The organism is Streptomyces sp. NPDC048434 (assembly GCF_043200375.1).
Taxonomy (GTDB): domain Bacteria; phylum Actinomycetota; class Actinomycetes; order Streptomycetales; family Streptomycetaceae; genus Streptomyces.
Genome location: NZ_JBICXQ010000017.1, coordinates 90,660 through 179,675, shown reverse-complemented (window position 1 = coordinate 179,675; position 89,016 = coordinate 90,660). Strand labels below are relative to the sequence as shown.

Genomic DNA, 89,016 nt, shown 5'->3' with positions numbered 1-89,016 from the left:
CCGCCCCGGGCGCGCGTGGGGGGGGGGGGGGGGGGGGGGGGGGGGGCGGGGGGCGCGCCCCCCCCCACCACTGGGGGGGCGCCCCCGGTCGACCGGGTGCGCCCCTTCACGCATGACGCGTACGCCGCCGCGCGTGATGTTCAGGACGAGCCACGTCAGCTCTGGGAGCGGCCCTCGGCGGCGTCCATCGAGTCCTGGGCGGGCTGGCGGCTCTGCTGGCCACGCTCACGCGGCTGCGCGCCACGCTCCTGGCCGCCCTGGCGCCGGTCCTGGTCCTGGCGCTGACCGCCACGCTCCTGGTCCTGACGCTGACCGCCGTGCTCACGGTCCTGGCGCTGGCCACCGCGCTCGTTGCCCTGCTCGCGAGCGTCGCCCACGGCCTTGTTCGCCTGGTCCTTGAGCTCGTTGGCCTTGTCCTGGAACTGGTCCTTGATGCCCATGCTGTTCACTCCTAGTGGGGTGTAGGGGGGTTGGGCCCCGTTCAGCGTGACACGCCCGGACATTGCTCGCATTTCGATCACGAATGACTACTCTCCGTGATACGCAAGGCCGCTCACCAGCCGGCTCTGAGGCCGTTCACCGCCCGGTTCACCGGCCCGCCCGCGCCTTCTCGTCCGCCTCACCTCCGGCGCCCACCAGGCCGACCCGCATGCCGTCCAGCCGGTCCCCGAACCGCCGCATCTCCCGCTGGCCCACCGACCCGATGAGCGAGGGCAGATACCCGCGGAGCGACTGCATCCCGCGCAGCCACCACTGCCCGTAGACATGCGCGGAGCGGCGCTCGACGCCCGCGACGATCCGGTCGACGGCGGGGCCCAGCGGATAGGTCTTGTTCGACGGCCAGGGCAGCCGGGAGCGCAGCTCGCGCATGACGTCGTCCTGGTCCGCGCCTCGCACCATGTCGGTGTCGGTCCAGCTGAGATAACCGACCCCGACCCGTACGCCCTTGTGGCCGACCTCGGCGCGCAGGCTGTGCGCGAACGCCTCGACGCCCGACTTGGAGGCGCAGTAGGCCGTCATCATCGGCGCCGGGGTGATCGCGGCCAGCGAGGCGATCTGCAGGAAGTAGCCGCGGGATGCCATGAGGGCGGGAAGGAAGGCGCGGCCGGTGACCGCGCCGCCGATGAGGTTGACCTCGATGACCCGCCTCCAGGAGACCGGGTCGGAGTCGGCGAACGGGCCGCCGGTCGCCACCCCGGCGTTGGCGACGACCACATCCACCTTCCCGAAGCGGTCCTTGACCTCGCCCGCCACCCGGGCCATCTCCTCGTGGTCGGTGACATCGGCGTGCCAGTGGTGCACCGGACCGTGCAGCGAGGCGGCAACGCCCCGCAGCTCGTCCGGCTCCAGGCCGACCAGCGCCAGCGTCGCACCGCGCGCCGACAGCTTGCGGGCCAGCAGCGCACCGACCCCACGGGCCGCGCCGGTGACGACGACGACCTGCCCCTCCAGGCTCCTGCTCGCACTCATACCGTCTTCTCCTTCTTCTGCCGCGTGGAGCGGGGGACTTCGGGGGCCGCGGCCTCCCCGGCCTCGGCGTCGGTGGCAGGTCCGGCCTCGGCGTCGGTGGCAGGTCCGGCGTCGGTGCCGGTGGCGGGTCCGGCGTCGGTGCCGGTGGCGGGTCCGGCGTCAGGTCCGGCGTCGGCGTCGGTGCCGGTGCCCGGCGACCGCAGATGGTCCTTGACGAGCGCGCGCAGCAGGCCGGCGACCGCTCCGGGGTCCTCGATCGGCGTCATATGTCCCAGGCCCGGCAGCTCGGTCAGACCGAGGCAGTCGGGGAGGACGGAGGCCAGCCGGCGGGCGTGCACGATCGGGGTGAGCCGGTCGGCGGTGCCCGCGATGACCGCGGTCGGCAGCTCCAGCCTGCCGACGCCGCCGGTCAGTTCGAGACCGGCCAGCACCTTGCCCCAGCGGGCCCGCACCCCGGACGGGCAGGCGTGCACGATGCGCGCACAGGCCTCGATCTGCTCGGCGGTGGCGCCGGGGCCCATGGTGGCGTACTTCAGGGCGCGCTTGGTGAGCGGCGACACCGGGCCGAGCGGCGCCCGCGAGCGCAGCATCACACGGTGCGCACGGCGCCGGCCCTGTGGGCTGCGCAGCGGGAACACCCGTGATTCGGCGGGCAGATCGGCGCTTCCGGTGCTGCACAGCAGCGCGGCGGCGGCCCGCTCGCGCAGCTGCGGCCGCTCGGCGGCGGCCATGATCGTCATGCCGCCCATGGAGTGGCCGCCCACCACGGCGCGTTCGTCCGGCCGCAGAGTGGCTTCCAGTACGGCCACCAGGTCGTCGGCGAGCGCAGGGGTGCTGTGGCCCGCCGGACCGGCGGCGGGGCTGCGGCCGTGACCGCGCTGGTCGTAGACGACGACCTTGTGGTCGGCGGCCAGGTCCCGGACGACCGGGGCCCAGAAGGCGGTCGAGCAGGTCCAGCCGTGCGCCAGGACGACGGCCGGCGCGTCCTCGGGGCCGTGGATCTCGGCGTACAGCCGGGCGCCGTCGGCCGAGACGGCGGTCAGCGTCGTACGGGGCACCGGTGGCGCGTAGGGGCCGGTGGTGACGTATCCGGGCCGGCGGCTCATGCGGCCACCTCCGTACGCGTGCCGTCGGTCCGGTCCGCGGGCGGGCCGGCCGGTGGCCGCAGCACCTCGTACTCCGCGAGGTCGACCTGCCGGGTGACCTTCTTGAACTCCCCGGTCGTCCCCGGCCAGACGGTGGTGTTGCGGCCGCCGGCGTCCAGATACCAGCTGTCGCAGCCGCCGGTGCTCCATACCGTGCGCGCCATCCGCTGCTGGATCATGTGGTTCCACTCCTGTACGGCGGACGGCCGGGCATCGAGTGCGATCTTTCCGCCGAGGACGTCCAGCTGGCGCATGAAGTCGGCCAGGTAGTTCAGCTGCGCCTCGATCATCAGGATCATCGAGCTGTTCCCGAGGCCGGTGTTGGGCCCGATGAGGGTGAGGAAGTTGGGGAAGCCGGCCGCACTGGTGCCGCGCAGCGACTCCATGCCGTCCTTCCACTCCTCGGCCAGCGTCGTCCCGTTGGCGCCGGTCACCCGCTGCGCGATCGGCATGTCCGTCACATGGAATCCGGTGCCGAAGACGATCGCGTCGGCCTCCGTCTCGCTCCCGTCGGACCCCACGAGGGTGCTGCCGCGCACCTCCTTCAACCCCGCGGCGACCACCTCCACATTGGGCTGCGCCAGGGCCGGGTAATACGTGTTGGAGAGCAGGATCCGCTTGCAGCCGATGCGGTAGTCGGGGGTCAGCGCGGCCCGCAGCACTGGCTCCTTGATGGCCTTCTTCATATGGTTCCTGGCCAGGAACTCGATCAGCCCCAGCTCGTTGGGGCGCTTGGTGAAGGCGCTGACCTGCAGCTCACGGATACCCCACAGCAGCCCGCGGCGCGCGGCCCGGGTCGCCGGCAGCTTGGTGTGCAGCCATTTCTCGGCCGCGCTGATCTTGCGGTCGGCGCGCGGCAGCACCCAGGGCGGGGTGCGCTGGAAGAGCGTGAGGCGCTCCACGTCCGGCTGGATGGCCGGCACGATCTGGATCGCCGAGGCCCCCGTACCGATCATGGCGACGCGCTTGCCGCGCAGGTCGTCGTCGTGGTCCCAGCGGGCGGAGTGCGAGACGGTGCCGGGAAAGGTGTCCAGCCCCGGTATGTCGGGGACCTTGGGGTCCGACAGCGGCCCGGTCGCCGAGACCACGACATCCGCGGTCAGCGCCCCGCCGGCCGTCTCCACCTCCCAGTGCAGCGCCTCGGCGTCCCACCGCATGCCCAGCACCTCCGAGTTGAAGCGGAGGTGCGGACGCAGTCCGAAGGTGTCGGTGACCCGCTCCAGGTACGCCCGGATGTGCGGCTGCCCGGAGAAGTTCCGCGGCCACTCCGGGTTGGGCGCGAAGGAGAAGGAGTACAGATGCGAGGGCACATCGCACGCGCATCCCGGATAGGTGTTGTCCCGCCAGGTGCCGCCCACCGCGTCGGCCCGCTCCAGGACCACGAAGTCGGTGATCCCCTGGCGCCGCAGCCGGATGGCCGCGCCCAGACCACCGAAGCCCGATCCGATCACCGCAACCCGCACATGCCTGCGCTCGCGCTCGGCCATCCCGCCGCCTCCCGAGTTCGACGTACTTCACTGCCATCTTCGATGCCATGACACCCGACGCCACGGCCGCCCCTGCCAGACCACGCCAGCAATCACTGGCGCAATTGGAGAGTAGGGCAGCTGCGTACCGAGCGGTAGGGGTCGGGCGGCAGGAAGTTACCGCTGGTTGCACCGCGGTCCCGCGCCGTACCCCCGGGCATAGGCTGAACCCGTGGCAGCGAACGAGAACCCCCAGGACGCGCGCACAGAACCCCCGGCACACCTCCCGGCGCGCGAATTCCGCATGGCCGACCTGGCCAGGGAAGCCGGTATCACCGTCCGTACGCTGCGCTTCTACCGCGAGCGCAAGCTCATCCCGCCCCCGCGCCGCGAGGGCCGGATCGCCTGGTACAACGAGCATCACCTGGCCCGTCTGCGCACCATCGGCGCCCTCCTGGAGCGCGGCCACACCCTCGGCGGCATCGCCGAACTCCTCTCGGCCTTCGACACCGGCCGCGACGTGGGCGAACTGCTCGGCCTGGAGAACCCCCTCGTTGCACCCTGGTCCGAGGAGACACCGGTACGCCTGACCCCCGAGGAACTCGCCGACCACTTCAGCGAGGACATCACCGCCGAGAACCTCACCGCGTCCCTGGACATCGGCTACCTCGCCGTCGACGGCGACGAGTTCGTCCACATCAGCCGCCGCCTGCTGGACGCCTCCACCGAACTCGTCAACCGGGGCATCCCGTTGGCCGCCGTCCTCGAAGCCGGCCGCCAGGTACGCGCCCACGCCGACGCCCTCGCCGACATCTTCACCACCCTCATCCGCACCCACGTCCTCGCCGACGTCCTCGCCCGCAGCTCGGCGGGCGAGCCCCCCGGCCCCCACGAGGTCGACCACATCGCCGAGACCATCGAAAAGCTCCGCCCGCTCTCCAAGGGCGTGGTCGAGGCCGAACTCTCCATGGCCGTGGACCGCCGCGTCCGGACGGAGCTGGCGACATGGCTGCGGGAACAGGAGCAGGAGGGGGAGTGAGCACGGGCCGCCGGGCGGCCGGGGCTCATCCGGGCCGCAGCGGGGCCCCGCCAAAGTGGTCGGACAGGCGCCGCAGGGCGAGGTCCCGTTCGGCCGGTGTCTCCTCGGACGCGACGAGTTTCCCGGCGTAGATGCGCACCATCCCGGCCCGCGCGAAGTGGCCCTCGGCCTGTTCTTCGAGAAGGTGCCCCTCGCACAGCTCGGCGAGATGACGGCGGGTGCGCTCCAGATCGCGTGCGGCCAGTGCCGCGGCGGCGTGGACCTCCACGTCCGGGCCGGGGACCAGCCCGAGGAGGCGGAACAGCCGGGCGGCACCGCTCGACAGCGCGCGATAGCTGAGGTGGAGACCGGCCTCCACGGACAGGTCCGGATCGGCCGCGGACAGCTCACACAGCCGGTGCCGCTCATCGGCCAGCTTCTTCGTCCAGTCCGCCAGCGACCAGCCGACGTGCGCCATCAGCCGTGCGGCGGCGATCCGCAGCGCCAGCGGCAGCCGGTCGCACCGCTCGACGAGCTCCCGGGCAGCGGCTCCCTCCGCCGCGATGCGCTGCCGCCCCAGCGCTGTGCCCAGCAGCTCCAGGGCGTCGTCCGCCGGCAGCGGCCCCACCGTGACCAGCGCCGCCCCGTCGCGGATCATCAGTCCGCTCAGCCGTCTTCGGCTGGTCACCACGGCGAGACAGCCCGGGGTCGCGGGCAGCAGAGGACGGACCTGGTCGGCCGTTCCGGCATTGTCCAGCAGGACGAGCATCCGCCGTCCGGCGAGCAGCGAGCGGTAGAGCGCCGAGCGCTCCGGCGCGGAGTCGGGGATCTGTGCGTCCGGTACCCCCAGAGCCCGCAGAAAGGCCGACAGAACGGTGCCCGCCCTCATCGGGGGACGCTCGAAGCCCCGCAGGTCGGCGAAGAGCTGTCCGTCGGGGAACTCGGCCGTGAGCCGGTGCGCCCAGTGAACCGCCAGCGTGGTCTTGCCGGCCCCTCCCCCGCCCGCGAGCACCACACAGCCCGGTGCCGGTACGCGGTCCAGGTTCTGGTCCAGCGCGGCGAGCTCCGTCGCACGCCCGCAGAAGTCGGCTATGCGGGTCGGGAGTTGCGCAACGGAGGGCGGCGGAGCCGGCGGGCGGTCGGAGGCGTGCAGCGCGGCGGGGCCGGGACCGGCCGGCGGGCGGTGGGAGAGGTGCGGCACGACCGCCGGCTTCCCGCCGAGCACCGCCAGATACGTCTCACCGAGGGCCGGGCCCGGATCGATGCCCAGCTGGTCCTTCAGGTGCCGTCTGGTCCGGTGGAAATGATCGAGGGCTTCGGCCTGTCTGCCGCTCGCCTGCAGCGCCCGCATCAGCAGAGCGGTCAGCTCCTCGTGCAGCGGATGCTCCGCGAGCCAGGCGGTCAACTCCGTGACCAGCTCCCCGTAACGGCCGAGCAGCAACAGCTGTGCCCCGAGCTCCTGCAGCGCCGCCACCCTCGCCTGGGTCAGGCCGACGCCCAGCGTCCGCCTGACCCGGTCGCCGGCCACATCCGCCAGCGCCTCACCACGCCACAGACCGAGCGCCTGGCGCAGCTTGGCGACGGCGGTCCACGGTTCGGCCCCGCGGGCACCGGACACCAGTTCCCTGAACCGGTTGACATCCACCGCACACGGGTCGGCGATCAGCACATACCCCTGGCCGCGGGTGGCTATTTCGGCCTGGCCCGCCAGCAACTGCCGCAAGCGATGCACATGGTTGTGGACCACGCCTCTCGCCCTGGCCGGCGGATCCGCGTCCCACGCCAGGTCGATCAGTCTGCCCACCGGGATCACGTGATTGACCTCGCTGATCAGAATCGCGGCCACGGTACGCAATCGGCCCGCTCCCAGACTCAGCAGGCGCCCATTGTTCACTTCAATTTCAACCGGCCCCAGTAGCCGCAACTGAACCATTGTGCCCCCGAGTTCATGCCGTCGATGCGCGCACAGCAAACCGCCGTTTTGTCAGCGAAGACCACCGGCGGGAACACCGGGTTCCGTTTCACTCGCCCGCTCTCACTATGTGGACGCGGACGGTGAATTGACGGAAAGTCAGTGAAACATGCGGACCATCTGCGGAGTACGTGATCACGATGTGAGCGGTTCATGAGCGAGGCCGCGAAACATCGTTCCTGCCCGTCGCAGCGGCAATCCCCTGGCGGCTGCCCGGGCCGGCTCTCCGATCCCCGATACCCGCATCGGGGATCGGAGAGGACCGCCATCCGTACCCATGGAGGAGAACCATGTTCACCAAGACTGTTGTGAAGAAGGGCCTTGCGGCGGCAGCGCTGTGCGCAGCACTGAGCGGCACGGCCGTCGCCTTCCCGGCGACGGCGTCGGCCGCCCCGGTCGCTGCCGCCGCCGCGGCGGGCGAGTCGCCGGTCGATGTCGGTGCCAACGCGAACCTGAACTTCAACGTCGACGTTCTCGGCATTGCCAACAAGATCGAAGCGTCGATCAAGACCGCCCAGAACCGCGAAGGCTTCGTCAAGAACCTCATGGAATCCGCGTTCTACGCGAGCGGCCAGCACTATAACGTCATGGTCCACAATCTCAGCCAGGGATATGAGGACCACCTCAACGGAGTGAAGCAGTACGGCTCGGCCACCTACGACGGCGTCACCTACGGAATCTGGATCTTCGAGGACGGCGAGTTCACCAACAAGGGCGACGGCGGCTTCATCAACTGGGCCTTCAGGGGCGTCTGGGAGCGCCCCGACAACGGCGGCTACGTGAAGTTCTCCCGCATCTCCTGACGCACCGGCCGGGCACCCGCCCCGGCCACCTCGCATGACGGCCCGCCGGAACATCCAGCGGGCCGTTCTGCTGCGGGGAAGCGCCCGCCAGGGATGACGGGACGGCCCTCAGCGGTCGAAGACGACCGTCACCGGCGCATGGTCGGACCACCGCTGGTCATAGCTGGCCGCCCGCTCCACGTAAGCCTTCACCGCACGCTGCGCCAGGCCGGGCGTGGCCATGGCGTAGTCGATGCGCCATCCCGCGTCGTTGTCGAAGGCGCGGCCCCGGTAGGACCACCACGAGTACGGGCCCTCGGTGTCCGGGTACAGGCTGCGGACGACGTCCACATAACCGCCGCGGGTCTCGTCGAGGACATCGGTCAGCCAGCCGCGCTCCTCCGGGAGGAAGCCGGACTTCTTCTGGTTGGCCTTCCAGTTCTTCAGGTCGGCCTCCTGGTGGGCGATGTTCCAGTCACCGCACACCACCACCTCACGGCCGTCCGCGGCGGAGCGCTTGCGCAGGTCGACGAGGTAGGGCAGGAACTCCGCCATGAAGCGCTCCTTCTCGTCCTGCCGCTCCGTGCCGACCTCGCCGGAGGGCAGGTAGAGGCTGGCGACGGTCACACCGGGCAGGTCCGCCTCGGCGTACCGCCCGCTGCCGTCGAATTCCGCCGACCCGAAGCCCACCTGCACCCGCTCCGGCTCCCGCCGGGTGTACAGCGAGACCCCGGCCCGGCCCTTGGCCGCCGCCGGGGCATGCACGGTGTGCCACCCCGCGGGCTCCCGCACCTCCTCCGGGAGCTGAGCGCTCTCGGCCCGCACCTCCTGCAGGCACAGCACATCGGCCGCGGTCTCCGCCAGCCACGGGACAAAGCCCTTCTTGGCCGCGGCGCGGAGTCCGTTCACATTCACAGAGGTCACGGTGAGCATCCCGGCACGATACCCACCCCCCGGACCTCGTCGCGCCGGGCACCCGCTCACCCGTACGATTTCTGGAATGGAGATACGCCCCGTCCGCTACGACCACCCCGACGCGATCACGCTCGATGCGCTGGTCCAGAAGGAGTACGTCCGGCGCTACGGCGACGGCGACATGACGCCGCTGGACCCGGAGATGTTCACCCCTCCGCACGGTACGTATCTGATCGCCTACGACGGCGCCCGTCCGCTGGCCACCGGCGGATGGCGGCGGCAGGAGGACGCGGCGGAGGGGTACGCGGCCGGCGACGCCGAGATCAAGCGGATGTTCGTGGTCGCCGAGGCGCGCGGCCTGGGGCTGGCCCGGCGGATCCTGGCCGCCCTGGAAGCGGACGCACGGGCCGCGGGGCGCTCCCGCATGGTGCTGGAGACCGGCACCGAGCAGCCCGAAGCGCTGGCACTGTATGCGTCCAGCGGTTATGCGCTGGTCGAGAAGTTCGGGCTGTACCGGACGTATGACGAGAGCCGGTGCATGGCGAAGTCGCTGGTGGCGGCTGCCTGAGGGGCCCCGCGGCGGCCCTGGGCCCGTCGGCGGCCGGCCCGTACGCGCGGCCGGCCCGGAACCCTTTGTTGACATGCCTCCGGGCCGCTCCCCATACTCATTCCACTAATCAACTAGCTAAAGGGGGGATCCGGGTGAGCGACCCGAGCCCGTGGGCCGTCGAGGCCGTAGGACTGGGGAAGAAGTACCGCCGCGGCTGGGCACTGCGCGACTGCTCCTTCCGGCTCCCCGCCGGCCACATCTGTGCACTCGTCGGGCCCAACGGCGCGGGCAAGAGCACGTTCCTGGGCACCGCGACCCGGCTGGTGCAGCCGACCACCGGGACGCTGAAGCTGTTCGGCGTCCCGGTCTCCGACCCGGCCGTCCTGCAGCGGGTCGCCTTCCTCGCGCAGGACAAGCCCCTCTACCCGCGCTTCACCGTGGCCGAGACCCTGCGGCTGGGCCGTGAGCTGAACCCGCGCTGGGACCAGGCGCTGGCCGAGCGGATCGTACGGTCCGGGAAGGTGCCGCTCAGCGCCCGGATCGGCACCCTCTCGGGCGGCCAGCGCACCCGCGTCGCCTTCGCCCTCGCCTTCGGCAAGCGGCCCGAGCTGCTGCTGCTCGACGAGCCGATGTCCGACCTCGACCCGCTCGCCCGGCACGAGTTGTCGGGGCTGCTGATGGCCGAGGCCGCCGAGCACGGCACGACGGTCCTGATGTCGTCCCACATGCTCGCCGAGATGGAGGTCATGTGTGACTACCTCCTCGTCCTCGCCGAGGGCCGGCTGCGGATGGCCGGCCAGACCGAGGAGCTGGTGCCCGCGCACCTGCTGGTGACGGGAGTGGCCGACGGCGACGACGGGGTGCCCAAGGAGCTGCGACGCCGGCACACCGTGGTCGAATCCCGCGTCACCGGGCGGCAGTTCAACGCCCTGATCCGGCCGCACGGCCCGCTCTCCGACAGCTGGGAGGCGCTGTCGCCGAGCTTGGAGGAGGTCCTGCTGGCCTATCTGCGTTCGCCCGACGCACCCACCCTGATCGCGGACGAGGCCCGTATCGACGGGCCGCGGGAGGCCGCCGCGTGAGCCGGACCGACACCGTCGGCCCACCGGGCGAAACGCGCGCGGACAGCGGCCCCGCCCTGGCGGCCGCCCCGCGCCCCGGCCTGCTGCACGGCCTGCCCTGGCTGGTCTGGCGCCGGCACCGCTCGCTGCTGCGCCTCGCCCTGCTGATCACCGTCGTGGGCTGTGGGACCTTCGCCTACCAGCGCATCGGCGTGATGGACTTCCTGCACACCAAGGGCGCCTCGCCGGGCGCCGGGGGGCAGGTGTCCACCGATTTCCAGAACAGCTTCGGCACGATGTTCAACAACGACACTCAGTTCCTGGAGCTCCTGCCGGTGCTCGCTGGCATGTTCCTCGGCGCACCACTGATCGCGGCCGAGCAGGAGCGCGGCACCATCAAACTGGTCACCACCCAGTCGGTGAGCCGCGGCCGCTGGATCGCCGCCACGCTCGGTCTGCCGCTGGCCCTCGTCGTGCTGTGCACCACCCTGCTGTCGGCCGCCTTCACCTGGCTGTGGTCACCGGCCCACTCCCTGGTCGCCGACGGCGACTGGATGGAGAGCGGCGCATTCGACACCACCGGGCCGGTCCCGGTCGCCACGACCCTGTTCCTGACCGCCTGCGGCCTCGCCCTCGGCATGCTGATCAAGCGGGTGACGGCGGCGATGGGGGCCACCGCCGTCCTCGCCGCGGTCACCGCCGTGGTCTGGGGCGAAAAGGTGCGCCCCCTCCTCGGCACGCTGCGCAGCGTGCGCTACCCGTACGACGGCGACGGCCCCCGGCTGCCGCCCGGCGCCGTACGGATCGACGACTGGGTGTCCACCGCGGACGGCAAGCTCTACGGCTACGGCACCTGCGTCCACGGCGACGCCGAGGCCTGCCGGGCCAGGCTGGGCATCGTCAACCGGGTGACGCAGTACTTCGACTACGGGCAGATGGCGGGGATGCAGTGGCTGGGCGCGGGAATTCTGCTGGCGCTGACCGCCGTGGTCCTCGTGTTCGTCGTGTGGCGGGCACACCGGCGGCCGCTCTGAACGGCGAGACGCGCGAGCGACGGTGCGCGCGCCGGCCCGCCTGTTCCTCCCGTACGGGGAACACCCCGGGAGGCGCTTTGACACCCGGCACGGCCGGCCCGATCATCAAGCGGTCGGGCAGCACGGTCCCGGCGGCAGACAGGGCGGCACGGGCGGAAGAAGCAGAGAGGTGGTGAGCGTCGTCGAGTTCCGGATCGACCGCCGCAGCGGCGTCGCCACCTATCTCCAGATCGTCCAACAGGTCCAGCAGGCACTGCGGTTGGGCATCCTGGTGGAGGGCGACCGCCTGCCGACCGCCGCACAGGTCGCCGCCACGACCAAGGTCAACCCCAACACGACCCTCAAGGCGTACCGCGAACTGGAGCGCGAGGGCCTGGTCGAACCACGCCCCGGCCTCGGCACCTTCGTCAGCCGTACGCTGGCCCGCCCGGAGTCCGCGGCGGACGCCCTGCTGCGCGAGGAGCTCCGCTCCTGGATGGACCGCGCCCGCGGGGAGGGGCTGGACCGGGAGGACGTCCAGGCGCTGGTGAACTCGGTGCTGCAGGACCGGTATCCGGACGGCTGAGCGGGACGGGGCGGGCTCCCGCCTGCTCGCCCCGCCGCCCGTACCGCACCACGCTTGACCCTCACGCCACGTCAGGCCCCAGCCTGAAGAACGGCACGCCCCGCCACCGGTGACACCACCACCCGCCCGCCGCGACCACGCCACCGAGGCCGCCCACCGCCTCGCCCCCGAGGACGGCGCCGGCGCGGTCCTCAAGGCGGTCGAGCGCCTGGGGTGGTGACACGACCGGGGCCGGAGTGGCGAGACGACGGGCACGAGGCGGCGAGACGACCGGAGGCCTTGGAGTGTGAGACGGCCGGGGGCACGAAGCGGCGAGACCACCGGAGGCCTTGAAGTGTGAGACGGCCGGGGGCACGAAGCGGCGAGACCACCGGAGGCCTTGAAGTGTGAGACGGCCGGGCCCCCATCCGCTCCCCCGTTCCGCTCCCCCGCTCACCCATCCGGACGCCCGGCCCGGCAAGGCTCACCCGCCGGGCCAACCTCCACCCGTTCGGCGGCCCGGCGGCCCGCCCCAGGATGCGACCACCCGCCACAAGGCGTGGGCTCACCACTATGACCACATTCCGCAAACGCCCCCTGCTTCGCCGAATGCTGCTCCACGCCATAGCCACGGCGGCCATGGGCTCCGTCCTCACGCTGGCGGCATCCCAGGTGGCCCACGCCGCCCCCGCCGGCACCTGGACCCACCCCACGACCGCCCATTACCGCATCAGCTCGCCCTACGGCGTACGCGGCACCTGGCGTGCCGGCCACCACACCGGCATCGACCTCGCCGTCCGCTCCGGAACCCGGGTCAGATCCGTGGGGTCGGGCACCGTCGTCCTCGCCAAGAGATCAGGCGCCTACGGCAAAGCCGTGACGATCCGGATGCACGACGGCCGCTACATCCTCTTCGGTCATCTCTCGCGCATCACCGTCCGCCCGGGCCAGAAAGTCCGCGCCCGCACCCGCCTCGGCTACAGCGGCGCCACCGGCCGCGTCACCGGCCCCCACCTCCACTTCGAGGTACGCAGGAGCCGCCGCTACGGCTCGGACATCAATCCCCTCACCTACCTCGCCAGACACGGCGTCCGTCTCACCTCGCGCTCCTTCGCCCGCTGATCCCCGCAGGCGGCGCAGGTGTGGGCCCGGCCCACCGGCATCGGACGCCGGGCATCGGACGCCGGTGGGCGACAAGCACCCCGGCGACCGGGCGCCTCACACGTAGTTGCCGTACTCCACCGTCACTCGGCACGAAAAAGCCCCCACCGGATATCCCCGGCAGGGGCTTTGACGTGTTGTCTGTGGAGTGTTCACGCATCGGATCGACCTGCGGTGCAGGGAACGGTTTGAAGGTCGCTTCCCATGTGCCGTGTGACCGTTTCCCGTGGTTCGGAGCGGTTCAGGTGGTTGGTGGAGCTACGGCCGGACGTCCGGGGCTGCGGGGGCCTGCGCCCCGGCCCCCTGCCCTCCGGGCGGCGGATCAGCCCGCCGCCACCGCGCCTTCCGGCACCCCGAACCACTCCCCCAGCGCCTCCGCCAGCCCGTCCGTCGAGGCCGGCGCCTGCGCCCCCGCGTCGGCTGCCCAGGCCGTGAAGCCGTCCGGCCGGACCAGGACCGCCCCCAGTTCCGGGCGGGACGGGCAGCCGGCCGTCACGATGTCGACGCGCCCGGCGTACCCCGCGGCGCGGGCCCTCACCTCCGGGTCGTCGGCGAGGTCCAGCAGGAGCGCCCGGCCGCCGTGGAGGTGGTCCGCGAGCCGGCTGCCGTCGGCGAGTTCGAGGTCCGGGGCGCTGCGGCCGATCAGCGGGTGGTCGCCCGGCAGCTCGTACCGCACCCCGGCACCGGAGAGCCGCGCGACGAAGTACGTGGTGCCCGCGACCGTCTCCGTCAGATCGGTGACGATCTTCCGCAGGGCCCGCGACTGCGGGTCCGGGCGCATGGCCGCGATCTGGGACCGGGTCCAGTCCAGGACCCACGCCCCGACCGGGTGCCGCTCGGCGGTGTACGTGTCCAGCAGCTCCTCCGGCGCCCGGCCGCCGATCACGGCGGCGAGCTTCCAGCCGAGGTTCATCGCGTCCCCGATGCCCAGGCTCAGCCCCTGGCTGCCGAACGCGGAGTGCACGTGCGCCGCGTCGCCCGCCAGCAGCACCCGGCCCTTGCGGTACTCGGTGACCTGGCGGGCGTGGTCGGTGAAGCGGGTCGCGGTCCGCACCTCGGTGATCGTGACGTCCACGCCGGAGACGTGGCGCAGCCGCGCCTGGAGATCCTCGGCGGTGACCGGCGCCTCCCGGTCGGCCGGCGGCCCGCCGAACTCCACGGTGACGACGCGGCCCGGCATCGGCCCGTAGGCGTACACCCCGGTGTCCGTGGCGGTCCAGCCGACGTTCAGGTCCTCGTCCCCGGTCATCTCCACGACCGCCTGGTGACAGGTGATCTCCGGATCCGTACCGGGGAAGTCGAACCCCGCAAGCTTGCGGACCATGCTGCGGCCGCCGTCGCAGCCCACGAGCCGGCCGGCGCGTATCGCCTCGCCGCTTGTCCGCACGGTGACGCCCCTGTCGTCCGCGTCGAAGCCCGTCAGCTCCACTCCCCGGCGCACGTGGACGCCGAGCTCGTCCGCCCGTACGGCGAGCAGCCGCTCGACGTCCTGCTGCGCCACGAAGCTGATCCCGGCGGCGGGTCCAGCGTCGCCGAGGCCCGGCCCCGTCCGGTCGACCAGGTCGGCGCGCAGCATGATCCCGGCGAAGTGCCCGACGATCCTGAGCCCCTGGCCGGGGGCCCCGTCCCCGCCCTCGTCGTTCCGTTCGCGCAGGAACGCCCGGAAGCGGTCCATCGTCTGCCGCTGCACCTCTGCCAGCGCGGGCAGCATGCCCCGGCGGTAGAGCGCCTCGGCGCTGGGCGTGGTGATCGCCGCGCCCTTGATTGTCTGGTCCGCTTCGGTGAGGCGTTCCAGGACGGCCACCCGCGCGCCCCCGAGCCGGAGTTCACAGGCCAGCATCAGTCCCACCGGGCCGCCTCCGGCCACCACTACGTCATAGTCCATGGCGCTCACTATGAACGACCGGGTGACGGCCCCCTTCACCGCCCTGAACAGCCACAACAGGCCCCCGACGTCAAGGGGCGCGGCCTCGCGCGGACAGGTCGGCGGGCGGTCCCGCGCCCCTCCCCGGCCTCCCCCTCCCCGTGCCGGTCACCTACACGGGGGAAGTCCTCGCCGGCCACCGCTGAGCAAAGCAACGGTGTGGGACATGGCTTGACGGAGAGCCAGAACGCGGCGTCCGGGGGGATGCGATGGTCGGTTTCGGCAGATCAGCCGGAGTGGCTGCCCCACATCAACTCCAACGTCCCCCGGAAACACAAAGATCCCGCCCGATCTGAACGACCGGACGGGATCTCGTCAACTACCCCTGTTCCCCGGGTGGTGGTTCCCGTGTTGCCTCACTGGCGGTTGGAGTCGAGCCATTCGGCGTGGTTCCACATGACGGGCGTGGCGCCGACGGGCTCGAAGCGGATGTCCGGGTCGTTGCTGTGAACCAGACAGATCATGCGGCGTCCGAGAACGGTGGCCCGGCGGGCCTGGCCGGCGATGATGTCGAGGACGATCTGGGCGGACTCGGGCTCGATCGTGGTGAAGTGGTCGTAGTTGGTGAGGCTCAGGACCAGGCCGGCCCGGTGCGGGGTATCGGTGTATCCGCCGTCGCAGGCGACGTCGCCGAGGCAGTCGTTGAGTGCGTCGAGGTTGTGGCCGTAGTAGCCGGGGAAGTCCAGTGCGGCGGCGATGTCCCGGTGCATGGCGGCCAGTGTCGTCCAGCGGGCGGCGTCGAGCTCGACGACGTGGTGGTCGAGGTCGCGTAGTTGCCCGGTGGTCTCGTCCAGAAGGTGTCGGCGCCAGTACAGCGTGATGAAGGTGTCCATCGTCAGCCGCAGGGCGAGGTCGCTGGAGGGTCGGGGGTCGGGTGCCGTCACGGTGGCCGATCTTATGACCCAGGTCTCCGCCACTGGGATCGCCGGGCGTTCCGCCGGTGCCCGGCCGGACTCCGCCTGGAGGGCGGAATGGGCTGGTGCCAAACGCGGTGACCATGGAGATCTACACGCACGTGCCCTCGGAGTCGACGCGGAAGGCACTGCGGAAACCGGGCAAGCATCTCGGCAACCAGGCGGATCCCACGTAGTTGCTGTACTTCGCTGCTGTACAGCGCGAAAAAGCCCCCACCGGGCTATCCCGGTGGGGGCTTTGACGTGCGGTCGGTGGACCTGAGGGGATTCGAACCCCTGACCCCCTCGTTGCGAACGAGGTGCGCTACCAGCTGCGCCACAGGCCCTTGCGACGAATGAAACTCTAGCATCTCGGTCGCGGTGCTCGGAAATCGCTTCCGGTGCTGGTCAGCGGAGGGCCGTCACTCGTTCGCCGCGCGCGGGCGGTCCTCGTTCTCGTACTGGTCGAAGAGGGGGGTGCGGCCGCGGGTGCGGCGGCCGGGGTGGGTGGGGCGGTCCCGCTGGGGGGTTTCGGGCTGTGGGCGGTCGGGGGCGGCGCTGGAGCGGGCGGAGCTCCAGGCGTCCTCGGCGTCCAGGTCGACGTGGCTGGTGGCGCGGGGGGCGACCGGCGCGGTGACGTACGTGGGGAGGGGGACCGGGATCGGGTCCCAGCTGCCGGCGGCGGGGCGCGGGCGTTCGCGTTCGCGCTGCTGGTCGACCCACTCGGCGTGGTCGGTCTCCTCGACCAGGGCGCGGCGGCCCGCGGTGTGGGCGGGGGTTGCGGGGCGGGGCGGTTCCGGGGCGGCGTCGGCCGGGGTGTCAGCGCGGACGTCGGCCGGGTGGTCGTCGGCGGGCGGCTGCTCGGCCGCCTGCTGAGGGCGGGGCCGGCGCTCCCGCAGTCGCTGTGCTGCCGCCTCCGCCTTGCGCCGGTCCATGGTGAAGGTGAAGCGCCGCCGCTCCTGGGCCCGCAGGTAAATGATGTACGCGGTCAGGAGGAGGGCGGGGAGGGCGGGGGCCCAGAGGAAGGGGAGGCCGCCGACCGCGGCGACGATGGCGCCGGCGGTGAAGGTGAGGAAGAGGACGGTGGTGGTGCGCCGGCGGCGGGCGAGGGCCTTGGCGCGCTTGGTCCGCTCGGCGGCGGAGGGGCGCGGCGGGGCGGTCTGCACCCGGGTGTGGGGAGCCTCGGCCGGGTTCGCCGGCGCGGGGTCGCCGAAGGCCCGGGCGGCGGCCTCGTCGGCCGGGGCGTCCGGGTCCGCGTCGCCGCCCGCATCGTCGGCGGGGTACTCCCCGTGCGCCTTGTCGTAACGGCGCTGCATGGCCGCCCGTCCGGACAGCAGCCGGATGGCGGTGCTGAAGCGCTCGGTCGGACGGGCCTCGTTGAGCTCGTCCTGCCTACGGAGCCACATCGGCACCAAGTAGGCGGCCCAGGCCCCGACGATGACTGCGTAGATGAGGCCGCTGCTTCTCACAACTCACACGGTAGAGGGGTTTGCATGGGGCCATCCGCCAATTGGGCCGGTGTGTCGCACGATCTGGCTGATATCTCGAACTTTTTTGTGATGGTAGAGATCAGCGCGTCCGCCAATCCGGTCAATCAGGGAATGCATTCGAACATTTATTTCATTTGTGGGGTGTGCCGGGAGTACTGGGCTTCTCCCGCCGCCAGCGGTTGAGCAGGCCTTCGGGCACTTCTTCCGCGGTGAGGGCGAAAACCAAGTGGTCGCGCCAGCCGCCGTCGATGTGGAGGTAGCGCGGACGCATGCCCTCTTCGCGAAAGCCGAGTTTTTCGACCACCCGGCGGCTGGGAACGTTCTCCGGGCGAATGCAGACCTCGATGCGGTGCAGTCCCACGGACCGGAAACAGTGGTCGACGGCGAGCGCCACGGCGGTCGGGATGACGCCGCGGCCGGCGACTTCCCGGTCGACCCAGTAGCCGATATGGCCGGAGCACATGGAGCCCCAGGTGATGCCCGCGACCGTCAGCTGACCGACGACCTGGCCGCGGTATTCGACGACGAACGGCAGCATCCGCCCGGCGTGTGCCTCGGCGCGGAGATGGCGGACCATCTGACGGTACGTGGGGCGGTGCGGCGGGGCGAGGCCGGGCGGGGGCGGCGGGATGGTCGCTTCCCAGGGGCGCAGCCAGTCGCGGTTACGGCGGTTGACCTCGCGCCAGGCCCGTTGGTCGCGCAGCTTTATCGGGCGGAGGGTCACCACTCCGTCCGTGAGGACCACCGGCCACGGCGCGTTCAGCTCGGGCTCCCGGAAGGTCTGGGGTGGTCGCCGCCACGGATCTGGTCGACGGCGTGCGACAGCAGGTCGGTGAGGACGGCGAGGCCGTCGCGGACTCCGCCGGAGGAACCGGGGAGGTTGACGATCAGGGTCGTACCGGCGACGCCCGCCAGGCCCCGGGAGAGCGCGGCGGTGGGGACCTTCGTACGGCCGGCGGCGCGGATCGCCTCGGGGATGCCGGGGACCTCGTAGTCCAGGACCCGGCGGGTGGCCTCGGGGGTGCGGTCGGTGGGCGAGAGGCCCGTTCCGCCGGTGGTGAGGACGACGGCGTAGCGGGAGGAGGAGACGGCTCCGCGCAGGGCGGCTTCGACCGGGTCGCCGTCCGGCACCACCTGCGGGCCGTCGACCTCGAAGCCCATGGCGGTCAGGCCCTCGGCGAGCAGCGGGCCGCTCTTGTCGGCGTAGATGCCGGCCGCGGCACGGTTGGAGGCGGTGATGACCAGGGCGCGGGCGGGGCTCATGACCGGCTCCAGTCGCCGGACTTGCCGCCGGTCTTCTCCTCCACACGGATGTCGGAGATCACCGCGGTCTTGTCGACGGCCTTGATCATGTCGATGACGGTGAGCGCGGCGATCGAGACGGCGGTCAGGGCCTCCATCTCGACGCCCGTGCGGTCGGTGGTCTTGACCGTGGCCGCGATCTCGACGGCGTCGTCGGTGAGGGAGAGATCCACCGTGACGCCGGAGACGGACAGGGGGTGGCAGAGCGGGATCAGCTCGGGGGTGCGCTTGGCGCCCATGATGCCGGCGATCCTGGCGGTGGCCAGGGCGTCGCCCTTGGGCATGCCCTCGCCCCGCAGCAGCTCGATGACCTGCGAGGAGACCAGAACGCGGCCGCGGGCGGTGGCCGTGCGGGCGGTGACGTCCTTCGCGGAGACGTCGACCATCCGCGCCGCGCCCGCCGCGTCGAGATGGGTGAGGTGTTGCTGGCCGCTGCTCATCGTTCTCCCGTTACCAAACTGCCGCCTGTGGGACGACACCGTACCCCCGGCGGCAGCGGGCTACCCGAGCAGGACGATGTCCACGTCCGCGCCCGCGGCGACCTCGGTGGTGTCCTCGGGGACGATGATCAGCGCGTTGGCGTGCGCCATGGCCTTGATCAGGTGGGAGCCGGAGCCGCCGACCGGGGTGACCGTACCGGCCTCGGCGTCGTAGGAGCCGCGCAGGAACTGGCGCTTCCCCTCGGGTGAGGAGGCGATGGCGTCGGTGCACCGCGCGGGGGTGGTGGGGCGGTGCACATCGGGCAGACCCATCAGGGCCCGGATGGCGGGGCGGACGAACAGCTCGAAGGAGACGTACGAGCTGACGGGGTTGCCGGGCAGCGCGAGCAGCGGGGTGCGGTCGGGGCCGATGAGGCCGAAGCCCTGGGGCTTGCCGGGCTGCATGGCGAGCTTGCGGAACTCGACGGCGCCCTCCTCCGCGGACAGCGCGGTCAGGGTCTCCTTGACCACGTCGTACGCGCCGACGCTGACGCCGCCGCTGGTGACGAGGATGTCGGCCCGGATGAGCTGGTCCTCCAGGGTGGAGCGGAGGGTCTCGGCGTCGTCGGCGACGGCGCCGACGCGGTAGGGGATGGCACCGGCGGCGCGGGCGGCGGCGGTGAGCTGGAAGCTGTTGGAGTCGTGGATCTGGCCGGGGCCCAACGCCTCGCCGGGCTGGACCAGTTCGCTGCCGGTCGACATCACCACGACGCGGGGGCGGGGGCGCACCTTGACCGTGCCGCGGCCGATGGCGGCGAGCAGGCCGATCTGGGAGGGGCCGAGCACCGTGCCCGCCCGCAGGGCCGGCTCGCCTTCGGTGACGTCGCTGCCGCGGACGCGGATGTGGGCTCCCGCGGCGGCCGGGCGGTGGACACGGACCTCGCCGGCCGCGTCCTGCGGGGCGGCGCTGTGGGCGCGCATCGTGGCGGCCGGTCCCTCGCCCGTGCCGCCGTCGGTCCATTCGACGGGGACGACGGCCTCGGCGCCGGGCGGCAGCGGGGCGCCGGTCATGATGCGGACGGCCTGGCCGGGACCGACTTCCGGCAGCTCGCCGCTGCCCGCCGCGACGTCGCCGATGACGGTGAGGGCGACCGGAGCCGCTTCCGTGGCGCCCGCGACATCGGCGGTCCGGACCGCGTAGCCGTCCATGGAGCTGTTGTCGAAGGGCGGCAGGGCCACGGGGACCGTGATGTCCTCGACCAGGACGCAGCCCTGGGCTTCGAGGAGCTGCAACTCGATCGGGTCCAGCGGGGCGATCCTCGCCAGGACGTCGTCGAGATGCTCGGCCACCGACCAGACGCGGTCCTGGTGGCGGGTCTGGCCGGTGGTGCCGTTCAACGTCTTACATCTCCTCGGTGACGTAACTGCGCAGCCAGGTCCGGAAGTCCGGGCCCAGGTCCTCACGTTCGCATGCCAGTCTGACAATGGCACGCAGATAGTCGCCGCGGTCGCCGGTGTCATAGCGGCGGCCCTTGAAGACCACGCCGTGCACCGGGCCGCCGAGGGCGGGGTCGGCGGCCAGCGCCTGGAGGGCGTCGGTGAGCTGGATTTCACCGCCGCGGCCCGGGGCCGTCTTGCGCAGCACCTCGAAGACGGCCGGGTCGAGGACATAGCGGCCGATGATGGCGAGGTTGCTGGGGGCCTCGGCCGGGTCGGGCTTCTCGACCAGGTCGGAGACGACCACGACATCGTCGTCGCCGGTGGGGGCGGCGGCCGCGCAGCCGTAGAGGTGGATCTGCGCCGGGTCGACCTCCATGAGGGCGATGACGGAGCCGCCGTGCTGCTCCTGTATCTCGACCATGCGCTGCAGCAGCGGGTCGCGGGGGTCGATCAGGTCGTCGCCGAGGAGGACCGCGAAGGGCTGGTCGCCCACGTGCGGTGCGGCACACAGCACCGCGTGGCCCAGGCCCCTGGGGTCGCCCTGCCGTACGTAGTGCATGGTCGCCAGGTCGCTGGATTCCTGCACCTTGGCGAGCCGGGACTCGTCGCCCTTGCGGTGCAGGGCCTCTTCGAGCTCGTAGTTGCGGTCGAAGTGGTCTTCCAGCGGACGCTTGTTGCGGCCGGTCACCATCAGGACGTCGGAGAGTCCGGCGGCGGCCGCCTCCTCCACCACGTATTGGATGGCGGGCTTGTCGACGACCGGGAGCATCTCCTTGGGTGTGGCCTTTGTGGCGGGGAGAAACCGGGTGCCGAGGCCGGCTGCAGGGATGACAGCCTTGCTGATCCGTGTGTGCGATGGGGTCATGCGCGACACCATAACCGGCCCTATCGGAACGATGATGAGGGTCTGGTGAATAGAGCATGAGAGCGGGAGCAAGGGCGCACAGTGAGCATTGATTACGATAGAAAGCACAGGTTGCGGCGGGATCTCCTGGAGGTGAGGAGAGCGTTGCCACCGGATGTCATCGCCGCGACGGGTGAGGCGCTGGCCCGGCGGACGCTGGAGCTGGACGAGTTGGCCGCGCCCGTCCCCCCGCGCCCCGGCACCCCGCCGACCGTCGCCGCCTATGTGTCGATAGGTGGCGAACCCTCCACCCGTGCCCTGCTGGACCGGCTGCGGGCGGCCGGGGTGCGGGTGCTGCTGCCCGTCCTGCTGGCGGACAACGATCTGGACTGGGCGCGCTACGAGGGCGCCGAGCGGCTGGTACGGGCCGGCCGCGGGCTGCTGGAGCCGGACGGGCGGCGGCTGGGCCCCGAGGCCGTCACGGAGGCGGATGTGGTGCTGCTGCCGGGGCTCGCGGTGGACCGCGGCGGGCTGCGGCTGGGGCGCGGCGGCGGCTCCTACGACCGGGTGCTGGCCCGGTTGGAGCGGGCCGGCGCGCGGGCGTCGCTGGTGGTGCTGCTCTACGACGCGGAGGTGCTGGCCGAGGTGCCGGCCGAGCCACACGACCGGCATGTGCATGCCGCGGTGACCCCGTCGGCGGTGCACCGGTTCACGGCGCCGGGGGCCCGTACGGAGGACTGAAGCGCCTTGTATACGGGCGGGCCGGGAGTCACGGTCGGCGCGGAGCACAAAAAAAGCCGTCGGGCGGACCGGAGACGTCCGGCCCGCCCGACGGCGCAGCGCTCACCAGGTGGCGGCGGGAGCGCCGCCCGCCCCTACGGCGACAGGGTCAGCGTGTCCTTGCCCGCCTTCTTGACGGCGTCCTCGCTGTACGCCCAGGGCAGCAGGTCGCCCTTGGCCCACTTGTCGGTCTGGTCGTAGTAGTGGGCGTCGTAGGCGTGCCCGGAGGCGCCGGTGAGGTTGATCCAGCGGGACTTGTCGAGGTCGGCGAGGTTGACCACCATCCGCATGGACGGGACCCAGGTGACCTTGTAGCCGCCCGCGGCGTTCCAGCCGGTGGCGTCGACCGCGGCCTCGCCGCCGCCCAGGTTCCAGGGACCGCGGTTGAACAGGCCCTGCAGCATGCCGGGACCGTCCGTGCCCAGGGTCTGGTTCTTCAGGAACATCTGGTGCAGCCGTCCCCAGCTCCAGTTGTCGATGTTCTTGCCCAGCTTGGAGGTCAGCTCGTAGCGCGCGTCCGTCATGGCGTGCGCCAGGAGCTGGTCGCGGTTCTTGTCGCCGGGGCGGTTCGGCCGGTCCTCGGTCTTCCACCAGGCGTTGTTGGGGTCGTCCAGGATGCCGCGGACGACCTCGTACCAGCGGTCGCCGCCGTCGGGCTGGGCGCTGTCACCGTCCCGCTCGCCGCATTCGCGGACGTACTTGTCGTTCTCGTCGGCGGGGCCGGTCTCGTCGGCCGGGCGGACGGTCAGGCACTGGCCGTCGGGGCGCAGCTCCTTGGGCATCTTGTTGCCGAAGGCGAGCTTGAGGGTGTTGCGCCAGACGGCGTTGAAGTAGGCGGCCGCGGCGGAGTCGGGCTCCTGGGTGAAGTCCCAGCCCTCCAGCAGCTGCTGGGCGTCGCGGACGTACTTGTCCTTGATGTCGATCTTCGTGAGGTAGGGCGTCAACAGCCGGGCGATCTCGCTGCTGTTGTCCTTCTGGAAGGCCTGCATGTCGTCGGTGGAGACCTTGCCGCCGTCCTTGATCTTCGACTCGATCAGGTCGTTGATCCGCTGGCTGCGGGAGCCGTAGCCCCAGTCCTTGGTGAGCAGGTAGGGGTACTTCTCGTCGGTGACGGCCTGGTTGGCGGTGACGATGTAGCCGCGCTGGGGGTTGTACTCGTACGGCAGCGCCTTCTGCGGGATGTAGCCGCTCCACTGGTACTTCGGGTCCCAGCCGGGCGCCGGGAGGGTGCCGTCGAAGTGGCCGTCGCCCTTGCCGCGGACCGGGATCCGGCCCGGGGCCTGGTAGCCGATGTTGCCCTTGGTGTCGGCGTAGATCAGGTTCTGCGAGGGGACCTCGAAGTGGCCGGCGGCCTTGCGGAAGCCGTTCCAGTCCTTGGCGCGGTCGAGCTCGAAGATGGAGTCCATGGACTTGCCGGGGTTCAGCGCGGTCCAGCGCAGCGATACGGCGTAGCCGTCGCCGCGGTCCGGTGCGGCGTTGCCGACCGGGGCGTCCTTGCCGACACTGGCCAGTTCGCTGTCGCGGTCGGAGACGATCGGCCCGTTGTTGGTGGAGCGGACGGTGATCTCGCGGCTCTCGCCGTCGGCGACCTTGATGGTCTCCTTGCGGGTTATGAAGGGCTGCTGCTTGTTGTCGTAGAGGTAGCCGTTGGCGGTGACCCTCTCCAGGTAGAGGTCGGTGACGTCGGCACCGAGGTTGGTCATGCCCCAGGAGATGTCCTGGTTGTGACCGATGACGACGCCGGGCATACCGGAGAAGGTGAAGCCGGAGACGTCGTAGTTGCACTTGGGTCCGGTACTACGGCAGTGCAGGCCCATCTGGTACCAGAGCGAGGGCATCTGCGGTGCCAGGTGCGGGTCGTTGGCGAGCAGCGGCTTGCCGGTGGTGGTGTGCGCGCCGGAGACGACCCAGGAGTTGGAGCCGATGCCGTTGCCGTTGGGGCCGAGCAGCGCCGGGACCTTGTCGAGGGTCTTGGACAGCGAGGACAGCTGCGACTGCAGGCCCGCGGTGGCGCCGACGGCGGTGGCGGGGGCGGCGTTCGCCGAACCCTTGGGCGAGAACTCCTTGCCGCCGCGGTCGACCTCGCCGCCCTCGACGATCGGCTTGTTCCGCCTGTACGGGTATGCCGGGTAGAGCTGGGCGATCTGCGCCGGGGTGAAGCGGCTGGTCATCAGGGAACGGTCGATCTCCTCCTGCATGTTGCCGCGGAGGTCCCAGGCCATCGCCTTGAGCCAGGCCACCGAGTCGACCGGCGTCCACTTCTCGGGCTTGTAGTCGTTCTGGAGGTCCAGCGCCGCGTACTCCAGGGACACCGCCGAACCCTCGTGGTCCTTGAGGTAGGCGTTGACGCCCGCCGAGTAGGACTGGAGGTACTTCTTGGTGCTGGGCGACAGCTTGGTGTCGTACTCCTTCTGCGCCACGTCGTGCCAGCCGAGGGTGCGCAGGAACGAGTCGGACTTGACCTGATCCTTGCCGAACATCTCCGAGAGCCGGCCGGAGGTCATGTGGCGCCGTACGTCCATCTCCCAGAAGCGGTCCTGGGCCTGGACGTACCCCTGGGCGCGGAAGAGGTCCTCGTCGGTGTCGGCGTAGATCTGCGGAATGCCGTTGGCGTCGCGGGTGACGTCCACCGGGTTGGTCAGGCCCGGGAGTTTGAGCGAGCCGGTGGTCTGCGGGAACGAGGCGCGGACGGTACTGACACCCCAGAACGCGCCGGAGCCGATGCCCGCCACGAGCAGCAGCACGACCGTGATCGCTACGAGGCGGCCGCGCCGCCCCTTCTTTTTCCTGGGGACTGGGCCGGACTTGTTGGCGGGCATCTCTGTCCTTCGAGGGGCAGGGTGGGAGTGCTGGAGCAACCATAGGCGCACGGGTTCGGCGACCCCTACGCGGAGTCACCGCCAGCACATTCAACCTTCAAGCAATGGTAAATTGTTAGCCTCAGTAACTAGATACGGTAAGGAAAGACCCCGGAACCCGTGCGAGGAAGGACCAGCTCCTGACTGTCGACCACCTCAACGAACTCCTGCTGATCTGCTCGCTCGTACTGCTCATCGCGGTTGCTGCGGTACGGCTCTCCTCGCGCAGCGGGCTCCCCAGCCTGCTCATTTATCTGGGGATAGGCATCGCCATAGGACAGGACGGCCTGGGCGGTGTCGTCTTCGACAACGCCGAGCTGACCCAACTCCTCGGCTATACCGCGCTGGTCGTGATCCTCGCCGAGGGCGGTCTGGGCACCAAGTGGAAAGAGATCAGGCCGGCGCTGCCCCGGGCGGTGGCTCTTTCGACGGTCGGCGTCGCGGTGAGCGTGGGGGTCACCGCGGCCGGAGCGCACTATCTGGCCGGGCTCGACTGGCGCCAGGCACTGCTGATCGGCGCCGTGGTGTCCTCCACGGACGCCGCGGCCGTCTTCTCCGTGCTGCGCAGCGTGCCGCTGCCGGCCCGGCTGACCGGTGTACTCGAAGCCGAATCCGGCTTTAACGACGCCCCCGTGGTCATCCTCGTCGTCGCCTTCTCCACCGCGGGGCCGGTCGAACACTGGTACGTGCTGCTCGGTGAGATCGCCCTGGAGCTGGCGATCGGCGCCGCGATCGGGCTGGCCTTCGGCTGGCTCGGCGCGTACGGCCTGCGGCATGTGGCACTGCCCGCGTCCGGCCTGTACCCGATCGCCGTCATGGCCATCGCGGTCTCCGCCTACGCGGCCGGTGCGCTGGCGCACGGCTCGGGCTTCCTCGCCGTCTATCTGGCCGCGATGATCCTCGGCAACGCCAAGCTGCCGCACGCCCCGGCCACCCGCGGCTTCGCCGAAGGCCTCGGCTGGATCGGCCAGATCGGCATGTTCGTGCTGCTCGGCCTGCTGGTCACCCCGCACAACCTGCTCGACGACTTCGTGCCCGCGCTGCTGATCGGCATGATCCTGACGCTGGTGGCCCGGCCGACGTCCGTCTTCGCGGCGCTGCTGCCCTTCCGGGTGCCCTGGCGGGAGAAGACCCTGCTGTCGTGGGCCGGCCTGCGCGGTGCGGTGCCGATTGTGCTGGCCACGATCCCGATGGTGAGCGATGTTCCCGGCAGCGACCGGGTCTTCAACATCGTCTTCGTGCTGGTCGTGGTCTACACACTCGTCCAGGGGCCGACCCTGCCCTGGCTCGCCAGGCGGCTGCGGCTGGGCGACGGCGAGGAGGCCGCGGACCTGGGCATCGAGTCGGCGCCGCTGGAGCGGCTGCGCGGCCATCTGCTGTCCACGTCCATCGGCCGGTCGTCCCGTATGCACGGCGTCGAGGTCGGCGAGCTGCGGATGCCCGCGGGCGCCGCGGTCACCCTCATCGTCCGGGAGGGCGCCAGCTTCGTGCCGTCGCCCTCGACGGTGCTGCGGCACGGCGACGAGCTGCTCGTGGTCGCCACCGACCCGGTGCGCGACGCGGCCGAACGGCGGCTGCAGGCGGTCTCGCAAGGCGGCAAGCTGGCCGGCTGGCTGGGGACGTCCGGCCCCTCGGGGCGTCGGGGACACCACCACCGCTGACGGCCGGCCTAGGTCGGGGGAAGCGGGAAATGTGCTGCAGATCTCCACGGATCCCAAGGAAAACTGCGTGAAGCCCTGGCCAATCCCAGGGCTTCACGCACTGCGGCCTGTAGTATGAAGAGGCAACATCGACGAACCAACTCTGCCTGATGCAGAGCTGGCGCGACCGCTCGGCGGCCGCGGTCCCCTGCCCCACGCAGCCACCCTCCCCGGTGCGGACCACGCGGTATCACTCGGTCCTGCGCGAGAGGACAGCTCTCGGCGCGTGCCCGTGACGACCTCGCGGGTGGCGCGCTACCAGGCGGCAGAAAGGCCCGGCCGTGGCATCCGCGGTCAAGGACTCCCGTTCCGGATACGGACCACTGCTCCGCACCCCCGGTGCATGGACATTCCTGCTGCCCGGCTTTCTGGCCCGGCAGCCCTTCGCCATGCTGACGATCGGCATCGTGCTGCTCGTCGAATCCACCACCGGCTCGTACGGCACCGCGGGCGCGGTGTCCGCCGCGACCGGTGTCTCGATGGCCCTGTTCGCCCCGCAGAGCGGCAAGCTCGCCGACCGCTTCGGCCAGCGCGCGGTGCTGATCCCCGGCGTACTGGTGCATGTCACCGGCGTCGCCGCACTGACCACCCTCGCCCTCGCCCACGCCCCCCTGTGGGCGCTGTTCGCGGTGGCCGTCCCTACGGGCGCCTCGACGCCGCAGGTCGGCCCGATGGTGCGGGCCCGCTGGGCCGCCCGGCTCGGCGGCAGCCCGCTGATGCCGACGGCCGCCGCCTTCGAGTCGGTGACCGACGAGTTCACCTTCGTCGTCGGCCCCGTACTGGCGACCGCGCTGTGCACCGGCATCCATCCGGCGGCCGGTCTGGTCGCCGAGGCCGCGCTGACGCTGGCCGGCGGGCTGCTGTTCGCCTCCCAGCGGCGCAGCCAGCCTCCGGTGCACCGCCCGCAGGACGGCGACCGGCCGCGTGTCTCGGCGCTGTCGGTGCCCGGCGTACGCGTACTGATCGTGGCGTTCCTCGGCATCGGCGCCGTCTTCGGCGGTATGCAGGTCTCGCTGACGGCGTTCACCCAGCACATCGGGCAGCCCGGTATCAACGGCGTGCTCTACGGGGTCTTCGCCGGCGGCAACATGCTCGCCGGTATCGCCTGCGGGGTCATCGCCTGGAAGGTCGGCCCGCGGCGCCGGCTGCTGGTCGCCTACGGGCTGCTGGCACTGGCCACCACCCCGTTGTGGGCGGTGACCGCGGTGCCGCTGCTCGGCGCGGTCGGCCTGGTCGTCGGCCTGTGCATCGCCCCGGCCCTGATCACCGGCTACACGCTGGTCGAGTCGCTGGTGCCGGCCGGCGCCCGCACCGAGGCCTTCACCTGGCTGACCGGCGCGGTCGCGCTGGGCCAGGCGGCCGCGGCCACCTGCGCAGGTCAGCTCGCGGACGGCTTCGGGCCGAGCACCGGATTCCTGGTGCCGCTGGCCGGTACGGCACTGGCGCTGACGGTGCTGCTGGCGCTCCGCGTCCATCTGCTGCCGCGCTCGTCGACGGTGGCCGCCGGCGCCCTCGCGCACGGCGTGGATGCCGAGGTCCCGGCCGTTTCCGAGGACCGGGAACGGGAGCTGGCGCGCGCCTGACCGAACGTGGAGTCGGTCACCGTACGGCGGTCACGGTGGACTGTCGGGCGGGAATACTGCAAGATGGAGCGTCGTTAGCACTCATCGAGTGAGAGTGCCAGGAGGAAGACAAGTGCCGACGTACCAGTACCAGTGCACCGAGTGCGGCGAGGGCCTCGAGGCGGTGCAGAAGTTCACCGACGACGCGCTCACCGAGTGCCCCGGCTGCAACGGACGCCTCAAGAAGGTGTTCTCCGCGGTCGGCATCGTCTTCAAGGGCTCCGGCTTCTACCGCAACGACAGCCGCGGCTCGTCGTCCAGCAGCAGCCCCTCGAAGAACGCCTCCGCGTCGGGCACCTCGTCCTCCTCGGACTCGTCGAGCTCCTCGTCCGGCAGCTCCTCGTCCGGCGGCTCCTCGTCCGGCGGCTCGGACACCAAGTCCTCAGCCCCGGCCGCCGCGTCGTCGTCCGGCAGCACCTCGGGCTCCAGCTCCGCGGCCTGAACCACAGCTCCTCGGACCCCGCCGTCACCGACGGCGGGGTCCGCTGTCTTACGGGTTTCTTTCGTCCCCGCCACCCGGCCGTCCGCGGCCGCCATGCCCCGATAGTGTGACCGGCATGGCTGACGCGGAGATTGGCGTTATCGGCGGATCGGGGTTCTACTCCTTCCTCGACGACGTGACCGAGATCACGGTGGACACCCCCTACGGGCGCCCCAGCGACTCGCTGTTCCTGGGAGAGATCGCCGGCCGCCAGGTCGCGTTCCTGCCCCGGCACGGCCGCGGCCACCACCTCCCGCCGCACCGCATCAACTACCGCGCCAACCTGTGGGCGCTGCGCTCGCTCGGTGTGCGCCAGGTCCTCGCCCCGTGCGCGGTCGGCGGCCTGCGCCCCGAATACGGCCCCGGCACGCTCCTGGTCCCCGACCAGCTCGTCGACCGCACCAAGGCCCGCACCCAGACCTACTTCGACGGCGAGGCCCTCCCGGACGGGAGCGTCCCGAACGTGGTCCATCTGACCTTCGCCGACCCGTACTGCCCCGCCGGGCGCGAGGCGGCCCTCAAGGCGGCCCGCGGCCGGGAGTGGGAGCCGGTCGACGGCGGCACCCTCGTCGTCATCGAGGGCCCGCGCTTCTCGACCCGCGCCGAATCGCGCTGGCACGCCGCTCAGGGCTGGTCGGTGGTCGGCATGACCGGCCACCCCGAAGCCGTCCTGGCCCGTGAACTGGGCCTGTGCTACGCGTCATTGGCCCTGGTCACCGACCTGGACGCGGGCACCGAGACCGGCGACGGCGTCTCCCACGAGCAAGTCTTCCGGGTGTTCGCCGAGAACGTGGACCGCCTGCGCGAGGTCCTGTTCGACGCGGTCGCCGCCCTGCCCGGCGCCACCGCCCGCAACTGCCTGTGCACCGACGCCCACGCCGGCTGGGACCTGGGCATCGACCTGCCGTAACGCCCCGACGGGCCGCTCGGCCTCCCTCTCCCGGGTGGCCGGGTTGTCCACAAGGAAGGGGTCGTACACAGCCCGCAGCGGGCCGGTGCGGATTCCGGCACGGTGAGGAGCGCCGGTTCATCCGAAGCCCTCACCGCAGGCGGTGCCCACCATGTCCCGTACGCCTTCCGCTCCCCCTCGCCTCGCCGACCCCGACCTCCTCTTCCCGCCGCTCCCCACTCCCCCGCCGTGTGATGTGCCGCACTTCACTCCGGTACGAGCCGGCGGCATCCGGCACCGATGGGGACGGGGCGCACGGCAGCGGATGCTGGCCGCCTGCCTGGCGATGACCGCCGCAGCACTGGCCGGCGGAGCCTCGTACGGTGCCGTACGAGCCGCTCCCGCTCCCGGCTGTCCGTCGGCAACGGCCTCGGGAGCGCGGTGACCATGCTCCAAGATCAAGTGGCATCCGCACCTCCCTCACGCGAAACTGCTGCGAGTGGCGGGGCATCCGCCGCGCGCCAACGGGGGTGCGCTCACCGCACCACCACCGCGGTATCCGTCCACGGCGTCCGCAGGGCCGACACCCTCCGCCGGATGCACACCGGGGCTTCGGCCGATCGCCGGCTCGTGGTGCGGGACTGGACACCTCCGCCCTGCCCTGCCGTAAGTTGCGGTGCTGATTGTTGGTGCACCATCCGTAGTGAGCGTGGAAAGAGGCTGTCAGTTGAGCGAGAGCAAGGGCGTCCTGCAGGGGTTCAAGGAATTCCTGATGCGCGGCAACGTCATCGAACTCGCGGTCGCGGTCGTCGTCGGTGCTGCCTTCACGAACATCGTGAACGCCGTGGTCAAGGGCGTGATCAACCCGATCATCGGCGCCCTGGGCTCGCAGAACCTCGACAACTACAAGGCCTGCCTCACCGTCTGCCACACGGACAAGAAGACGGGCGCCTTCACCGACGGCATCTACATCCTCTGGGGCTCGGTGCTCAGCTCCGCCCTGACGTTCCTGATCACCGCCGCGGTCGTCTACTTCCTCATGATCCTTCCGATCAACAAGTGGAAGGAGCGCCAAGCGGCCAGGAGGCCGGTCGACACCCCCATGGACCCGACCGAGATCGAGCTGCTCACCGAGATCCGCGATGCGCTGGTCGCGCAGCGCACCGGCTCACCGTCCGTGCCCTCCCCCACCTCGGGGATCATCGGCACGCAGAAGACTCAGCAGTAGCAGGCGCCAACGGCGGCCGGCACACGCCGCCCCCTCGCCTCGCTCAGAGGTGGTGGGGCGGCTTTTCGTCGAGGAAGCGGGCGAGGTCGGCGGCACTGTCGCTGCCGTCCTGGCGCTCGCCCCAGCCACGGTCGGTGTCGTCCGAGGACTGCTGGTTCAGCGGATCGTCGAAGATCAGTCGCGCCGCGGGCTTGGGGGCCGGGCGCCCGGTGGACGAAGGCGCAGGATCCTGCGCGGCGTCGGACGCGTCCTGGGGCGCGGGGGCCGACTCGGGTTCGGGGGTGGTGCTCACCCCTCCAGGGTACGGGCGGGCCGGGGGCGGTCGACGCTCAGCGCGGGCCCCGGCACCCTTCCGACCGCGGGAGCGCTCGGCACGGGGCCGGACCCACGCGACGGCTCAGCCTCTCGATCCGCAGCCTCTTGTTCCGCAAGCGCCGGCCCGGCGGGCGGCAGCGTACGCTCGCGCGGCCCGTCCCGGGGCCCGTCGCTCAGGGTCGGTACAGCGCCTGGGCTCGGGCCGCGTCGAGGGGGGCGTCCTCCGGGATCGACAGGAAGTGCTTCACCTGCCACGCCTGGGTGCTGCGGGCCTGGCGGTTGGTCGTCTCCACCCACGGCGGATAGACGCGGAACGCCCGCTTTCCGCCGGAGCCGTTCCTGGAAACGATGTCCCGTTCGCAGAGCACGTCCCGGGGAAAGATGAAGTGCCCGAAATTCCGCTCGTCGCGAGAGCTGATGACGAAGAGATCGACCGGGTCCTCGGAGTCGAACGGCGCAATCGGCCCGCCGGGGATCCGCTTCCACACCGTGACGAACTGGCCGACCTTCGTCGGGGTCGTCTTGGCCACCCGGAACCTGACGGAGCAGCCATCGAGCGTGAATTCATGCGCCGCGTACTCGGCACTCTCGGCCTCGGGCACCGGCCGGGAGCAAGTGAACCCACACGGGTCGTACACCCGCGTCTTCGCGGCGAGAAGGTCCTCGTGCAGCGAATCCCCACCCGTCCAAGGCTCGATATCTAGGGGACGGTGCCCCGAGGGGCCCGAGGGTTTTGTCGCCATTGCGCCATCGTGTCATTGCCGAGCAGGGCGCAGGCCGGTGGGGTACCGGTGCCCGCGTGGGCCGGCCGCGGCTGCTCGGCCTGCGGGATGCGCGGCACGACGGGCGGACCGGCCGACGCACCGCGGCCCGGCCGGGTTCCGGCGCCCGGCCGGAGTTCGGGGTGCGGTTCGGGGTGCGGTCTGGAGTCCCGTTCGGGTTCGGTTTGGGGTGCGGTCTGGAGTCCCGTTCGGGGTGCGGTTCGGAGTCCGGTTTGGAGTCCCGTTCCGAGTGCGGTCCGGAGCCCGGACTGGGGCCCCGTTCGGAGTGTGGTCCGGCGCGCTCAGCCCCGGGTCAGGTCCCGTTCACCGACGACCTGATCGCCGCTCATCTCTCCGGTCCGGCGGAAACCGAGCCGCAGATAGAACCGCTCGGGCCCGTGCTCGCCCGGAACCCAACTCACCGTGGCACATGTCTGCCCACGCCTTCGGACCTCCTCGCACAAGGACTCCACGGCGAACCGGCCGTACCCGTGGCCTTGGTGGCCGGCGGCTATATTCAGCCGCCAGATCCCGGAGCGCGGCCTGTCCTCCGGTTTGTCGGGGTCGAAACGCACCAGAAAGAACCCCATGACGAAGCCCACGAGTTGCTCACCGTCGAAGATCAACCGGGGCCAGGCGACCTCGGGTTGCGCATACGCCTCCGCCAGTGAACGTGCAACCGGCGCCACCAGCCCCTCCTGGTCGGGCTGAACCGTCAGCCGGCATGCGGCTTCCACGTTGTCCGGAGTGACCTTCTCCAAGCGCAGAGATGACGTCATGCCGGGAACGTATCCGCCGCCCGAGGCGAGATCGACCGAATAAGCGTCGCCTGGCTGCGCAATGGCGGTACGGGGAGGGCGGAGGAGGGGCGAGGGGGAGGAGGGGCGAGGGGGAGGAGGGGCGAGGGGCAGGAGGGGAGGGGGAGGGGGCAAGAGGGGGAAGCCGCCGCCCTGGGAAGGGCCCCGAACAAGGGGCTCCCAGCAACAGGCCCGTGCACGCCTCGCGTTCTGACGGGCCGTGCTCGCCTCGCGCCCTGACGGGCCTGCACACGCCGCCTCTCGTAGCGACAGGGCGGCCGTCCACGGCCCCGTACTAGCGGCCCTTGTCGTGGGTGGGTATGGGATGCGGGCGGTGGCTATCCTTCGGCCGGGTCGGCGGGCCTTGTGAGGCGTGGCCGCGCCTCAGGGGCCGGCTCCGGTCCATGCCGGGCAGCGGGTGGCGGGGGTGTGCGTACTCATGGCGGGCCATGGGACAGCAGCCTTTCCGGTCGGGGGAGGGTGCGACGGCCCGGTCGGAAGAGTCGACGGGCGGCCGGTTCGTTGACCCGGGCGGTAGGGCGGTAGGCAACACCGAGAGCGAGGAAGGTGGTGACCGCGGCGTCGGGGAGCAGTGCGAGGGCGAAGTTCCGCAGCGTGCGGGTGCCCAGGACGATGGCCACGATCAGGAGAAACGCGGCGGCCGAGCCCACCGGCGTCGCATGGACCGCCGGTGGCCTCGGCCTGGGCGGCGCCACTGGTGCCTCCGGGTCCGCAGCCGGGGCAGGTGGGGCGTCTGATGGCTGTGGCACGGTCCCCACGCTAGGCACAGATGAGGCAAATGGCTCGTTTTATGGTCTTGGTGGGTGAAGCTGCGGCACATCACTGGACGTGGGCCGCGCCTCCCGTCCCGTCAGTAGGCGGCGGGCCGTGCCTCGTCGTCATGAGTGAGGGCCCGCACCTGCCCTGATGGGCGCGGGCCCTCACCTCTTCTCACTGGGCGTGAGCCGCACCTCCCCCGACGGCGCGGACACCCACCCCTTCTCACCGGGTGTGGCCCGCACCTCCCCCGATGGGCGCGGGCCACGCCGCCCTGGACAATTGCTGCCCCCCAACGGGTGGCGGCCGGGTCAGCGAGAGGCGGCCGAGGTGCCCAGCGCGTCGTGCCACCACAGGTCGCGGCCCGGCTTCCAGGAGACCGGCCGCGAGCACCGGTTCACCACCAGCACGGTGCGATCCGGCACACCCCCCGAGGCCGCACCCCGTGCCAGCGCGTGGTCCAGCAGCGCCTTCACCGGCCGTACGGCCCCGTCCCAGAACGCCGCATCGGCCGTGATCAGCACCCGGGCCGAGGACTCACGAGTCCGTGCGACCAGTTCGGGCACCGTCAACGAGACCGGCAGCGTGGTGCGTATCGCATCCAGTCGGCCGCAGGCGAGCGTGGCGATCACCGACTCGGGCACCAGCGGGAGATGCACCGCGACGCGGTCGCCGGCCCGTACCCCGAGCCGGGTGAGCGTGGCCGCGGCCCGCTCGGCCTGGTCGAGGAGCATGCCGTGCGTCAACTCCTCCTGGCGCCCGGGCTCTCCGCTCCAGGTAAGGGCGATCCGCGACGCCTCCGGTTCCTGCACTTCCCGGGCGTCATCTACATGCTCTGAGGTCACACGGCGCAACATGCGGACCAGGATGTAGATCATCGATCAACATTCGCTGAACGTCCGCTGTATGAGGCCTGCGATCGCCCCTCCGCCGCACCCGGGCGACGTCACTCGCGCCGGGTCTCTCCGGCTCACCGCAGCGGACTCCCCGCCGCATCGCGGGGCTCCGGCTTCACCGTAACGGGCCCCACCGGCCGTGCGCACCGCCCTCTCCGGCCGTGCGGCACCCGTCGGCCCAGGGTTCCTGCCCCTTTCGGGGGCATTCCATCCCCCTCCCCGCCCTCCTTTTCCGTTTCTCTGACGGCCACGGTGGGGATCGGCCTCGCACTCACCGGTGTTGCGAGAACAGGACGCCGTACCCACCACGCCGTACCCACCCGTCCCGGGCGCTCCCCGCGGCCACCGCCTGGCCACCGCCTGGCCACCGCCGCGGGCCTCGCGCTCGTCCGGGGACGTGTAACGCCGCCGGGCGCGCTCGGCCCGGGACGCGTCGTCACCGGGCGGCCCGACGTGGCTGAGGCAGCGGCCACCGGCCGCTCGCTCACCCCACGTCCGCCGCCACCGCCTCGTATCCCCCGACCACATCGCACACGTCCCCGAACCCGCGCGCCTCCAGCAGCGCCGCCGCGATCACCGATCGATTGCCACTGCGGCAGTACAGGACCACCGGGCGGGCCGGGTCCAGTTCGTTGATGCGCTGCGGGAGCGCGGCCAGCGGGATATTGCGGGCGCCGGGGAAGGCGCCCGCCTCGTACTCGGCCGGATTACGGACATCGATCAACTGGATGCCGGACGAGTGAGCAGCGGCGACCGAGCGGGCTCCGGACACGTGAGCAGCGGCGGCCGAGCGGCTTCCGGACGCGTGAGCCCCAGCCGATGCGCCGCCGGACGGGTAGTCACCGGCCCACTGGCCACCGGCCGACTGACCACCGGCGGGCTGCCCACCGGCCGACTGGGCATCGAGCGATGAGCCGTCGACGGATGAAGCCGACGACACATCGACCGACGGGGCGGCAACCGATGAGGCCGAAGAGGCATCGACCAACGAGGCGGCGACCAACGGATCATCCGCCGCGTCGCCATCCGACAATTCCGCCTGCATCTGCGGAAGTTCCTCATGACGGACGCGGTGGCTGCGGCGGGCGAGGGTGGGCGTGCCGTCCAGTACGGCGGCCGGGTCGGGCAGATGGCCAAGGACGCGGTCGTAGCCGATGCGGGCGAGGCGGAGGCGGGCTTCCTGCTCCGTGCCGGGGTCGGCGAGCAGCACGATGGGGGTGCCCGGGGTGACCACGCTGCCGGCGTACTCCGCGAACCGGGTGTCCAGGCTCGTGTGGAGCGAACCGGCCAGGTGCGCGCGTGTGTAGGCGGCCAGCGGGCGGCAGTCCAGGAGGACGGCGCCTTGTCGGTCGCGGGCCGCGAGTGCCTCGTCCAGGGTGAGGGCGGCGGGCGGACCGGGCTCCAGCAGGGGGTGGCCGTCGCGGTTGAGCGCCGCGTCGTGCGCGAAGTAACCGGGGGTGGTGGGCTGCCCCGCGGTGACCAGCCGGACGAAGTCGGCCTCCGGCATGGGTTGCAGGGCGTAGTTGAGGCGGCGTTGGTCGCCGATGGTGGAGCTGGTCTCGGTGGAGAGGCTGCGGCCGCAGGCGGAGCCGGCGCCGTGTGCGGGAAAGACCCGGGTCGTGTCCGGGAGGGCCATGAGTTTGGTGTGCAGGGAGCTGTGGAGACGGATGGCCATGTCGCGGGGGGAGTGCCCGGCGGCGGAGAGCAGGTCGGGGCGGCCGACATCGCCGACGAAGAGGGTGTCGCCGGTGAGCACGCCGAAGGGCACCTCGTCGTCGGGGTGTTCGCGGATGACCAGGCAGATGGATTCGAGGGTGTGGCCGGGGGTGGCGAGGACGGTGAGGGTGACCCCCGCACCGTCGTCCGCCCCGAGCGAGATGCGCTCGCCGTCCCGTAACCGCCGTATGGGGAAGCCGGTTTCGGCGGCCTCGCCGAAGGCGATGGCGGCGCCGGTGGCCCGTGCGAGTTCGAGGTGGCCGGAGAGGAAGTCGGCGTGAATGTGCGTCTCGATGACGAGTTCGATGCGCAGGCCGGCGGCTTCCGCGTCGTGCAGATAGTCGTCGATATCGCGGCGTGGGTCGACGAGGACGGCGCGTCCGGTGGCCTCGTCCCCGATCAGATACGAGGCCTGGGAAAGGCAGTCGAGGTAGTACTGCGCGAAGTGCACGGTCGGCCTCCAGGGGTGCGCGGGGCCCGTGCGCGGCGGCTGGGGCCCGCTCGGGCGGGGTGCGTTGTGCGGATGCACGGATGTACGTACATTAGGTAGCCGGGTGGCGGGCGACAAGCCGAGGTCGCCGCCCGGCGCTCCATGTGACCTCACCTGGCGCACGTGACGTGGCACCTGACACTGCGTCACGCGCGATTGCCGTGCTCACCTGCATCGGCCGGTCGGTATCGACCACCGCACCCACACCACCCCGTACGCCCGCGGAGGATTTCACCATGACGACCGAGCCGCCGGACGGCGCGCACGGCCCGCGTCCCCTGGACCGGCGCTCGCCGCTGCCCCTGTGGGCGCAGCTCTTCGCCGATCTGCGCCGCCGGATGGAAACCGGCGAATTCAGCGCGGAGTTCCCGGCCGAGCACCGGCTCACCGGCGAGTACGAGGTCAGCCGGCACACCGTCCGTGAGGCGCTGCGCAAGCTGCGCGCGGACGGCCTGGTGATCGCCGAGCGCGGCCGCACCAGCCGGCTGGACACCCGCCGCATACAGCAGCCGCTGGGCTCGCTCTACAGCCTCTTCCGCGAGCTGGAGGGCCAGGGCGTGGAGCAGCGCAGCGAGGTACTGCGGCTGGAGCGGACCGTTGACGGGACGATCGCCGGGCACCTGGGGCTGGTGGCTGATGCGCCGCTGGTCGTACTGGAGCGGCTGCGGCTCGCGGACGGCGAACCGCTCGCCCACGACACCGCGTATCTGCCCGCCGAGGTCGCCGAGCCGCTGCTGGACGCCGACTTCGGGCACACCTCGCTCTACGGCGAGCTGACGCGGCGCTGCGGGGTGAAGGTCACCGGCGGCCGGGAACGGATCCAGCCGTTCCTGCCGGACGTCCGGCAGGCGTGGCTGCTGGGGCTGGCCGACCGGGAGGCAGCGTTCACCATCGAGCGGCTGGGGCGGGCCGGGGAGCGGCCGGTGGAGTGGCGCGAGACGGTGGTACGCGGCGACCGGTTCGCCTTCGTTGCGGAGTGGTCCGACGAGAGCCGGGCCGTCGCTCTTGCGCCGCGGGCCTCGTGTCCGTCCTCATAGCCGTCGCGGCGCTGCCGTGCGGACTGCTGATCGGGCTGCTGCTGGGCGCGCTCGGCGGTGGCGGGTCGGTGCTGGCGGTGCCGGCGCTGGTCTATCTGCTGGGGCAGTCGCCGCACGAGGCGACCGCGGGCGCACTGATCGTCGTCACGGTCGGCGCGTTGACCGGGCTGCTCTGCCATGCCCGTGCCGGGCGGGTCCGGTGGGCGGCCGGTGCGGCCTTCGGGGCGCTGGGGACGGCCGGCAGCTACCTCGGCTCCCGGTGGAGCGCGGCGCTGGACCCCACGGTGCTGATGGCGGCGTTCGCGTGTCTGCTGCTCGTGGTGGCGGCGATGCTGGTGTTACGGGGGCTGCGCGAGCGGCGGGCGGCGGGCGGTATCCGCCCCTTAGGGGTGTCCACGGAGACGGCGCCCTCAGGAGATCCGAGGGAGCCTGTGCCCTTATATGACGTCCCGGAGCCCGCGCCCTTCCGGGACACCCCGGATCCGCCCCCTCCCCGTGGCCGTACCGGACCCGCCCGTCGAATACTCCCCCAACTCGACCGGCCCGACAGCCCCGACCGCTCCGTCCGCCGCGTCCGCCCCGTCCGGTTCGCCGTGACCGCCTCCGCCGTCGGGCTGCTCACCGGGTTCTTCGGGGTCGGCGGCGGCTTTGTCGTCGTACCGGCCCTCACCCTGGTCCTGGGCCTGGAGATGCCGGTCGCCATCGGCACCTCACTCCTCGTCATCCTCGTCAACTCCCTCACGGCGCTGGGCACCAGGGCCGGCACGGGGGCTCTGGACTGGCCGCTGCTGGCCGGCTTCGCGGCCTGTGCGGCGATCGGCAGCCACCTCGGCAACCGCCTCACCACCCGCCTGCGCCCACAGACCCTGACCACGGCCTTCGCCGCCCTCGTCACCGTCCTCGCCGTCACCATGGCGGCCACCGCCCTCCCCCGCCTCTGGACCCCCTAGCCCCGTCGGCCCCACACGGGTGCCGCCCCCATCCCGCCGTCCGTCGTCCCGTTCCACCCACCCATCAGGAGGAAGCACATGGCCCCCGCACCCGCCGCCGCCCCGTCCCACCACCAGGTCCTCATCATCGGCGGCGGCACCGCAGGCATCACCGTCGCCGCCCGGTTACGCCGCGCCGGAATCCGGGACATCGCGCTGCTGGAGCCCTCCGAAACGCACTGGTACCAGCCGCTGTGGACGCTGGTCGGCGGCGGCCAGGCCCCGCTGCGCGCCGCGCTGCGCACCGAGGCGGACGTCATGCCGCCCGGCGTGCGCTGGCTGCGTGAGCGCGCCACCGCCGTCGACCCGGCCGCCCGAACGGTCACCACCGCCTCCGGGCGGGTCCTCTCCTACGGGCGGCTGGTGCTCGCCCCCGGCCTGCAGCTCGACTGGGACGGCGTGCCCGGCCTGGCCGCGGCCCTCGGGCACGGCGGGGTGAGCAGTAACTACCGGCCCGATCTCGCCCCGCTCACCTGGGAGTTGATCCGCCGGATGCGCAGCGGGACGGCCGTGTTCACCATGCCGTCCGGGCCGGTGAAGTGCGGCGGCGCCCCGCAGAAGATCGCGTATCTGGCGGCCGACCACTGGCGCAAGCGCGGTGTGCTGGGCACGATCCGCACCATCCTGGTGCTCCCGGAGCCCGCGATGTTCAAGGTGCCGGTCTTCTCCCGCGCGCTGACGGAGACGGCCCGGCGGTACGGCATCGAGGTGCGGCTGAACTCGGAGATGACCCGGCTCGACGGCGCGGCCCGCGAGGCGGTGATCACCGATCACACCACCGGCACCGCCGAGACCGTCCGCTACGACCTCCTGCACGCCGTACCGCCGCAGCGCGCCCCCGAATGGCTCGCCGACGGCCCGCTCGCCGACCCCGACTCCCCGTACGGGTACGTCAAAACCGACCGGGAAACCCTCCAACACCCCGACTTCCCGGAGGTGTTCGCGCTCGGTGACGTCGCCAGTCTGCCGACGTCCAAAACGGGTGCCGCGATCCGCAAGCAGGCCCCGGTCGTCGTCGCCAACCTCCTCGCCGGTCTGCGCGGGCGCCCCGCCACCGCCCGCTACGACGGCTACACCTCCTGCCCCCTGGTCACCGCCCGGCACAAGATGCTGCTCGCCGAGTTCGACTACGACCTGCAGCCCACCCCCTCGATCCCCTTCCTCGACACCACCCGGGAACGCACCGACATGTGGTTCCTCAAGCGCTACGGGCTGCCGCAGCTCTACTTCAAGGGGATGCTCAAGGGGCTGGCCTGAGCCCCGTCGACGGCCGGGCGCGGGGGGGCGGGGCCCCGGCCCCGGCCGCCGTGCCGCGCCGTGCCGCGCCTCAGGGAACGGTGCGTTCCCTGAGGCCGGCCCCCGGACGGATTCGGGTCCCCGCCGGCATGTTCCCGAAGGCCGTAGGGGTGTGTGTCCCCCTAAACAGCCGCCCCCACGGCCACCAACTCCCCCACCACACACGCCACGTTGTCCGGTGCCCCCGCCTCGCGGGCCTGCCGGATCAGTTCCCGTACGGCCTGGTCGGGGTCGTCGGCCGCGGTCAGTACGTCCTGGATCGTCTCGGCCGGCACCACTGAGGTCAGGCCATCGGTGCACAGCAGATAGCGCTCACCGGGCCGGGCCTCCAGCAGTTGCAGGTCGGGGGAGAACTCGGTGGCCCCGTCGAGCGATCGCAGCAGCAGCGCGCGCTGGGGGTGCGAGGAGGCCTCCTCGGGGGTGAGCCGGCCCTCGTCGACCAGCGACTGGACCAGGCTGTGGTCGTGGGTGATGCGGAAGAGGCCGGAGTCCCGCAGGACATAGGCCCGCGAGTCACCGATGTGCAGCAGCGCCAGCTGCGAGCCGGAGCGGAGCAGTGCGGTGAGGGTGGTGCCGCTCGCCTCGTCCGCTGACGGGGCGGCGCGGTGTGCGCGATGAGCCGCCTCCTCCAGGACGGCCGGCAGATCCGCCGAGGTCAGGTCCCGGTGCTCCAGGTCCTTGAGCGCCTCGATCGCGGCCGTCGCGACGGGGCCGCCACTCGGGCCGTAGCCATCGGCCACGGCCAGCAGTCGCGGTCCCGCGTAGGCGGCGTCCTGGTGGGCCGGGCGCACCAGGCCCTGATCGGTCAGGGCGGCGCAGCGCAGCGTCAGAGGGGTACGCGGTTCGGTCATGACGGTGTCCTTCCTGGACAGCTGGTCGACGAGGAAGGCGGCCAGGTCCCGGCGGGCGGCGGTGTCGGCCTCGACCTGTGTCCAGTACGCGGCGACCGCCGCGGCTGCCGCGGCCGGCGCCAGCTCGCACACCTCGCGGATGCGGGCCAGCGGCATACCGAGCCGGCGCAGCCAGGCCACCAGCCGGGCCCGCTCCAGCTGGGCCGGGGCGTAGTGGCGGTAGCCGCTCCGCGGGTCGACCTGGGCCGGGGTCAGCAGGCCGAGCTCGTCGTAGAGCCGCAGCGCCTTCGGCGAGAGCCGGGAGGCCCGTGCGAACGCACCGATGGTCAGCAGCTCACCCTCCCCGTACGGCGCCCCGCCCACGCCTCCGGTCACCCGTCGGTCCACCCGTCCGCCCTCCTCCTTCCGGGCGCCTCGCCCGGTACGGCCGATGCTGGGGCTTCCCCCAAGGACAAGGTCAAACGGTTGCCGCCCCACCCTGCCCGGCCCGTCCCGCCGCCTCCGCCTCTTCCGTGTCCGCCGGAGGAGCCAGCTGGTTGAGCGCCGCGGCGGTCAGCGCCTCGACGCCCATGGTGAGGGTCGGCCGGACCACCGGTACGAAGCGCGGCGAATGGTTGGACGGAATGTCCTGCGCGAGCCGTCCGGCCGCCAGCGCCGTCCGGAACTCCTCCGGGTCCCAGCCGCCCAGCCACCAGTAGTAGAGGGGTGCCCCGGCGGCGGTCGCCAGCAGTCCGGCGTCCTCGCTGCCGGTCGCCGGCTCGTAGGCGAACAGCCGCTGCTCGCCGAAGAGTCCGGTGAACTGCTCATTGACCTGTTGCAGGGTCGCGGGGTCGTTGACGGTGACGGGGAAGGAGTCCAGGACCTCGGTCTCGGGTGCGCGGTCGGCACCGGAGGCGGCGGCCTCGGCGCGCGCGATGCGGTCGATGGCGGCCAGCACGGCCGTGCGCACCGTCTCGTCGAAGGTGCGGACGCTGAGCCGTACGACGGCCCGGTCGGGGATGACATTGGCGGTGTCCCCGGCGTGGAAGGAGCCGACGCTGACCACCGCCCGGTCCTTCGGCGCGACCTCGCGGGCCACCACGGACTGCACCCGCTGCACGAAGGCCGCCGCCATCAGGATCGGGTCGACGGTGGTCTCGGGCCGCGAGCCATGGCCGCCGGTGCCGTGGAAGGTGATCTCCAGGCTGTCGGCAGCCGCCATGCAGGCTCCGGGGCAGTACGCGATCAGCCCGGCGCCGAAGGGGGCGACATGCTGGGCCAGCACCACATCGGGGGTGGGCACCAGGCACTTGCTGTAGAGGCCGGCGTCGAGCATGGCGCGGGCACCGCTGCCGACCTCCTCGGCGGGCTGGAAGAGCACGATCAGCGTGCCGGACCAGTGCGCGCGGCCCGCCGCGAGCAGGTCGGCGGCGCCCAGCAGACAGGTCACATGGACGTCGTGCCCGCAGGCGTGCATCCGGCCGGGGACCGTGGAGGCGTAGTCCAGGCCGGAGTTCTCGGTGACGGGCAGCGCGTCCATGTCGGCGCGCAGCAGGATGACGGGCCCCGGGCCGTTGCGCAGCAGGCCGACGACGCCGGTTTCGGCGATGCCGGTGGTGACGTCATAGCCGCAGCCGGTCAGCCGCCGGGCGGCCGCGGCGGCCGTACGGGTCTCCTGGAAGCCGAGTTCGGGGTGGCGGTGCAGGTCTTCGTAGAGGGCCACGAGGTCCGCGAGGCGGTCGTCGAGCGGGGCCAGGACGGCGGCGGAATCGTCACTGTGCTCGGCGTCATCGGTCGGGCGGGTCGTGCCTGTCGTGTCGCTGTCGCTCATACACGCATTCGATCATGAATCGCCACCCCGCACCGAGCGACGGTCCCCCACCCGCCCCGGAGCCGTCCCGTAGGGGCCAACTCCGCCTTGCCCTGGCCGGACTTCGCGGGTGCCGCTGCGCCCGTTCGTGACACCGAAGGCGGCGACTGCAACCGTGGATCACCCTGCTGCGACCGGGACCAGCAAGCCCAAGCCGACGACTGGAGGCCGACGTTGGCCACTACCCCCAACCCACGGACCGGCGAGCCGCTCGACCTCACGACACATCTGATGGACCAGGCCATGGGCCATCTCTTCTCCGCCGCGCTGCGCACCGCGGCGCAACACCGCATCGCCGACCATCTCGCCGGGGGCCCGCGCACCGCCGAGCAGCTGGCCGCCGCCACCGGCACACACACCCCGCATCTGCGCCGCGTACTGCGTTATCTCGCCACCCGCGGCATCTTCCGGGAGGACGCCGCGGGCGCCTACCACCTGACGCCGGCCGCCGGCCCACTGCGCACCGACGCCCCCGACTCGCTGCACCCCGCCGTCATGATGATGACCGACGAGCTGTTCCTGCGGACCTCGGCCGCCATCCCGGAGTCCGTACGGCACGACGGCGCATCCTTCGAGCGGCTCTTCGGGGTGCCCCTCTTCGAGCATCTGAGGACGGACCCGGTCATCCGCCGGCTCTTCGACGACGGGATGTCCTCGCTGTCCGGCCCGGTCGACGAGGCGGTGGCGGCGGTCTACCCGTTCCCCGAGACCGGCACGGTCGTGGACATCGGCGGGGGCCGCGGCGGGCTGCTGCGCGCCGCGCTGCGCCGCCATCCGCAACTGACCGGTGTGCTCTTCGACCAGGCGCCGCCGCTGACCCACCACCTCCTGGACGGCGACGAGTTGAAGGGCCGCTGGCGCACCCAGGAGGGCGACTTCTTCGCGTCCGTACCGGAGGGGGGTGACGTCTATGTCCTCAAGCACGTGCTGCACGACTGGACGGACGAGGCCTGCCGGCGCATCCTGCGCACCTGCCACCGGGCGATGGCGGCCGGCCGCCGGCTGCTGGTCATCGACGCCGTACTGCCGCCGGGCAACGCCCCGCACTTCGGCAAGACCCTGGACGTCGCGATGATGGGGGTGGTCGACGGGCAGGAGCGGACCGCGGAGGAGTTCGCGACACTGCTGTCGGCCGGCGGGTTCCGGCTCACGCGGGTGCTGCCCACGACTGCCTTCCCCTCGATCGTGGAGGCGGTCGCCGAGTAGCCGCCCCACGGGCCGGCACGACACGCCGCACGCCGCTCCCCTCATGGGCGGCCTCGCCCGCCCGCGCTGTACTGATGCCGGCCGCATCGGCCGACGAGAGGAGCTGACGTGCCGGTCCTCATGCGTGCGCGCCGCCGCGACGAAGAGCACCGCACCGCCACCCCGCTGGAGCTCTTCTTCGACCTGTGTTTCGTCGTGGCGATCGCGCAGGCCGGACGTCAGCTGGCCCATGCGCTGGCGGAGGGGCACCCGGGGGTCGGCATCTCCGGCTATCTGATGCTCTTCTTCGCCATCTGGTGGGCCTGGATGAACTTCAGCTGGTTCGCCTCGGCGTACGACACGGACGACCCGCTCTATCGCGTGGTGACGCTCGTCCAGATGGCGGGGGTGCTGGTGCTGGCCGCCGGCGTGCCGCGGGCTTTCGTCAACAGCGACTTCACGGTCATCTGGTTCGGGTATCTGGTGATGCGGCTGGCCATGGTCGCCCAGTGGCTGCGGGCCGCACTCGCCGGCCGGGGCGCCGAGCGGCGCACCGCGCTGCGCTACGCCTTGGGAATGACGGTGTGCCAGATCGGCTGGCTGGGCCTGCTCGCGCTGCCCAAGGGGGACGTGCCCTGGGTGTTCGTGGTCGTGGGACTGCTGGAGCTGGCCGTCCCCGCACTGGCCGAGCGGGAGCGGCAGACGGCCTGGCATCCCCATCACATCGCCGAGCGCTACGGCCTGTTCACCATCATCGTGCTGGGCGAGACGATCGCGGCGGCCACCGTCGCCGTGCAGTCGGCCCTGGACGAGAACGACGAGCTGAGCGCCCTGCTGCCGATCGCGGGCGGCGGACTGCTGCTGGTCTTCGCCGCGTACTGGATCTACTTCGCGGTCCCGATCCACCGTCACCTGCACTCGAACCGCCAGGCGTTCCTGTGGGGCTACGGCCACTACCTGGTGTTCGGTTCGGCGGCCGCGGTGGGCGCGGGCATCGAGGTCGCGGTGGAGGAGACGTTCGGCAAGGCGCATCTGTCGCCGCTCGCGGCAGCCGCCTGTGTCACGGTGCCGGCCGCACTGTTCATGGCGACGGTGTGGCTGATCCACTCCCGGCACCAGAAGCGCGGCCCGGCCCAGCAGCTCGTGCTTCCGGTGTCCTCGCTCCTGGTACTGGCATGCACCTTCGCCGGGCACTGGGCGATCCTGGCGGCCGGTCTGGTGGCATCCGTCACGGTCGCGGCCGGCGTCGTTCTCACATCCCGTCAGGGCACCGCACTGGTGGAGTAGAAGCAGCCGCCGCGTCACCCATCTCGGCGATCGCCATGGCACCGATCTCGGGAAGCGGGCCGACACGGGCCCCTCGACGCCCCGGCAGGCCCCTCTCCCCTTCCCCCATAAGCGTGCCGAACGGTCGTGCAAACCCCCGCAAGCGCCCTGATCCTGCATCAGATTCGGCCATCTTCCCCACTCCGCCGGGAGAGGGGCCCCTCACCAGCGGAGCCCTCACCTCCGCCTCCATCCCATACCCCGTCAATTACCCACCAATGGACCCCACTTCCCGTCACTTCGGGCCCCCGTTCCCCACTGTTCACCAAGGCCAGCGGAGGCGCGTCGACTCTGAAGCGGTAGGGTGCAGATTGCCCTTTTTATGACAGGGGGTGCCCCTGTGAAAGAGCCGCAGGAAGCCCCTGGGGAACGACCACCGTCCGTACCTGAGGAGACGCCAGACATGGCCCGCCACGCTCAGTCCCGCGCGCGGACGAGACTGTCCCGGCGCAGCAAGGCCGTGGGCGGTCTCGCCCTCTCCACCCTGGTCGGCACCGCCCTGTGGGCGTGGCCGGCGTCGGGCGACGACCAGAACAGCGGGACCGACGCCAAGAGCACCACGTCCACGACTGCTTCCGGCCCGGACACGCCACGTGTCCCGGTGTCCGCCGCCAAATCCGCCCCGAACGCCGCACCGAATCCTCCCGCCGGACGGCCCATCCCGGGCCTCAGCGACGCCGCCAGGAAGCGGATACCGGCCGACTCCCGGCAGGTGCTGGTCGTCACCGGAAAGGACATGGACTCCTTCCAGTCCCGTGTCGTCCTCTACACCCGTGAGGAGGGCTCGGACGACTGGGAGCCGGGCCCCACCTGGTCCGCGCACAACGCCGCCCACGGCTGGACGGACGACCACCGCTACGGCGATCTGCGCTCCCCCATCGGTGTCTACTCCCTCACCGACGCGGGCGGTCTGCTGACCGCGCCCGGGGACACCAAACTCCCCTACGACCACAACACCAGCTTCGTCGCCGGCGGCACCGGTGTGGAGGGCGAGCCGCTGGCCGGCGCCTTCGACTACGTCATCGCCATCAACTACAACCGGGAGCCCGGCACCTCCCCCCTGGACCCGCAGCGCCCGTGGGGCGACGCCAAGGGTGGCGGCGTCTGGCTGCATGTCGACCACGACGGCCCCACCCAGGGCTGTGTGAGCCTCAAGCCCAAGGTGATGCGGGAACTGCTGCGCACCCTCGACCCCGACCTGCACCCGGTCATCGTGATGGGACCGGCCGATTACTGAGCACCCGCCGCACCCCGCGGGGCCGCAGGACGCACTGACCGACGTCCTCGGCCTCCGGGTCGGCCACGCCCGGCGGACCGGTGGCGGGTACCTGACCGGCACCACCGTCGTCCTTGCTCCCGAGGGCGGGGCCGTCGCGGCCGTCGACGTACGCGGCGGCGGCCCCGGCACCCGGGAGACCGACGCGCTCGACCCGCGCAACCTCGTCCAGTGCATCGAGGCGCTCGTGCTGACCGGCGGCAGTGCCTTCGGTCTTGACGCCGCGTCCGGTGTCGCCGCCTGGCTGGAGGAGCAGGGCCGCGGATTCCGCGTGGGACCCGACCCCGCCCAGGTCGTCCCGGTCGTGCCGGCCGCGGCCCTCTTCGACCTGGGGCGCGGCGGCGACTGGCGGGCCCGCCCGGACGCCGCACTGGGCCGGGCGGCGGCCGCGGCCGCGGCAAACACCGGGCTCGGCGCCCCGGTCGCCCAGGGCAATACGGGCGCCGGCACGGGCGCGGTGGCCGGCGGCCTCAAGGGCGGGGTCGGCACCGCGAGCTCCGTCCTCCCCTCGGGCGCCACCGTCGCCGCGCTGGCCGTCCTCAATGCCGCGGGCTCCGTCATCGACCCGCGCACCGGCGCCCTCTACGGCCATCTGTACGAGAGCCCGGCGCCCCTGCCCTCCTCCGAGGTGCACGCCACGGCTCTGCGCCGGCTGGCCGAGGCCAGGGAAATATCCCAGGCCCGCTCGGCCGCATCCGTCCACCCGCCGCTGAACACCACCCTCGCCGTGGTCGCCACGGACGCCGCCCTCACCCGCGCCCAGGCCCACAAGCTCGCCGGCACCGCCCACGACGGTCTGGCCCGCGCCGTCCGCCCCGTCCATCTCCTGTCCGACGGCGACACGGTCTTCGCCCTGTCCACCGCGGCGCGCCCGCTCACCCCCGAAGAGGCCCACACCGAGCCGGCATTCGGCGTACACGCCGTGGCCGGGGCCCTCAACGAGATCCTGTCCGCCGGCGCGGACGTCCTGACCCGCGCCGTGGTGCGGGCCGCCCTGGAGGCGGAAACGGTGGACGGCCCCGGCGGCGTCTTCCTGTCGTACCGAGACCTCTACGGGACGGGCTGACCGCACCGGGATCTCTGCGGATGGACCGGATGGACTGACAGCACCGGGCTCGACGGCCCGACCGTACCGAGGCTGCTACGGGACGGGCTGCCCCGTGGACGGCCGCCCACGGCACTCACCGGTCACACGCCCACCGCCCCCAGCAACGAGCCCGCGGCGTAGGTCACCCCCATCGCCACCGCTCCGCCGCCCACGTTCCGCAACACCGCCCGCCCCACCGGCGCGGCCCCCAGCCGGGCACTGCTCCAGCCACACAGCGCCAGCGCCGCCAGCACCGCGACCACCGTGATCCACAGCCGGTACGCGGCCGGCGGAAGCACGATCGCCAGCAACGGCAACAGCGCCCCCGCCGTGAACGCGAGGAAGCTCGCACCCGCCGCGTGCCAGGGGTTGGTGAGCGCCTCGGGATCGATGCCCAGCTCCACCTCCGCATGGGCACGCAGCGCATCGTGCGCGGTGAGCTGCTCGGCGACCTCGTGGGCCAGCTGCTCGTTCAGGCCCTTCCCCGCCAACATCTCGGTCAGTTCGATGAGTTCGGCCTGCGGTTCGGTCGCCAGCTCCCGCTTCTCCTGGGCGAGCGCGGCCTTCTCCGCATCGCGCTGGGTGGAAACCGACACATATTCACCGGCCGCCATCGACATGGACCCGGCCAGCAATCCGGCCAGCCCCGCCGTCAACAGGGCGCCGCGGGAATCGGTGGCGCCGGCCACCCCGACGACGAGTCCGGCGGTGGAGACGATGCCGTCGTTGGCGCCAAGGACCGCGGCCCGCAGCCAGTTGAGCCGGCTGCCGAGTCCGCCGCCGTGTGCCTCGTCGTGCTCCGGTGTCTGCACAGTCACCGGCAGAGCGTCTCATCCGCACCAGGCGTGCCCTCGCCCGACGCCCCCGCCCCGCCCCGAATGGGCCGGTGGTAGAAACGGCTTATGTCCGCACCACCCCCCTCCCCGCCTCCCCAGCCGCCACCGCCCACGCTCCTCCAGCCGGCTCCCCGCCAGCCGGCACCACGACGCCGCCTGTGGTGGCACCGGCTGATATTCGGGCTCTGGTACCGCCCGGTGGAGGTGCTGGACGAGGCGCGGGACCGTAGCGCCTGGAGCGCGGCGGTGCTGCTGTCGTTGATCAGCGGTGGCATCGGCGTGCTGTCGGTGGACGCGTTCCACACCCAGTGGGCCGTCGACCACGCCGCGGCGCTGCAGCTCCTCGGGCTGGGCGAGGCGGGCGTGCTGGCGGCCAGTCTCGCTCTGGGCTCGGTCGCCCACGCCATCGCCCGGACGCTCGGCGGCATAGGCCGTTTCGCGCCCACCGCAAGCCTGTTCATCGTGCTGTTCTGGGTGACGGATCTGCCGCGGATGGCGATCGCGGCCTGGCTGCCGACCGGTGCCACCTTCGTGCAGGCCGCGACCTGGACGACCTGGGGGTTCGGCTATGTCCTCGCCGTACTGCTCATACGGGGCCAGCACCATCTGTCGACAGGGAAGTCGGCGGCCGCGGTATCGGTGCAGATGCTGACCGCACTGGCCCTGCTGAGGCTGGGCCCGGTGCGCTGAGACCGGGCCCCGGTCCGGTTACCCGGTCCGGTTACCCGGTCCGGTTACCCGGTCAGCTCCGGCTGGTCAGCCGCCGTACGAGCCCCTCGAACGCCGCCCGTTCGTCGGCGCTCAGCTCCACGCACTCCGACGGCGGCCCGGCCGGCCCGGTCTGCCGGGGCACGGAACCGAGCAGTTCCGGCTGGGCGGGAAGCCCCTCCGTGCCGGGCGGGGCAAGCCTCCCGCCCGGCGCGTACCGGGCCCGCATTTCCCGCTGATCACGGCACATGGCCGCCTCGTAGCGCCCCCGGCGCAGGAGTCTGGCCAGCCCGACGACCCAGACGATGGCCACAGCCAGCAGCACGCCGAGGCCGATCTGCTGCAGAATCGAAGCTGAGGGGAGCATGCGGTCCTCCCGGACGGATGAGGCGCTGGGGTAGAGCCAGTACACACCACGCGTCAGGCCTTCCGACAGGGGATCTTGGGACCTAAGTCCCGAAGTGACGCATCTCCTATGACATTTCGCTACTTTCCCGTCACTGCGCGGCACAACGGCCCCCCAAGAGGCCGCCACGGCAGGATTCGCTCCGCCCCGTTGGACACCCCGGAGGCTTCCCCCGGCGAAGATCGTCCCGGACGATGACGGCACTTCGTCCGCGACGTGAGGAGTACGCACGTGCCGCAGCCGCACCGGCCGCAGCCCCGGCCATCCACCGACGCCGACACGGAGCCCGCCGGGACAGCGGCCACCGGGACGGAAGCCACCGCGGCCGCCCCGCCCGGCGACCCGCCCGCCCGTGCCCTGGACGGCATCCTCGTCGCGGACTTCAGCCGGGTGCTGGCCGGCCCGCTGGCCGCCGCGACGCTCGCCGACCTCGGCGCCGAGGTGATCAAGGTGGAGCGGCCGGGCACCGGCGACGACACCCGCTCCTGGGGCCCGCCGTTCGCGGCAGACGGGACGGCCGCCTACTTCGACGCCGCGAACCGCTCCAAGCGCGGCCTGGCCCTGGACCTCGGCGACCCGGACGATGCGGCCGCGGCCCGTGAGCTGGCGCGCCGGGCCGACGTGCTGATCGAGAACTTCCGACCCGGCTCGCTCGCCAAGTACGGCCTGGACCACATCGCCACCCGCGCCGCCAACCCGGGCCTGGTGCACTGCACCATCACCGGTTTCGGGTCCGGCGCGGGCGCCGGGCTGCCCGGCTACGACTTCGTGGTGCAGGCCGTCGGCGGGCTGATGAGCATCACCGGCGAGCCCGGCGGCACGCCCCTGAAGGCGGGTGTCGCCCTGGTCGACGTGCTGACCGCGAAGGACGCCGCCACCGGCATCCTCGCCGCCCTCCACCACCGCCACCGCACCGGCCGGGGGCAGCTGGTGGAAGTGAATCTGCTCTCTTCCCTGCTGGGCTCGTTGGTGAACCAGGCCTCCGGCCACCTGGCCACCGGCCGCGACCCGGGCCCGATGGGCAACCGCCATCCGAGCATCGCCCCGTACGAGACGCTGGCCTGCCGGGACGGGCAGCTGCTCGCGGTGGCGGTGGGGAACGACCGTCAGTTCCGGGCACTGGCGCAGACGCTGGGCGCACCGGAGCTCGCCGAGGACGTCCGGTTCGCCCGCAATCAGGACCGGGTGCACCACCGCACGGATCTCATCAAAGCGCTGGAAAACCGGCTGGCCGCCGACACCCCTCGGGCCTGGGCCGAACGACTGACCCCGGCGTCGGTGCCGTGCGGCCCGGTCAACAGCCTCTCCGAGGCGCTGGAGTTGGCGGGGCGGCTCGGCCTGGACCCGGTGACGTCCGTCGGCGAGGACCGCATCCCCCAAGTCACCAGCCCGCTCCGCCTTTCGGGAACGCCGGTGGCCCAACCCTCCGCTCCACCCCGCCTGGACGAACACGGCGCGCCACTGCGAACCTGGCTGTCGGGACCGGCCGACCAACCCCTCCCCACGCAAATGTGACCTTCGTCACAACCTGGCCCCACCCGCAACCAAATCCGCCCGTAGGTGCTGTTTATCAGCACGGAATCACAACACCCTTGTATGGAGCAGCTCGTGACATCGCCGGACAATCCCGCGCCCGCTCGGTCCCGCACTCCGCACCAGCTGCTCCAGTCAGCCGAGCAGCAGGCGTCCGGTGTGCCGCGTCCGAACCGACGGACGCGCCGCACGCTGGCCGTCACCGCCCTGTTCGCGGCGGGTGCGCTGGCCCTGTCCGCCTGTGGCGGGGACGCCTCGGCCGGCGGCAATGACGACGGCAAGAACGGCCAGGCCGGTGCGGACGCCGCGGCCGCCAAGGACGCCTCCGACGCCAAGATCAAGGTCTCGTCGAAGGACGGCGCCACCAACGCCAGCATCAACGACACCGGGGTGAAGGTCACCGGTGGCAAGTTGACCGATGTGAAGCTCACCGCCGCCGACTCCGGCACGGCCGTCGCCGGCGCCATATCGGCCGACGGCACGTCCTGGAAGCCCGGCGCCCAGCTGGAGCGCGGCACCAAGTACAAGATCGTGGCGAACGCGAAGGACGCCAAGGGCCGGTCCGCCACCGAGAACGCCAGCTTCACGACGGTCTCCTCGGCCAACAGCTTCATCGGCAGCTACACCCCCGACGACGGCAAGACCGTCGGCGTGGGCATGCCGGTGTCCTTCAACTTCGACAAGGTGATCAGTAACAAGAAGGACGTCCAGTCCCACATCAAGGTGACCTCCAGCAGCGGCCAGCAGGTCGTCGGCCACTGGTTCGGCACCCAGCGCCTGGACTTCCGGCCGCAGGACTACTGGAAGGCCGGCTCCAAGGTCACCATGAAGATCGACCTGGACGGGGTGAAGGGCGGCGCCGGCATCACCGGTGTGCAGTCCAAGACGGTGTCCTTCACCATCGGGCGCTCGCAGGTCTCCACGGTCGACATGAACACCCAGACCATGACGGTCAAGCGGGACGGCAAGACCTACAAGCGCATCCCGATCTCCGGTGGCAGCCCCGATCACCCGACCTACAACGGCCAGATGGTGATCTCGGAGAAGTTCGAGCAGACCCGGATGGACGGCTCGACGGTCGGCTTCGGCGGTGAGTACGACATCAAGGACGTCCCGCACGCCATGCGTCTGTCGTCGTCCGGCACCTTCATCCACGGCAACTACTGGGGCGCCTCGTCCGTGTTCGGCAACTCCGGCACCAGCCACGGCTGTGTCGGCCTGCGGGACAGCAAGGGCGGCGGTGGTGACACCCCGGGCAAGTGGTTCTTCAACGAGTCGCTGGTCGGCGATGTCGTCGTCGTGAAGAACTCGCACGACAAGACCGTGCCGCCGGACAACGGCCTCAACGGCTGGAACCTGTCCTGGTCCGACTGGCAGGCGGGCAGCGCGGCCTGACGGACGGCGTCCGCAGAGCAGTTGCGCGAGGGCGGTGGCCGGTCCCGGGTGGGGGCCGGCCACCGCCTTGTGCGTACGGGGCCTCGGGGCGCCGCTTCGGCAGGCCGCCGAGCCCGCCCCGTCAGTGGCCCGGCCCCGCCCCCTCAGCCGGCCCCGGGCCCGCCGCTCCGTCGGCCGGACCCGCCACGCTCCGCAGCGGCACCTCCCGTACGAACCAGGCGGCCGCGAAGCCGAGCACGGCCAGTACCGCGGCGCCCAGCAGGACGCCGTGGAGCCCGCTGGTGACCGCCGCCCGGTAGGCGTCCCGCACCGGGGCGCCCGGCCCGTCCAGCAGCTTCGGCGTCAACTGCCCGGCCCCCGCCGTCAGCCGGCGCGCTGCGCCCTCCCCCAGCCGGTCGGCGAGCCCGCTGTGCAGCCGTCCGGTGAAGACGGCGCCCAGCAGGGCGACACCGAGCGAGCCGCCGAGCGTACGCAGCAGCGTGACGGTGCCGCTGGCGGCGCCCATGTCGCGGGGCTCCGCGCTGTTCATGGTGATGAGCAGGGTGCTCTGCATGACGAACCCGATGCCCATCCCCGCGACGACGGTGAGCGCGGAGGCCATGGCCGTCGCGGTCCCCGTACCGAGCAGCAGCAGGATCAGGACGCCCACGGTCAGCACCCCGCCGCCCAGGATCGGGTAGATCCGATAGCGGCCGTTACGGCTGATCAATGCCCCGGTGGCGAGCTGCACACCGAGCATGCCGAACATCAGCGGCAGCAACAGCAGACCGCCGGCCGTCGGCGACAGCCCCTGCACGAACTGCATGTACTGCGGCAGATAGCTGGTCGCGCCGAGCATCACCGCGCCGACCAGAAAGCTCAGCAGCTGGGCCAGGGTGAAGTTCCGGCTGCGGAACAGCCGGGGCGGAATGACCGGCTCCACGGCCCGCCGCTCGACCCGTACGAACCAGGCCAGTGCCACCACGCCCACCGCCGCCAGCCCGAGGATCTGCGGTGATCCCCACCCGTAGCGGACGCCGCCCCAACTGGCCAGCAGGGTCAGCGCCAGGATGGCGCCGGACAGCAGCGCCACGCCCGGGTAGTCGATCCGCGCCGTGCTCCGCCCGGTGCGGCCCAGCCGGATCCAGCCCCCGACGATCACCAGCGCCACCGCCCCGATCGGCACATTGACGTAGAACGCCCACCGCCAGCTCAGCTGGTCCGTGAGAAAGCCGCCCAGCAGCGGCCCGCCGATGAACGCGACCGGCATCATGGCGCCGATCATCGACTGCATCCGGCCGCTCTGCCGGGGCGGCACCAGCACCCCGATGATCGACAGCGCTCCGACCATCAACCCGCCCGCGCCCAGCCCCTGCAGGGCCCGGAACGCGATGAGCTGCCCCATGTCCTGCGCCAGCCCGGACAGCATCGACCCGGCCAGAAAGAGGACGATCGCCGCCATGAACGTGCCCTTGCGGCCGTAGAGATCCCCCACCTTCCCCCAGATCGGTGTCGCCACGGCGGTGGTGAGCAGATAGGCCGTGACCACCCACGACAGCTGGTCCAGCCCCCCGAGCTCCCCCACGATCGTGGGCAGCGCCGTGCCCACGATCAGACCGTCCACCATCGCCAGGAACATCCCGAGCAGCAGCCCGAACACCCCGAAGTACAGCGCCCGCGACGGCCGTCCCCCGCCCAACGCCCCCTCGTCCGCGCCTCCGGCCCTGCCGGCTCCCTCGACCCGGTCCGCCCCTCCCGCCCGGCCGTCCGCTTCCGTCGTGCCGTTGACCGCCATTACTGCGCCCCCTTCGCTCCGTGGCTCCGTGGCTCCGTCGCTCCGTCGCTCCGTCGCTCCGTCGCTCCGTCGCTCCGCAGCAGTCCGCCATGACGTGCCGTCACCGCACTGCGTGTGTACGACGTATCGAACGGATACAACGTACACATCAGCGTGTACAGCGTCCACTGCTGATACGTTGTACGCGTCGCTTCGGGAGGATCCGGGAAGGAAGTGGGCCCCATGGCCGGCAAGAAGAAGCCAGCCGAAGCCGAGGACCGGCAGCCGTCCGGGTCCGCCACGGACACGCCGGACCCGGCAGCGATCTCCCTCTGGGAGCGCCTGGACCGCCCGGCACCGGCGCCACGGGCCACCCTGACGCCACAGAAGATCGCCGCGGCGGCCGTACGTATCGCCGACACCGACGGCATCGACGCGGTCACCATGCGCCGCCTGGCCACCGAGCTGGGTGTCGCCCCCATGGCGGCCTACCGCTATGTCTCCGGCAAGGGCGACGTCCTGGACCTGATGACGGACGCGGTCCACGCGGACCTCATGCTCCCCGACGACACCGGGAACTGGCGCGACGTCATGCGCGCCAACGCGCTGCGCACCCGGGAGATCGTGCTGCGCCACCCCTGGCTCATCCAGATCTCCTCCCCGCAGGCGTTGCACGCGCTCACCCCCAACCGAATGGCAGCGGCCGAACGGGCGCTCTCCGCGCTGGACGGGCTCGGGCTCGACCTCGACGCCATGATGGCCGTGGTGATGACCGTCAACTCCTATGTCCACGGCGCCGTCTCGGTGGAATGCGCCCAGCACTTCCTGATGCGCGAGCAGGGCTGGACCAGCCCCCACGAGCTGCGGACCGCCCTCGCTCCGCAGATGCGCTACCTGATGAGCACCGGGCGCTATCCCACCTATCAGCGCTACCTCCACGAAGCGACCCGCAAGGACGACCCGCAGTGGCGCTTCGAAACCGGCCTGGACAGCGTCCTCGACGGCATCGCGACCCGGCTGGGCATCTGAACGTCGACGCCAACTGCCGCAGCGGCCGCCGGATGTTCCGACGGCCGCTGGACCGGTTCCGAGGAGGCGGTGGGACCCCGCCCGAGGCTTACGGGTGGTAGTGCTCGGCGATCTTCGTGGCGGCGCCGTGGTGCACCGTCACCCGGACCTCGACGGTGCCGAGCTTGGCCGCCTTGCGCAGGTCGGCGAGGGTGCACGGAGTAGTGCCATAGCCGGAGCCGTCCGCGTGGACCCGGCCGTCAGGGGCCTCGCAGAGCGCTGCCGCACCGAGCACCTTGGTGCTGTCGGCGACGTAGAACGCCTGCTCCATACCGCTCTTGGGCTCCACCGTGAGCTTGTCCTCGGTGAGCCACTTCAGCCTGCCGACCCAGGTGCCGCCGACGCCCTTACGGCCGGCGGAGGCACCGCCCTGCCCGGCGGAGCCGCCCGTCGCGGCACTCTGGCCCCCGTTCGCGTCCGTACGCGACGCGCCCTTCCCCGTTGCGGCACCGGAGCCACCGCCCGCCTGCTGCCCACCCGTCGAGGACGAACCCGCGGAGGAACCGCCGGAGGAGGCACCGCCGGACGCCGAGCCACCGGAGGTGGAGTCCCCCGCCTGCGAGCCGCCGGACGCGGCCTGGCTGCTCGCGGCGGAGGGCGCGGCCGATGCCTTGTCGTCCCCGTTGTCGCAGGCGGTCAGCGAGAGCGCCGCGGCGGCGACGAGGGAGGCGGCGGCGAGACGACGACCGCGGCGCAGGGTGGTGGTGGCGAGCGACATGAGAATTCCCCCGAGCTGGTGAGTGGTGCCCTTCGGCGTGACGTCCACGACTCTCGCCGGGCCGGCTAAAGATCCACTAACGCACCGGTAACCTCACCGTCCGTTGCCTCACGTCCCGTCGGAGCCCGTCCGGCAGGTGGCGCGGGACGCGGCCGTGCGGGCGGGATCGACACCGCCACGGCACAGCACGCGGGGCTTGAACGCGCCGGGGCCGCCACCGTGTCGTCCTGTCGGTGGCGGCCCCGGCTCGGGTGGGGAAAGGCGGGTCAGGCGGCGACCGTTACCCCGGAATCCTCGGTGGACGAGGTGTCCGCCGGCCGCGTGGGCGACGTCTTGCGGAGCCCCTTGAGGAGGATCACCAGGGCCGCGCTGACGCCCGTACCCGCGGCGATGGCGAGCAGGTAGAGGAACGGCTGGCCGATCAGGGGGACGACGAAGATGCCGCCGTGCGGGGCGCGGAGGGTGCAGCCGAAGGCCATCGACAGCGCTCCGGTGACCGCACCGCCGGCCATCGCGGAGGGAATGACGCGCAGCGGGTCGGCGGCGGCGAAGGGGATCGCGCCCTCGGTGATGAAGGAGGCACCGAGCACCCAGGCCGCCTTGCCGTTCTCCCGTTCGGCCTTGGTGAAGAGCCGCCCGCGGACGGTCGTGGCCAGCGCCATCGCCAGCGGCGGCACCATACCGGCCGCCATCACCGCGGCCATGACCTTCAGGCTGCCCTCGTTGGCGTTGGCGAGACCGCCGACCGCGAAGGCATAGGCGACCTTGTTCAGCGGACCGCCCAGGTCGAAGCACATCATCAGGCCGAGGATCACGCCCAGGATGATCGCGTTGGCGCCGGTGAGCCCGGACAGCCAGTCGGTCAGCCCCTTTTGCAGTGCGGCGATCGGCTTGCCGATCACGAGGAACATCAGGAAGCCGACGATCGCCGAGGAGATCAACGGGATGACCACGACGGGCATGATGCCGCGCAGCACCGGCGGGATGCTGACCCGCTGAATCGCCATCACCACCGCACCCGCGATCAGGCCGGCGATCAGACCGCCGAGGAAGCCCGCGTTGATGGTGAGCGCGATGGCGCCGCCGACGAAGCTGGGAACGAGGCCGGGCCGGTCCGCCATGCCGTACGCGATGAAGCCGGCCAGGACCGGGACGAGGAAGCCGAACGCGACGCTGCCGATCTGGAAGAGCAGGGCCGCCCAGCTCGTGGACTCGGTCCACAGGAAGTGGTCGGCGACGGACGGCGCCTTGTTGATCGTGTAGCCGCCGACGGCGAAGGCGACCGCGATGAGCAGACCGCCCGCGGCGACGAACGGGACCATGTAACTGACGCCGGTCATCAGCCACTTGCGCAGGCGGGTGGCGAAGCCGTCACCCGTGTCGGCGTCGTTGTCCATGGGCGCGGCGGCGTGCGCGGGGGCGGTGGCCTCGCCGCGTTCGGCCTTCTGCCGTACCTCGGCGATGAGTTCGGCGGGGCGGTTGATGCCCGCCTTCACCCCCACATCGACGGTCGGCTTCCCGGCGAACCGGTCCTTCTCCCGTACCTCGACGTCATGGGCGAAGATCACGCCGTCCGCGTCCGCGACGAGCTGCGGATCGAGCCGCTTGAACCCTGCCGAGCCCTGGGTCTCGACCAGCACCTCGACGCCGGCGGCCTGCCCGGCCTTCTCCAGCGACTCGGCAGCCATGTAGGTGTGCGCGATGCCGGTGGGGCAGGAGGTGATGGCGACGATACGGAAGGGGGCGGCCGGGGCGGGGGCCTCGGGAGGTGCCTCGGTGGCTGCTGCGGGGGCGGACTCCGGCTCGGGTGCCGGTATGGACTCCGGCTCGGATACCGGCTCCGTCCCGGGTTCCGCCTCCGTCCCGGGTTCCGCCTCCGCTCGCGCGTCCGTTTCCGGCACCCCGGCCGGGGGCTCCTCCGCCGGTGCGTCCCCGCGAATCAGTGCCGCCGTACGCTCCGGTTCGGTGGCGGACCGCAGTGCGCCGGTGAAGGACTCGTCCATCAGATGCCGGGCGAGGGTCGAGAGGATCGAGAGATGGTCCGCATCGCCGCCCGCCGGGGCCGCGATCAGGAAGATCAGGTCGGCGGGGCCGTCCGGCGCACCGAAGTCGATTCCGGAGGCGCTGCGTCCGAAGGCCAGCGTCGGCTCCGTGACGTGTTCGCTGCGGCAGTGCGGGATGCCGATCCCGCCGTCCAGGCCGGTCGGCATCTGGGCCTCCCGTGCGGCCACATCCGCGAGGAAGCCCTCCAGGTTGGTGACGCGGCCGTGGGCGGCCATCCGCTCGGCCAGGGACCGTGCGGCGGCGTCCTTCGTTTCTGCGGACAGGTCGAGGTCGACCAGTTCCGCGGTGATCAGCTCACTCATCGCGGGCTCCTTGCGCGGTACCGCCGTGGGGGCGGTGGGGACGGAACGGGGGGTGGCTGGGGCGCCTCCCGGCGTGGGCCGGAGGGACGGATCGAGGGGACGACGCCGGGCTGCTGCACCGCAGCAACAGCGGTACCGCGGACGGCAGTTACCGCACCGGCTCCGTACACGGCACTCACCGCACCGGATCGCTGCGCGGCCGTCATGACACCGGCTCCGTCAGTACGCGGTTGAGCGGCACCGCATCGGTGGTCGTGACCGCCGAGATGTCCAGATCGGCCGGTGTGGGCATCTGGCTGCCGGGCAGCTGAACGGCGGCCGCGCCATGGGCCAGTGCGGCGGCCAGCGCGATCGGTCCCGTACCGCCCGCCGTGAGGAAGCCCGCCAGTGAGGCGTCGCCCGCGCCGACATTGCTGCGGACGGCGGCGACCGGGGCGCTGCCGAAGTAGGCGCCGTCCTCGTCGACCAGGAGCTGGCCGTCCGCCCCCAGGGAGGCCAGTACGGCGCGGGCTCCCCATGCGCGCAGCTCCTCGGCAGCCTTGACCACGTCGCCGAGGGTCGCGAGCGGGCGGCCGACGGCCTGCGACAGCTCCTCGGCATTCGGCTTGACGACGTCCGGGCATTCGCGCAGCGCCGCGGTCAGCGACGGGCCCGAGGTGTCCAGGGCGATCCGGGCGCCGGCGCGGTGGGCGCGGGAGACCAGCTCCGCGTACCACTCGGGCGCCAGACCGCGCGGCAGGCTGCCGCAGCAGGCGATCCAGTCGGCCCCCACGGAACGCTCGCCGACCGTCGTGAGCAGCGCCTCCGACTCGTCGGCGGTCAGCTCGGGCCCGGTCGCATTGATCTTTGTCAGGGTGCCGTCGGGTTCGGCGACCGAGATGTTGGAGCGGGTCTGGCCGGCCACCGTCACCCCCGCCACCTCGATGCCCTCGGCGCCCAGCAGCGCGGCCAGCGCCGCGCCGGCCGGACCGCCCAGGGGCAGTACGGCGAGGGTGCGGTGTCCGGCGGCGGCGACCGCCCGGGAGAGATTGACGCCCTTGCCGCCGGGGTCGATCCGGTCCGCGGTGGCCCGGAGTACGGCCCCGCGGTCCAGCGCCGGGATCTCGTACGTACGGTCCAGGCTGGGGTTGGGGGTGACGGTGAGGATCATGCGCGTACTACTTCCGTGCCCGCGCGCTCGATGGCGAGGGCGTCGTCGGGGCTCAGGCCGGTGTCGGTGATGAGCAGGTCCACGTCCGACAGCTCGCCGAAGCGGGCGAAGTGCTGCTGCCCGAACTTGGCGGAGTCGGCGAGGAGGACGACCCGGCGGGCGGCGGCGATCAGCGCCCGCTTGACGGCGGCCTCCGCGAGGTCGGGGGTGGTCAGGCCGCCGTCGAGCGAGAAGCCGTTGGTCGCGAGGAACAGCACATCGGCGTTGATCTCGCGGTAGGCGCGCAGCGCCCAGTCGTCGACCGCGGCCCGCGTACGGTGCCGGATCCGGCCGCCTACGAGGTGGAGGGTGAGCCCGGGGTGGTCGGCCAGCCGCGCGGCGACCGGCAGGCCGTGGGTGACGACGGTCAGCTCGGCCTCCAGCGGGATCTCGGCCGCGAGCCGGGCGGCGGTCGTACCGGCGTCCAGAATGACGTTCCCGGAGCTGCCGGCGCCGCCCTCCCCACCGGGGAGCTCGGCGAGTGCGGCCCGCGCGATGCGCTGCTTCTCGTCGGCGGCGACGGCGTCCCGCTCGGCGAGGTCGGGCTCGAAGTCCAGCCGGCCGGCCGGGATGGCCCCGCCGTGCACCCGGCGCACCAGGCCGGCCCGGTCCAGTGCCTTCAGATCGCGCCGCACGGTCTCGGCGGTGACCTGGAATTGCTCCGCCAGGGAGAGCACATCGACCCGCCCGCCTTCACGGGCGAGCCGCAGAATCTCCTGCTGGCGCTCCGGTGCATACATCAGCGTGTCTGTCCGTTCCCTGCCCGAACCTGTGGTTTCAACGGGATGCTACGCCCGGATTTCCGCGAAGTAAACATAAATGGACTCCGTGCAGACTCAAACAGACATCTTGCGAGGGCAGGCATCAGCCATCCCTACGCCCCGCGCACCCCGGCCCGGCCGCCGTCCGCACGCCCCGCGCACCCCCGGCCCGCCGCCGTCCGTACGCACCTGCGGACACAAAAGAGCCCCGACGCCACGAAGGGCACCGGGGCTCGTCCGATACAGGCACAGGTCTCACCAGGGATGGCGGCACGCGCAAGAGCGCGCGCCCGTTATGCGGCCGCGTCGAAGCCGGTGTCACGCGCCATCCGCTTCAGCTCCAGCAGGGCATGCTTCTCGATCTGCCGGATCCGCTCGCGGGTCAGGCCGTGCTGCTTGCCGACCTCGGTCAGCGTGCGCTCACGCCCGTCCTCTATGCCGTACCGCGCCTTGATGATCGAGGCGGTGCGGTGGTCGAGGCGGTCGATCAGATCCTCCAGCTCCTCGCTGCGCAGCAGCGTGAGCACGGACTGCTCGGGTGAGGCCGCGGAGGTGTCCTCCAGCAGATCACCGAACTGGGTGTCGCCGTCGTCGTCCACCGACATGTTGAGGCTGACCGGGTCGCGCGCCCAGTCGAGTACGTCGGTGACGCGGGCGGGCGTGGAGCCCAGCTCGCCGGCGACCTCCGCCGGCTCCGGGTCACGGCCGTTCTCACGGTTGAACTCGCGCTGCACCCGGCGGATCCTGCCCAGCTCCTCGACGAGGTGCACGGGCAGCCGGATCGTGCGCGACTGGTCGGCGATGGATCGGGTGATGGCCTGGCGGATCCACCATGTTGCATACGTCGAGAACTTGAAGCCCTTGGCGTAGTCGAACTTCTCCACGGCGCGCACCAGACCGGCGTTGCCCTCCTGGATCAGATCCAGCAGGGGCAGTCCGGCACGCGGGTAGCGGCGGGCGACCGCCACCACCAGGCGAAGGTTGGAACGGATGAAGATGTCCTTGGCCTTCGCACTCTCCTCGACCAGCGCCTCGAGCTCCTCGCGCCCGGCGCCCGCGGCATTGCCGTCGGTGACCTCGCCGTCCAGGATCTGCTGGGCGTAGACGCCCGCCTCGATGGTCTGGGACAGCTCGACCTCCTTGGCGGCGTCGAGCAGTGGCGTGCGCGCGATCTCGTCGAGGTACATGCCGACCAGGTCGCGGTCGGCGATCTCCCCGCCTACGGCGCGAACACTGTTGGCCCCGTCAGAACCGCTGCTGGTTTCCTGACGTCGGGCGACGGCACGGGTTGCCATGCGTGTGCTCCCTTTGCGATGAGTCGGTCGCGGGACGGTGGGCGGGGCGGAAGGGGCATCGAAACCGATGCTTCACCGACTGACCCGTCCGAAGGAAACAACGGCTGGAATCCGGACAGAATTCCCACGCTGCCCCGCTATTTTTCTGATCATGCAGTACCCTGCGCCCCCACCCAGGGAGGTCACATGCCGCGTGAGCAGGGGGAAGTGCAGGTCAGAGCGGGCACTGAAGCAGATCTTCCGGCCCTCACCGAGCTTTACAACCACTACATCCGTGAGACGTGCATCACCTTCGATCTGGAGCCCCTCACTCCCGAACAGCGCCGCCCGTGGTTGCTCTCCCACCCCCAAGACGGCCCGCATCGTCTTCTGGTTGCCCAGGAGGCGACAGACCGGATGAAAAACCCGCACAACGGGCCGGCGAGCGCGCTACACGCCGGGGCCGCGGCATCCGGGGCCGGGCAACCGGGAGGGGCGCTGCTCGGCTACGCGACCAGCAGCGCGTTCCGCCCGAAGGCCGCCTACGCCCCTTCCGTCGAGGTCACCGTCTACTGCGCCCCGCACGCCGCCGGCCGCGGCGTCGGCACCCTGCTCTACACCTCGCTCTTCGAGGCGCTGGCCGACGAGGACGTTCATCGCGCCTACGCCGGGGTCACCCAGCCGAACGAGGCATCCACGCGCCTCCACACCCGTTTCGGCTTCCGGCACATCGGTACGTACACGGAGGTGGGCCGCAAGTTCGGCCGCTACTGGGACGTGGCCTGGTACCAGAAGGACCTGGACTGAACCCGCTCTCCGGCTCGTCTTCCCGGGCCCCGAGTCGCTAACCCGCCCGTTCCGCCCGACTCCGTAACCCGCGGTTCGGGTTGCCACGGACGACGCCCGGGTGTCGCCTGGACAGGAGGGGCAGCGGGACAGCGGGATGATCGAGAGGAGCCCGTCATGGACCAGCACGCTCACCGGCACGAGGCAAGGGCCGCCCGCTCACACGGCACCGTCGACGTGGAACACGGCGCGACGGCGAACGCCCGGTCCCGTGACCCGCAGCGGGCCGCCCGACCAGCCGGCCTGGCCGGCCTGGCCGAACGCATCCCGGCGACCGTGTCGCTGCCGGTCATCGCGGCCCTCGCCTTCGGCTGCTTCACCATCTTCCGCACCCACACCGACGGCACCAAGGGCGGCCCAGCCATGCTCTACGGGCTGGCCGCGGCCGTGGTGACCGGCCTACTGGGGCTGGCGCTGGCCCACTTCCAGTCGTCCATGATCACCGAGACCCGGGCGCTCGCCTACGGCGCGCTCTTCGGCTGCGCGATCGGCTGGGTCTACAGCCTCGGCGGGGAAACGATCCTCAAGTCCTCCGCGTTCGGCCTCACCCTGGGCGCCGTGATGTTCGTCGTCGCCCTCTACGTCTTCCGCACCCACCGCACCCGCGAGCCGCACGGCATACACCGCCCCCACAAGCCCCACCGCGACCACCGCCTTCCCGTGGCCACCCACTGAGGCAACCGCTCAGGCAGTCACTGCGGTGACCCGCTGATCATTGGCCCGCTGCCCCACGGGCCCCGGCCCGGCGCTCCCCGCCTGCGGCCGCCCTTCACTCCACCTGTCACTCGGCCTCCGAGTCCACCTGTGCTGCCGCATCGCCGGACGTCCGCCGGATGGTGCGCAGCGGCCGCCCCGGCACCCAGCTCTCCAGCACCACGTACGAGTCCTCGACATGCGTACGCACCGCCTCCGTCAGCTCCGCCCGGAAGAGATGGAACGGCTCCGGCGGCTTCACCTCCGCCGCATAGCGCGCGACCACGTCGGGGTCCGTCACCTCCACGGCCCGCCCGGACACCCGTACGTCGCCGCCGGACAGATCGGTGCCCGGCCCAGGATTGGCATGCAGCGAGAACCGGGGGTCGCGCCGCAGGTCCAGCGCCTTGCGCGAACCCACCATCATGCTCTGTCCGGCATCCGGATACGGTCCCGGGCCGAACGCCCCCGCCGAGAACGGCCCCCACCCGCCTCCACCTGCGGCCTTACGACCACCGGTGTAGGCCGTAAGCCCGTTACGCGTGCCGCCCCGCCGACCTAGCCTCCCAGCATGGATACGACGAGCGGCACACTCGACGAAGCCCTGCTGCGCCTGCACACCTCCGGCCCCGAGTTCAAGGGCGGTCTGAGCAACCACGGACCGATGGCCGTGGAGGCCATGGTCCGCAACGGCCAGGCCCGCACCGTCCACCGCTGGCTCGACACCTACGCGAACAGACTGGAGGGCGTACCGAGTGCCCGCACCCGTATCACCGACGCCAACTGGCGGGAGGCGCTGGGCGATTCGGGCCGGGTCACCGACTGGACGGCGTACTTCACCGACCAGCTCGCCGAGCGGCCCTGGCGGGAGCTCCTCGCCGAGTGGTGGACGCGCCTGCTGCCCGGCATCGCCGGCGCCGCCACCCACCCGGTGATCCGCGTGGGGCATGCCGTGCACAGCCTGCTGACAGTGGGTGAGGACGCGGCGCGGACCGCGGAGTTCGCCCATGCCCTGGGCTACTGGGCCGCCCGTCATCTGCTCCTGCCCGCCGCCGTACACCCCACGGGCAGTGCCACCCCGGCCGAGGCACTGGCCGCCCTTCCCCGTATCGCCGACCAACGCGTGACGCCGGAGAAGGGATACGCCCAACTCCCGGGCACACCGGGCTGGTTGAGCACCACCGAGTCGTTGCATGTCCCCGATGACCCCGAGGCAGTACGCGCGGGCCTGACCGCGCTCGTACGCGCCGCCACGCTCAACTACGCGGACCACGGCCACGGGAACGGCATCATGCTGGTGCACGCCGCCACCGCGCCGAACGCGGTGCTGCGCACCCTGCCCGCGCTCCCCCGGGAACTGTGGGCGAGCTCGTTCGCGGTGGCCTGGGCGGCGGCCTCGGCGATCACCGCGATCTACGCCGCCGACACCCCGCGCCCGGCGCCGGACGCCGCCTCGGCCGCCCCCGAAGAGGTCTTCGAGCGGGCGGTCGCCCACGGCAACGAACATGCGATCAAGTTCGCTGACACCGCGCTGGGCGTGGCGGCGGCCTCCGAGGACGGCGACACCCGCGCACTGTCGGCGGCCCTGAACGCTCTCGCGCTGATCGCCGAGGACGACTAGGCGCGGCCGACGACTGGGGGACGGCGGCGGACGACTCACGAGGCGACGGGCGACCGGCCCGAGCACGCCGCCCGCGGCGCATCCGTACCCCGCCCCCCGCCGAACCCTCAGCCGAACTGCACCGACCGCTTCGCCAGCCCCATCCAGAAACCGTCGATCACACTGCGCCCGCTGTCCAGCTGCCCGTAGGCGTCCGCGGCCCCCAGGGTCACGAACAGCGGGGCGAAGTGCTCGGTGCGGGGATGGGCGAGCCGGCCGGCCGGCGCCTTGTGCGCGAAGTCGAAGAGGGCATCGAGATCCTGGGCCTCCAGGGCCTGGCGCCCCCAGTCGTCGAACTCCGCCGACCACGCCGGCGTACCGCCGTCGACGTGCCGCAAGGCAGCCAGATTGTGCGTGAAGAAGCCGCTGCCGATGATCAGTACGCCCTCCTCGCGCAACGGCGCGAGCTTGCGGCCGATCTCGTGGAGCCGGCGCGGATCGAGGGTCGGCAGGGAGATCTGGAGTACGGGGACGCCGGCGTCGGGGAACATCTCCACGAGCGGGACGTACGCACCGTGGTCGAGCCCCCGGTCGGGGAGGTCCGCCACGGGCATGCCCGCCGTACGCAGCGTCCCGCGTATCCGCTCGGCCAGCCGCGGCGCCCCGGGTGCCGGGTATCGCACCTGGTAGTAGTGCTCCGGGAAGCCCCAGAAGTCGTAGACCAGCGGCACCGTCGCGGTGGCGCCGAGCGCGAGCGGGGCCTCCTCCCAGTGCGCGGAGACGATCAGTACGGCCTCGGGACGCGGCAGCTCGGCGGACCAGGCGGCCAGCTGACCTGGCCACCACGGGTCGTCGGCGAGCGGCGGCGCACCATGGCTGAGATAGAGAGCCGGCATCACGGACATCAGGACCCCACAGCGTCACACTTGGCAGTAGTCGGTGCGCGTGACAATTCGGCCGCCGGCACCCAGATGCTTGAATGTTCAAGCGTCGAGTCCCAGCGTAACCCGACCTTGTTGAAACTTAAATAACTCTCCGAGTGGTGAGAGAGTGGATGGTATGAGCATCGAACCCGCAACGGAGCCGCGCTGGCTCAGCGACGAGGAGCAATTCGCCTGGCAGTGCTACCTCCACGCCACCACGCTCCTGGAGGATCACCTCGATCGTCAGCTGCAGCGGGACGCAAGGATGCCGCACGTCTACTACGGCCTGCTCGTCCAGCTCTCCCGTGCACCGCGGCGCCGGATGCGGATGACCGAGCTGGCTCAGAACGCCAAGATCACCCGCTCTCGCCTCTCGCATGCGATCGCGCGCCTGGAGAGGAACGGCTGGGTGCGGCGCGAGAACTGCCCGTCCGACAAGAGGGGCCAGAACGCCCATCTCACGGACGAGGGAATGCGGGTCCTGGAGAGGGCCGCCCCCGGGCACGTCGCCGCCGTACGCGCCGCGATATTCGACCGGCTCTCCCAGGAACAGGTCGGCCAACTGGCCGAGATCTGCCAGGTCATGACCGAAGGACTGCAGCCGCAAGGCGCCGACCTCCCCTGGCTCCGCTGACGGATCAGCGGAGCCGGACGAGGCCGACGCCCGTGTGAGTCGCGGCAGGACCCGTACGACGCCTACGCCGTGCGGGTCACCCACGAGCCGGGGCGGCGGAAGGCGGGCACCCGCCCGGCGTGGGAGTGGGTACGGCTCCCACCCACCGGCTCAGTGCGCCATCACCGGAACCTGCAGCTCGCTCTCGCCCTGGCCCGCACCTTCGGCCTCGCCGTCACCGGAGGAGGCCACCGGCGAACCGCCGCCCGGCCGCCCGGTGTTGATGAAGGTGAAGGCGATCACGCCTGCCAGGGCCAGGATGCCGACCGCCCACCAGATGGCGGTGGTGTAGCCGTGCACCATCGACTGCAGCTTGAGCAGATCCAGCGAGCGCGCACCGGCCGCATGCGAGGTGGCGTACGCGGTGGTGGCACTGGCCGCGATGGTGTTCAGCAGGGCCGTACCGATCGCGCCGCCCACCTGCTGCGAGGTGTTGACCATCGCGGAGGCGACACCGGCGTCCCGCGGCTGGACCCCGTGCGTGGCCAGTGACATGGCCGGCATGAACGCCGTACCCATGCCGAGGCCCATCAGCAGGAAGCCGGGCAGGATCAGCGCCGGGTAGGACGTGTCCAGGTCGATCTGGGTCAGCACCAGCATGCCGAGCGCGGCGACCGTGAAACCGGGTGCCATCAGCAGCCGCGGCCGGACCCGGGTCATCAGCCGGGCGCCGATCTGCGTCGAGCCGGTGATCATGCCGACGATCATCGGCAGGAAGGCCAGACCGGTGGTGACCGGCGTGTAGCCCTTCACGATCTGCAGGTAGTAGGTCAGGAAGAGGAAGAGACCGAACATGCCGATCACGGCCAGGCCCAGCGATGCATAGATACCGGCACGGTTCCGCTCCGCGACCACCCGCAGCGGCAGCAGCGGGGCCTTCACCTTGGACTCGACCAGCACGAACGCCAGCAGCAGGACGACCGCCGCGGCGAACAGGCCGAGGGTCGCGCCGGCCAGCCAGCCGTCGGACTCGGCCCGGGTGAACCCGTAGACCAGCGAGACCAGGCCGAGCGTGGCCAGGATGACGCCGGGGACGTCCAGCCGGGAGGTGTTGCGGCTCCCCTCGGGCTCGCGGATGACCAGGAAAGCGCCGGTCGCGGCCACCACGGCGAACGGAATGTTGACGAAGAAGGTCCAGCGCCAGTTCATGTACTCGGTCAGCACCCCGCCGAGGATCAGACCCACGGCGCCGCCGCCACCGGCAATCGCACCGAAGATGCCGAACGCCTTGGCGCGCTCCTTGGCCTCGGTGAAGGTCACGGCCAGCAGCGACAGCGCGGCCGGCGCCAGCAGCGCACCGAAGACACCCTGCAGCGCACGCGCGCCCAGCAGCATCCCCTGGTTGGCCGCGGCCCCGCCGAGCGCGGAGGCGACCGCGAATCCGGTCAGTCCGATGATGAAGGCCCGCTTGCGTCCCCACAGGTCGGCGACGCGCCCGCCGAAGAGCAGCAGACCGCCGAAGGCCAGCGCGTAGGCGGTGATCACCCACTGCCGGTTGGCGTCGGTGATACCGAGATCCTTCTGTGCGGAGGGCAGCGCGATGTTCACGATGGTCGCGTCGAGAACGACCATCAGCTGGGCGAGGGCAATGAATATCAGCGCTTTCCAGCGCCGGGGATCGACGTGCGTGGCTGTTTCAGACATGGCGGGATCCACCTAGTGGTGCGGTGAGCGAATAAGAGCGAAGAACGGGACGTGCGGAGCGAAATACGGGACGTGCGGAGCAAAGAACGGGACGTGGGGGATGCGTAGGACGTGGGAGATGCGTAGGACGTGTGGGATATGCGGGACGCGTCAGGCTGCTGCGGCGCGTGGCCCGGTCTACGAGCGGCGCCTCAGGTCGTCCAAGGTGGCGGCGGCGCCGGGAAGTTCGGAACGGGCGGGCGCCTGCAGACCGTCCAGGAACAGCTGCAGATGACGGTGCACGAACTGGTCGAAGTTCGTACAGCTGCTGCCCGGCAGCGGCCGGGTGAGCTGGGTGATCGCGACCATCAGATCACCGACGGCGATGTCGGTACGCAGCTGGCCACTGTCGCGCGCGGCACGCATCACGGCCTCGACGGCCGCCTCCAGGCGCTCGCGCGCCGCGAGCAGATCGGGGTGGTCTCGGTCGATGCCGTCGGAGAGCAACGGGCACAACGCCCCGATCCGCTCCTCCACCGCAGCATGGACGAAGCGCCTCAGCGCTTGGAAAGCATCGGACTCCTCGGCAAGGGCACTCTCCGCGCGGTCCGCGGTACGGGACATGACGGCAAGCGTGACGTAGTGGATCAACTCCGGGCGATCCGCAAAGTGACGGTAGAGCGTCGCATTGCCGACACCCGCGCGTCGAGCGATTTCATCGAGCGGGACCTCGGGCCCGAACTCGACCATCGTCTCGCGGGCGGCCGCAATGATCCGCTCCCGGTTGCGCAGCGCATCGGCCCGCAGTCGGGGCTGCTGCCCCTTCTCCCCGGACTTCGCGCATGCGGCGACGGCGGTCACGGCAGCTCACTCCCTCAACTCTCGACACATCCCGAAGGCCTGGATTCCCGGACGGACCTCGCCCCGCCCGCCCGGTCGGGTGAGCCGGCGAGCGGCCGGGTCGAGCGACGGGCGAAGGGCCGGGCGACCGACCGGGGCCCGCACGAACCGGGGAGACGCTCCCCGTTTCATCCGGACGCCTGGTTAAACGGGGAGACCCTCCCCGGATATTTCACGCCCTCTTGTGACCTGAACCACACTCAATCCCCCTGCGCCCGGCGCGCCGTCCCCGACGCGACCGAGCAAGGGAGCCCACCCCGACCCATCCGGCCCCGCCATGACTCCAGTTGATGTAACTCCGCGCGCGAACGATCACCCGTCGACACAAGGTGATCGATATGAAGCACAAGGTATCCGCGGCTCTGGCCGCAGGCGCGGCCACCGCGGCCGCGGCCATAGCCCTGGGCACACCGCCCAGCGCCGTCGCCATACCTACCGGGCCCGGCACCTCGCCGAGCGGCCCGTGCGCACTGCGCGGCATCAACGACGATGTCGCCGAATCCACGGACACCCCGCCCGGCTACGCCCGCTCGTCCGGCGTCGTCAGGGCACTCACCCTCTTCATCGACTTCCCGGACGCCCGCGCCACGATGTCCCCCCAGGACCGCTTCGCCGAATTCTTCCCGGGCGCGACGGACTACTTCCGCACCAGCTCGTACGGCAGGCTGACCTACCACCCCATGCCGCTGTTCCGGTGGATCCACATGTCACGGCCGCTCGCGGCGTACGGCATCCAGCGGGGTGCCAGCTTCGACCCGGCCTCGGACGGCGGCTACCACGCCCTGTCCCGGGAGCTCGTCCGCGCCGTCGACCCGATCGTCGACTTCCGTGACTACGACGTCATCAACGTCATCGCCACACCCAACGCGGGCCCGCCCGCGTCCCGCACCGTCCTGTCGGTCACCTTCAGCGGCGGTGACATGGGACTGAAGACCAACGACGGGGTGCCGTTCCGGAACGCGTCCTTCATCTGGAGCCGGCAAGCCGGGGCGAGCGCCTTCCGCGTCCTCAACCACGAGAACGCCCACAGTTTCGGCCTGCCCGACCTCTACTTCACCGACGACCGCGACGCCCCGCCCGCGGCAGGGCACTGGGACCCGATGGACGAGGACTGGGGACCGAGCAACGACTTCGTCGGCTGGCACAAGTGGAAGCTCGGCTGGCTGTCCGCCGATCAGGTGCACTGCGCCCCACACCGCGGGACGCCCGGCGAACACACCCTCACCCCGGTCTCCACCCCCGGCGGCACGAAGATCGTCGTCATTCCGACCTCGCACCGCACCGCCCTGGTCGTCGAGGCCCGCACCCGCGGCCCGCTCGACCCCGCGGTCTGCCGGCCCGGGATCCTCATCTACCGGGTCGCCACCGACGTACCCTCAGGTCGCGGCCCGCTCCGCGTCGTGGACGCCACCCCGCACAGCGGCGGCTGCTACCAGGACAACAAATACGTCGACCCGGAACTGACCGACGCCACCTTCGTCCCCGGCGACACCTACACGGACCACCACAGCGGCGCGTCCGTCACCGTCCTGACGGAGAATCCGGACGGCACCTATCGCGTACGGGTGACCCCGGCACGTGCCTGACGCGGACGAGCGGACCGCAGCAGGAGCGCCCCTACTCTCCCCCGCCGTCGTCCCCCCGCCCCTCCTCCCGCCAGTGCCGCCGCCCGATGCTGATCAGCCGCAGCTGCCTGCGCGCCCTCTGCACCACCTGCCCGGCCGCCCCCTCGGCACCGTCCGCCTCGGCGTCGAGCAGTGCCGCGGCCGTCGTCACCAGCCGGTCCACGTACAGCTCCGCCAGCATCCGCACATCGTCGTCGCGCCAGCCTTCCGACACCGGCTGGGACTTGAGCGCCGCCGCGACCTCCTCCGCGAACCGGTCCAGCTCATCCGCGATGGCCTGCCGCACGGCCCGTACGCCGCCGTGCCGCTCGCGTGCCACGAACCTGATGTGCAGCGGATATTGGCGCACATGCTGCTCCACGACCGCGACCGTACGGTCGATCCGCTCCTCGGCCCCATCCTGCTCGGCGAGAATCGCCCGCACCATCACATGCAGGCTCCCCAGCGCCTCCTCGACCAGGGCGACGCCCAGCTCGCCCATGTCCCGGAAGTGCCGGTAGAACGCGGTCGGGGCGATCCCCACCATCCGCGTCACCTCCCGCAGCCCCAGGCTGCTCAGGCTCTGCTCCTCCAGCAGACCGAGCGCCGCGTCGAGCAATGCCTGACGGGTCTTCTGTTTCTGGGCCTGCCGGACTCCAAGACTGTGACTCATGTCATCCAGTAAACAGCCGTTCTCCGAACTACTCCACCCGTGGGCAGTCGTAGACTGAAGGAACTGAGTGAACAACTGTCCTCTGGAACCGGAAAGGAAGATCATGCTCTTCCTCGTCGCAGCCCTCCTCCTGATGGGGATCATGCTGGGCACCGCGGCACACCTCCCCGTCCCCGTCACCCTCGTCGCGGCCGCCGTCATCGCCGGCTGGCTGCTCGTCTTCTTCCTCCGCGAACGCCGCCACCACGCCGAGGTGACCTCCCGATGACCACGCTCAGCGAAGCCGCGCGGACGACCTCCCCCGCGCCGACCGCCGCAGCCCAGGCCCCGCGCCGGCCCGCCTCCCGCCTCCGCTCACACGCGGACGGCATGGCCGTGGCCTCCTTCATCCTCGGCCTGCTCGGCACCCTGGTCCTCAACATCGTCCTCGGCCCCTGCGCCCTGGTCCTCGGCGGCCTGTCCCTGGCCCGCGGCACCACCCGCCGCGGCCGCGCCGCCCTGGGCCTCGCCCTCGGCGCCATCGACCTACTCCTCCTGGCCCTCCTCACCACAACGGACGGCACAGTCAGCTGGCACATCGGCGGCTGAACACCCCGCCCCCGGACCGCGCCTACGAACGCCGGCCCGACAGTCAGGACAACGCTGACGGCGGTGGTCGCATATCTCTTATGCGACCACCGCCGTTGGCGTCTGCATCGGGATCCGGGGCGGCATCGACATGAGGTTCCGCAGCGGGAGCGGGGGGGCGGGGTCGGGGTCGGCTGCACCCGGTTCGGCTTCGGCATCGCCGTCGCAGTTGGCATCGGCATCGGCATCGGCATCGGCATCGGTGTAAGCCAACCGGCCTACCCGCCCGGCAGATGCCCCATCACCGACACCCACAGGAACGGCACACACCACACATTCGCGACGCAAGCCCTTCCACAACAGCCCCCACCCCACCACCAGGCCACGCCCACCCGCCCCCATCCCCAACAGAAGCGAACTACAGCGAACGCATCAGCTACCCTGTCAGGGGCTCAGGCCCTTGCCTCCGTAGCTCAGGGGATAGAGCACCGCTCTCCTAAAGCGGGTGTCGCAGGTTCGAATCCTGCCGGGGGCACCAGCCAAAAGGGCACCTACGAATCTTGGTAGGTGCCCTTTGGCATCCAGGTCTGACATCAACGGCGACCGTCACTCACGGCCAGGGTGCCTCTTGAGCAGTTGGTCCATGTAGCCGAGGGCCTCACGCAGGGTGTCCTGGGCGACATGCGTGTGCACGTCCATGGTGATGCTGATCCGACCGTGCACGAGGACCTCCATCACGACGCGGAGAGCCGCCCCGGCAGCGGTGAGGAGCGTGGCGCACTCGTGCCGGGCGTCGTGCAGCCGGATTTCTCGGAGACCGGCGGACTCGGCGACCCGGTGAAGGAACGGTAGACGTTGCGCGGTTCGGCCGACGGCCGTGCCGGGTGGCGAAGACGTACGCCGACGACGTATGCGCCGTCGTCCCCGCGACTTCCCCGTCCGCTGCTTGGCAGCCGCCTGCCGCATCCGTGCCGGCACAGCGGCGTAGTGCATATGGCCGGAAGGGGAAGTGCGACGGCGGAGGTCTTGGTGTCGTCGTCATGGAGTGGCCTCCGTGCCGCGGATCGTCTGCCGGCGGACGTAAAGGGCGCGCTTGGCCGAGTCGACGTCGGTCCAGCGCAGGCCTGCGCGCTCACCTCGCCGCAGCCCGCATGGCGATATCCCGCATGTCGCCAAGTGGCCGAACTCCCTTACTGTGTACGTGACTTCACGTCCTGCGCCGGCCTGCACCACTCCCTGGCGCGTTCTGCTCGGAGCTTGTCGGTTGATGATGCGTTCAGCCAGGAGGCAGCGGGTAGGGAAGACCCGCGCTCGTCGCGCGTAGGAGGTGCGATGACGACCATTGTGATCTCGGTGCTTGCAGTTCTTGTGTCCCTGGGCTCCTTATCGGTCGCGTATGCAGCGAGCCGTCGCTCTCATATGCCCGTCCTGCAGTTCATGTGGGAGAGCGGGCAGGGCGGCGCTGGTGAACCCAAGTGGTGGCTCGTGAACGTAGGGACGGGGCCCGCGATCAATATCGTTGTTGCTCAGACCGTGCGGACCGGCCTCAAAAGGGGTCTCAACGGCGAAGTTTGGTTTAACCCCGTGTTGGTTCCGTCAATCCCAGTCGGCGGAAGGCTAGCCCTTTCATGGCTTGGAGGAACCATGGGGTTGGACTGCGGACTGGGAGCCAGCTACACGGACGTTCAGCGGTACTTCTACACCACCAAGTGCGGGGATGACGTCTCAATGTTCTTCGTGGGATTGCACCTTCCGCGTTGGCCGCTCCTGAAGCTGCACGGGAACAAGGCGGTCAAAACGTGGTGGGGCGTGGAAGACCTCTCCGGACCTCAGTGGTCCTCGGTCACTGCCGGCCATGTCAAGCAACGCTGGTGGCTGCCTTCGCGCTTCGGGCTTTCCCGCCGCCTTGGTGGATGGGCTGACCCCGTGCTCTCGTATCAACCTCGGTGAGAAATCAATTCCAAGGTCGTCGGCCACCCCCGATTGGTTACGAACCATTGCACGCCATCGCTGTTTCTGTACGGTCAAAATAATTGGTGCTGCTTGCGGCGTACTTGTGCTGGGCACGCTCCTCCTCCAAGCCTTGCCGTACGCGGCTGAGAATCACTTCTGAGGGGTGGGGAATGAATTGTGGCTGATGGCCCAGTCCCCGGTAAGCCGCAGGTCACCCGGCGTACCGCCCAGCCTCTCGTGAAGCAGGTGTCGCAGTTCGAATCCTGCCGGGGGCGCCAGAGGGGCAGTGCGTCAGATGACGTGAGAAGCCCCTCGTCCGCTTGTGGCTGATGGCCTCATGCCGGGTGTTCTGGGCGGCGTGCGGACGGGCGCTTCTCGCGGTGCCGGGAGACTCGCCGAGGCTGCATCGTTGTCGGTTCGTGGGCGATCGCATACGTTGCCCAGCGGTGCCATTCCTCGCTGGGCGGCGGACTGATGTCGGCGTATTGCATAGTGCACGATGCAGTGTGTCGCTGGATGCCCATCCGATTGGCCATGGCAGGAAGTGCAATACACGGGGGTTCCTTCTGATGCGGTGACGATGAGTCGTGACGGAGTGAGATGAGTCGGTCTGGCCTTGTCCGTCGGTGCCGACCTCGGCGTCCGCGAAGAGGAATTCTTGGGTTGGTCAGCATTCTGGTCGGGCCTGCACTGCTGGTCACGGCATGCAGCACACTCAGTGCGAACTCCACTCCCTCGGCAAGCTCCCACCCGAATGTCACGAAGACTTTCGCGCGGCTGATCGATGTCGGTGGCGGGCGCAAGATGTATCTGGAATGCCGTGGCAGCGGGTCTCCCACAGTGGTTCTCGTGCCGGGGCTCGTTGCCGCCGCCGATACCTGGAGTTATGTGACCGGGTCCGCCGGCACCATGAAACCCAGCAGATCTGCCGTATATCCCGGGGTCGGGAGTTTCACCAGGGTCTGTTCCTACGATCGCCCCGGAACAGCGCGGGAGAACGGCAAGCCCACCACCTCGACTTCGGTGCCGCAGCCCACCACGCCACGTGGTGACGTCTCCGACCTGCACACACTGTTGAGAGCAGCGAAGGTACCCGGTCCCTACGTGCTCGTCGGATGGTCGGCGGCCGGCCCGATCGCCAGGATCTACGCCGGCGAGTACCCGCACGACGTGGCCGGTCTTGTCCTCGTCGACGCGGAGTCGGAATTCCTGCAGTCGGAACTCACGCCTGGGCAGTTCAAAACCTTCCTTGCGCTGATCCGTAACGACGACAAACGGCGCCTCGCCCAGTGGAAAGACGTCGAAAGGCAAGATCCTGCGACCACCTTTTCCCAGGTCCGCGCTGCGCCTCGGCCGCCGAGGGTCCCTGTGGCCGTGCTGAGCGGCGACACCTTCGACGCCGACGCATTTCGGGCGCGCCTGCCGGCCCATGCCCCGGCGGACTACCCCCAGGTTTTCTGGCGGGCACAGCTGGCCTCTCAAGCGAGCCTTGCGCGGCAGTTTCCCGGCGCGACGCACATCACGAAGACCCACAGCGATCACAACATCCACAACAATCAGCCAGAGCTCGTCACCAAGGCGATTCGCGAGGTTGTCGAGAAGGCCCGCCGCCGGGAAAGCGGCGGCACGCCGTCATCTTCGTGACGGCCCGCGGCTGCTCCCGGCGCGCCGATTCGGCTCGATCGGCGGCTACGGGTGTGCCGACGGCCGGGTCCGTGCAGGTCGCGGAGCCACGCACGTCGCAAGGGCGCGCTCGTCTGCGTGGCTCCTTCCGTTGTCCCTGTTTTTTTGGACGGCGGATGGGTGGTGTGGTGCCGCAGGCACTCCGTTGGAGGGCGGCAGTGTGGCGGCGCAGGCATGTTCCCTACGGCAGTGCCGCCCGGTGGGCGGCTGCTGGGGGCGTGCCCACGACCAGCCCGAGGAGCCCTGTTTCGCGCCACGGGCGGGACCAGCCCCAGGTGGCTCCCGTGGAGATGAACGTGAAGGTGAAGGGGCGCGATGCCGCCGGCGAAGGCGCTCGGGGTCTTCTCGTGCTGCTTTCGTGTGGTTCAGGGGGATGCCGTGCGGGCGGGGCGTGCGGGGCGGTGGGAGTTATCCACAGGGTCGACGAGGACCCCCTCGGAACTCGTAGGCTTCTGGAATGGCTCTGGCGGACGTGGAAGTGGTCGTGGACATGGATGTGGAAGGCGCTTCGGACGCAAGCGAGGCGGTGCAGATGCTGCGCCGGGTGTTCGGGTACGAGTCGTTCCGCGGGAGTCAGCAGGAGATCATTGACCACGTCATAGGGGGCGGGGACGCGGTTGTCCTGATGCCGACCGGTGGCGGAAAGTCGCTGTGCTACCAGATTCCCTCGCTGGTCAGAGGCGGTGTGGGGGTTGTCATCTCGCCGCTGATCGCGTTGATGCAGGACCAGGTCGATGCCCTGCGGGCGCTCGGGGTGCGGGCCGGGTTCCTCAATTCGACGCAGGACCTGGAGGAGCGGCGGCTCGTCGAGGCCGAGTTCCTGGCCGGGGAGCTGGACCTGCTGTATCTGGCACCCGAGCGGCTGCGGGTCGAGCAGACGCTGCGCCTGCTGGACCGGGGGAAAATCTCGCTCTTCGCGATCGACGAGGCGCACTGTGTCGCGCAGTGGGGCCATGACTTCCGGCCGGACTATCTGGCGCTGTCCATGCTGCACGAACGCTGGCCCGAGGTGCCGCGGATCGCGCTGACCGCCACCGCGACCGAGGCCACCCATACCGAGATCACCTCTCGGCTGCGGATGGCGGACGCCCGGCATTTCGTGGCGAGCTTCGACCGGCCGAACATCCAGTACCGGATCGCGTCGAAGAGCGAGCCGAAGAAGCAGCTGCTGGAGCTGCTGCGGAACGAGCATGCGGGGGACGCGGGGATCATCTACTGCCTGTCGCGGGCCTCGGTCGAGAAGACCGCACAGTTCCTGGTCGAGAACGGCATTGCGGCGGTGCCGTATCACGCGGGGCTCGACCCGCGGACGCGTGCCGAGCACCAGTCCCGGTTCCTGCGGGAGGACGGGCTGATCGTGGTGGCCACGATCGCGTTCGGGATGGGTATCGACAAACCGGATGTGCGGTTCGTGGCGCATCTGGATCTGCCGAAGTCGGTGGAGGGCTACTACCAGGAGACGGGGCGCGCAGGGCGGGACGGGCAGCCGTCGACGGCCTGGCTGGCGTACGGGCTGCAGGATGTGGTGCAGCAGCGGAAGATGATCGACGGGTCGGAGGGGGACGAGGCGCACCGGCGGCGGCTGTCGGCCCATCTCGACGCGATGCTGGCACTGTGCGAGACGGTGCAGTGCCGACGGGTCCGGCTGCTGGCCTACTTCGGTCAGGAGAGCAGCGCATGCGGCAACTGCGATACATGCCTGGTCCCGCCGGAGACCTGGGACGGCACGGTGGCCGCACAGAAGCTGCTGTCCACCGTCGTACGGCTGAAGCGTGAGCGCGGGCAGAAGTTCGGCGCGGGCCAGATCATCGACATTCTGACGGGGAAGAAAACCGCCAAGGTCATTCAGTTCGATCACGACGGGCTGAGCGTCTTCGGGGTGGGGAACGACATCCGGGAAGCCGAATGGCGCGGTGTCGTGCGGCAGTTGCTGGCTCAGGGGCTGCTCGCCGTCGAAGGTGATTACGGCACGCTGGTGCTCACGGAGACGAGCAGCGAGGTGCTGGGCGGCCAGCGCGAGGTGCTGATGCGGCGGGAGCCGGAGAAGGCAGCGCGGGCGGCCAAGGCGAAGACGAAGGGCAAGCGTGCGGCGCCGGTGGATCTGCCGGAAGAGGCCCTGCCGGTCTTCGAGGCACTGCGCGGCTGGCGGGGGCGTACGGCCAAGGAGCAGGGCGTGCCCGCGTATGTGATCTTCCACGATGCCACGCTGCGGGAGATCGCCACCCTCCGGCCGACGACCACGGACGAGCTCGGCACGATCAGCGGGGTCGGCGAGAACAAGCTCGCGAAGTACGGATCGTCGATCTTGGACGTGCTGGCGGGGCGGGAGACCGCGGACGGAGAGGGCGGCGAGGCGTCAGCGGCGGCCGGGGCAACAGCGACGGCCGGGACCGCCAAGGCTGCCGAGGCGGCCAGGCCGAGCGGGCCGAGCGAGGCGACCGGGGAGCGCCCTGCGGCGTCGGCGCCGCAGCCGGAACCTGACGAGGAGGAGGCGTTTCCGGAGCCGCCGGATGACATTGACTGGTGAAAGCGCCCGCGGCGGGGTCGGCCGGTAGTAGCTCGGCGGACTGGTGCACGCACCCGCGGCGGGTCAGTCGGCGGTGGTCGGCGGAGGGGAGCCGGGTGGAGCTAGGCGGGGCGGCTCGACGGCCGGGTGACCGGGTGGAGCGAGGTGGCCCGGTGGCCGGATGGCCCGGTGGCCGGGTGACCGGACGGCCAGGTTGCCAGGTGTCGGGACGGCCCGGCGACCGGACGGCCAGGTAGCCAGGTGTCGGGACGACCAGGTGACCGGCCGACCAGGCGACCGGAAGGCCAGGCGACCGGACAACCGACGTCCGGCCCCCGGCCCATCGCGCCGGTGGAGAGCGGATCAGGAAGTACGGGAAGTAACGGGGGCGTCATGAGGCAGTCGAAGGATCGTGCGGGCGCCGCCGTCGGGGGCGTTGGTGAAGTGGAGGTCAATGCCCAGGACGGCGGACTGGCCGACGGCGATGGTCAGGCCCAGGCCGTGGCCCTTCCCGCGGCCGGGGGCGTCGGTGCGGAAGCGCTTCGGGCCGTGATGCAGCAGGTCGTCGGGGTAGCCGGGGCCGTGGTCACGTACCTCGATGGTCGGTGGGCCGCCGGCCGGGGCGTCGACGGTGACGATGACCGGGGGCCGGCCGTGCCGATGTGCGTTGATGACGAGGTTGGCGACGATGCGGTCGAGGCGGCGCCGGTCGGTCTCGACCAGCGTGTCGGTGACGATCCGCACGGCGGTGTCGAGGCCGGTGGCGCGTACGGAGCCTTCGACCAGCGTTCCGAGGTCATACGCGGCGAGGTCGGCGCGCTCGGTGCCGGAGTCCAGCCGGGAGATCTCCAGCAGGTCTTCGGTGAGGCGGCGCAGTGCCCGCAGCCGATCGTTGATCATCTCCTTGGGGCGGCCCTCCGGGAGCAGCTCGGCCGAGGCGAGGATGCCGGTGAGCGGCGTACGGAGCTCATGTGCGACATCGGCGGTGAAGCGCTGTTCCGCCTGGAGACGGCTCTGCAGGGACCCCGCCACCGAGTCGAGCGCCGCGGCCACCGCCGCCACCTCGTCCTGCGCCGCCGAGCCGCCGCCCGGCCCCTGATCTGCACCGTTGCCGACCCGGGCGTCCAGGTCACCGGCGGTGATCCGGCGTGCGACCGCCGCCGTGATGCCCAGCCGACGGCTGATGCGTTGAGCCAGGAACAGTCCGGCGAGGGCGACGACCGCGGCGGCGAGCACGGCCGAGCCGAGGATGGCGGTGTCGAGATTCTCCAGGGAACGGCGGGTGTTGCCGTAGGGCGACCAGACGGCCATCACCTGGCCGTCGGCCGGCGCCGCCGCCCACATGACGGGGCGGCCCCGATACGCCCCCACCATGGTGCCGCGTTGGCCGGATCGCGCCAACCGGCGTAGCTCGGCGGGCAGTTCGGGCGGGTCGAGAAGGGAGTTGAGACCCTCGCGTGAGGTGCCGTACTCGAACAGGTCCAGGGCGGTGTCGAGGTTTGCGCGGGTCTCCTTGCGGACCTGGCCGACGGTCTGACGGGCCACCGCATTGTGGACGAGGACGCCGAGGACGGCGGCGACCGCGCAGCTCACCGCCAGCACGGTCAGCGCGATCTTCCAACGGAGGGAGACCGCCGGGCGTTTCATGGGCTGCCGCCGCCGGCCTGCGGGGTCTGGGGCGTGCGGGCGTCGTCGAGGGTGAGGTTCCACAGACTCATCGAATCGCCGTCCCAGAGGTAGTCGATGACGCTGACATAGCGCGGATCCTTGGTGGGCTCGCGAATGGCGAGATGCCCGGCCGCCAGCTCGACGCCGGCCAGCACACCGCGCAGTACGAGGATCCGGGTCACCACCTTGTCCCGGACGCTGTACACCCGCAGTTCGCTGTTGCGGGGGTCGAGGTTGACGGCCATGATCAGGTCCGGCTTGCCGTCGCCCGTGAGGTCGTGCAGCTCGGGACGGCGTACCGACTTCGGGGCGGGCGGCGTCCGGCCCTGTGCGGTGATGTCCGCGTCGAGGACGGCGAGCGGGTTCGCCTCCGTCATGGTGCCGCTGGGGATCCGCGGGACATGCGGGACGGGCACCAGGGCCACCGGATTGTCGTCGCGGCTGGGCGGGGCGGGCGAATAGTTCGGCCACAGCACCAGCGGCGCATCCACGTCCGGGGCGCGCCCCTCGCTCTGCAAACCCTCCACGCCCGCGCATCCGGTCGTGAGGAGGACGAGTGAGGTGAGGGTGGCGAGAACCGAGAGGGGGGTCAACGCCGTGCGGGGTCTCAGCCGTCGCATTCCGTCGTCGCTGCCTCTGCGCCTTGTCACCTTGCGTGAGCACCCTTCGGAATCGCCTTATATAAGGACGTAACCTGACACAAAGCTATCCAAGGCGGTGCCGGGCGGAATCTTTGGATCGGCCATTCTGGCGGCTTTTGGGGCCTTTACCCCCACCGGGCGGGCGGTTCTTCACACGACCGCTCCCAGAGATCTCGGCGACTGTTACACAACGTACGGATTACCGTTAAGGACGCTCCGTAGCGTGCTCCTTAGTCACCACGCCCCTACGGCGGCCCCAGCCGCCCACGACGAGGAGTACCCATGCGGGCCCAGCACCGCTCCGTGATCCGCACCGCCACCGTCGCGACCGGTGCGCTGGCCGTCCTGCTGCTTCCCGCAGGCGCTGCCTTCGCCGCCGACTCCACCACGCCCACGGAGAGCCGGAAGTCGATCATGATGCCCGACAACGGGCTGGCCGGACTGGCCGAGAAGGCCGGGCATCTGCCCAAGGCCGGGGTGATAGGCGGTGCGGGCGCGCTGGGCATGGCGGGCGCGGTGGTCGCCATACACCGTCGGCGCCACGGCAGCCGGGGAAGCCAGGCCTGAGCCCCGGCGCCGGGCCTGCGGGCCCCCGGCGCCCACCGGATCCCGAGGGCCGACGCCCCCGGCCACCGCCCCGCTACTCCTCCCCCACCAACCGCTGCACCTCCCCGTAGTTCAGCACCTCGCCGCCCGCCCCGGCCGCATCCGTCGGCCGCCGGCCCGTACGGATGGCGTCCGCCGCCGTGAGGGTGGCCTGCAGAGCCGTACGGAAGAGCAGCGAGCCGGTGCTGATGCGGCGTACACCGAGATCCGCCAGACGGCTGACGGTGTGCCGTCCGGGAGCGAAGAGGATGTTCAGCGGTGCGGGGATCCCGGAGACCAGGGCCGACACATCGTCGTCGGCGATGACGCCGGGTACGAAGATGCCGTCCGCGCCCGCTGCCAGATAGGTCTCGGCGCGCGCGAGCGTCACCGACAGCGGCGGTGGACTGTCCGCCAGCCAGTGGGTGTCGATCCGGGCGTTGAGGAACAGGCCCGGCGCCCGTTCCTTCACCGCGCTGAGCAATTCGGCCTGGCGCACCGGATCCTGCAGCCCCTCGCCGCCGGGCAGTCCGTCCTCCAGGTTCAGTCCGGCGGCCCCGGCCTCCGCCAACTCGGCTGCCAGATCCCCCACTTGGCCGGGATCGCCGCCGAATCCCCCCTCCACGTCGACCGTGTACGGGCAGGCCAGCCGGCCGTTGAGCCGCAGCGCCAGGGCCAGCGTCGCGTCCCGGACCTCGGCGAGCCCGCGCCCGTCCGGATAGCCATGGGCCGCGGCGACGCCCAGACTCGTCGTGCCGACCGCCGCATATCCGGCCCCGGCGAGCGCGACGGCCGAGATGACATCCCAGGCGTTGGGCAGCAGCAGCGGCTGGTCGGCATGGTGCAGCGCATGGAAGTGGAAGGTGGCGTACTCCGGGGAGGTGCTCATATGGGCACCGTAGGCCGGAGTCCCTTCGGTAGGCGCCGAAGACTCGCGGCGGACAATGGAGTCATGACCACTCCGGCGTACAGCTCCGAGCTCGCACGGCTGGCCGCACTGCTCGCGGACCGCACCCGGGCTGCCATCTGTCTGGCCCTGCTCGACGGCCGGGCCTGGACGGCCGGCGAGCTGGCCGCGTATGCGCAGGTCGCCCCCTCGACGGCGAGCGAGCATCTGACCCGGCTCACCGACGGCGGGCTGCTGGTGGAGCGGCACCAGGGCCGCCACCGCTACGTCCAGCTCGCCGGTCCGCACGTCGCGGATCTGCTGGAGTCCCTGACCGCACATCTCGAACCGCCGGCCGAGCGGCCCCGCGGGCTGCGTGCCGTGACCGCCTCCGCCGCGCTCGCCCGCGGCCGCACCTGTTATGACCACCTGGCCGGCCGGCTCGGCGTGACGATCACCGATGCCATGACCGGGCGGGGGCTGCTCGACCAGGACGGCGGGTTCGCGCTCACCGACGCCGGGCGGGACTGGCTCGCCGACGGCCTGGGGATCGAGCCGGCCACGCTGCGCACGGGGCGCCGGCCAACGGCCCGCGGCTGCCTGGACTGGACCGAGCGCCGGTCCCATCTCGCGGGCACGGCAGGCGCCCGGCTCTGTGACCGGCTGCTGGACCGCCGCTGGATCCGCCGGATCGGCAGCGGCAGGGCCGTACGCCTCACCCCGGAAGGGGCGACGGCGCTGCACGACCTGCTGGGGATCGACGGGGCGGCGGCGGATCTGATGTGAGCGGGCGGGGCCCGAACGGCCCGCGCCCGGGGGCGCGTCCGTCGCATCGCGCCTGCTGCCGCGCCCGCCCCGGGCCCCGAAATCCCCGTGCTCCGCACTCCCCTCACCCGTACCGTACGAGCATGATCGAGACGCCGCGGCCGGACGGAACCGCGCCCGCCACCCGCACCCTCTGGCGCCCCACCGGCCCCGAGGAGCTCGCCCTGGTCGAGGCCTCCGGCCGGCGCGCCTGGCCGCCGCGCCTGCCCGACCAGCCGATCTTCTATCCCGTGCTCAACGAGGACTACGCGATACGGATCGCCCGCGACTGGAATGTGCCGGCCTCCGGGGTCGGCCATGTCACCCGCTTCGAGATCGAGGCGGACTTCGTCGAGCGCTATCCGGTGCGGCAGGCGGGCGGCGAGACGATCCTCGAACTATGGGTTCCCGCGGAGGAGTTGGAGGAGTTCAACCGGCATATCGTCGGGCGTATCGAGCTCGTACACAGCTTCCGTCCGCCGCAGGGCTCATGACGGCACCCCAGCGCTCCGGCCCGCCGCCCCCCTCCTGCTGACCGCTGGGACCCCGCGCCGCTGCACGACGACCCGTCCGCGCCGGGCGTCGGTGCCTTCACCGCCCGGCTGCGCGCGCTCGCTCCGCTGCCCGGTGCGGCGGCGGTCCCTTGACGGCCGCCCATCAGCCACCTCAGCTCCCACAGGCATCAGCCACCTCAGCTCCCACAGCATCGGCCACCTCAGCTCCCGGCCCCACCGGGAGCCGAACCGCCGCCCCGCGCCCACGCCCTGGGCGAGCCGGCTACCCGCCCCCGCCGCACGCCCCCGGCTTCCCGTACACCGTGATCCGGGCGCCGCGGACCTGCCTGCTGCGGCAGATCTCGAACGCGGCGTGCAGAGTGGCCCGTTTGGCGATTTCCTGGTCGTTGTCATCGGCCGGCTGGCCGTCGGGGTCGCCGGCGACGATGATCCGGCGGGCGGCCAGCATCCGGTCGCGGATCTCATCGCCGGACCGCTCGGTGCCGTAGAGGGTGTGCGAGGCCAACGGGCTCTTGGCCAGGGCGAGATCGTGCAGCCCACGGAAGTCGTGCGGCAGGGTCGCCCGCCATATCCGCCGCCGGGACGGCATGAACAGCAGGCCGTCGCCGGGCTCGGCCACCTCGCGTACGGCATGCGCAATCGCGGTGACATCGTCGACCCGGCTGTCCGGGCTGCGCAGATGGACGTTGACGGGCAGCAGCGCCGCCAGTACCAGCACCACCGCCATCGCCCACCGCAGCCGCCGGCCACGGGTCTGGCCCAGCTCACCGGCCGGCCGCAGCAGCCGCGCCAGTGCGGCGCCCGCGAGCAGCGCGAACCCGACGACGTAGTAGAGGACATAGCGGTCCACGTAGGCCGGTTCGACATGGGAGAGGAGCAGCAGGAGAAGGGTGGGCAGGAGCAGCAAGGGGATGCCGAGAGCGCGCAGTCCGATCGGGCCGCGGGAGCGGACCCGGACGCGGGCGCAGGCGATGCCGAGGACCGCGAGCACGGTGAAGGTCAGCAGTTGGACAGGGTCCGGCCACATGAGCCAGCTGATCTGCGCGGACTGCCGGGTGCTGAACACCGCGAGCGGGGCCAGAGCGGCGAGAGTGGTGACCGCGGCGAGCAGCCAGGCGCGCAGTACCCGGCGGGGCAGGCGCGCCAGGATCATCGCGGCGCCGTGCGCGGGCAGTGCCAGCGACGCGAACTCGTGCAGCAGGCAGGCGACCAGCATCAGCGCCGTATAGCCGAGCCACAGCTTTCCGCGCGGGCGGGCGGCGGCCAGCACCAGCAGATAGCTGGCCCAGACGACCAGCGCACAGACCGTCGCGTACGAGCGTCCCTCCTGCGCGTACTGCTGCACGACCGGGATCAGCGCGAAGGTGCAGCCCGCGAGCAGCCCCGCCCGCCGCCCGACCAGGCGCTCCCCCAGCAGGGCGACCCCCGCCGCGGCGGCGGTCATCGCGGCCACGGACGGCAGCCGCAGGCCGACCACCTCGCCGAAGACGCCGCCGAGGGTGACGTCGTAGACGCGGAACCAGAGGTGCATCAGCGCGTAGTAGAGGCCATGGACGACATCGACGTGCTGCAGCGTGGGCCAGAGGTCAGCCAGGCTGCGGTGCGCCATGTCGTAAGTGACCGCCTCGTCCCGCCAGATGGCGTCCTGCCGGCGGATCCCCCACGCCCCGAGGAACAGCATCAGTCCGGAGGGCATCAGCACCACCGCGCCCTGCGCCACCCGGGCACCGCGGGCGGCTACGGCGGACGCGTACGTCTTCTGCGCTTGCGCTACGTCGATGACGGGCTCCGGTCACGCACGGGACGGACGGACAGACAGACGAACGATCACACACGGACGAACGGCGTACCAGATGGCCGACGAAAAGCCCCGGGACTGCGCACGTCCCGGGGCCGATGACCGAGGGGCTCCGGGCCGACCGCCCGGAGCCCCTCGGCTCACTCATCCGATCCTGATCAGCTTCGCTCCGAAGCCCGGCTCGACGAGGTCCTGCTGCAGGGCCACCGGCACCTTCTGCGCGCTCTCGCCGTTTCCGACCGTCAGCACACCGACCTTGGTGCCGGCCTTGGCGGTGTGCGGGATGCCCTTGCCGGCGTCGCTCATGGAGAACGTCGCCTTCATACCGGACCAGCCGACCGCCGACAGGTCCTTGGTCGCCACGACCGGCGTCTCACCGCCGAGGCCGTCGTCCACATAGCCGACGACCTGGCCCTTCTTCACCACGGTGTCGGAGACCAGCGCATCGCGGGCCGCCGCGATCACCTTCTCGGTGTTGTCCAGGACCAGTTGGAGCTGGGCGTTGGAGTCCGGGCTGTTGGTGTGCTGGTCCATCGTCACGCCGAGCAGCAGCTGGTCCTTGCCGCCGACGGTGCGGTAGCCGGACCACATGAACGTGCCGCCGGCCGGCGTGCTCGACCCCGTCTTGATGCCGCTGACCTTGCCGGCCATCGTCGTGAGCAGCCTGTTGTTGTTGAAGAGCCGCTCCGGCAGGCCCTGGATCTGGGCGTTCTCGGTGCGCACGACCTCGCGGAACACCGCGTTCTTGACGACCTGTTCGGCGAGCTTGAGCTGGTCGACGGCGGTGCTCACGGTCGACTTGTCCAGGCCGCTGGGGTCGGTGTACGTCGTCTTCGCCATCCCCAGCTTCTTGGCGGCGGCGTTCATCTTCTTCACGAACGCCGCCTCGGAACCGGAGTCCCAACGAGCCAGCTGCCGCGCGACGTTGTTGCCCGACGGGATCATCAGCATCTGCATCATCTGGTACTGCGTGAACTGCTGGTCCTTCTTGAGCGGAACGCGCGACTCGTCGCCCTTGTTCGAGTCCGCCTCGCCCTGCGCGTCGACCCTGATCAACCCGCCCTTCTCGCCCTTCTTGAGCGGGTGGTCGCGCAGGATCACATACGCCGTCATCACCTTGGCGATGCTCGCCGTCGGTACGGGCTTGGCCTTGCCGGACGTGCCCAGGCTGCCGACGCCGACGACCTCGGCGGTGGCCTGGCCCTGGTCGGGCCACGGCATCGCGAGCTTGCCGCCCTTGAAGGTGAAGGCGGTCGACTCGCCGACGGCGAGCTTGGGGGCGGGCAGCGGACGCAGCGCCTGGGCGACCACGAAGATGATCGCCAGCAGCACCACCAGCGGGGTCCAGATCTTGAACCGGCGGACGACCGTGCGCAGCGGGGTCTCGGGCGGCGGCGGGGTGTTGGTGAGCTTCGCCAGGAGGTCGAGCGGCGGCAGGGGCTCCTGCTTGGTCCGCTCCGACTCGGGCAGCGCGGTGGGGGCGGCGGCCGTGGCTCCCGTGGCGGCGGGCGGCATGGCGCCCGGCGGGCCGGCAGGCTTGGGCGGCGCGGTCGTCCCGGCGGGCTTGACGGGCTCCGCGGGCTTGGCGGGCTCTGCGGGCTTGGCGGGCTCTGCAGGCTTGGCGGGCTCTGCAGGCTTGGCGGCGGGCAGCGCGGCGGGGGCCTGATCCTCCGGCTTGTCCGCCGGCTTGTCGGCCGCCTTGTCCGCGGGCTTCTCCGTGGGCTTCTCCACGGCCTTGTCGGACGTACGGGCGGGCGTCCTGGGGGCCGTCTTGCCCAGCGACTTGCCCGCCGTGTCGTCATCCGCCGACTTCAGCGCCACGAACTGGCTGGTCCGCTCGGAGTCCCGCTCGGGAGCGCGCGTCGCCTTGGCGTCGGTCTTGGCGGCGTCCTTGGCATCGCCCTTGGCGTCGGCCTCGTCCTTGGCGCCGGGCTTGGCCTTGCTCCCGGGCTTGGCCTCGGGCCTGCTCTCGGGCTTGGCCTCGGGCTTGGTCTCGGGCTTGGCCTCTGTCTTGCCGCCGCTCTCGGCCTTGTCCTTGGCCGCGTCCTTGCCCCTGGTTGCGTCCCTGTCCTTGGCGGGCGGGTTGATCTTGAACGCGGTGGTCGCCTGGTCGACGACACCGGCCGTCGCACCCTTCCCCTTTAGCTTCGCGATAGCAAACACGCGGGTCGCGTCATCAACCGCCGACCCATCGGCGTCGGCATCGTCCTCGCCGTCGGCCTTGCCCTCGCCCGTGCCGTCGGCCGCAGCGCCGGCCTTCTCATCAGGCTTGCTCTTCTGCGGCCCGACGGTCTTGAAAACGGCGGTCGGCTGATCGACAACCTTGGCCTCGGACCCAGCCTTGGACGCAGGCTCGGACCCGGCCTTCGACTCGGGCTCGGCACCCGAAGCCGGCACGTCAGAGGGCGCCGCGCCCTTCTCCTCCGGCTCTGCTTCCGGCTTTACTCCCGACTTTGCGACGGCACCGTCGGCGTCCGCATCTGCATCCGCGCCTGCACCCGCGCCCTCATCGAGATCGCAGGAAGCCAAGGAGACATCCTCGTCACCGTCGGCATCACCGTCACCAGCAGCGCTCTCACCACCGCCGTCAGCAGCCTCGGCCTCCTCGTCACCCTTCCCCGCGACCCAGGCGGCCACAGCGGCCCGCAGGCGGTCGTCGCCACCCGCGCTGCCACCGGCGCCCTCAGCGGCCTCCTGAGGCGCCTCCGACGCCGCAGACGCTTCGGCCCCCTCGGACACCTCGGACGCATCCGCAGACTCCGGCTCGGCCGCAGACTCCGACTTCACTCCGGCCCCCGGCTTCGCCGCAGATTCCGGCGCCGCCCCGGATTCCGACTTTGCCCCGGATTCCGACTTCGCCGCAGACTTCGGCGCCGCCGTCGCCTCCGGCTCTTCCTCAGGCTTCGAGTCCGCCCCGGCCCCCGATTCCTTCGCCGGCTCAGCCGGCTCCCCGCGGAAGGCCGACAGACGCGGATCGCGTTTGCTCCGCGCCGTCTCCCCCGACGACTGCTTCTTGTCCGACTTGTCGGGGGACTCGCCCGCCACCGATGTCTCCTTCATACGTCGCCACGCTGCCTGGCCCAGTGTTCCCAAGTGTCCTGTGTCCGCATGGCACCATCTCGCCGCCACGCGTACCGGTAGGCGCCGCACCCCACAGAAAGATGTCGCCGACGTGCAAGACGAGAAAGACATACCTACCGGTTCCCTACCGAACCCCCCACGCACCCTCGACAGATGAATGTGAGAGGGGTCACCCTGTCATTCATCCACGCGGGGAGGCATGGATGGGCAGGAGCCGCAGAACAATTCCGGAGGAGCTTCTGTTGCTCGCTTTGGACCCGACGACGGGTACCACAGCGCAGCCGCAGTCGCTCGACCTCGGCCTGGCCGGGGCCCAGCTAGTAGAGCTGGCTCTGGCAGGACGGATAGCCCCAGATGGGGATCGTATCGCCGTGGTGATGGCACGGCCGACAGGAGATCCGACTCTGGACTCCGCGCTCGAACTGCTGCGCCGACGCGGCAGCCCGGTGCGCGCGGTCCACTGGATCGGCGGGCCCCGACTGGGGCTGCGCCAGACTTACCTCACGCACCTGGAACGGTGCGGCATGGTGCATGCCGTGGCGGGACAGATGTGCGGGGTGCTGCCGACGACGCGCTACCAGGCGACGGAGACAGCCATCAGCCGGGAAATCAAGGCCCGGCTGGACAACGCGATCCGCACCGGCGTACCCCCGGACCCGCGGACCGCGGCGCTCGCCGCGCTGGCCCATGCGGTCGGTCTCGGCAAGCATCTGTACCCAGGGAACGAAGGGCGTTCATCGCGCTCCCGTCTCCGGGATCTGATCCGACACGACCCGATGGGCGGGCTGGTCGCACACGCCGTCATGGATGTGCAGAACGGCGCCGCGGTGCAGCCACGGCGGCCGCAGGCCGCTGCAGCGGGAGCCGTACGGCAACCGGCTGCCCGGGCCACGGCGGAACCGGCCGGCGCGCCGGGTCAGTCGCGGCACGGCCACGGCCGGATGGCCCGGGTAGGCGCCCGCTGACGCCGTAGGACGCCGGACGGCGTCTCCCGCACCACCGGTACAGCACCGGCACCACCGTCCCCACCATCCCGTTCGGGAGCCGCAGCAAGAAGCGCGGGGGGGGGGGGGGGGGGGCCCGGGGGGCCGGCCCCCCCCCCCCCCCCCCCCCCGGCGCGCCGGGGGGGGGGGGGCGGGGGGCCGGGCCGA

At 71.4% G+C, this 89,016-nt stretch carries 80 protein-coding genes, 2 tRNA genes and 1 pseudogene; 39 read left to right on the top strand and 44 right to left on the bottom strand.

What is annotated here, in order from left to right; all coding sequences use genetic code 11:
- Positions 1–155: 155 nt before the first annotated feature.
- The 4 genes from ACGFWI_RS21405 to ACGFWI_RS21390 all read right to left on the bottom strand — a co-directional run bounded on the left by ACGFWI_RS21405 (position 156) and on the right by ACGFWI_RS21390 (position 4,102).
- On the bottom strand, positions 156–440 hold the full coding sequence (locus ACGFWI_RS21405) for a hypothetical protein (RefSeq protein WP_393907551.1): 285 nt from the start codon (positions 438–440) through the stop codon (positions 156–158).
- A 148-nt stretch (positions 441–588) separates the two neighbouring features.
- Positions 589–1,470 (bottom strand): SDR family oxidoreductase, encoded by an 882-nt coding sequence (locus ACGFWI_RS21400; protein ID WP_393907550.1) that lies wholly within the window; start codon positions 1,468–1,470, stop codon positions 589–591.
- Complete coding sequence (locus ACGFWI_RS21395; protein WP_393907549.1) at positions 1,467–2,576, bottom strand: alpha/beta fold hydrolase; 1,110 nt, start codon at positions 2,574–2,576, stop codon at positions 1,467–1,469. The genes ACGFWI_RS21400 and ACGFWI_RS21395 overlap by 4 nt, the downstream gene beginning before the upstream one ends.
- Positions 2,573–4,102: a flavin-containing monooxygenase gene (locus ACGFWI_RS21390; protein ID WP_393907548.1), complete on the bottom strand. Its 1,530-nt coding sequence runs from the start codon at positions 4,100–4,102 to the stop codon at positions 2,573–2,575. Before ACGFWI_RS21390 ends, ACGFWI_RS21395 begins: the two co-directional genes overlap by 4 nt.
- Before the next feature lie 283 nt (positions 4,103–4,385).
- On the opposite strand from ACGFWI_RS21390, the gene ACGFWI_RS21385 reads away from it, so the two are divergent.
- Positions 4,386–5,120 carry a MerR family transcriptional regulator gene (locus ACGFWI_RS21385; RefSeq protein WP_393907571.1) on the top strand — a complete coding sequence of 245 codons (735 nt, stop codon included), beginning with the start codon at positions 4,386–4,388 and terminating at the stop codon, positions 5,118–5,120.
- A gap of 25 nt (positions 5,121–5,145) precedes the next feature.
- Here the strand turns inward: ACGFWI_RS21385 and ACGFWI_RS21380 are convergent, their stop codons facing one another.
- On the bottom strand, positions 5,146–6,945 hold the full coding sequence (locus tag ACGFWI_RS21380; RefSeq protein ID WP_393907547.1) for a BTAD domain-containing putative transcriptional regulator: 1,800 nt from the start codon (positions 6,943–6,945) through the stop codon (positions 5,146–5,148).
- 416 nt (positions 6,946–7,361) lie between these two features.
- On the opposite strand from ACGFWI_RS21380, the gene ACGFWI_RS21375 reads away from it, so the two are divergent.
- Entirely contained in the window at positions 7,362–7,874 is a 513-nt protein-coding gene (locus tag ACGFWI_RS21375; RefSeq protein ID WP_393907546.1) for a stress protein, read from the top strand.
- Between the two features lie 108 nt (positions 7,875–7,982).
- Here the strand turns inward: ACGFWI_RS21375 and ACGFWI_RS21370 are convergent, their stop codons facing one another.
- Positions 7,983–8,786 carry an exodeoxyribonuclease III gene (locus ACGFWI_RS21370; protein WP_393907545.1) on the bottom strand — a complete coding sequence of 268 codons (804 nt, stop codon included), beginning with the start codon at positions 8,784–8,786 and terminating at the stop codon, positions 7,983–7,985.
- Positions 8,787–8,853: 67 nt separating this feature from the next.
- On the opposite strand from ACGFWI_RS21370, the gene ACGFWI_RS21365 reads away from it, so the two are divergent.
- From ACGFWI_RS21365 to ACGFWI_RS21345, 5 genes are all read left to right on the top strand, one after another.
- Positions 8,854–9,336 carry a GNAT family N-acetyltransferase gene (locus ACGFWI_RS21365; RefSeq protein WP_393907544.1) on the top strand — a complete coding sequence of 161 codons (483 nt, stop codon included), beginning with the start codon at positions 8,854–8,856 and terminating at the stop codon, positions 9,334–9,336.
- A 134-nt stretch (positions 9,337–9,470) separates the two neighbouring features.
- A complete protein-coding gene (locus ACGFWI_RS21360; RefSeq protein ID WP_393907543.1) occupies positions 9,471–10,400 on the top strand; it encodes an ABC transporter ATP-binding protein in 930 nt (309 codons plus the stop codon).
- Positions 10,397–11,413: an ABC transporter permease subunit gene (locus ACGFWI_RS21355; RefSeq protein WP_393907542.1), complete on the top strand. Its 1,017-nt coding sequence runs from the start codon at positions 10,397–10,399 to the stop codon at positions 11,411–11,413. The genes ACGFWI_RS21360 and ACGFWI_RS21355 overlap by 4 nt, the downstream gene beginning before the upstream one ends.
- 169 nt (positions 11,414–11,582) lie before the next feature.
- Entirely contained in the window at positions 11,583–11,978 is a 396-nt protein-coding gene (locus ACGFWI_RS21350; protein WP_393907541.1) for a GntR family transcriptional regulator, read from the top strand.
- A 588-nt stretch (positions 11,979–12,566) separates the two neighbouring features.
- Positions 12,567–13,079 carry a M23 family metallopeptidase gene (locus ACGFWI_RS21345; RefSeq protein ID WP_393907540.1) on the top strand — a complete coding sequence of 171 codons (513 nt, stop codon included), beginning with the start codon at positions 12,567–12,569 and terminating at the stop codon, positions 13,077–13,079.
- A 361-nt stretch (positions 13,080–13,440) separates the two neighbouring features.
- Here the strand turns inward: ACGFWI_RS21345 and ACGFWI_RS21340 are convergent, their stop codons facing one another.
- From ACGFWI_RS21340 to galU, 9 genes are all read right to left on the bottom strand, one after another.
- Positions 13,441–15,003 carry an FAD-dependent monooxygenase gene (locus tag ACGFWI_RS21340; RefSeq protein WP_393907539.1) on the bottom strand — a complete coding sequence of 521 codons (1,563 nt, stop codon included), beginning with the start codon at positions 15,001–15,003 and terminating at the stop codon, positions 13,441–13,443.
- Positions 15,004–15,398: 395 nt separating this feature from the next.
- Positions 15,399–15,926: a barstar family protein gene (locus tag ACGFWI_RS21335; RefSeq protein WP_393907538.1), complete on the bottom strand. Its 528-nt coding sequence runs from the start codon at positions 15,924–15,926 to the stop codon at positions 15,399–15,401.
- 283 nt (positions 15,927–16,209) lie between these two features.
- Positions 16,210–16,282 (bottom strand) — tRNA-Ala (locus ACGFWI_RS21330).
- 75 nt (positions 16,283–16,357) lie between these two features.
- On the bottom strand, positions 16,358–17,404 hold the full coding sequence (locus ACGFWI_RS21325) for a hypothetical protein (protein WP_393907537.1): 1,047 nt from the start codon (positions 17,402–17,404) through the stop codon (positions 16,358–16,360).
- Between the two features lie 151 nt (positions 17,405–17,555).
- Positions 17,556–18,170: a GNAT family N-acetyltransferase gene (locus ACGFWI_RS21320; protein WP_393907536.1), complete on the bottom strand. Its 615-nt coding sequence runs from the start codon at positions 18,168–18,170 to the stop codon at positions 17,556–17,558.
- Positions 18,171–18,184: 14 nt separating this feature from the next.
- A complete protein-coding gene (locus ACGFWI_RS21315; RefSeq protein ID WP_393907535.1) occupies positions 18,185–18,688 on the bottom strand; it encodes a molybdenum cofactor biosynthesis protein B in 504 nt (167 codons plus the stop codon).
- Positions 18,685–19,167 carry a cyclic pyranopterin monophosphate synthase MoaC gene (moaC, locus tag ACGFWI_RS21310; RefSeq protein ID WP_393907534.1) on the bottom strand — a complete coding sequence of 161 codons (483 nt, stop codon included), beginning with the start codon at positions 19,165–19,167 and terminating at the stop codon, positions 18,685–18,687. The genes ACGFWI_RS21315 and moaC overlap by 4 nt, the downstream gene beginning before the upstream one ends.
- A gap of 60 nt (positions 19,168–19,227) precedes the next feature.
- On the bottom strand, positions 19,228–20,544 hold the full coding sequence (gene glp, locus ACGFWI_RS21305) for a gephyrin-like molybdotransferase Glp (RefSeq protein WP_393907533.1): 1,317 nt from the start codon (positions 20,542–20,544) through the stop codon (positions 19,228–19,230).
- 4 nt (positions 20,545–20,548) lie between these two features.
- Positions 20,549–21,451 carry a UTP--glucose-1-phosphate uridylyltransferase GalU gene (gene galU / locus ACGFWI_RS21300; RefSeq protein ID WP_393907532.1) on the bottom strand — a complete coding sequence of 301 codons (903 nt, stop codon included), beginning with the start codon at positions 21,449–21,451 and terminating at the stop codon, positions 20,549–20,551.
- Between the two features lie 87 nt (positions 21,452–21,538).
- Between galU and ACGFWI_RS21295 the strand changes: the two genes are divergently transcribed.
- Positions 21,539–22,171, top strand: a complete 633-nt coding sequence (locus ACGFWI_RS21295; protein WP_393907570.1) for a 5-formyltetrahydrofolate cyclo-ligase — start codon at positions 21,539–21,541, stop codon at positions 22,169–22,171.
- A gap of 134 nt (positions 22,172–22,305) precedes the next feature.
- Here the strand turns inward: ACGFWI_RS21295 and ACGFWI_RS21290 are convergent, their stop codons facing one another.
- A complete protein-coding gene (locus ACGFWI_RS21290) occupies positions 22,306–25,029 on the bottom strand; it encodes a penicillin acylase family protein (protein WP_393907531.1) in 2,724 nt (907 codons plus the stop codon).
- 179 nt (positions 25,030–25,208) lie between these two features.
- On the opposite strand from ACGFWI_RS21290, the gene ACGFWI_RS21285 reads away from it, so the two are divergent.
- The 5 genes from ACGFWI_RS21285 to mscL all read left to right on the top strand — a co-directional run bounded on the left by ACGFWI_RS21285 (position 25,209) and on the right by mscL (position 30,988).
- The gene (locus ACGFWI_RS21285) at positions 25,209–26,729 is read left to right on the top strand and encodes a potassium/proton antiporter (protein WP_393907569.1); all 1,521 of its coding nucleotides are present in this window, start codon (positions 25,209–25,211) and stop codon (positions 26,727–26,729) included.
- Positions 26,730–27,049: 320 nt separating this feature from the next.
- Positions 27,050–28,351: an MFS transporter gene (locus tag ACGFWI_RS21280; RefSeq protein ID WP_393907530.1), complete on the top strand. Its 1,302-nt coding sequence runs from the start codon at positions 27,050–27,052 to the stop codon at positions 28,349–28,351.
- A 112-nt stretch (positions 28,352–28,463) separates the two neighbouring features.
- The gene (locus ACGFWI_RS21275; protein WP_393907529.1) at positions 28,464–28,832 is read left to right on the top strand and encodes an FmdB family zinc ribbon protein; all 369 of its coding nucleotides are present in this window, start codon (positions 28,464–28,466) and stop codon (positions 28,830–28,832) included.
- A gap of 115 nt (positions 28,833–28,947) precedes the next feature.
- Positions 28,948–29,781, top strand: coding sequence for an S-methyl-5'-thioadenosine phosphorylase (locus tag ACGFWI_RS21270; protein WP_393907528.1), 834 nt, complete (start codon positions 28,948–28,950; stop codon positions 29,779–29,781).
- Positions 29,782–30,487: 706 nt separating this feature from the next.
- A complete protein-coding gene (gene mscL / locus ACGFWI_RS21265; protein WP_393907527.1) occupies positions 30,488–30,988 on the top strand; it encodes a large conductance mechanosensitive channel protein MscL in 501 nt (166 codons plus the stop codon).
- Positions 30,989–31,031: 43 nt separating this feature from the next.
- Here the strand turns inward: mscL and ACGFWI_RS21260 are convergent, their stop codons facing one another.
- The 6 genes from ACGFWI_RS21260 to ACGFWI_RS21235 all read right to left on the bottom strand — a co-directional run bounded on the left by ACGFWI_RS21260 (position 31,032) and on the right by ACGFWI_RS21235 (position 36,701).
- On the bottom strand, positions 31,032–31,280 hold the full coding sequence (locus tag ACGFWI_RS21260; RefSeq protein WP_393907526.1) for a hypothetical protein: 249 nt from the start codon (positions 31,278–31,280) through the stop codon (positions 31,032–31,034).
- A gap of 196 nt (positions 31,281–31,476) precedes the next feature.
- Positions 31,477–31,941 carry a MepB family protein gene (locus ACGFWI_RS21255; RefSeq protein ID WP_393907568.1) on the bottom strand — a complete coding sequence of 155 codons (465 nt, stop codon included), beginning with the start codon at positions 31,939–31,941 and terminating at the stop codon, positions 31,477–31,479.
- Between the two features lie 425 nt (positions 31,942–32,366).
- On the bottom strand, positions 32,367–32,843 hold the full coding sequence (locus ACGFWI_RS21250; protein ID WP_393907525.1) for a GNAT family N-acetyltransferase: 477 nt from the start codon (positions 32,841–32,843) through the stop codon (positions 32,367–32,369).
- 455 nt (positions 32,844–33,298) lie between these two features.
- Positions 33,299–33,532: a hypothetical protein gene (locus ACGFWI_RS21245; RefSeq protein ID WP_393907524.1), complete on the bottom strand. Its 234-nt coding sequence runs from the start codon at positions 33,530–33,532 to the stop codon at positions 33,299–33,301.
- A 417-nt stretch (positions 33,533–33,949) separates the two neighbouring features.
- Positions 33,950–34,483 (bottom strand): AMP-binding protein, encoded by a 534-nt coding sequence (locus ACGFWI_RS21240; protein WP_393907523.1) that lies wholly within the window; start codon positions 34,481–34,483, stop codon positions 33,950–33,952.
- A gap of 535 nt (positions 34,484–35,018) precedes the next feature.
- Positions 35,019–36,701, bottom strand: a complete 1,683-nt coding sequence (locus tag ACGFWI_RS21235; RefSeq protein WP_393907522.1) for a rhodanese-like domain-containing protein — start codon at positions 36,699–36,701, stop codon at positions 35,019–35,021.
- 275 nt (positions 36,702–36,976) lie between these two features.
- Between ACGFWI_RS21235 and ACGFWI_RS21230 the strand changes: the two genes are divergently transcribed.
- The 3 genes from ACGFWI_RS21230 to ACGFWI_RS21220 all read left to right on the top strand — a co-directional run bounded on the left by ACGFWI_RS21230 (position 36,977) and on the right by ACGFWI_RS21220 (position 40,023).
- Positions 36,977–37,777 carry a GntR family transcriptional regulator gene (locus ACGFWI_RS21230; RefSeq protein ID WP_393907521.1) on the top strand — a complete coding sequence of 267 codons (801 nt, stop codon included), beginning with the start codon at positions 36,977–36,979 and terminating at the stop codon, positions 37,775–37,777.
- A complete protein-coding gene (locus ACGFWI_RS21225; RefSeq protein ID WP_393907520.1) occupies positions 37,762–38,727 on the top strand; it encodes a sulfite exporter TauE/SafE family protein in 966 nt (321 codons plus the stop codon). The genes ACGFWI_RS21230 and ACGFWI_RS21225 overlap by 16 nt, the downstream gene beginning before the upstream one ends.
- A 78-nt stretch (positions 38,728–38,805) precedes the next feature.
- On the top strand, positions 38,806–40,023 hold the full coding sequence (locus ACGFWI_RS21220) for an FAD-dependent oxidoreductase (RefSeq protein ID WP_393907519.1): 1,218 nt from the start codon (positions 38,806–38,808) through the stop codon (positions 40,021–40,023).
- A 161-nt stretch (positions 40,024–40,184) separates the two neighbouring features.
- On the opposite strand, the gene ACGFWI_RS21215 is transcribed toward ACGFWI_RS21220, so the two are convergent.
- On the bottom strand, positions 40,185–41,300 hold the full coding sequence (locus ACGFWI_RS21215; RefSeq protein ID WP_393907518.1) for a MerR family transcriptional regulator: 1,116 nt from the start codon (positions 41,298–41,300) through the stop codon (positions 40,185–40,187).
- A 70-nt stretch (positions 41,301–41,370) separates the two neighbouring features.
- Positions 41,371–42,723 (bottom strand): amidohydrolase, encoded by a 1,353-nt coding sequence (locus ACGFWI_RS21210; RefSeq protein ID WP_393907517.1) that lies wholly within the window; start codon positions 42,721–42,723, stop codon positions 41,371–41,373.
- A 213-nt stretch (positions 42,724–42,936) separates the two neighbouring features.
- On the opposite strand from ACGFWI_RS21210, the gene ACGFWI_RS21205 reads away from it, so the two are divergent.
- From ACGFWI_RS21205 to ACGFWI_RS21190, 4 genes are all read left to right on the top strand, one after another.
- On the top strand, positions 42,937–43,968 hold the full coding sequence (locus ACGFWI_RS21205) for a methyltransferase (RefSeq protein ID WP_393907516.1): 1,032 nt from the start codon (positions 42,937–42,939) through the stop codon (positions 43,966–43,968).
- Between the two features lie 108 nt (positions 43,969–44,076).
- Positions 44,077–45,234, top strand: coding sequence for a low temperature requirement protein A (locus ACGFWI_RS21200; protein WP_393907515.1), 1,158 nt, complete (start codon positions 44,077–44,079; stop codon positions 45,232–45,234).
- A gap of 442 nt (positions 45,235–45,676) precedes the next feature.
- Complete coding sequence (locus ACGFWI_RS21195; protein ID WP_393907514.1) at positions 45,677–46,510, top strand: L,D-transpeptidase family protein; 834 nt, start codon at positions 45,677–45,679, stop codon at positions 46,508–46,510.
- Positions 46,503–47,615, top strand: coding sequence for a P1 family peptidase (locus ACGFWI_RS21190; RefSeq protein WP_393907567.1), 1,113 nt, complete (start codon positions 46,503–46,505; stop codon positions 47,613–47,615). The genes ACGFWI_RS21195 and ACGFWI_RS21190 overlap by 8 nt, the downstream gene beginning before the upstream one ends.
- A gap of 122 nt (positions 47,616–47,737) precedes the next feature.
- On the opposite strand, the gene ACGFWI_RS21185 is transcribed toward ACGFWI_RS21190, so the two are convergent.
- Entirely contained in the window at positions 47,738–48,454 is a 717-nt protein-coding gene (locus ACGFWI_RS21185) for a VIT family protein (RefSeq protein ID WP_393907513.1), read from the bottom strand.
- 84 nt (positions 48,455–48,538) lie between these two features.
- On the opposite strand from ACGFWI_RS21185, the gene ACGFWI_RS21180 reads away from it, so the two are divergent.
- The gene (locus ACGFWI_RS21180) at positions 48,539–49,162 is read left to right on the top strand and encodes a hypothetical protein (RefSeq protein ID WP_393907512.1); all 624 of its coding nucleotides are present in this window, start codon (positions 48,539–48,541) and stop codon (positions 49,160–49,162) included.
- A gap of 52 nt (positions 49,163–49,214) precedes the next feature.
- Here the strand turns inward: ACGFWI_RS21180 and ACGFWI_RS21175 are convergent, their stop codons facing one another.
- Positions 49,215–49,547: a hypothetical protein gene (locus ACGFWI_RS21175; RefSeq protein ID WP_393907511.1), complete on the bottom strand. Its 333-nt coding sequence runs from the start codon at positions 49,545–49,547 to the stop codon at positions 49,215–49,217.
- Between the two features lie 270 nt (positions 49,548–49,817).
- Between ACGFWI_RS21175 and ACGFWI_RS21170 the strand changes: the two genes are divergently transcribed.
- Positions 49,818–51,101, top strand: coding sequence for a CaiB/BaiF CoA transferase family protein (locus tag ACGFWI_RS21170; RefSeq protein ID WP_393907510.1), 1,284 nt, complete (start codon positions 49,818–49,820; stop codon positions 51,099–51,101).
- Positions 51,102–51,182: 81 nt separating this feature from the next.
- Entirely contained in the window at positions 51,183–52,514 is a 1,332-nt protein-coding gene (locus tag ACGFWI_RS21165) for an Ig-like domain-containing protein (RefSeq protein ID WP_393907509.1), read from the top strand.
- Between the two features lie 121 nt (positions 52,515–52,635).
- On the opposite strand, the gene ACGFWI_RS21160 is transcribed toward ACGFWI_RS21165, so the two are convergent.
- The gene (locus ACGFWI_RS21160; RefSeq protein ID WP_393907508.1) at positions 52,636–54,288 is read right to left on the bottom strand and encodes an MDR family MFS transporter; all 1,653 of its coding nucleotides are present in this window, start codon (positions 54,286–54,288) and stop codon (positions 52,636–52,638) included.
- 222 nt (positions 54,289–54,510) lie between these two features.
- Between ACGFWI_RS21160 and ACGFWI_RS21155 the strand changes: the two genes are divergently transcribed.
- Positions 54,511–55,296 carry a TetR/AcrR family transcriptional regulator gene (locus ACGFWI_RS21155; RefSeq protein ID WP_393907507.1) on the top strand — a complete coding sequence of 262 codons (786 nt, stop codon included), beginning with the start codon at positions 54,511–54,513 and terminating at the stop codon, positions 55,294–55,296.
- 88 nt (positions 55,297–55,384) lie between these two features.
- Here ACGFWI_RS21155 and ACGFWI_RS21150 read toward each other — a convergent pair whose 3' ends face one another.
- The 5 genes from ACGFWI_RS21150 to ACGFWI_RS21130 form a co-directional block, all read right to left on the bottom strand.
- Positions 55,385–56,053 (bottom strand): hypothetical protein, encoded by a 669-nt coding sequence (locus ACGFWI_RS21150; RefSeq protein ID WP_393907506.1) that lies wholly within the window; start codon positions 56,051–56,053, stop codon positions 55,385–55,387.
- A gap of 266 nt (positions 56,054–56,319) precedes the next feature.
- Positions 56,320–58,419 carry a fructose-specific PTS transporter subunit EIIC gene (locus ACGFWI_RS21145; protein WP_393907505.1) on the bottom strand — a complete coding sequence of 700 codons (2,100 nt, stop codon included), beginning with the start codon at positions 58,417–58,419 and terminating at the stop codon, positions 56,320–56,322.
- A 202-nt stretch (positions 58,420–58,621) separates the two neighbouring features.
- On the bottom strand, positions 58,622–59,569 hold the full coding sequence (gene pfkB, locus ACGFWI_RS21140) for a 1-phosphofructokinase (protein ID WP_393907504.1): 948 nt from the start codon (positions 59,567–59,569) through the stop codon (positions 58,622–58,624).
- Complete coding sequence (locus tag ACGFWI_RS21135; RefSeq protein ID WP_393907503.1) at positions 59,566–60,348, bottom strand: DeoR/GlpR family DNA-binding transcription regulator; 783 nt, start codon at positions 60,346–60,348, stop codon at positions 59,566–59,568. Before ACGFWI_RS21135 ends, pfkB begins: the two co-directional genes overlap by 4 nt.
- A gap of 314 nt (positions 60,349–60,662) precedes the next feature.
- On the bottom strand, positions 60,663–61,664 hold the full coding sequence (locus tag ACGFWI_RS21130) for an RNA polymerase sigma factor RpoD/SigA (RefSeq protein ID WP_393907502.1): 1,002 nt from the start codon (positions 61,662–61,664) through the stop codon (positions 60,663–60,665).
- Positions 61,665–61,850: 186 nt separating this feature from the next.
- On the opposite strand from ACGFWI_RS21130, the gene ACGFWI_RS21125 reads away from it, so the two are divergent.
- Both ACGFWI_RS21125 and ACGFWI_RS21120 read left to right on the top strand, forming a co-directional pair.
- A complete protein-coding gene (locus ACGFWI_RS21125) occupies positions 61,851–62,450 on the top strand; it encodes a GNAT family N-acetyltransferase (RefSeq protein ID WP_393907501.1) in 600 nt (199 codons plus the stop codon).
- Between the two features lie 156 nt (positions 62,451–62,606).
- Positions 62,607–63,164: a hypothetical protein gene (locus ACGFWI_RS21120; protein WP_393907500.1), complete on the top strand. Its 558-nt coding sequence runs from the start codon at positions 62,607–62,609 to the stop codon at positions 63,162–63,164.
- Positions 63,165–63,270: 106 nt separating this feature from the next.
- Here the strand turns inward: ACGFWI_RS21120 and ACGFWI_RS21115 are convergent, their stop codons facing one another.
- Positions 63,271–63,840, bottom strand: a complete 570-nt coding sequence (locus ACGFWI_RS21115) for a pyridoxamine 5'-phosphate oxidase family protein (RefSeq protein ID WP_393907499.1) — start codon at positions 63,838–63,840, stop codon at positions 63,271–63,273.
- On the opposite strand from ACGFWI_RS21115, the gene ACGFWI_RS21110 reads away from it, so the two are divergent.
- Positions 63,754–64,803, top strand: coding sequence for a questin oxidase family protein (locus tag ACGFWI_RS21110; RefSeq protein ID WP_393907498.1), 1,050 nt, complete (start codon positions 63,754–63,756; stop codon positions 64,801–64,803). The two genes, ACGFWI_RS21115 and ACGFWI_RS21110, sit on opposite strands and share 87 nt — an antisense overlap.
- Positions 64,804–64,910: 107 nt before the next feature.
- Here the strand turns inward: ACGFWI_RS21110 and ACGFWI_RS21105 are convergent, their stop codons facing one another.
- Complete coding sequence (locus ACGFWI_RS21105) at positions 64,911–65,678, bottom strand: DODA-type extradiol aromatic ring-opening family dioxygenase (RefSeq protein ID WP_393907566.1); 768 nt, start codon at positions 65,676–65,678, stop codon at positions 64,911–64,913.
- A gap of 163 nt (positions 65,679–65,841) precedes the next feature.
- Between ACGFWI_RS21105 and ACGFWI_RS21100 the strand changes: the two genes are divergently transcribed.
- Positions 65,842–66,339: a MarR family winged helix-turn-helix transcriptional regulator gene (locus ACGFWI_RS21100; protein WP_393907497.1), complete on the top strand. Its 498-nt coding sequence runs from the start codon at positions 65,842–65,844 to the stop codon at positions 66,337–66,339.
- Between the two features lie 150 nt (positions 66,340–66,489).
- On the opposite strand, the gene ACGFWI_RS21095 is transcribed toward ACGFWI_RS21100, so the two are convergent.
- Together ACGFWI_RS21095 and ACGFWI_RS21090 are read right to left on the bottom strand one after the other, a co-directional pair.
- Positions 66,490–68,022, bottom strand: a complete 1,533-nt coding sequence (locus tag ACGFWI_RS21095) for an MFS transporter (RefSeq protein ID WP_393907496.1) — start codon at positions 68,020–68,022, stop codon at positions 66,490–66,492.
- A gap of 177 nt (positions 68,023–68,199) precedes the next feature.
- Positions 68,200–68,862 (bottom strand): TetR/AcrR family transcriptional regulator, encoded by a 663-nt coding sequence (locus ACGFWI_RS21090; protein ID WP_393907495.1) that lies wholly within the window; start codon positions 68,860–68,862, stop codon positions 68,200–68,202.
- A gap of 377 nt (positions 68,863–69,239) precedes the next feature.
- Between ACGFWI_RS21090 and ACGFWI_RS21085 the strand changes: the two genes are divergently transcribed.
- Positions 69,240–70,487 (top strand): M6 family metalloprotease domain-containing protein, encoded by a 1,248-nt coding sequence (locus tag ACGFWI_RS21085; RefSeq protein WP_393907494.1) that lies wholly within the window; start codon positions 69,240–69,242, stop codon positions 70,485–70,487.
- A gap of 31 nt (positions 70,488–70,518) precedes the next feature.
- Here the strand turns inward: ACGFWI_RS21085 and ACGFWI_RS21080 are convergent, their stop codons facing one another.
- Positions 70,519–71,178 carry a TetR family transcriptional regulator gene (locus ACGFWI_RS21080; protein WP_393907493.1) on the bottom strand — a complete coding sequence of 220 codons (660 nt, stop codon included), beginning with the start codon at positions 71,176–71,178 and terminating at the stop codon, positions 70,519–70,521.
- 67 nt (positions 71,179–71,245) lie between these two features.
- Here ACGFWI_RS21080 and ACGFWI_RS21075 point away from each other — a divergent pair, with 67 nt between their 5' ends.
- Both ACGFWI_RS21075 and ACGFWI_RS21070 read left to right on the top strand, forming a co-directional pair.
- Positions 71,246–71,446, top strand: a complete 201-nt coding sequence (locus ACGFWI_RS21075) for a hypothetical protein (RefSeq protein ID WP_355778126.1) — start codon at positions 71,246–71,248, stop codon at positions 71,444–71,446.
- Positions 71,443–71,766, top strand: coding sequence for a hypothetical protein (locus tag ACGFWI_RS21070; protein ID WP_393907492.1), 324 nt, complete (start codon positions 71,443–71,445; stop codon positions 71,764–71,766). The genes ACGFWI_RS21075 and ACGFWI_RS21070 overlap by 4 nt, the downstream gene beginning before the upstream one ends.
- A gap of 78 nt (positions 71,767–71,844) precedes the next feature.
- Here ACGFWI_RS21070 and ACGFWI_RS21065 read toward each other — a convergent pair whose 3' ends face one another.
- A complete protein-coding gene (locus tag ACGFWI_RS21065) occupies positions 71,845–72,018 on the bottom strand; it encodes a hypothetical protein (protein ID WP_393907491.1) in 174 nt (57 codons plus the stop codon).
- A 189-nt stretch (positions 72,019–72,207) separates the two neighbouring features.
- On the opposite strand from ACGFWI_RS21065, the gene ACGFWI_RS21060 reads away from it, so the two are divergent.
- Positions 72,208–72,283 (top strand) — tRNA-Arg (locus ACGFWI_RS21060).
- A 197-nt stretch (positions 72,284–72,480) separates the two neighbouring features.
- Here ACGFWI_RS21060 and ACGFWI_RS21055 read toward each other — a convergent pair.
- A pseudogene (locus ACGFWI_RS21055) lies at positions 72,481–72,711 on the bottom strand (site-specific integrase); the annotation flags it as partial.
- A gap of 366 nt (positions 72,712–73,077) precedes the next feature.
- On the opposite strand from ACGFWI_RS21055, the gene ACGFWI_RS21050 reads away from it, so the two are divergent.
- The 3 genes from ACGFWI_RS21050 to recQ all read left to right on the top strand — a co-directional run bounded on the left by ACGFWI_RS21050 (position 73,078) and on the right by recQ (position 77,908).
- Positions 73,078–73,695: a hypothetical protein gene (locus ACGFWI_RS21050; RefSeq protein WP_393907490.1), complete on the top strand. Its 618-nt coding sequence runs from the start codon at positions 73,078–73,080 to the stop codon at positions 73,693–73,695.
- 666 nt (positions 73,696–74,361) lie between these two features.
- Positions 74,362–75,342, top strand: a complete 981-nt coding sequence (locus ACGFWI_RS21045; protein ID WP_393907489.1) for an alpha/beta fold hydrolase — start codon at positions 74,362–74,364, stop codon at positions 75,340–75,342.
- 496 nt (positions 75,343–75,838) lie between these two features.
- Positions 75,839–77,908: a DNA helicase RecQ gene (gene recQ / locus ACGFWI_RS21040; protein WP_393907488.1), complete on the top strand. Its 2,070-nt coding sequence runs from the start codon at positions 75,839–75,841 to the stop codon at positions 77,906–77,908.
- 342 nt (positions 77,909–78,250) lie between these two features.
- Here the strand turns inward: recQ and ACGFWI_RS21035 are convergent, their stop codons facing one another.
- Together ACGFWI_RS21035 and ACGFWI_RS21030 are read right to left on the bottom strand one after the other, a co-directional pair.
- Positions 78,251–79,534 carry a sensor histidine kinase gene (locus ACGFWI_RS21035; RefSeq protein WP_393907487.1) on the bottom strand — a complete coding sequence of 428 codons (1,284 nt, stop codon included), beginning with the start codon at positions 79,532–79,534 and terminating at the stop codon, positions 78,251–78,253.
- Positions 79,531–80,175 (bottom strand): hypothetical protein, encoded by a 645-nt coding sequence (locus tag ACGFWI_RS21030; protein WP_393907486.1) that lies wholly within the window; start codon positions 80,173–80,175, stop codon positions 79,531–79,533. The genes ACGFWI_RS21035 and ACGFWI_RS21030 overlap by 4 nt, the downstream gene beginning before the upstream one ends.
- Positions 80,176–80,478: 303 nt before the next feature.
- On the opposite strand from ACGFWI_RS21030, the gene ACGFWI_RS21025 reads away from it, so the two are divergent.
- A complete protein-coding gene (locus ACGFWI_RS21025; protein WP_393907485.1) occupies positions 80,479–80,763 on the top strand; it encodes a hypothetical protein in 285 nt (94 codons plus the stop codon).
- A 73-nt stretch (positions 80,764–80,836) separates the two neighbouring features.
- On the opposite strand, the gene ACGFWI_RS21020 is transcribed toward ACGFWI_RS21025, so the two are convergent.
- Positions 80,837–81,670: an isocitrate lyase/phosphoenolpyruvate mutase family protein gene (locus ACGFWI_RS21020; RefSeq protein WP_393907484.1), complete on the bottom strand. Its 834-nt coding sequence runs from the start codon at positions 81,668–81,670 to the stop codon at positions 80,837–80,839.
- Between the two features lie 63 nt (positions 81,671–81,733).
- On the opposite strand from ACGFWI_RS21020, the gene ACGFWI_RS21015 reads away from it, so the two are divergent.
- Both ACGFWI_RS21015 and ACGFWI_RS21010 read left to right on the top strand, forming a co-directional pair.
- Entirely contained in the window at positions 81,734–82,453 is a 720-nt protein-coding gene (locus tag ACGFWI_RS21015) for an ArsR/SmtB family transcription factor (RefSeq protein ID WP_393907483.1), read from the top strand.
- A 122-nt stretch (positions 82,454–82,575) separates the two neighbouring features.
- Entirely contained in the window at positions 82,576–82,965 is a 390-nt protein-coding gene (locus ACGFWI_RS21010) for an ADP-ribosylation/crystallin J1 (RefSeq protein ID WP_393907482.1), read from the top strand.
- Between the two features lie 283 nt (positions 82,966–83,248).
- On the opposite strand, the gene ACGFWI_RS21005 is transcribed toward ACGFWI_RS21010, so the two are convergent.
- Entirely contained in the window at positions 83,249–84,682 is a 1,434-nt protein-coding gene (locus tag ACGFWI_RS21005) for a glycosyltransferase family 39 protein (protein ID WP_393907565.1), read from the bottom strand.
- Positions 84,683–84,928: 246 nt separating this feature from the next.
- Positions 84,929–87,844 (bottom strand): D-alanyl-D-alanine carboxypeptidase, encoded by a 2,916-nt coding sequence (locus tag ACGFWI_RS21000; protein ID WP_393907481.1) that lies wholly within the window; start codon positions 87,842–87,844, stop codon positions 84,929–84,931.
- Between the two features lie 224 nt (positions 87,845–88,068).
- On the opposite strand from ACGFWI_RS21000, the gene ACGFWI_RS20995 reads away from it, so the two are divergent.
- Positions 88,069–88,830, top strand: a complete 762-nt coding sequence (locus ACGFWI_RS20995) for a GPP34 family phosphoprotein (protein ID WP_393907480.1) — start codon at positions 88,069–88,071, stop codon at positions 88,828–88,830.
- The last annotated feature ends 186 nt before the right edge of the window (positions 88,831–89,016 follow it).

Coding starts and splice junctions, on each gene's coding strand:
- ACGFWI_RS21340 (WP_393907539.1), bottom strand. CDS start 15,003: ATGGACTATGACGTAGTGGTGGCCGGAGGCGGCCCGGTGGGACTGATG.
- ACGFWI_RS21220 (WP_393907519.1), top strand. CDS start 38,806: ATGGCCCCCGCACCCGCCGCCGCCCCGTCCCACCACCAGGTCCTCATC.
- ACGFWI_RS21070 (WP_393907492.1), top strand. CDS start 71,443: ATGACCACGCTCAGCGAAGCCGCGCGGACGACCTCCCCCGCGCCGACC.
- ACGFWI_RS21385 (WP_393907571.1), top strand. CDS start 4,386: ATGGCCGACCTGGCCAGGGAAGCCGGTATCACCGTCCGTACGCTGCGC.
- ACGFWI_RS21400 (WP_393907550.1), bottom strand. CDS start 1,470: ATGAGTGCGAGCAGGAGCCTGGAGGGGCAGGTCGTCGTCGTCACCGGC.
- ACGFWI_RS21165 (WP_393907509.1), top strand. CDS start 51,183: ATGGAGCAGCTCGTGACATCGCCGGACAATCCCGCGCCCGCTCGGTCC.
- ACGFWI_RS21120 (WP_393907500.1), top strand. CDS start 62,607: ATGGACCAGCACGCTCACCGGCACGAGGCAAGGGCCGCCCGCTCACAC.
- ACGFWI_RS21110 (WP_393907498.1), top strand. CDS start 63,754: ATGGATACGACGAGCGGCACACTCGACGAAGCCCTGCTGCGCCTGCAC.
- ACGFWI_RS21150 (WP_393907506.1), bottom strand. CDS start 56,053: ATGTCGCTCGCCACCACCACCCTGCGCCGCGGTCGTCGTCTCGCCGCC.
- ACGFWI_RS21195 (WP_393907514.1), top strand. CDS start 45,677: ATGGCCCGCCACGCTCAGTCCCGCGCGCGGACGAGACTGTCCCGGCGC.
- ACGFWI_RS21105 (WP_393907566.1), bottom strand. CDS start 65,678: ATGCCGGCTCTCTATCTCAGCCATGGTGCGCCGCCGCTCGCCGACGAC.
- ACGFWI_RS21230 (WP_393907521.1), top strand. CDS start 36,977: ATGACGACCGAGCCGCCGGACGGCGCGCACGGCCCGCGTCCCCTGGAC.
- pfkB (WP_393907504.1), bottom strand. CDS start 59,569: ATGATCCTCACCGTCACCCCCAACCCCAGCCTGGACCGTACGTACGAG.
- ACGFWI_RS21050 (WP_393907490.1), top strand. CDS start 73,078: ATGACGACCATTGTGATCTCGGTGCTTGCAGTTCTTGTGTCCCTGGGC.
- ACGFWI_RS21010 (WP_393907482.1), top strand. CDS start 82,576: ATGATCGAGACGCCGCGGCCGGACGGAACCGCGCCCGCCACCCGCACC.
- ACGFWI_RS21030 (WP_393907486.1), bottom strand. CDS start 80,175: ATGCGACGGCTGAGACCCCGCACGGCGTTGACCCCCCTCTCGGTTCTC.
- ACGFWI_RS21365 (WP_393907544.1), top strand. CDS start 8,854: ATGGAGATACGCCCCGTCCGCTACGACCACCCCGACGCGATCACGCTC.
- ACGFWI_RS21290 (WP_393907531.1), bottom strand. CDS start 25,029: ATGCCCGCCAACAAGTCCGGCCCAGTCCCCAGGAAAAAGAAGGGGCGG.
- ACGFWI_RS21080 (WP_393907493.1), bottom strand. CDS start 71,178: ATGAGTCACAGTCTTGGAGTCCGGCAGGCCCAGAAACAGAAGACCCGT.
- ACGFWI_RS21145 (WP_393907505.1), bottom strand. CDS start 58,419: ATGAGTGAGCTGATCACCGCGGAACTGGTCGACCTCGACCTGTCCGCA.
- ACGFWI_RS21085 (WP_393907494.1), top strand. CDS start 69,240: ATGAAGCACAAGGTATCCGCGGCTCTGGCCGCAGGCGCGGCCACCGCG.
- ACGFWI_RS21095 (WP_393907496.1), bottom strand. CDS start 68,022: ATGTCTGAAACAGCCACGCACGTCGATCCCCGGCGCTGGAAAGCGCTG.
- galU (WP_393907532.1), bottom strand. CDS start 21,451: ATGACCCCATCGCACACACGGATCAGCAAGGCTGTCATCCCTGCAGCC.
- ACGFWI_RS21370 (WP_393907545.1), bottom strand. CDS start 8,786: ATGCTCACCGTGACCTCTGTGAATGTGAACGGACTCCGCGCCGCGGCC.
- recQ (WP_393907488.1), top strand. CDS start 75,839: ATGGCTCTGGCGGACGTGGAAGTGGTCGTGGACATGGATGTGGAAGGC.
- ACGFWI_RS21180 (WP_393907512.1), top strand. CDS start 48,539: ATGTCCGCACCACCCCCCTCCCCGCCTCCCCAGCCGCCACCGCCCACG.
- ACGFWI_RS21025 (WP_393907485.1), top strand. CDS start 80,479: ATGCGGGCCCAGCACCGCTCCGTGATCCGCACCGCCACCGTCGCGACC.
- ACGFWI_RS21160 (WP_393907508.1), bottom strand. CDS start 54,288: ATGGCGGTCAACGGCACGACGGAAGCGGACGGCCGGGCGGGAGGGGCG.
- ACGFWI_RS21000 (WP_393907481.1), bottom strand. CDS start 87,844: ATGAAGGAGACATCGGTGGCGGGCGAGTCCCCCGACAAGTCGGACAAG.
- ACGFWI_RS21100 (WP_393907497.1), top strand. CDS start 65,842: ATGAGCATCGAACCCGCAACGGAGCCGCGCTGGCTCAGCGACGAGGAG.
- ACGFWI_RS21375 (WP_393907546.1), top strand. CDS start 7,362: ATGTTCACCAAGACTGTTGTGAAGAAGGGCCTTGCGGCGGCAGCGCTG.
- ACGFWI_RS21210 (WP_393907517.1), bottom strand. CDS start 42,723: ATGAGCGACAGCGACACGACAGGCACGACCCGCCCGACCGATGACGCC.
- ACGFWI_RS21130 (WP_393907502.1), bottom strand. CDS start 61,664: ATGGCAACCCGTGCCGTCGCCCGACGTCAGGAAACCAGCAGCGGTTCT.
- ACGFWI_RS21015 (WP_393907483.1), top strand. CDS start 81,734: ATGACCACTCCGGCGTACAGCTCCGAGCTCGCACGGCTGGCCGCACTG.
- ACGFWI_RS21020 (WP_393907484.1), bottom strand. CDS start 81,670: ATGAGCACCTCCCCGGAGTACGCCACCTTCCACTTCCATGCGCTGCAC.
- moaC (WP_393907534.1), bottom strand. CDS start 19,167: ATGAGCAGCGGCCAGCAACACCTCACCCATCTCGACGCGGCGGGCGCG.
- ACGFWI_RS21135 (WP_393907503.1), bottom strand. CDS start 60,348: ATGTATGCACCGGAGCGCCAGCAGGAGATTCTGCGGCTCGCCCGTGAA.
- ACGFWI_RS21395 (WP_393907549.1), bottom strand. CDS start 2,576: ATGAGCCGCCGGCCCGGATACGTCACCACCGGCCCCTACGCGCCACCG.
- ACGFWI_RS21405 (WP_393907551.1), bottom strand. CDS start 440: ATGGGCATCAAGGACCAGTTCCAGGACAAGGCCAACGAGCTCAAGGAC.
- ACGFWI_RS21035 (WP_393907487.1), bottom strand. CDS start 79,534: ATGAAACGCCCGGCGGTCTCCCTCCGTTGGAAGATCGCGCTGACCGTG.
- ACGFWI_RS21345 (WP_393907540.1), top strand. CDS start 12,567: ATGCTGCTCCACGCCATAGCCACGGCGGCCATGGGCTCCGTCCTCACG.
- ACGFWI_RS21175 (WP_393907511.1), bottom strand. CDS start 49,547: ATGCTCCCCTCAGCTTCGATTCTGCAGCAGATCGGCCTCGGCGTGCTG.
- ACGFWI_RS21005 (WP_393907565.1), bottom strand. CDS start 84,682: ATGCCCTCCGGACTGATGCTGTTCCTCGGGGCGTGGGGGATCCGCCGG.
- ACGFWI_RS21155 (WP_393907507.1), top strand. CDS start 54,511: ATGGCCGGCAAGAAGAAGCCAGCCGAAGCCGAGGACCGGCAGCCGTCC.
- ACGFWI_RS21390 (WP_393907548.1), bottom strand. CDS start 4,102: ATGGCCGAGCGCGAGCGCAGGCATGTGCGGGTTGCGGTGATCGGATCG.
- ACGFWI_RS21250 (WP_393907525.1), bottom strand. CDS start 32,843: ATGACGTCATCTCTGCGCTTGGAGAAGGTCACTCCGGACAACGTGGAA.
- ACGFWI_RS21270 (WP_393907528.1), top strand. CDS start 28,948: ATGGCTGACGCGGAGATTGGCGTTATCGGCGGATCGGGGTTCTACTCC.
- ACGFWI_RS21315 (WP_393907535.1), bottom strand. CDS start 18,688: ATGAGCCCCGCCCGCGCCCTGGTCATCACCGCCTCCAACCGTGCCGCG.
- ACGFWI_RS20995 (WP_393907480.1), top strand. CDS start 88,069: ATGGGCAGGAGCCGCAGAACAATTCCGGAGGAGCTTCTGTTGCTCGCT.
- ACGFWI_RS21125 (WP_393907501.1), top strand. CDS start 61,851: ATGCCGCGTGAGCAGGGGGAAGTGCAGGTCAGAGCGGGCACTGAAGCA.